The organism is Streptomyces altiplanensis (assembly GCF_053591575.1).
Genome location: NZ_JBSFUB010000007.1, coordinates 1 through 110,168, shown reverse-complemented (window position 1 = coordinate 110,168; position 110,168 = coordinate 1). Strand labels below are relative to the sequence as shown.

Here is a 110,168-nt window from a genome sequence, read left to right as displayed (position 1 = left end):
ACAACGGCTCGCCGCACATACGGACGACCTGCGAGAGCAAGGCGTTCTCATGCCCGGCGCAGTGGCGGCGCTGAGGTCGGTCCACGACCACCCCAGCTACGTGCCGACAGTCGTCACGGGCAACCTCAAGCCGAACGCCGTGCTGAAGCTCGGCGCCTTCGAGCTCGGAGAATACGTAGACGTGGAGATCGGCGGCTTCGCCTCCGACGACCCCCACCGGCCGGCGCTCGTCGCCATCGCCCAGAAGCGCGCACAGGCTAAGCACGGGATGATCTTCACCCGCTCCAACAGCGTCATCATCGGTGACTCGCTTGAAGACGTCCGTACGGGTCTCGAAGGTGGCGCCGCGGTCGTCGCGGTCGCGTCAGGGAAGACCTCGGCGTCGACTCTCAGGAACGCCGGGGCCGACGTGGTTCTCGAGACCTTGGAGAACCTGCAGGTGCTGCATGACGCCATCGCAAGCGTCGTCTCGCCGCACAGCTGACTCGTACCGGAGGTGGGAGGCCGTGCGAAGCCGCACTGGCGTCGACTCGTCGGCCAAGGTTCGCCCTGGTCGGCACACACAGAACGGATGACGCCGCCAGGTGTGAACGAGCCTGGTGCGATTGCCATAGGTCTGCTTCTTTTCGGGGGCGGAACGCTACTTCTTGCGTCCCTGTTCGGTGTCTGGGCGGCCTTCGCTCTCGTGGTCCTCGTGGCCTTCGGCATCGCGATGTCCGTGGAGGCTCGTCAGCGGCGCCTCGCACGTCGTCGGAGTGAGGAACAGGCGTGGCGGCGCATCATCAGGGACGAGTGGGGATATTTCGGCGAGTGAACGACCCCGTCATTTCCGAGCCGTCCGCTCGCCCCCCCGCGTGTAGGCGGTGCCCAGTCGACTGCCCATGGGGCGTCGGCCACGGACGTGGGAGCACGCCCTCGAGGACGTAGCCGGACTCGGCCGAGAAAGCCGGACGCCCCCTGGTGGGCGACCCGTGAGATGCCATAACCCTCGCGATATCACTCCAGAGATATGCCCATGCGCATCCCCGCAGCGAGACTTGCGGCTCGGTCGGAGCGCACACGCCGTGGAACCAGCCCTACCTGTCGCACTCAATCCCCGCGGTCGTGCTGTCGATCGCGTAGCGGAACGACGTCGATGGTGGACCGGTGGCTCTCCGACGCAACTGGGGCGCATCGGCAGCCTTTGGGAGGCGCGAGTTATGGACGCAGAGAACGGACAGACCGACCCCCGGGCGCTCTTTCCGCTGTCCCATCGAGAGAGCCCATTCCTCGACCTGTGCAAGACGGCGTTCGATTCCCTGGCGGAGCTCATGCCGGAGGGGGACTCCCCCCGAGTGCCGGCCACGGGTGCGCGATACCGAAAGTACGACGAACTGGTCCGGTTCTACGGCGATCTGCCGGACGACCCGGGAACGAGGCCCGGGGACCTGATCGGAGCCATGACCAGGGACTTTCTCGCAGGAGCCGTCAACTGGAGGTCGCCAGAGGTCCAGTACAACCTCGGCGCCGCGGTGAACGTGGCGGCTTCGGCGATGTACGCCGTGGCGCTCGACACGAACGTCTATCTCATCAACGACGGGCTGGCCGGCAACGTCGTCGCCGCAGAGGGTGCGGTCAGCCACGTACTCGCCCGGCTCACCGGCGTACCGGCGGGTCAGGCCTTCGGACTCTTCACCTTCGGCGGGACCGGGACCATGGCATACGGAATCAAGGCCGGCATACGCAAATGCGCGCCGGAGTCCGTACGCGCCGGAACGCCGAGTGATGTACGGGTCGTCATCACGGAGGACGCGCACTTCTCCCACGCGGCAGCGGCGGACTGGCTGGGCATCGGAGCCGACCAGCTGGTGGTGATCCCCGCCGACCGGCAGCGACGCAGCGATCTCGCCGCAGCCGAGGAGCTCATCAGGAACGAACTCGAAGCCGGGCATCGGGTCGCCACGATCATCATCAACGGAGGCACCACCTACGACCACGCGGTCGACGACATCGCGGCCTTCGCCGAACTCCGGGATCGCCTGACCGCCGACTACGACCTCCCCTACAAACCGCACCTCCACGTGGACTCCGTGGTCGGCTGGGCGTGGCTCATGCTCAGCGATTCCGCGCTCAGCGCCCTTGAGCCGGCGTCCCCTGCCGCGGATGCGCTGCGCGAGCAGCACCGTCGCGTGCAGGCGCTCCGGTCGGCCGACTCGTGGGGCGTGGACTTCCACAAGGGCGTCGGCGTCTGCCCCATCGACTGCAGCTTCATCCAATTCAACGACAAGAGCGACTGCGTCCGGCTGCGGAAGGGAGGCGGATCACCGGCCGAACTCCACCAACTGGCACAAGACTTCAGTGCGGTATCGCCAGTGGACTACACCCTGGAGACCTCCCGCGCGGGAGGCAAGGCCCTTGCCGCAGTCGCGAGTCTGCACAGCCTCGGTCGCAACGGGTACGCGGCGATCCTCACCCGGCTCGTCGATGCCGCGATCTACTTCCGGGAGAGCCTGGGGGCGAGGAGCGGGATGGATGTCCTGAACCCCCACGCGCTCGGCTACCAGACCATGGTGCGCCTCTACGCACCACACCGAACCCCTGACGCACACAGAGAGCTTCACGACCCGGCTGCTTCCACCGCCCAGATGGTCCGGGAGGGGAACGCGTACCTCAAGGCGTTCTTCACCTGGGACAACGAAACCCGAATGGACGTCAACGGCGGCGGCGTCGTCTATTCCTTCAGCAGCAAGTACCTCGCGACTGCCAGCGGCGAGCCGATCTCGGGGCTGAAGTTCTACCCGACCACACCCCTGATCGGTCGGGAGCACATGAAGGAAGCCGTCGATCTGCTTGCCGAGCGCAAGGCCGTCTTCGACGAGATCTGGCGTGCAGGAGCCGCGTGACCGACGCCGCGTCGCCAGCCGAGCGGTACTCACCGAGGGCACCGATGCCCTCCGACCTCTTCACAGAATGGAGCGGAGATGGACAGTCACGTGGCAGTCACGGGAGCGGAGGGCTTCATCGGATCCCACCTGGTCGAGCAGCTGGTCGCCAGGGGGCACCACGTCCGGGCCATGAACCAGTACAACTCCTTCGGGACGCGCGGATGGCTCGACACGCTCCCGACGGAGGTTCTGGACAACGTCACGGTGGTACCGGGAGACGTCCGCGACGCGGCCACGGTCACGAAGCTCGTGGCGGGATGCGGGACCGTGTACCACCTCGCCGCCCTGGTGTCCGTTCCGCACTCCTACGAAGCGCCCCGCATGCACGTCGAGACCAACGTGCTCGGAACGCTCAACGTGCTGGACGCCGTGCGGGCTGCGGGGACTCCCCGGCTCGTGCACACGTCGACCAGCGAGACCTACGGGTCGGCCCAGTACGTGCCCATGGACGAGAACCACCCCCAGACCGCCCAGTCGCCGTACGCCGCGAGCAAGATCGGTGCCGACCGCGTAGCCGAGAGCTACCACCATGCCTTCGGACTCCCCGTCGTCACGGTGCGCCCCTTCAACACCTACGGACCTCGGCAGTCCCTCCGGGCCGTGATCCCCACGGTGATCTGCCAGGCCCTGGAGGGAGGCCGGCCCATCCATCTCGGATCCCTCTCACCCATCCGTGACTTCACCTACTGCGGAGACACGGCAGCGGCCTTCCTCGCCGCCGGCACGGCCCCCCACGAAGCCGTGGTGGGAAGGACCTTCAACGTCGGCTCGGGCGAGGCGATCAGCATCGGCGATCTCGTCGCCCTGATCAGCGAGATCGTCGGGATCCCGCTGCGGGTCGAGGCCGACGACCAGAGAGTGCGCCCCGACTCGTCGGAGGTCTCGCGCCTGGTCTGCGACAGCGGGCTGTTCCGGGCCACGGCGGCCTGGTCCCCGCAATTCACCCTCCGCGAGGGACTTGAGCTCACCGTCAAGTGGTTCTCGGAGCCCTCCAATCGCGCCCAGTTCCGGAGCACCACCTACGCCATCTGAGGAGGCCCCATGCACGCGGTGATCCTGGCCGGCGGCCGCGGTGTTCGGCTCGGCCCGATCACGTCGTACCTGCCCAAGCCCCTCGTGCCGATCGGCGACGAGTACCCGATCCTGGAAGTGGTCATACGACAGCTCAAGACGCAGGGCTTCAGCCGACTGACACTGGCGATCGGCCACCTGGGTCATCTCATCCGGGCGTGCATCGGCGACGGCTCCCGGTGGGACCTCGACGTCAGGTACGTCACGGAGGAGGAGCCCCTGGGCACGGCGGGCTGCCTCACCAACCTCCGCGACGAGCTGCCCGAGCACTTCCTGGTGATGAACGGGGACGTGCTCACCAACCTGGACTTCGCGAAGCTCCTCGATTCCCACACCGGCTCGTCGGCCCCGATCACCGTGGCCGTCGCCAACCGACACCTGGCGACGGAGTTCGGCGTTCTCGACGTCCGGGGCGAGATCATCGCAGGGATCCGGGAGAAGCCCGTCCTCGACTACCAGGTCAGCATGGGTGTGTACGCCGTCAGCCGCGATGTGCTGAAGGCCTACTCACCGGGAGAGCCGCTTGGGTTCGACAGATTGCTCGACGACCTCGTCCAGCGAGGAACACCGCCACGCGCCCACATCTTCGACGGGTACTGGCTCGACATCGGCCGCCCGGACGACTACGCCCGGGCCAACGAGGAGTTCCCCCAGTTGCGCTCACTTCTGCTGCCGCATGCGGGTTGAGCGTGTCGCCGTGCTGGGAGCAGCCGGCTACCTCGGCACGCACATCACGCGGGCCCTCGCCGAGGACGGCGCTCAGGTCACCATCCTCAGCCGCCGACCGCCCGACGCGCCCTTTCAGGAGGGGATCACCGTGCAGTTCCTGCCCCAACGCCCCAGTGCGGCAGCCCTCGCTGCCGCGCTGGCCGGCAGCGAGGCACAGGTCGTGATCAACGCCGCCGGCGCGACCCAGGGAAACATCCGCGCGATGGTCCAGAGCAACGTCCGTCTGGCCCGCTACGTTCTCGGCGCCGCCGCGAGGGTCCCCGGCAGGCCGCGGGTCGTCCACATCGGATCAGCAGCGGAGTACGGGCTCCAGCCCGAGGGATCAGCAGTCGCGGAAGGCGCGGTCTGCTCGCCCAGTGGCGTGTACGGCCGGACGAAGCTTGCTGCGACTGGTGCCGTACTGGAGGCTATCGACGAAGGAGCGATCCGAGGAACAGTGCTCCGCGTTTTCAACCCCGTAGGTCCCATGAGCCCCGAGAGCAGTGTTCTGGGTGGGTTAGGTGCTCAGTTAGCCCATCAGCGGAACCTCCCGAACCCGCAGGTGGAGACCGGCCCACTGGACGCCTGCCGCGACTTCGTGGACGTTCGCGACGTGGCCTCCGCCGTCCTTCTCGCCGTGAGACACGAGGCGCCGCCACCGATCGTCAACATCGCCCGCGGTGAGGCAGTAAGCGTCCGCGATCTCGTACGACGCCTCGTAGAGGTCAGCGGAGTGCAGGCACGACTGCTGGAGCGCCGTGCTCTCGCTTCGCGCCGTTCCCAGGGCCTCGCCTGGCAGGAGGCCGCCGTGGAGGTCGCGAAAGGACAACTCGGGTGGGTGCCGCGATACGAACTGCCCGAGTCCCTCCGCGACCTCTGGAACGCCGCGACCGCCATGCCGACCGCGCGGGCCGACGGTCCCGATCGACGGAGTCCCCTTGACTAGTCTGCCGAGTGGGCAACCACTGCCTACCGCCCATCGTCATCTCCTCAGCGACCTCGCTGACCTCCTCGACATGCCTAAGTTCGTCCTCTACGGGGGAGCGGCACGTGATCTGCTCAGCGCGTCGCCGGGATCTCCCAAGGACGTCGATGTCGCCGCAGGCCCCCTTTCCCACGCCGCCGGCTGCCGAGAGAGGCTCCTTGAGCACCCCGACGTCCAGGAGGTAGGTCCCGCGCGTGACTACTTGATCCGGATGACCGAGCCCGTGATCATGTTCGACGTCCGATGGCGCGGCATGACGGTGGACGTGAACTTCCTGGATGACCTCGGGAAGATCGGCCACTTCGACGTCGAATGCGTCCGATGGGAACACCCGGCGGGAACGTTCGTCGATCCATACAGGGTCGTGGGGCGGCAGACGACGGACTCCTTCGCACTCGTCAGCCCGATGGACGCGGAGAACCCCGTCCTACTGCTCAACCGACTCGTGAAGCTGAGCGCCAAATACGACGTCGACTACACACAGGTCGGCGCGCTCGCACAGCTGGCCCGTGAGCTCGTAGAGGCCGCCGCCGAGTGGAACTCGGCCGACGACTTCCACGGGACGCAGGCCGACGCGGCGCACGCGAGAGCAATCGCCACGTCCGTTCAACGAGCTCGCGACGGCAGGGCCTTCCTTCAGGTCTGTCTTGATTCCGGTGTCATCGCCTGCAGGAACCCACGGCTCGCCGAAGCGCTGACCAGGGCACCCTCTGCGGTCACCCGGCTCGCTCGTACCACCAGCCCGGACTCCTTCTGGCACCTCGCGAACAGCCTGACCAGCGACCGAACCTCGTCCAACTCCCGGAGCTAAGGAGACTCGCCGATGACCCGATTCGGGTTCGTCATCCCCACGTACAACGAGGCCGAGACCATCGGCCGTACGATCGAGAGCATTGCCCTCCAGCGGGCCCCCGAGGGCGATCTCGTCTCCAGGGACCGCTACGAGATCGTCGTCGCTGACACCCCTGGTCACGACGAGACACCCCGTGCCGTGGCCCAAGCTGCGGCACGATTCGACGGCCTCCGGTGCAGCGTCGTCTCCGAGCCCGCCCGCTCCATGGTCACGGCTCGCAACGCCGGCATCGGCCACCTGCTCGAAAGGCCGAGGCCGGTCGACTACATCGTCAGCGGGGACGCCGACACCGTCCTGCCCCCTGGCTGGCTGTCCGCAGTGGAGGAGAAGCTCGCACAGGGCGCCACGATCGTGTCGACGGCCGGATTCTTCGAGACAGAGCTGTGGCGCCGCTGTCCCACCCTGACGCGGTGCTACATCGAGGAGATCGGCACGGTCTTCTTCCCTCAGGAGATCATCGACGAGTACGTGACGACGAAGGACCGTCCCCTGTTCACGCCCCGGCTGTTCAGGCACTTCGGCCGTCCCGTGTCGGACTGCGCGTTCGTCATCGAGTCGGAGACGTACCAGAAGCTCGGGGGTTTCAGGCCGGAGCACTACGACGCGGACGGCCAGGACGAGATCCCGGCGGTCGGCTGGCCCTTCATGTTCCGTGCGGAGCTCGCCGGCATCGACATCGCCTACGTCGAAGAGCCGGCCTACGAGACGAGCGCGCGCCGGCTTCTCCACGAACCGGAAGCCTTGTTCTCCGGCAGCAGCTACCTCGGCGAGATCGAGAACTTCCGTTCTCAGAACGACGACCAGTACGCGTGGCTGGACCACTTCGCCCCGCGACTGAACATGGAGGCCCTGCGCCGCTACGTGGTGAAGAATTACGTTCTACAGCAGTGCATCACCCGGCCCGAGCGCATCTTCCAGAACCCCGGGACGTTCGGGAGCGCGGCCGACGAACTGGCCACGGCCGTCGCCTCGTGGAGGGACGCCCATCTCCAGCCCGGTGCACGGGAGGTCTTCGCCTTCGCGGACGAACTCACCGACCGCTTCTTCGACGCCGTGGTACGTGCCTTGAAGGAGTCCGTCTCATAGCTGAGGGCCTTTCAGAACAGTTCGGTGACGTCGGTGCGTGTCCACGTTCTCGTGGGCCGATCGCGACGTCGACAGGTCGCAATCGTGATCAGCGAAGGGATGACCATCGTGGTTGAGGAAGTTGTGAAACGCGATCGACGGAGCGCCATTGGGATCGTGATCCCCGCGCGCAACGAGTCCGGGTTCGTCATCAGGACCCTGCAGACCCTCGCCGCGCAGGACGTACAGGACCGTTGTGAGGTCGTCGTCGTGGAGAACGGAAGCGACGACGACACGGCGTCCCAAGTCGCCGAGTTCGCCGCACAGACTCGCCTCCAGGTCACCCTGCTGCGGCTCGATCCCGCCTCGGCGGTGGCTGCGCGCATCCACGGCATGGACTACCTGATGGGGCAGGAAGAACCGCCCGCCATTCTGGTCAGCGCCGACGCGGACACCACCTACCCCGCTGGATGGCTGTCAGCCTTGGAAGACGAGGTGGAGGCAGGGGCGGACGTCGTCGCTTCCGCCGGCTACATGGACCCGGTGCTCTGGTCCTGGTGCCCCACGCTCACCTCCCGTTACGTGGAGCGGATCGGAACGATCTTCTTCGATCCGGACACGACGAAGTCCCTGGGCGTCGACGAGAGCACGTGTCTGTTCACAACCCAGGTCTACGAGGACTTCGGCCGACCCGTGTGCGCGCCGGGGTTCGGGATCACGGCCGCCTGTTACAGGCAGCTCGGGGGATTCCGCCGGGAGCACTACGACGCGGGCGCGACGCGCGAGATCCTGATCGCGGGGCTCCCTCTGATGTTCCGTGCCGAGCTCAACGCGTTCCGCGTCGCCTACGTGCGGGCGCCGTGGTGGCAGACGAGCCCTCGGCGACTCGTGTCCGAGCCTGAGATCCAGCTGGGTCGGACCCTTCAGGACACGGACATGTTCCCCTATCGAGAGGTAGCACCCGAGGCGTACATCAAGTTCGACCAGGCGGCAGACGACATCAACTACCAGGACCTGCTCCTGAACTGCGTGCGGGACTACCTCCTCACCCCGTGCCTCACCCGCCCGCAGCTGTTGAGGAGGAACGCGGCCTACTTCGGGAGGCTCGCCGGCGAACTGAACCAGACGATCAATCGCTGGCACGCCGAGCGGTTCCTTCCTGAACCGCGACACCTGTTCGACCTGGCCACGGACCTCACGGAGACGTACGGCTCTCGGGTCCTGGAAGCCTTCGCGGAGTTCCGCGGACGACAGCCCGCTTCACTCCTGCCCAACTAAGTGGCGTGAGGTAGGGGCGGCGAGAGGCCGCCCCTACCGAGTGAGCCGGTGAACGGAGGCGAGGTCGACCACGTCGGCACCCGTAGCCGACTTGATCACGGCCTCATGGGTGACGACGACCAGCGGTCCCGGCGTGACGTGCCGTGAGACAGCTCCACGGACCCGGGCCGCCATGTCCTCGTCCGTCTCCCAGGTGCGGTCGGGCGGCAGGAGGCCGGAGCGTCTCCATGCCTCGTACTCCTCGATCTTCTCGCGCACTATCTGGCCGGTGACGGAGGCGGCGCCGTCCCGGACCGGCAGCCAGTCATGAAGTGCCGGCTCCACACGCAACTCGCAGCCCAGTCGCGCGGCGATCAGGGCGGCTGTCTGCAAGGTGCGCGCGTAGGGGGAGGCGACCACCACTTCTGGGCGGTCGTCTCGGAGTTGTTCGGCAGCGCCTTCCGCCTGGCGGATGCCGAGGTCGGTCAGGGGCGCGAAGTCACGGCGACCGCCGTGATAGACGGGCGCGAACGCGGAGAGGCGATCGTAGTCGGCCTCTCCGTGACGCACCAGGAACACCTGCCGACCCCGGTCCATTGGCAACCCGCCTTACTGCGCACCGAAGCGCGAGCGCCAGGAGTCGAGGTCCTCGTCGGTGATCTTGGCGAAGAGAACCGGGGGCACGGAGAACGCGGTACCTGCCGGCACGGAAGCCAGGGCTCGGGCCTCTTCTGCGGTGACCCACGTCGCGGTGTCATCGGCCAGATCGAAGGCCTCACGCATGGCCCGTGCGGAAGCGGGGATGAACGGTTCCGACACGACCGCGTAGAGGTGGATCAGGTTCATGGCGGTACGGAGAGTCAGCGCCGCGCCCTCCTGGTCGGTCTTGATCTCCAGCCAGGGGGCCTTCTCCTCGAGGTAGGAGTTGCCCGCGCTCCAGAGGGCCCGCAGCGCCTGAGTCGCCTTGCGGAACTGGAGGGTCTCCATGTGGCCTTCGTACTCGGTCAGCAGGCGCGCGATCTCCTCGCCCAGGTTCTGCTCGGCCTGGCCGGCCGCCTTGCCCGCCGGGACGGTGTCACCGAACCGCTTGCGCGAGAAGGAGAGCACACGGTTGACGAAGTTGCCGAGGGTGTCAGCCAGGTCCTTGTTCACCGAAGAGGAGAACAGTTCCCAGGTGAAGGAGGTGTCGTCCGACTCGGGCGCGTTTGCCATCAGGAAGTAGCGCCAGTAGTCGGCCGGCAGGAGTTCGAGGGCAGCGTCGGAGAAGATTCCCCGCTGCTGCGAAGTGGAGAACTTTCCGCCGTAGTAGTTCAGCCAGTTGAAGGCCTTGACGTGGTCGACCCGCTTCCAGGGCTCGCGGGTTCCGATCTCCATGGCCGGGAACATGACCGTGTGGAACGGGACGTTGTCCTTGGCCATGAACTGGGTGTACTGAACGTCGGACGCCTCGTACCACCAGGACTTCCAGTCCCGCGTGCTCGGCTCCAGGTCCGCCCACTCCTTCGTCGCCCCGATGTACTCGACAGGGGCGTCGAACCAGACGTAGAAGACCTTGCCTTCCGCTGCCAGCTCAGGCCAGGTGTCGGCGGGAACGGGCACTCCCCATTCCAGGTCGCGTGTGATCGACCGGTCATGGAGGCCCTCTGTCAGCCACTTGCGGGCGATCGACGAAGCCAGCTGGGGCCACTCGTCGCTGCTGTCGTCGATCCAGGACTCGACCTCGCCGTCCAGCTTCGACTGGAGGAGGAAGAGGTGCTTGGTCTCGCGGACCTCGAGTTCGCTGCTGCCGCTGATCGCGGAGCGGGGCTCGATCAGGTCGGTCGGGTCCAAGACACGGGTGCAGTTCTCGCACTGGTCGCCGCGGGCCTTGTCGTAGCCGCAGTGGGGGCAGGTGCCGACGATGTAACGGTCGGGAAGGAAGCGATCATCAGCGATGGAGAAGACCTGGTGGATCGCCCGCTCTTCGATGAAGCCGTTCTCGTGCAGCTTCCGCGCGAAATGCTGTGTGATCTCGCGGTTCTGCTGAGAGGAACTGCGGCCGAAGTAGTCAAAGTCGAGCGCGAACCCGTCGTAAACCGCCTTCTGGGCGTCGTGCTGCTGAGCACAGAACTCCGAGACCGGCAGCCCGGCGTCCTTCGCGGCGAGCTCCGCCGGGGTGCCGTGCTCGTCGGTGGCGCAGATGTAGAGGGCTTCGTGGCCCCTCTGCTTCAGGTACCGGGTGTAGACGTCCGCCGGGAGCATGGACCCGACCAGGTTCCCCAGGTGCTTGATCCCGTTGATGTAGGGAAGCGCGCTGGTGATCAGGTGTCGAGTCATCGTTGGATGCTCCCAATTTCTACTGCTGTGGACCATGAGCGGCACGGCAATGGAGTCGAGGTCGAGGTCCTGCCGACGTACACCATTCGGACACGGAGCGTGACGGTGTCTCCTTGCAGGCCGCCTGCATCCTATCCAATCAGCAGGACGTGGCCTTACCGCATTTTTCAGTCTGATGCGATGCGGCACCGCATATACGTCGGCCGCTCGGGACAGGCGGCCAAGCGAGTCCCAAGCGGCCGAGGCCCGGAAACGACGAGCGTCCCGGGCAACGCCATGATAGCCGCGCCACAGGGGCCGTGATTCCCGTTGGCCAGACGATTGGCGGCGGAGTTTCTGCGACACGGGCTTGGGCCCAGGCGACGTCAGACTCGCAGCAAGACCACCGCCCGGAGGTCCGGGTTGCGGAGCGGGGCGAAGGCAATGATCTGCACGCGGACCTCTTCGCCCTGGTGGTAAGGGAGCCGGAAGCGGCGGACGTCGCCGTCGGGGTGTGCCCTGGCCTGGTTCGCGGCCCACAGCTCCCGGGCCTCCTCGTTTCCCGCCAGGATGTCGTCGCGCAGGCGGACCAGTTCCTTGCAGTTCGGATGCGTGGCGATGGCGTAGCGGATCTGGGCGAGGAATGGGTCAGCCCAGTCGGTCCGCCAGTTGACGAGCTGCTCGCGCGCCTCCGGAAAGAGGAAGGCGAAGCGCATCAGGTTCCGTTCGTACGGGAGCCAGGGGAACCAGTCCTCCTGTGGCTGGTTGTGGGCGAGGATGTCCCACCACAGGTTCGAGAGGTACGCGGGGTGAGGCAGGAGAGCGTCCAGGACAGCCTGCATGTTCGCATCTGCGCATGGATCGGGGATTGGCTCGGTCGGCGGAGGAGTCCGGCCGAGGGTCAGCTGGAAAAGGATCACCCGTTCGGCCTCGTCGAGCCGCAACGTCATGGCCAGTCGTTGGAGGAAATCCTCCGAGACGGGGCGTGGTCTGTCGCCCTCCAGCTGCCGGTACCAGGACTCCGCGACCCCCGTGAGGTGGGCAACTTCCGCCTGGGTTAGTCCCGGTTTCAGCCGTCTCCGCGAAGCATCCACCCCTGGGATACGCCGGTGATCAAGGCGTTCCCGCCAGTACCTCAGGAGTCGGCCGAGATTATCCGAAAGGGGACTTCCTGAAGTGTGGACTCGGTCACCCATGTACCACTCCTCCACTCCCCAATGCGGGCATGAAACATGGCGTTGCGTCCAATTATCTCTGCAATTGTGGTGCGTGCAGGGTGTGACGGTCGCGATGCTCTGCATGGGTCGGAGGGCCCGCAGCTGCCACTAGCGCCACTCGGAGTGGCGGAAGTGCCTGTGCAGGATGGCTTGTGCAAACACGGCATGAGTGAGGGGTAACCGGCCATGTGGTGGCGTACAGCCCAACCTGGTTCAGCGCAGAGCGCATCCGCGAGATCCGGCAACCGCAGGGGGCCGGTCCGCCCTGGCCTTCGGCAGCGATACGGCGGAAACGGTCGTGTCGGAGGCCGCGAACTCGAAAAGAGGATCCGCCGGCTCCTGCGGTCGCTCGACGTTCGGCCGCCCCTGAGCGTGCCCGATCTGTGCCAGGCGCTCGCGCGAAGCCGCGGCCGGCACATCGAGCTGCGGCCGTATCCGCTGCCGACGCCCGGACCGCTGGGGCTCTGGTTCGAGACCTCCACCGCTGACCTGATCATCTTCCAGCGTGAGACGACCACGCTTCACCAGGACCACATCGTGCTGCACGAGGTCGGGCACATGCTGGCCGACCACCGTGGTCCCGCCGTCGCGGCCGACCAGTGGCAGGCCCTGCTGCCAAGTCTCAGGACGGAGGCGATCCAGCGGGCGCTCCAGCGGTGCACCTACGACACCGAACAAGAGTGGGAGGCCGAGCTGGTCGCGACGATCGTCGGGGAGTGGGCCTCGGTGCTCGACCACGTGACACCGACGGAGAGCAGCGACGACATCGCCGCACGGCGGGTGCAGGCGGCCCTGGGCGATCGGCAGGGGTGGCTGTAGATGACTCTCGTCTTCCTCCTCGGCCTGGTCGCCGCAGTCGTGTGGAAGCTGTATCAGCTGACGAAGGCGCCTCGGGACAAGCCCCTGCGGTCGGTCACCCTGTGCCTCGTGTGCGCCGCGCTCTCGTACCCGCTGGCCATGCCAGGCGGGGCCTCGGGCTTCGACACGGTCGCCGGACACGGTGCGGCGAAGTTGGCGCAGAACGTGCTGTTGCTTGCCACCGTGTACTTCCTGATGTGCTTCTACCTGTACAGCGCCGCGGACGAGCGGGTCGGTAGGCGTCGGGCCCGCCGCGAAGGTGGCCTCGTCGTCCTGGTGGCCGCGGTCATCATTGGTGCGGCCGTGACCGTTCCCCACGAGGTCTTCGTGGGGAGCTTCGCCACCACCGACATGACCATTCCGCAGGCCGCCGTGTTCTACCTGGTCGCCGGCGTCTACCTGATGTACGCGCTGGCGACGGCCGCACGCTGGACCCGCCGCTACGCCCGTATGTCTGCCAAGCCCCACTCCACCGGGCTCTGGGTCGCCGGAGCAGGCATGTCCGCCATGGCGGTTGCCTGCGCTGTCCGCGCCGTCATTGTCGCGATTCGGTGGGGCGGCGGCTCCGTGCCCGGGCCGCTGATGTCGGCGGTGGCGCTCCTGCTGGTCGTGTCGATCCTGCTCTTCGTCTTCGGCATCACGTACCCCGGCGTGCGTACACGGATCTCGAGCTACCGCCTGTGGCTCCAGCACCGCCGTGCGCATCGCCAGCTCGAACCACTGTGGACGCTGATGGTCGAAACCTTCCCGCACCTGGTGCTCCCGACCGGCTCGCTGTCCTGGCGTGCCCGGTGGCGAGCTCGCGGGGTCCACCGCCGTTACCACCGACGCCTCGTCGAATGCCGGGACGGGCTGGTGCAGATCAGTCCGCACCTGTCGACCATCGGCTTCGACGACAGTCCCGAGCATCTCGCGCAACGGCTCCGCGATGCCGTCCACGCCCACCAGCGCGCGTCGGCCGAGCCCACCCCGCCAAGGCCGCTGGCATTCCCAAGGCAACGAAGCCGCGAGGCCGACTTGCAAGAACTCCTCGCCATGTCCGACGCCCTGCGCCTCCGCAGCTGACCCCCACCTACGACCGAAAGAGACCCGAACATGCTGATCACCGCAGACCGCGTCCTGGCCGGCCCCGAGGCCCGCGCCATCGCCGACGGCGCCGTCCTCGTCCGTGAGGGAACCATCACCTGCGTGGGCCCGCGCGAGGAAGTGCAGCGTCAGGCACAGCCCGACGAGCCACGCCTGTCCTTCCCTGGCGCGACCGTGCTGCCGGGACTGATCGACGCCCATGTGCACCTGTGCTTCGACGCCGGTCAGGATCCCGTCGCCACACTCCAGAGCCAGGACGACGAGGCGCTGTTCGTCGACATGAAGGCCCATGCGGAACAGCTGCTGGCCATCGGAGTCACCACCGCCCGCGACTTGGGCGACCGGAACGGCCTCGCGCTGCGTCTGAGCGAGCAGGTAGCCGCCGGGACGGCTGTCGGCCCGCGCATCGTCTCGGCGGGGACGCCCGTCACTCCGCCCGGAGGACACTGCTGGTTCCTGGGAGGCGAGGTGTCCGGCGTGGACGAGATCCGCAGTCTGGTGAAGCGCAACATCGTCGCCGGCGCCAAGGTCGTCAAGGTTATGGAGACCGGTGGCGGGCTCACGAAGGGCGGTGCCAAGAGCTGGGAGTCGCAGTTCTCCCCGGACGAGCTCGCGGCCCTCGTCGACGAAGCGCACCAGGCGGGACTGCCGGTTGCCGCGCACGCCCATGGCACCGACGGCATCGTCGCGGCGGTCGAAGCCGGAGTGGACACCATCGAGCACTGCACGTGGATGACGCCCACGGGGTTCGAGGTTCGCGAGGATGTGCTCGCCCAGATCATCGAGAAGGGCATCCACGTCTGCCCCGCGGTCAGCCCGCACTGGAGGATGCTTCCTCAGATCTTCGGTGCCGAGCGTGCCGAGGCGATGTTCGACGCCGTTCGCCGCATGGCCGAGGCGGGCGTCCGTCTGATCGCAGGCACGGACGCCGGCGTGCAGCGGTCCGGCTTCGACGGTCTGCCCTCGAGCCTCGCCTTCTACGAGCACCTCGGCCTGCCCGCCAGCCGCATCCTCGCCATGGCCACGTCGGAGGCGGCCCGCGCCCTGGGTCTGGGCGACGTGACCGGTCAGCTCACCACCGGATACAGCGCCGACCTCCTCGTGGTGGAGGGCGACCCGCTCGCCGACCTGGGCGTTCTGAAGGCGGTCAAGGCCGTGATCGCGGCAGGAAAGCGCTACGAGCCTGCCGTGAGTGCGTAACAGAAGCGCGGAGTCAGTGCCCGGGGCCGTTGGCGGTCCCGGGCTTTTCTCTGCTCGCAAGCTCCTCGACCACCTGGTTGACGAAAGCCAGCACGTCGTCCGACAGCCCCTCAGGACCCAGCCCCCGGGCTTCGACTCGCCCGATGGTGCCCTTGCGGGCAGCCGCGAGCAAACGCAGCCCTTCGACGACCTGCCTGGCCACGGTGTCGTCGGGCTGGAAGTAGAGGGGGGAGACGGCGAACAGCTCGGCCAGGCCCTCGGCGACGATCGGTGGGAGGTCCGCCTCGGCGCCGGTTCTGAGCGCGCGTACGCCGTTCTCGGAGATGACCTGTCCACCGGCGTGCTCGTTGACCGCCTTCGCGATCTCGGCGTCCGATGGTGCGACCTGCGCCCCTGGGTACGAGTGCTCCAGGAGATAGGTGATCTTCTCGGCCACGGAGCGAGGCGTGCGCGTCGCACCGGCGGGGGCGGGGACCTCGTTACCGAAGGACCGCTCCTGTGCCGCCAGCAGCTCCTCCACCGTCACCCCGTACGCATCGGCGAGGGGGCGGTGGAACTTCTCGCTGAGGCGTCTCCTGCCGCGCTCGGCGTTCGCAACGGGGCCGGAGCTCTTCGTCCCGGTTAGGTCCTTGGTCTGGTACTGGCTGTAACCGGCGTCGCAGCGTAGGTCGGTGAGGTCTGGCAGCTCGTTGATGCCACGGGGGAACAGCTCATCCAATGGCAGGCCGAAGAACTTCGCCAGCGCCGGCAGTTTCTCCCCGTCGGGGGTCGAGGTCCCCAGCTCCCAGCTGGCCACTGTGGAACCGCCGACACCAACCGCTTCAGCAACCTCACTCTGGGTGATGTCGCGGGACCGCCGCAGCGTCCGGACCCGGTCGCGGTCGAAGTGGCGGGCGGGCATCTCGCGGCTCACTCCCATGCTGGTTGTCGAAATCGATGAAAGTTCGATGTGTTGATCTGATGCTTAAACCGATGTAGGTTCAGTTTGGCAAACCAACGGGTCCAACGTACACCCTGCGGCGCCTTCATGCTTGTGCCGACTGAGTGGCGGCAAGGGTGGGCGCTCGGGGGCCTCTGGCTTCGCCTGGGCGGCGAATGGGGCGCGGCGGGAGCTGTGGGCTGCGCGACTCCGACGAACGGTGTCGAGTTGGCGTCGAACTGAATCAACGCCAGCTATCCGCTGGAGTGTTGATAGGGGCAGGCATATGTTGCTGGTCCCCCGGCGGCAACGCCGCCAGGCTCAACACAAGGGAGAGACGTAGGAGTTACCCAGCGCCACGGACGCGCTTCCCTCAGGGGAAATGAAACCGGCGCCCAGAAGTTAGCCGCTTCCGGACGCCGAGCCCGCCACCCGAAGGGGGCGGATCCATAACCGGAGCGGGTCGGCTGACCTTTTCGACGAGAACGGCCGTCCCACTCCACCTACGAGTGAGGAATTCTCGCATGCCCGAGTCCCGGAGCGGAAGGGCGCACACCGTCCCGCACGCCCAAGTCCCCAGTACCCGCCAGCGTCGCCTGGCCACCCTCCTCGCGGACATGGTGCCCGGCGCTCGCACCATCCGCGTCTCGCAGAGCGAACCCGGACGGACCTGGCCCAGTTCGTACGCTCGCGCCTACGACGCGCAGGGAAGCCTTGTTGCCCTCAACCGGGCCCAGGGCCTGACTGCCGCACGCTGGGTGATGCGCACCCACCCCGAGGCGAACTGGAACGAGGCATACGACCTCGACCTCGCCACCGGTGTCCTGCGCCCCGCCGCCGAGGCGTACGCGGTCGCGGACGGGAGGCGCTGACCGTGGCGAGGATCCGAACCTTCAAGCCCGAAGCCTTCACCTCCGAGTCCCTGGCGCAGGTGAGCGTCTACGCCGAACGGACCTTCTTCGGCCTGATCAGCCGCGCCGACGACCACGGACGCCTCCGTGACCAGCCCGCCGCGCTCTGCGGAGAGCTCTGGGCCGTTCGCGGCGGGCGCACGCCAGTCGATGTGGAGGACGACCTGCTCCAGCTCGCCGCCGCCGACCTGATCTGCCGCTACGAGGACGACGGAGGCAAGCGGTACCTGCACATCGTCACCTGGTACCGCCACCAGAAGATCAACCGCGCGAGCCGCAGCCGGCTCCCCGAGTGCCCGAAGCACGATGCCGGGAAGCCGACGGCGGAAGTGTCGCAGGCTCACGGAGACGTCCCGGAGTCCTCAGTGAAGGCTCACGGAGGACTCACTGAGGACGCACGAATCCCCGCCGAATCCTCCGGAACGCACGAAACCGCAGGTCGCGAGGCATTCAGTGAGTCCTCACTGAACACTCACGGAGGGAGTGCTGAACCCGCGGTGAGCCATCACGCCCTGGATCTTGGACCTAGGAACCTGGATCAAGGATCTTCCCCTTCGGGGGGCGCGAGCGCCCGCGCATCGGAGACCACCTCGGCTCAGCAGCTCATCGCCGAGTACGCCGCAGCCTGCGCACATCGCCCGCCCAGCGGCGTCCTCGGTCACCTCGGCCGCGAGACGACCAAGCTCCTCGCGGAGGGCATCGAACCCGGCCACATCCGAGCCGGGCTGGCCCTCCACCGCGCCAAGGGCCTACACCCCAGCACCCTGCCGAGCCTCGTCCACGAGGCCATGAACGCCACCCGCGCCGGTTTGGTCCGGCCGGAATCCCGGCCTAGCGTGCCCGGTCACCGGGCCTGGGCCAATCCCGCCGACCCTGCCGCCGCCTACGCCGAGGAGCTGTGATGCGCGACTACGACGCCCAGCCCGTCGGCGGCATCGCCCGCCGCCTGGCCCACATCCTGACCTCGCGTGGCCTCGACCCGAACGCCAAGCTCACCGACCTGGCGGAACCCCTCCCCGCGCTCCAGGCGGCCCAGGCCCGCATCCCGGCCCGATACCGAGCCGCCGTCGCCGACCACCCGGCCGTCGCCGCCTGGGTCCGCGAAGTCGCCGAGGGCGGACGTCCGGGGCCCGAAGGCGCACCGGGGCTCGCCGAGGGCCGCTCGCTGCTGATCGTCGGCACGACGGGAACGGGCAAGACGTACCAGGCGTACGGGGCGGTCCGCTCGCTCCTGATCGCCGGGGTCCGGCTGCGCTGGAAGGCGATCACCGCCGCCGACCTGTACGCGGAGCTGCGGCCCCGCCCCGGCCACGACGGCGAGCGGGAGCTGATGGACCTGGCCCGCTGCCCGCTGCTGATCATCGACGACCTCGGTGCCGCGAAGACCAGTGAGTGGACCGAGGAGATCACGATGCGGCTGATCAACCGCCGGTACAACGCGATGCTCCCGACCCTGATCACCACCAACCTCGGCATGGCCGACCTGCGGGCCCACATCGGTGACCGCGTCGCGTCCCGGCTCACCGAGATGACCGACCGGGTCATCCTCGACGGCCCCGACCGCAGACGAGCCCTCGCGGCCGAGCGACGCCGTATCGCCGCCGCCAGCGCCGCCTGACCCTTCCCCGCGACGGCCGGCACCGGCCCGCCTTCCTCACCTGCACCAACCCCCAGGCCGCCCCTGCCCAAACGCGACCCGGGGGGATACGGAGACATCCCCATGCACCGCACCGACACCCCGCAGCCCCGAGCTCTCGGCGACCACACCTGGCGCGACCGGGCCGCCTGCCGCTCGACCCCGCACCACCAGGTCGACCCCGAGCTCTTCTTCCCCGAGCCCGACGAGGTCGACCGCATCGCCGCCGCCAAGGCCCTGTGCGCGCAGTGCCCGGTCCGCAGCACCTGCCTCGACGCCGCCCTTGAGAACGGCGACCGCGACGGCATCCGGGGCGGCATGACCGAAGAGGAGCGAGAGGCCCTGCACAGCAAGTTGGGGGGCCGCCTCAGCTACTCCCGCGTCAACGAAGCCCTGGCTGGCCGCGACATCCACCTCACCAAAGCCGAGCGCAAGGCAGTCGTCCGCGCCGCCTACCAGGCCGACATCCCCGCCGAGCAGCTAGCCCGGATGCTCAAGGTCACCGAGGCGCACGCCGGGAAGCTCTACCGCCGCACCCGCCGCGAGATCCGCAACCGCGCCGTCGACCAGCAGAAGAAGGCGAACGAGGCAGCGAAGACGCCCGACAACGCCCCCCAGGTCCTGAAGAATCCCGCCGCCAAACTCCCGGCCCGCGACGACCTCGGAACGGCGGCGTGAGCCACATCGCGCCGGTACCGGCGCGGATCAACGGCTGGGACCGGGCCGCCGTCGTCGCCCTCGGCGGCGCGGGGTGCGCGCTCTCGTACGACGCCCTGCAGCAGATGGCCACCGCGATCCATGTCCGCGGATTCTTGACCTTCCTCTTCCCTCTGGTCATCGACGGATTCATCGCCTACGGAGTGCGAGCCCTCCTGGTCCTGCGCACCGCCCCACTCGCCGCCCGCTGCTACGTCTGGACGCTGTTCGGTACCGCGACCGCCGCCAGCATCTGGGCCAACGCCCTGCACGCCGTACGCCTCAACCAGCTGCGGCCCGGCAGCGCAGGGCTCCGGCTCGGCGACGTCACCGTCGGCGTCCTGTCCACCCTGGCGCCGCTCGCCCTGGCCGGAGCCGTCCACCTGTACATCCTCATCGCCCGGCGGGCCGCTGAGGCCGAGCTGTCCGGACACCCGGAGACGCCCGGTGTCCGGACGGATCGGGTCACCGATGACCGCCCGGACACCTATCCGGTCCGGCGCGGACGAGGGCCAGTCCCGGTCGCCTCCGGACACCCCGCCGAGTTGCCCGGCCCGGACACCGGCCGCGCGGCGGTCACCACAGGGCCGGACACCCTGGAGGCCCATGCCCCGGACACCCTGTCCGGACAGCGGGGGAAGCCGGTCGAGCCGGAGCCCGAGCACGACGGCCGCGACGCTGACCAGAGCGGACACCCCGTCCCCAGACCCCGCCAGGTCCCCCGCCTGCACCTGGCCAAGCCTCCGGTCACTACACCGGACGCCGCCCAGGAGACCGGCCCTGCCAACCGCTCGGACACCGGTGACCGCAAGTCGGCCCCGGTCACCGACGAGCAGCTTCTCGCGATCGCCCGCCAGGCGGTCACCGAGGCCGGCGACCTGACCCGGAAGGTCGTCGCGGACGCCATCCGCGGTCACGGACACGGCCTCGGGAACGACCGGCTGACCGTCCTGATGCAGCACCTCCGCAAGGAAGCGGAACAGGCTGCGGACACCCGGACCGCCTGACCGGACAGCCCGCTCGGCGGGTGCGCCGGCCCGTCCACCGGACCGGCGCACCCGCCGAGCACACGACTCCCTCCCGCCCCACACATGCACTGGAGCCGCCACCATGCGCACCACCTCGGCCACCCGAGCCGAAGCCGACGCCTGGATCACCGTGCTCAGCCGGTACGGACACCTCCACCACGCCGAACCCGGCCCCGACGGAGCCTGGACCGTCCAGCGCACACCCACGAGCACACCCCGCACCCTCCACCACCCCGTCCTCGCGCTCGACTTCGTCGCCGAGGTTCTGCGCGACGTACGCCGCGACCCCTCCGGAATGCCCCGATGACGCCCACCGATCCGACCTCCGCCCCCGCTCACCTGGAGGAAGGTCACTGCCCGGCACGAGGCCGAGCAAGCTGTACCTTCCGAAACTCCTCCGCAGCCACAGGCCGCGGAGGAGTTTCGGAAGGGCTTGCCCCCACCCCCCAGGGGGCGGGGGAGGCCCGGCACCAGGGGGAGCCAGGCCGTGGGGCCGCGACCGAGGGCGGATCGCAGCCGGAGGGAGAAGAAGCCGCGCCTTCCGCGCCGCGTACGCACCCCCGCCTGCGCCAGAGCGTGCACCGCGACCAAGTCCGCAGCGTCCGCCTGACCCGCGACGAACTCGACATCGTCAAGCGTGCCGCCGAAGCCGTCGGTCTGAAGACCGCCGGGTTCCTCGCCGACGCCGCGGTCGCGGTCGCCCAGGCCCAAGGCGACTCCAGGGCATGGCTGTTGGACCAGCGCGGACGGGTCGAGGAGCTAATGTCCGCCAGCGCCCAGCTCGGCCGCGCCGGCAACAACCTCAACCAGGTGGCCCGCGTCCTCAACTCCGGCGGCCGGCCGGAGTACGCCGACGACGCGGTCGCCCGCGTCCTGCGCGCCGCCGCACGGGTCGAGGCCGCCGCCATCGAGATGGCGAGGCGCTGACACCGTGGTCCCGGACATCTCCACCGGCAGCCGCACGTACGGACTCCTCGCCTACCTCTACGGACCCGGCCGCCGGGACGAACACACCGACCCGCACCTCGTCGCCGCCTGGATGCCGGAACTCGCACCCGACCCCGGACGTGACCCGGCCGCCACCCTCAAGCAGCTCACCGACCGGCTCGACCTCCCCGTCCTCGCCCTCCCCAAGGACCGCCGCCCCGCCCAGCACGTCTGGCACTGCCCCGTCCGCACCGCCCCTGGCGACCGGCACCTCACCGACGCTGAGTGGGCCGAGGTCGCCCGCCGCATCGTCCACGCCACCGGCATCGCCGAGGAAGGCGACGACAAGGCGTGCCGCTGGATCGCCGTACGCCACGCCGAGGACCACATCCACATCGTCGCCACGCTCAAACGCGAAGACGGACGAAGCCCCAGCCGTCACCAGGACGGCATCCGTGCCCAGGCCGAATGCCGCAAGATCGAAAAGGAGTGGGGCCTGCAGATCCTCAACGAAGGCGACCGCACCGCCGCCCAACGCCCCACCAGCGCCGAACGCGCCAAGGCGGAGCGCACCGGCCGTACCGAACCGCCCCGTGAAACGCTGCGTGAGCACGTCCGCCAGGCGCTGGCCGGCGCCGCAGACGAGGACGAGTTCTTCCGCCGTCTCACCGAAGCCGGCCTTCGCCTCGAAAAGCGTGTAGCTCCCTCCGGCGACATCCTCGGCTACAAGGTCGCCCTGCCCGGCGACCGCAACCGTGACGGCGAGCCCATCTGGTTCCCCGGCTCCCGACTCGCACCCGACCTCTCCCTCCCCAGGATCCGCCAACGCCTCGCGGACGGACCGCCCGAGGACGAGCCGACGACAACCACGGGCCCCGCCCCACGGGCCGCTCGCCCAGCCGGTGCTCGCCGAGACGCCACTCACGTCGCCGAGCAGGCCGTCACCGTACTCGCCGGGGACGACGACGCGGCAGGCGCCGCTCAGCTCATCGGCGTCGGCGAACTCCTCGACGCCGTCGCCCAGACCTCTCCGGCCTCCACCCGCAAGGAACTCGCCGAGGCCGCCCGCGCCTTCGAACGCGCCACCCGCTCCCACACCCGCGCCGAGCACGCCGACCACCGCGCCCTCCGCTCCGCCGCACGAGGCATCGTCCGAGCCGGCAACGCCCTCGGCAAAGGCGAGGACGGCGGCACCACCGCGATGCTCCTGTCCACGATGGTCCTCGTCACGATCGCCGCCATCCGCTGGCACTCCGCCCGCGGCCACGCCCAGCAGGCCGCCGCCGCCCGACAAGCCGCGCAGCACCTGCGCGCCGCCTACCAGACCGCGTCCGCCACGCCCATGAAGGCGATGCATGAACAGGGACGCCGACTCCCCGCTCCCGTACGCGACCGCTACGCCCACACCGTGGAAGCCGCACTGCCCGGACAGGCAGACCACGTCCTGCGCGAGCCTGGCTGGGAGGCGCTCGCCGCCACCCTCGCCCAAGCCGAACGAGTGGGACACGACCCCGACGCACTGCTCCAGCAGGCGATCGAAGGGCGCGAGTTGGAGACCGCCGACAACGTCACCGACGTACTCGTCTGGCGCCTGCGCCGCATGGGGAAACTGCCCGCCACCGCGGACCTGCCCGGCACACGCGCGCACCCGCGGACGCCCCCGCCGCAGCCCCGATCACCGAAGCCGCAGGCAGCCGAGCCCACGGCTCACCACGACACGAACAGCACCCGCAGGCCGGGCCCACGGCGCTGACCAGCACCTCAAAGCGCTGGACACCCACGGCCAACGCTGTTAGGGCTGGTCAACAAGAGGACGAGGAGACGATGCCAATGCTCAGCGAAGACCTCCGGACCCGGAGAGCCGTGTTGCCGGAGACGGCAGCCGACGACCCCTTGCTGAGGCTGCAGCAGGAGACGCGGCTCGGCGACGGCATCATCCGCCTCCGCGCCACCACCCACCCGGAGGAGATCTGCATTGGCGGCATCCCGGTGATGTGTCCGAAGTGCGGAGCGCGGCGCGACTGGATGGTCATCTGCGACCGCAGCGAGATCAGCATCCGCTGCCGATGCGCCCACCAGTGGGTCGAACCCGAGCTGACGCGCGCGGACTACGACGCGATGATCGACGTCGGCGGCCAGGACTACCCGAGCCTGGAGGCCGCCGCCCAGGCCGTTGGGTACGACGGCACGCTTGCCGGCACGTATCTGTCGGAGCCCAGGCCGGAGTAGAGGCCCGTGGCAGGGGCATCGACGCCTCCTGGCCCGACGGGGAGCGTTACGGTCTAATCGCCTCTCATGGACGCTGCCCCTGAGAGCCGCTGCACATCCATGGGGTCCGCCCCAGGTTGACCTCCACCGTTGCGTGCCACTGCTGCGCGGGCGGTATCCGGGTGCCTTCGCGTGTTGGCCCTAGCGCGACTGCGCACTTGGATACTGTGCCCGCTGTGCCGGAATTCGCTCAAGGGGATTCGACTGTCCAGCGGGCTCGCGAGGTCATCCGCAAGCTGATCTCCACCCGCGACGGGCTCCTGGCCAGGGACGGCGGTGTGGAGTTCGACGTCGCACACAGGGCTGTGGCTCCGTCTGCGTGGAGCTGGTGGAACCTGATCACGGACTCAGCGCAGATTCTCCTGGATGAGGAGGTCAAGGGGCTCGGTCCTGTGGTCGCACCGGTCGTGCGGAACCTGCTTAGCCACGCCTTGGCACTTCAGTGGCTCGTCGAGGGTGGCCAGAACGCAGTGGCGGCACTGGACGCGTACAGCGACGACCAATTGCTCACGTTTATCGATGAGGCCGGTAAGAGGAACTGGAAGCTTGACTTCCCTGACGAGTCAGAGGTGCGCGAGGCGATCAACGATCGCAAGGCCACAGCTGACCCAGCATTCCTCACGCTGAAGGGGGAAATTGGAACCACCGCCAACCTCGTGGACGCCTATGGGGTGCCCAGGCTCTACGCGGCATATCGGTACCTGAGTGCCTTCTCACACACCACCCGCGACACCGCCACGCTGTACGTGGATCGCGGCGATAAGGGCGGCAGCACTCCGCGTGACAAGCCGCGGCAGCGCGACCACAACGAGATCATCTGGACCGCGGGCGCCTTGATCCAGGCAGGGCGGGTCATGGACAGCATTCTGTCCGGGCAGCCCCTCACGAAGATGCTCGACGAGGCCACCGCCTACCTGGGTCTGCCGGAAGACGTCTTGCCGAAGCGTCGGGAGAAGCGCAGCAGGAGGTGAGCCATCTACGCTCAGCCATCGATACCTGGCAGCCTCGTTGACCATATGCCGCAGCTGCTTCCCGACGCGGTAGCGCTGGAACTGCTCCAGGAAGTTGTTGATCTGGCGGTGTCCCGCTCCCTGCGCCTGCCAGGCATCAGGGGGTAGCACGTTAGAAGCCGCCTCTCGGGCGCCGCGCGGGGCTGCGGCGGGGTCGTCCGTTGGGGCGCTCGGGTGCGGGGCGGTGATGACGCTGCGTTCGGGTCTGGTCCTGGCGGCGAGGGTGGCGCCGCTGGAGATCAGGCAGTCATGCAGCGCCCGCTGACGCCCCTGCCCACGCACAACGAAGAACCCTGGTCCGGATTCTCCGGACCAGGGGTTCTGTGAACCTGACCTGGGCAGTTACGTGAACTACCCCCACGGTGTTCGGTGTGCGTCGTGGACTCAGCCTTCAGCAAGGTGGTTGGCGAGGTGCAGAGCGTCGATGGCCACGGCCAGCGCGGAGTGCAGACCGATGGCCTCCCGCAGCGTGGGGTGGACGACAGCGCCCCAGTCCCCGTGAAGGCTCGGCCAGGTGGCAAGGATGACGTCCGACGAGGCCAGGCCGAGGCGCGCGGTGACGTCCATCCCGCCAGCAGGGGCGGGTGTCCAGTGCATCAGAGCGGAGCCCGGGTGAAGAAGGGTGCGGTCTTGGCCGGACACCCAGGTCGTGGGGATCGGCTCGGTGGCGCACCGTGGTACGGAGCGGATGAGAGCACCACGTACGCCTGGCGGCATGGGACGTTGGGCCAGATCACTGAGGAGCAAGGGCGGGCGAGGAGAGACTCTCGTGCCCGCCGCGAGCTGCGGGTGTGACCGGCGGTTCACACGTCGGCCCAGTCGAGCTGAGCGCGGACCTCAGGCGGCAGGACGCCTTCCTGGCCGTTCTCGGCGAGATAGGCGGCGCCGTTCGAGCCGCTGATCTCAACGACGCGACCGATACGGTGGGCCTGCGGCCAGTCCGGGTTGATGGCGAAGTACGCGGGGAGATCCGGGTCGACTGCCTGGAGCTGGTGGATCAACTGACGAACGGTGATCTCGTGAGACAAGAGAGACTCCTGAGTTGGTGAGGCCGAGGGGCCGGCGTAGGTCAGACGCAGGCGCAGTGGCGGCTGGGGAAGGCGATGAGCGCAGCGAGGAATCCGGCCACGGCCTGGGCCGGAACGTTCGACCTGAAGGTCTGGGTCCACGCCACCTCGCCGTCGGTGTCCTTGACCTGGATGTGCCACAGCGCGCCGTGCGCGGCCTCCCTGGTCTCAGGGAGGAAGCCGACGTACACGCGCTGATCGGGGCTGGTGGAGTGGACGTTGGCGTAGGGGTCGGAGATGACCTCCCAGCCCTGCGCTTTGAGGAGCTCGACGACCGGGCCTGCGCAGTGGCAGTCGAGCAGCCACTCGCGGTCGCCGGGCGCGGCGTCAGGAAGGGCTGCGGGGACATAGAACGGGGTGGTCGCGGTGAGCGTCACGAACAACAAACCCTTCGTTGACCTGTGGTTTTTCGAAGCGGTCGTACGTTGACATGGTCGAAGCGCAGGTCTCCACTCCTTCGCCCGGGTGGGGCGTCTGCCGTGGGCGAACTGGTAGTTGGGGCGCCCGCTGCTGTCCACGTGGGGAATGAACCGGTCGCCCCGGGAGCTGTCCGGGGCGACCGATGACAGGAGGAGAGCGCTGTGCTGGACGGGGAACTGCGTACGTACGGCGAGACCGTCGACGACGTCGTGGCGGCGTCACTCGGGCGATCCCGCATGGCGGACGGCAGACGCATCGAGCTGAGCGTCGAGGAGCTTGCGCAGGCGGTGCGCGCCGCCGGCAACGAGTTCCTGCGGGAGCGCGGTGGCGCTGGCCCGAGCTAACGGCGGTTCGCGCGATCGACCGCGTTCGTGCGGCCGGGCGTCACGGCTCGGCCGGCGTCTTGGGTGCGGCATCTGGTCTTGCCAGGCCATCGGTGTCCGCAGTGGTTGAGGGTTCACCGTTCATCAGCGTGCTGCCGCGACCCGCCGATGATGGGTGGCGCGGGCCGGCAGGACGGCACTGGGGCGTCCCGTGAGTGCGGACGCCGCCGACGCGCCGCCCACGAGGCGACCTCCGTGAGAGCGAGCGCGAGCGGCGGCGGCACGCCGGACGTCCAGTGGCGTCGGGACCGGAAGCGGCACCGGACGTATTCGGGCGGCGCCGCGGTTTCGCTTGGGGACCTCGGTCTCGTAGCGGAGCACGGGGGCGGGGTCGGCCAGGCGGGCGGTGGTCGCCGCGATCAGTTCTACGGGGACGTTGGAGGTGAACGTGGCGTACCAGCGTGAGCTGTAGCCGTCGTGGCCACCCCAGAGCAGCCAGCGGTCCTGGTCGCCGCGGAGTTCGGCGTGTCGATCCAGGGCCCCGCCCCTGTAGGTGAGGCCGGCGAGTTCGTCGGGCGCGGTGAACAGGGTGGTGAGCTGCCAGCTCCCTCGCTTCCATCCGGCTTCTTCCAGGGGCCGAAAGCCTTCCTCGGCCGGTCGCCGCAGACCGGTCAAGGTGGCGTCCGGATCCTTGGCGTAACTGGTGGCGAGGGAGGAGGTGAAGGCGGTCACCAACTCCGTCGGCGTGTTGGAGTCGAAGGTGGCCAGCCAGTCGGGCGGCCCGAACGGGTCGCTGTGGGCGGCGACCTTCCACAAGGTGTTGTCCGTGCCCTCCGGTAGGAATCCGAGCCGGACGTGCTGGTCGGGGGAGGAGACGTAGACGTTCGCCAGCTCGTCGCTCTGCGCCATGAAGCCGTGGTCGAGGAGTGGTTGCATCGCCGGGTCGCCGATGGTGGTGGAGCCGGCGAGGTACAGCGGGGTTACGTGGACGTCGCCGTCGAGCGGTTGGGAGGGCATGCGGGATCTCCGGGTGTGAGCGGCGAGCCGTCAGCGCTGACGGCGTGAACGACCGTGCGCGGCAGCTGATGCGGGTGAGGTTGCGGCCTCCGCCCCGGGCGCGGGTGCGTGGACGGCGTACGGCCGACGGGCCAGGGCCGCCTGGGCCCGGGGCACGGCGGCCACCGGCTCGGCGAGACGCACATGCACCAGGTCGCGGTGGCGTTCGGGGATGTCGCCGGCGAAACGCGGCACAGCGTCCAGGCTGGTGAGAGCGGTGGCGGCAGCGGTGCGCAGGTGCTGTGGGGTACTACTGCTGAAGAAGGCCCTCCAGGTCGGCACGTGAACGGGATCGACGCCGCCGGACAGTCGCCACATGGACTTCTCCGGGGTCAGCAGTTCGGTGTACTCGTCGAGCCACCCGCTGCGCGTGCGCAGGGCCGCGCGGCTGTCGGGCGAGACGATCCAATACGGCCCACTTCCATGAACCGGCTCCCAGTTGCTCTCGCGCAGCACGTCCTCCTGGCCGAGGCCGGTGTAGTGCTTGCCATCGCTGAAGTAGTCCCGGAAGTGGTTGGGCAGGCTGTCGACGAGCGTCTTGGTGAAGGCGACGACGATCTCGCGGGGCGTGTTGCGGTCGAAGGTGGTGATCCAGTCCGGAACGCCGAGCGGGTCCTCGGAGTAGGTGATCGTCCAACCGCCATAGGCGCTCTCCACGGGGTTGGCGATACGGACTCGCTGACACGGGCTGGCGTAGTACGCGTCCGTACCGAAGGCGACGGTCTTCGTCCAGCCGACGGCGTTGTCGAGGACGCTGAAGACGGGCTTCCTCGTCCCGGGACCTGCGAGGTGGACTGGCGCGACGAGGGCCTCGGTACCCGGGGCGAGATCGCCGAGGTCGAGAGGCGGCATGGGGAAGTGCCTCCGGGCGGTGGCGGATGAGGGGCTGGGCGTCATGAGCGGCGGCGTGCTCGCGGCGGAGCCGCGGAAGGCGCGGGGTCCGGCGAACCTGCGTGTGCCGGACCGGCGCTCCCGTGCGGGGATCGGGAACGGGCCGCCTGGGCGCGGCGACCGTGCATAGGCGACGTCCCGGTGGATGCCTCGCGTTCGCGCTCCAGCCGGTGAGCCGCGGTGCGGTACGCGGCCTGGTCCTGCCGCTCGCCGACCGCGAGGAGGTAGATCTCCCGGCGGTGCTGCGAGGTCGCCGGGGCGTCTCGGTACTGGACGACCATGCGCCAGCGGGTCTCCGGATCGACGTAGATCTTGTGGCAGCCCGCGAGCTCGCGGGTCAGCGCCGCTCCGCGTTCGTTGCCGTGGACCAGGTGCTGCAGCTCCAGCAGGGCCAGGTCGCGGATGCTCTCAGGAACGGAGCGCAGATCGGCCAGGGCTTCGGGGTGCGCCGCGAAGGCGTACCGCGCCCGGCTCACCGCGCACCCCGGTGAGAGCGCGGTACGGAAGGAGACACGGGGCGAGGAGCCGCGACGGGCGCCGGGGGGACGGCGATGCCGGCGGTTCCGGCGAGCGGGGAGCGGGTGCGGGCAGCCTGGGCCCTGTGGACGACGGTGGCCTCCGGGGCTGGCGCCAGTGGGAGAGGAGTGCTGCGGTCCATGGCCCAGTCGTCCGCCGCCTCGGCGTTGGCGAAGGCTCCTTCGCGCACCGTGTAGGAGCGGAAGTCCTTGGCTGTCTCTTCGAGGAAGAGCCGGTAAGGGGCGTGCGCCGAGTCCGGGTGGCTGTCGTGGACGAGGGTGCGCACCTCGGCGCCGAAGTCGAACGAGCCCGAGGTCTCGGTGTGGTGGTCGATGACCTCGTACCGGCCGTCGGGATTGGTCCGGAGCAGGTCCTCCAGCCGCGAGGTGAGCGCATCGGCGGGGCGTGGCCCGTGGTTGCGGCTCGGAGCGGTGGCCTCCGGCGGGCAGCCCCGGCGGATGAGCCAGTTCTGGGCGAGCGGGACGGTGGGGGCCCGCTCGTACTCGAAGTCGAAGGTCCGCTGCTCCACGTCTCGGGTGAGGTGGAACGCGACGTACTCCGCTGTGCCGGGTACATCCCAGATGGCCGCCCGGTCGTGGAACAGCAGGTAGCTGTCGCGTCCGTCGTCGCTGTGGTGCTCGGCGAGGGGTACGAACATGTCGTCCGAGAGCGTGACCGAGAAGAAGTCCTCCTCGATCCGCTCGGTGGCTGCTTCGAAGCCGTCGATCCGGTAGTCCGGAGCTTGGGGCTCGTGTGTGGCGGTCATGTCAGGCTCCCGCGGGCTCGGGCGAAGCCAGGAGCCGGTGGTTGGGGCGGGTCGGACTGGTGGTGCACGCCCCGAGTGGACCGTCGGGAACGCGGAGTTGGAGAAGAGTGGGGTCGAGGTGGTCGCGGTGCCATGTCGAGGGGCCGGTGAGGCCGGCCTCGGTGTCGGTGAGCTGTTGCCAGGCCAGCCACAGGGCATGGAGGCGGGCCACGGCCTCGGGGTGCTCCTGCCACTGGTGGCACCACGGCCGGCCGGTGGTGATCTCCCGCCCGTAGACCGGCAGCAGCAGGTCGTGCACCCAACTCGTCAGCGCCGCAAGTTCCTCGACGTATGCCTTGCCGTCGAGGGCCAGGATGAAGATGGACGCCGGGCGCTCCTGTGAGTCGCCCGGCTCGGCCGCCGACGTCGCGGCGACCGAGCCCTCGCCATCACCGCGCTCGGCTCCGTCGCCCTCATCGTTCGAGGGCGGGGCGTCGTCGGTGAGCAAGGCGAGCGCCTCGCCCTGCTTACGGCTCTCCGCGACCAGCCTCGCGACCGTGGCGACCAGGTCGTCCAGATCGTGGTCCGCCACGCGAATCGGCTCGCTCTCCTGAGCGGGTTCGGCCATCGCTACCCCTTCGCAAGATCGGGTGGTTGGGGTGGCGAGGATCCGAAGAAAACCGGGTTTGGCCAGGCCGGGAATCCGGTGTAGTAACCGCCGGTCACCACGAGCCGTGATGGCCGCAGACCACGACGGGAGGAGCGAGGATCTCCAGCGCGCGAGCGGCCTGCTGCGGCACGACTCCGTTGCCCAGAGCGGATAGTTGAGCTGGGCGTCCCAGCCCCGGAGTGGCCGTCACCCAGCCGCGTTCAAGCCCTTGCATCCACTCGACGAACAGCGGGCTGAGGCGCCCCGCCTCGTCCGTGGGCAGGGGCGCCGGGCGCGTTGCCCTCTCCCATCGGGCGATGGCGGCGGCGTACGGTCCCCACGCCCTTCGTCCGTCGGCGTCTGAGCCGTGAACATGGGGAGAACTACCGCTGAGAGCGGGGGCCGGAAGCTCGCGCCCGGTCGGCGTCCCGGAGTGCCGGTGTCGCTTGCCCGTGGGGTCGGCAGCAGTCGGGCAGCCGCCGAGGGCAGTGTCAGGTCCCCGTTCCCGTGACGCTGGTTGGGCGATCCCTTGGCTCCGTCCGACGCCTTCGGTGTCGGCAGCAGCCACTCGACCTCGTCCGCCAGATTGGGGCCGTGGCCGCCCTGTTTCCTCTTCGTCGGGTGCTGACTCCCTCCGTTCGTCGCCAGGTTGCTCGTCGGCGTCTTCAGCAACGGCGGCCCGCCAGGTGGGCCAGGCGGCGAGGAAGATCCGCTCGCGGCGGTGCGGGGCTCCGACTTCAGAGGCGCGAAGCACGCACCAGCGCGCATCGAACCCGAGGTCGGCCAGGGATCCGAGTACGGCACCGAGTGCGCGCACAGCAGGCTGGCCTGCGGTGTCTCCCAGACACCACGGGCAGGGTTCCACGTCGCCAGGGGAACCGGCGGGGGAGGTGAGGAGTCCTCGGACATTCTCGATGACCACCAGGCACGGGTTGAGGGCTTCGATGGCACGGACGATGTGCAACCACAGACCGGACCGGGTGCCATCAGCCAGTCCGGCGCGGCGGCCGGCGACCGAGACGTCTTTGACAGGGGAACCCGGCCGTCAGGACGCACACCTCCGGGACATCGGCCCAGTTCACGGCCGTGATGTCGCCGAGATTGGGCACGGCCGGCCAGTGTCGGGACAGGATCCGGGCTGGGCCTGGATCGACCTCGGCATGCCAGGCGATTGTCCCGCCGAGGACGGCCTGGACGCCGAGATCCAGGCCGCCGTACCCGGAACACAGGCTCCCGATCGACGGCCCTGGCACCGCTGCCTGAAGGTCAGCGCGCATGGCGGGACACCGGCATGTAGGCGAGACGGATCGGCTCGGTCGCGGGCAGCTCGGCCGGGACGCGGTAGATCGAGTTCGCTGGGCGTGCCGAGCGGCTCAGTGCCGCGAGGACACGAGGCGGGGTGCCGTCGATCCGGTCGGCAGCGTGCCGCAGAGCGACGAAGGCTTCCTGCAGTGAGTCCACGGTGAGGTCCAGCCGGTCCTGCGCGACGTCGAACGCGGCCTGGCGGGCGTCGCGGAGGTCAGCCGAGGCTGGGGCTTCCGCGTACCTGCGCAGGAATCCGAGCTGCTCGAAGGCTTCGGTGTAGTTGGTCACGGCGCGTCCCGCCGTAGCTGACGCGCTGGTGTACGCGGCGATGACCGGACCGAAGTCGAGGCCCGGGTCATTGTCGGTGACGCGGAAGAGGACCTCGTCGGACAGATCCTTCACCAGCCCCGTCAGCGCGGCGAGGTGGTGGGACGCGGTGACGAGGTCAGGCAGGGAGTTCGTCGTGTACGACCCGACAATCTCGTGGCGGGCCTCCTCGAACTCCCGGGCCACTGCGTACAGTTCGTCCTTCTCCAGGCCGGCGCGGCCGGTGTGGTCGGTCATGACGGACTCCGAAGGCTGTGGCGGGAGGGAAGCGCGGCGCCGGAGGCCGCGACCGGCGCCGCGGGGGCCGCCGCATCCGCGAAGCGGCTGCGCGCACGGGCGGCGTCGATACGGGCGGCAGGAGGCGGCGCACCGGGCCGGATTGCCTGCCGCCGCGGCTCGGGTTCGGCTTCGCGCGCGAGGCGCAGTCGGCGGCGCACGTCGTCCAGCGGGCCGAGCGCGTGCAGGGCGTAGCCGATGAGCTGCCCGGGCGCGAGCGCGTCGCGGTTGGCCAGGGCGCCGACCTGCCGGGCCGCGAGGGCGGCCGTGCGGACGAGGGAGGCGTGGACGACCTGCTCGCCGAAGTGCTCGGCGGCCCCGCCCACGAGCGGATCGCAGATCCGCATCACACGCTCGGTGTCGAGCGTCCCGTCCGCGAGGGTGCCGCGACGCTGGGTCTCCCACAGCACGGTCAGCTGGTCGATGGGTTCGCCGCGATGGTGCAGGGCCCCCAGCGCGCGGTAGAGCTGCTGATGGCCCGGGTCGGCGAAGTCGCCGGGGCGGAGCCATCGCACCAGGCCGAGCAGCTGCTCGGGGCGGGCGGCGAGGCAGCCGAGGAGGAACTCCTCGTCGGCGAGGACCTGCTCGCCCACCGGCTGCGGCGCTCGGCGAGGGGTGCGTACGGGGTGGGCGGCTGCACGGGACGTGCCTCGGTGCCCCAGCCGCGCGCCAGGTCGGCGAGTACGTCGGTCAGGACCTGGGCGTGGTGCAGCGTCTCCTCCACCGTGCCAGCCCGGCCGTCGGCGAGCGCGGCCTGGTGGAGGCGGGCGGCGCGCTGGGCCACGCTGCGGTGGATGGCCCCCTCCAGGACCATCCGCCCGTACACCGGGGCGTGGTCGGGGCGCGGGCACGCCGACGCGAGGGAGTGCAGATACGAGGCGGTGAGCCCGCGGGTCCGTGTGCTCGCCTCCCGCAGCGTGTCTGTCACCCAGGCCAGCGGGACGGGGAAGCCGGCGGTTGTGGCTGCCGCCGGGTGACCATCGGTCTTGAGCTGGAGCATCGCGGCGTAGATCGCCGTGTGCACGGGACGGGAGAAGTGTTCCGGGCGCAGCCAGGGCGAGAGCCTGTCGAGTTGGCCGGGCTCCAGGAAGATCGCGCCCAGCACGGCCTGCTCGGCGTGGACGAGCGGGGTCACGGCCGTGCCTTGCGCGGGGGCTTGCCCTGGGCTCGGATCTCCGCGACCGCGTGGTCGGCCGCGGCTAGGTCGGCGGCGAAGCGGTCCAGTTCACTGGTGAACGCGGGGTCCGAGGCGAGCAGGGAGCCGGCCGGGGACACGAGCCACCAGTCGGCGCCGCGCCGTACGACGGGTGTGCCGGCGAGGCGCTCGGACCGGCGGATCGAAGCCCAGGACGGGGCGGGGTGGGACATGGGAGTACCTCAAGGGGATGGGGGCGAAGGCCCAGGGACGCGACGGTTGGGGGCGTGCACCGTTGCGTCTCGCCAGCCGGGCACCTGGCATCACCGGGGTCATGCGGCCGGACCGAAGTCGTCTCGGCGCAGGTTCTTGGCCAGCGCGCGCTCGGTGATCGCCGCGGTCGCCGTGGCGGACGCGGCGCCGAGCCGGTCGGCGTCCGGCTCCCGGTACCAGGGCTTGAGGTCGAGGAGCGCGGGGCGGATGCCGGTGGCCAGCAGTAGGGCGGAACCCTTGCGCAGGGCGCGGATCGCGTCCGCCGGCAGCACGCGCTCCTGGCGCATGGAGACCGATGTGGACTTGCCCGACTCGCTGGTGGAGACCGAGACCGTACGGACGTCGTGATCGCCCACCAGGCGGCTGAGTTTGTCCGCGAAGTCGGCGTCGTCGATGCCCGAGCCGACGAGTTTGATCGTCGCGGCGGACCACAGGGCGTCCATCCCTGCCTCGCCCCAGACCCGGACGCCCTGGCGGTAGGACTGCAGGATCGTGATCGGGATGACGCCGCGGGAGCCGAGGTGCGAGTACAGGTCCGGCAGGTCGGCGATCTTGCACACGTTGGCGGCCTCGTCGAGGATCGCGAGCAGCGGGGCGTCGAGCCGCCCGCCGTCGCGCTCGGCCTGGATGACGGCCGCGCGCATGACCGCGTCGGCAGCGGCGGCGATGATCGCCGAGGCAGAGCCGCCGCCGTCCTTCGACAGCAGGAACAGGGTGTCCGTGCTGGTGGCGAACGCTTCCGGCTTGAACTCGCGGATCTTGCCGAGGCCGCTGGGCGGGGTGACCCAGGAGGCGATGGCCGGGTCGAGCAGGCAGCTCGCGTACTGTCGCGCGGTCTCGAAGATGCCGTCGCGGGTCTCGACGGCGCCGGCCACGGTGCCCTGGAGCTGGGCGGCGACTGCGTCGAGTCCGGCGTCCTGGAGCAGGTCGATGGGGGTGCGGTCGGCCGGTGAGGCGAGCCAGGCCAGGACGTCGGTGATCGGGCGCCGGTCGCGGGCGGCGGCGAGGAACAGCGCGGTGAGCGTGTTCGCGGCGGCGGTGGACCAGAAGTCGCCCGCGTTCGATTCGTCCACGGAGGCGGTCACGAAGTGCCCGGCCAGACGGCGGGCTCCGGCGAGATCGCGGGCGTCGGCGAGGATGTCCCACCACATCGTCTGTGGCGCGTGGGCGATCTGCTGCGGATCAAGCGTCCATACCGTGCCGGCTTCGGCGCGGGCCGCGAGCGTGGCGGTGTAGGCGTCGCGGGCCGCCTTGTTGGAGGTCAGCAGCACCGGTCCGGGCGCGCGCAGGATTGCCGGGATCGCCAGGCCGGAGGTCTTTCCGGACCGGGGTGCCATGATCGCCAGGATCACGTCCTCCCACGAGGAGCGGACCTCGCGCGCGCCGGGCGTGAGCGTGCCGAGCAGGACGCCGCGGTCGTCGGGGACGACGTCCTTGGGCTTGGTGCCCTTGAGGCTTGGACGGAGATCGATCGCCTTGGCCGCGATCTTCTTGGGCATCAGGTCGGCCAGGTCACGCTGGTCGGCCAGCCCCTTGGGGTTGCGGCGCAACCGCAGCCACACCTTCGCGCCGAGCAGCGTGGCGGCCAGGAGGACGAGTGCGGGCAGGACGTAGCAGGCTCCGACGAGGACCGGCTGCGGAAGGTGCGGCCAGACTTCATGGGGGTGGAGCAGCGCGTCGGTCGGCTCGTACGGAGCCCAGGGGCCGGACCTGGTGAGGGTGTTGGCGCTGTTGCCGAACAACCAGGCCAACGACCCGGCCCCCATGCCGAGACCGGCGACAGACAGCATCAGGTACAGCAGGAAGTCGGTGCCGGTGGTGGTCGAGGGTGTGCTGGTGCGTGCAGGAGACAAGGCGCGGTCCCGTTACGTGGTGCGAGAGGGGCGATGGGCTGGGGTCGGCGGGTTCTTCTGGTGATCACAGGGGCTCCTAGGCCGTTTCGTTCGGATCATCTGATCGTTGGTCTGGGTGTGCCGTTGACTGACGCGCAGTGGGCGCGGATCGAGCCGTTGCTTCCCGACCGGTCGCCGAAGCGGGGTGGTCGGTGGCGGGACCACCGAGAGGTGATCGATGCGATCGCCTGGAAGTTCCAGGCCGGATCGCAGTGGGTCCATCTGCCCGAGCAGTACGGGAACTGGAAGGGTGTCTACAACCGGCTTCGCATGTGGGCCGTCAATGGCACCTGGGAGCGGGTGTTCACCGCTCTGGTGGCCCAGGCGGACGCCGATGAGGATCTGAACTGGGTTGTTTCGGTGGACTCCACGATCGTGCGTGCCCACCAGCACGCGGCCGGGGCCCGCAAAAAGGGGCCCCGGCCGGCGAGCCGCACGACCATGCCATCGGCCGGTCCCGCGGCGGACTGACCACGAAGATTCACCTCGCGGCGGACGCCCGCTGCCGGCCACTCGCTTTCGTTCTCACCGCCGGACAGTCCGGTGACGCGCCCGCCTTCACCCAGGTGATGGCACGCTTGCGCGTTCCACGCCGCCGCGGACGGCCCCGCACCAGACCGGATGTAGTCCTGGCCGACAAGGCGTACTCCTCACGCGCCATCCGCGAGCACTTGCGCAAGCGCGGAATCCGGGCAGTGATCCCCGTTCCGGCAGACCAGCGGGGTCACCGACTACGTCGAGGCAGCCGGGGCGGCAGACCACCGGCCTTCGACCGCGAGGCATACAAGCAACGCAACACCGTCGAACGATGCATCAACCGCTTGAAGCAGTGGCGCGGCATCGCGACCCGCTACGAGAAGACCGCGACCATCTACCTGGCAGGACTGCACATCGCGGCCATCTTCCTCTGGTCCGCCCGATGATCCAAACGAATCGGCCTAGCGGCTGCGGTGGGCGGAGGTGGAGGGAGCCGCAGGCGCGGCCGGGGCTGAGGCGTCCGGGCGTGCCGGTGGCGCGACCGGGCCGGCGGTCGGCGAGGACGACGTGGCCGCGCCGCTGATCCGCTGTAGCCGGACCTCTTCGCGTACGGCGGCGACGGCTTCCTCGGAGACCAGGTCCTCGGCGACGTTCGCGTCGAAGCCTCGTGCGCGCAGGAGGCACGCGGCGCGCGTGGCGCGCCGATTCTGTTCCTCCTCGGACAGTCCCTCGGGCAGCTGGTGCCAGGCGTAGTGCGGCGGAACGGTCTGCTTCACGAAGCCGCACGCGACAAGCACCTCGTGGGCGCGCGGGTCACCGCAGTCGGCGATCACCTCGTTGCTGAACGGCTTGCGGTAGATCTCGGCGTCGGTTCCGTACTCGTCGTGCAGGAAGGACACGCAACGGCCTCTCTGATGAAGGGGATTGGTCAGCGCGTTCGGTTCGGCCTGGACGCGGGCGGTGGAGCGGCAGCGGACGCCTCGGGCGTGACGGCGGGTGTTCCGGTGCGCTGGGTGGCCTGGGTGGTCGCGTAGTAGTTGGCGACCCGTGCCTGCCAGCTCGGCTTCGCCGGCCGATTGAGTGAGCGCAGCTGGTCGGTGGCGTCGTGCAGGTCTTCGCCGAGGGCGGTGAGCGTCGCGGCGGCTTCCGCGAAGTCGTACGACAGATCCCAACCGGCATCGGTCTCGGATGCCTTGGCCTGCTCGGCGGCGGCCTCGAAGAACTCACTGAGGCGGACGAGCACACCATCGTGGGGGTCCAGGACGTGCTCCGCGAGATCAGCGGCAGTCTCGTACGCCTTGGTGCCGTTGAGTTCGTCGGTCAGCCGCAGGATCTGGTGGCCGTGGACGTGTTTGCCCTGGGGGTCGGAGGGCGTGGTGAGGGGGCCCACGTGCAGATCGGGACCGAGGTCGACGCGGTAGCCGACGGCGGTGAGCATGCGGGCCGCGTGGCTAGCCATCTGGTTCTCGTGGGCTTCGCCCATGTCCCAGGGCAGGCGATACCAGAAGGACCGGGGCGTCGTCTCGATGACGAAGCCCGCGCGCTTGAGGAGTGTGGTGGCGAGTTCGTCTCCGCCTTCGGCGGTGACATTGCCGGTCGGATGGCGTGTGATGACGACGTCGGGCGGGGTGGGCATCGCAGGGGGTCCGTTCAGAAGTGGGGGTTCTCGGTCGGCCGGTCGCTCGCGGAGGCGGCGTCCAGCAGCTCGGGCAGGTCCGCGGGGTCGGCATCGCGCTGATCGAGCCACCAGCCGGCGCGGGTCAGCGGCCGTACGGCGTTCTCGATGGCCTCCCACTCCGCTTCGCTCGTGGTTCCCTCGACGACGAGCGCGGTGTACGCGGAGGAGACCAGCTGGTGGCGACAGCGGGTCGCCCAGGCGACCGCGCGGTCGGTGCCGTCCAGCGGAGGCATGCGGTACTGCTCGGACCACGCCTCGGCCTCGGCCTGCTCGGTCACCCTCTGCTTCGCGAGCCACTCGGCCGTGGCCTCGGTGTCCTCCTGGCGGGAGGCTCGCCAGCAGTCGGCGCAGTCCCGGCCGCCGAGCCAGCGGGCGTATCCGGCACGGCGGTCGGCCGGACGGTCGGAGAGATCGGCCTCGGCGGTGTGACCGCAGGCGTGGTCGATGGTCCAGAACTTCTTCACGGCCATGAGCCGGACTCCTTGAACGTCGGAAAGGGCGGATCAGCGCGTACGAATCGGGGCGGTCGGCGTGGCCTGGAGGCGCGGCACCGGCTCGTCCTGCGGCTTCGGGGCGTTGGCCGGGCGGTTGGGGGACGACGCCATGGCGGCGCGCGCTCGCGCGGTGTGCGTGACCCGGAGCCACTCCTGCCGCTCGGGCAGCGGCACCTCGGCCAGGGGCGGGGCGTTCTCGGGGGTCACGTCGGGCATGACGGCCAGTTCGAGCTGGGCGCCGACGAGTTGGTCGCCGAGGAAGGCGACGTGATGGGCGATGTTGCGCAGATGAAGGCCCAGCTCGTGACCGTTCGGAGTGTCGAGCCGCTCACACCAGGCGGCGGCCGTGTCAATGAACTCCTCCAGGTCGAGCACGACGCCGTGGTGTTCGTCGAGGATCTCGCCCAGGACCTCGGAGACGTCCGCCGCGCGACGCAGCTCGTGCAGTTCGCCGGTCAGCGCAGTCAGGGACTGGCCGGGCCGTGTCGCCCGCGCCGGGACACCATCCGGAGTCGGGACCGGCGGCGGGATCATGATCCTGGGATCGGCTGCGACGGACAGACCGGCGTCCTGGAATTCGCGGGTCGCCCTGGCCACGGTCCGTACCGCCATGTTGTGGGGAGTGTTGTCCGCCAGGAGGTAGACGTCGAGGTACTCGCTGTAGCGGAAGTGGTGCTTGCGCAGGACCTCGTCGAGGAACGGTCGGGCGTCCGCGACGGCGGCGGCCACCCCGTAGTCGGGGTGCATTCCGAACGCGACGTCCGGTTCGAGTTGCAGAGTCATCGCGCGGGCTCCTTGGTAGGGGCGGTCTAGCGGGTGCGGACCGGCTGCGGGGCGGAGGGGGCGGGGCGGTACTCGACTGCGGCGGCGGGCCGCGCCAGCGGCGCACCCGCGCGGGCCGGGGAGACGGCGGTGGCGGCCTGGGAGCGGCGCTGCTGGGCCGAGGGCGTCACCGTTGAGGCGGAAGGTTTCTCCAGTCGCTCCAGGAGGCCCCGGCCCGTGCCGAGCCGGGTATGGGGCTGGAGGTCGTACGCGACATCGGCTTTGACCCTGTACTGCGCGGCCCGCAGGGACTGGACCGCCTGCGCCCCGCGCCGTACTGGGTCACGCTGCGGATCGGTCAGCCCGTACAGAGTGCTGCCGGGCAGCCGCTCGAAGCCGACGAGCCGCAGGATGTGCTCGGCGACGTGGTTGTCGTGCGACGTCGCCGCCACGACGCCGTACTGGTCGTGATGGCCGACGGTGATGTGCGGACGTGTTTCCGCCACGAAGATGCACCTCGCAGAGGTCGGGGCCGTGCGGAGGACGAGGATGCGGCCGAAAGGCGGATTTGGTGTGGCCGTGGATTCGCGCTAGTCAGCGTGAGCGCGGCGGCCTGCTGGAGTTGAAGAAGCGGGTAGCCGGCGGACCGGCGTTCTTCTCGATCGCCGCGGTGATCTGGCGAGCGGCGTGTGGTGACCAGGAAAGGGCAGCCTCGGCGCGTGTCGACCGGACCGGCTGCGCACGGAGCGGTCGGGTCGGTGGCGCGGGCGGCGCCTTGTCGGCGCGCGCGATGTCGACGAGGACGCCGGCGTTGTCCATCCAGGTCAGGGAGTAGTGCCAGCCCTCGGCGTTGCGCATGGCCACGGCGTCCGCGAACACCGCCTTCGAGCGAGGATGGTCGGGCAGGAGCGCCTCGGCGACCACTTGGAACTCGGCCTGCACCCGGGCGCCGCCGTCCAGTGCCTCGCGCAAGGCACGGAGCCGGTACGCCCAGCGCCCGGCCGCACGCTCCGCAGGATCAAGGAGAGGAAGCTCTTCCTCGGCGTGCGCGACCAGGGTGGGACCGTGCTCGAGGAAGGGAGCGAACTGCGCCCACATTTCCGCGTCCCGTACCTGTTGGCGCAGGCCGTACCGCTCGTCGAGCGGCCAGTGATCGGCATCGCACAGGCTGTCCGAGACCGCGTCCCATTCGGCCAGAACGCGCTGGCCGGCAGCCACCGACTTGGCGACTTGGCTGAGCCGGGTCTCGCGGACGGCCTCCTGGTACCGAGGCAGCAGGCGGGTTGTCACTCGGAAGGCCGCTCGCACCGGGTCGGTGCTCACGACGATGCCGTTAGGTGTCCTCGTGGTGGTGTCGAACCCGCTGCCTCGTGGCACGAACGCGGCGACCAGGAACTCGTGCTTGCGCAGGGGGCGGTCGGTGACCAGGAGCTCGATGCCAGAGTCACTGGTGAGTACGGCGCTTCGATGTGTGGTGAATTCGGAGAGGGCCCAGCTCACGTGGCCGTAATCCCATACCCGTTTGCTGAGCAGGAGCTGGCCTTCCTCTGCAACGTGTTCGTGGACGGCGGAAGTCCAGGAGCCGGGGAGTCGGCCCGACAGTTCCTCGGCGAACTCCGCAAGATCGGCCCGCGAGTCCGGCCGGCGCGGTGACGGGGTCGGAGGGTGCGCGGGCTCTGAACCACGGGGCGGCGCCGGGTTGGTGGGCATGGAACCGTCGAGCGAGGCGTCGTCGATGGCGACGTAGTGGCTGGCCACAGCGCTGTAGAGCTGCTGAAGCGTCGCCCGGACCTCGTCCGGACGGCTGTCGCCGAGGACATAGGCGAAGTCGGGATGCCCGGTGGAGAATCCGGCATCGAGCAGCAGCCGGTTCGCGGAGCCGAAGTCGTCGTGGATGGTGGCGGCGGTGAGGCCGTGCCGCGGGTGCTTGCCCAGCGTGATCCATGCCAGCTCAGCCATGGCGGGGCTCGCCCTCGTCGTGCGCGTCGGGGCGTCGGTCGGTCCCTCGCCATGTCGCGTCCACGGGATCACACGGGCTGGGGGTTGCGGAGGCATGGCCGTGTGCGGTGTGGGCGCGGGCGGCGTCGGCGTAGAGCTGGACGAGGCGGCGCAGGCCGCGACGGATCGTGCGCTTCAGGTGCATGGCGGGGCGACTTCCTGTGCGGAGGGCTTGATGTGACGACGGGCGAGGGGGAGCCGGAGCGGCGCGGGCCGGCTCCCCCGGGCGTGAACGGGAGCGGACGGCTCAGGTATGCATCCGGGCGTCCGTGTCGAACAGCTCGCGCTCGTGCGGGTGGAGCAGATGCTGAGTAATGAACGACCGGCCCGCGACCTTCCACAGGCCGCGCCCCTTGGTGAGGGCGGAGACGGCCTGGGTCTCCACGCCGGTGAGCCCCAGCAGGGCTGCGGCGGAGCCGAGTTGGTCGACTTCCTGGCGGTAGATGATCCGGGTGGAGCAGTCGGTGAGCAGCCCCTCGGCGAGGGCACGCCCCCGGGAGCCGGCGTCGCCCGCGGTGAGCAGATCGCTGAGGCGGTGGATGACCATCATGTTGGCGATGCCGAGGCCCCGGCTGAGCTTCCACTGGCTCTGCATGCGTTCCAGCAGGGCGACGTGCCGCATCACGCGCCATGCCTCGTCGTAGATCACCCAGCGCCGTCCGCCGGTGGGGTCGGCGAGCGCGGACTCCATCCACGCGGAGGCACAGGTCATCGCGAGGACGAGTGCGGTGTCGTCGCCGGTGCCTCCGAGGCGGGACAGGTCGATGGAGAGCATCGGCGCGGCCGGGTCGAAGGCCACGGTGCTCGGCGCGTCGAACATGCCGGCCAGGTCGCCATGGACGAGGCGCCGCAGTGCGTGGGCCAGGTCCTCGGCCGCCCGTCCGAGGCGTCCGGACAGGTCACCGAGTGCGGCGTTGAGCCGCTCGGGCGCGCCGAGCACGTACGCGACGTCGCCGAGCAGCGGGGTGGTGCCGACGGCCCCGGCGTGGGTGACTGCCTGGTCGAGTGCCACGTCGAGGGCGGTGTGCTCCATCGGGTGCAGGTCACGCCGCAGAACGGTCTTCGCGAGCGAGCCGAGGAGCAGCAGGCGCCGCTTGCGGACCTCGCCGGCCCAGTCCTCCTCGCTGACGCCGTACGGCCTAGCCGGGGCGTCGAGCGGATTCAGCCGGCCGGGAAGGCCGGGGCCGAGGGCGATGGTCTGCCCGCCCAGCGACTGGGCGACCACGGTCCATTCGCCCTTGGGGTCGCACGGCACGTAGATGCGGTAGCCGAAGGCGACGGCGCGCACGGCGAGGGACTTGGCCAGGGCGGACTTGCCCATGCCGATGATCCCGGCGAGCAGGATGTTCGGGTTCGTGAATCCGTCGAGCCGCCCGTACAGCGCGAACGGGTCGTAGGTGAAGGCGGCCTCCGCGTGCACGTCGCGGCCCACATAGATGCCCTGGGCGCCCAGACCGCCCTCGGCGAGGAAGGGGTAGGCGCCGGACGCGGTGGCGGTGGTCATCCGGTGGGCGGGGAGCTTGAGCCGGCCGCCGCGGGCGGAGGCGGGACCCGGTCGGCCGGCGGCCGGGTAGGTGGCGCGCAGCTCGGGATCGATGCCGGTCGCGGTGCGGCGGGCTTCTGGCCGGGCGGCGTGACGGGCCTTGTCGCGGGCGGCAGCGAACTGGTCGCGAGCGGCGCGGGCCGTGCGACGGTTGGTCTTGCGGGGGACGAACAGCGGACTGGCGCTGGCGCGGGTGGTTCGGGTGGGCATGGCGGTGGTGCTCCGGTGGTCAGTGGTGGATCAGGCCGGTGAACGGGCCGCGCAGGTCGGCCGGGGTGTGGTCACGGCGGACGCGGGCGGCGGTGGCCAGGTGGCGCTGGCACACGGTGAGGTCGGGTGTGCCCTCGGGAAGGCGGGCCCGGCACGCCTCCTGCGGGGGGAGGCGGCCGGTGACTCGCTGCGGGGCCGCGTGATAGGCGGCGTGGAGGTGCTCGGCTGCCTGCCACAGCCGGACACGGCAGGCCCTCAGGTGATCGCCCTCGACGCCGGCCACCGGGGCGGTCCGCGCGGTGTGCGCATCCAGCAGCCCGTACAGGGCGACCAGATGGGCGTGCAGGGAGTCCAGTTCGGTGCGGCTGGCGGCGACCGGGGCGACGGGCATGTTGATGGCCCGGTGGAAGTCGAGCGCGGCGGTGGCGAACGGGACGAAGTCCGAAGCCAGTTCGGGCAGGGGCTCGGTCGGCATGGGGTGCCCTTCGGTAGAGCGCGGTCGGTGGTGCTGGGCCGTGCTACGGGCGAGCGAGCGGCAGAGCGGCGTTGGTGAAGGCTTCGGCCTGCTGCCAGGTCAGCAGGCGCAGGTCGATGAGGGCGGCGACGGCCGCGGTCTCGACGGCGGCGCAGGCGGCGTTGAGCTCCTCGCGGGTGTCCGCGCTCACGGTGAGCAGGCCGGTGAGGGCGACGTCGGCGTGTCCGGCGATGAGCTGGCGCTCGCGCTGCTTGATGTCGGCGTACTCGACCGAGTCCTCCTCGGAGTCGACCTGGCCCTTGCGGGCACGCTCGGCGGCGTCCGCGATCACGGTGGCCTTCTTGCGCTGTACGTCCTTCAGGGCGGCGTCCAGCTCCTTGGGCTCGTAAGTCAGCGAGAGGGTGCGGCGCACGCCGGTGGTGAACAGGAGCTGGTGGAGGAAGCCGGGGCTGGTCTCGATGCGCGGCCAGTTCTCGATCCAGAACGTGGCGTGGTGGGCCGAGTCGGTCTGGATACGGTCGGCCTTCTCGACCAGGACGACCGGTCCGGCGGCAGCGGGGTCGGCCTGCGGACGGCCCGAGTCGGACCACCGGTCGAGGCCAGCCGACGCCTTGGGGTCGTACGCGGTACGGATCACGGCGGCGATCTCGCGCGCGGGCAGCCAGCCATTCGGTGTGAGCCCGGAGGTACGGGCGGACTGGTCGAAGGTGGAGGCGAGCTGGGCCAGTACGGCGAAGGCTCCGGTGAGTCCGCCGCCGGCCTGGTTGATCAGACGGCGGGCGGCCTTGAGGTCGAGGGCGAGGGCGACGTACGCCTCGTGCGGGGCGGCGGCGGGGCCTGCGGCGGCCAGCAGGTCGCCGTAGATCGGACCGGCGAGCGGGGTCTGGGCGTTGCCGTGCTCCTGCCAGTAGCGGTTGAGCGCGTCGCCGGAGTCGGGGACCGTGCGCTCCAGCACCTGGACACGGGCGATGTGCCCGCTGCGCGAGAGCGCGGCCAGCGTGCGGCCCCAGCCGGAGACGTTGCCCGCCTGCGCGGCCGGGTCGAGCAGGGCGAAGGCGCGGGAGGAGACCTTCACCACGGCCGTGAGGGTGCCGTGGTGCGGATCGTGCACCGCACCGAGGCGGCCGTCCGATGAGGACACCACCCGCAGGGACGCGGCCGTGCCGGGCAGGTAGAGCAGACCCTCTCGCCGTGGCCGGGTGGACGGCCGGGCGAGCCAGACCAGCTGCCCCCGGAAGCGGCGCAGCGCGTATCGGATCGCGATCGGCGCCCAGTCGGCGAGCGCCCGTCCGCGGTGGCGGATGAAGACCGCCGCGAGGAGGACGGCCCACAGCGGTACGAGCTTGAGCGCCCCGGTCACATCGGAGGTGAGCAGCACCCCGAGCAGGAGCAGACCGCAGACCGCGACGACGATCAGCTGAGGGGCCGACAGACCGAGCAGCACGCCACGGCGCGAGCGGTGAGGGAACTTGACGGTGGCCGGACCGTCGGGGTGAGAAGCGTCAGAGAGCATGGCGAAGCCGTCCTTGGAGCATGAGGAGAAAGAAGAAGAGGAAGACGGGGTGGGCCGGGCGGGCCTCGGCCCACCCCGTCAGCTCCGGGCTACGAGCCCGAGCGGTCCGCTGGCCCGGGATAGATCCACCGCTGCGGGGTGGCGCCACCCTGCGGAGGAGGACCGCTGCGCCGCAGTGCCGGCGGGTCCAGGTGCGTGACCTGCGGCGCCGAGACCGAGGCGCCCTGTGGCGTGGGCCCGGAGACCGTCGGCGCCGAGTCGGACGCCTCGCTTCCACCGGGGCGCTGGATGAGCGGGACTCCGCGGTCGCCGTCCGTGGGAGGACGGCGGATCAGCGCCCGGCCCTTGTCGCCGGTCGCACTCGGATCCGCACCGAAGCGGAAGTGGGTCTGCTTCGGCTTGGCCTCACCACCGGATCCACCCGTTGGGTCGATCCCGGAGGCGACGCCACCGGAGCCCTGGCCCGGCACCTTCGCCGGCCCCTGCGGAGCCCGCATTCCCGTGCCGGCCTGGACCGCGAGCTGCCCCGCGGTCTTCGCCGCACCCGCTGCGACCGCCATGCCGGCGACACCGGTGCGGTGCACATCGTCGTGGCCGCCGCCGTCGGCAGCCCAGTGCACGAACTTGTACGTGGCGTAGGGGCAGAGCAGCACCAGGACCATCACGACGATGCCCGCGATCGCGTCCGACAGGGCGCTGAGCCCGTCGCTCGCGTCGGTCTTGCCCATGGCGGAGACGCCCAGCAGGAACACGATGGTCATCAGGAGCTTGGAGACGATCAGGGTGCTGGTCGCCTCGATCCAGCCGCGCCGCCAGCGCCGCGCGACCTCCCAGCCGCCGCCGGCCCCGGCGAACACGGCCAGGGTGACCAGGACCAGGATGCCGACCTTACGGGCGACCATCACCGCCCAGTAGAGGAAGGCGCCCACCGCGCAACCGAGTGCGACGAGGGCAGGGACGCCCCAGCCCAGGCCGTACATCGCCCCCAGCTCGTTGACCTTGATGATGCGGCGTACCGCCTCGTCCACGGAACTGTTGGCCGCCTGGAACAGGCCGGCGCTGAGCGCGTCGACCACGGTAATCGCGACGGTGGTGCAGGCGATGGCGGCGAAGGCGAACAGGACGCCGGCCACGGTTCCGTACACGGCCTGAGCGAGGGCTCGTTCGTCCCGGCGCCAGGCGGCGCGGGTGAGTTGCAGGCAGAACGTGCCGACGGTGAGGATGAGGCCGATGGGCAGGATCAGCTCGTAGTTGCTCCTGAACCATTCGGCGTTGAGATCGATGGCGGTGGTCTTGTCGACGGCCTTCGAGGCCAGGTCCGCCGCGGCCTGGGCCATCTCGCCCATCGACTTGGCGATCCAGGCGCCGATGCCGTCGGTGACAGCTTCACCGGTCGCGCCGACGACACCGCCGACGGTGTCGCAGACCGTACTCATCAGAGGAAGGTCGCAAGCCCCCATGAGGGCACCTCCTTACACAGGTTGAGGGCGATCACGGCGCGACGTTCGGCAGGACGCCGACGAGGGCGCAGTCGCGGTCCGGTCGGCACTGGACGGCGAGGGTCGTCGAGCGGGACTCGGCTCCGGCACCGGAGCCCTTCCAGGCGATGGACTGCTTGCCGGTGACCGTGACGGCGTAGACGTACGCCTCGGTGATCGCGCCGGGGTCCTGGGCCAGGGCGGTCTTGAACGCCTGCGGGAAGTGGCCCTCGCCGATCGTGGCGTCGGCGTGCTGCCCGTTGTCGTGCATCCGCGACCACAGCACCGGGCTGGGCACCTGGTCCGAGACCGACTTCCAGTCCGCGTACTTCTTCTCGCTGGTCATCCACTGCTTGAGACCGGCCAGGTGCTCGGCCTGCGAGAACGACCGGGTGTCGTACGTCCACAGAACCTTGGTGGCGGCCTTGGCGAACTCGATCGGATCCGTCGTCCTGGGCGGCGCGGCCACCGCCACCCCGGCGTGCGTGGTGGCGGCAGGGGAAGGCGACGTCGAAGAGGACGCCGGCGAGGGAGTGGCCTTCGGCGCGGCCGGGCTCTCCGCACGGGTGACGTACGCGACCAGACCGGCGACGGCCAGCAGGACAGCGAGGACGATGCCGCCGATCGAGGCGCGGCGCAGAACCGAGGACGGGGCTCCGTGCCTCCGCTCCCTGGCGGAAGGGAAACGATTCTTCGACATCAGTGAACCTGCGTCCCCATCGCCGAGAAGAACGCGACGACGCCGTTGGCCGCGCCGAGCAGCAGAGCGCAGCCGGCGGCGACGACCGTGCCCTTCTTGCCGTTGGCCTCGGCCTGGTGGCCTCCGCTGTGGTGACCCCAGGCCCAGACGATGGCGGAGATCGCGAGAGCGCCGACCGTGGCGATGATGCCGAACAGGTTGATGCTGCCCATGACCTTCTTCAGGACGTCGAGACCAGGCAGGCCGCCCTCGCTCGGCGTGACGCCAGGGTTGTACGCCAGCATCTGGGCGTGCTGAATGAGCTTCATTGGAACTCCAGTACGAATATGGGCGCGCGAAGGCCCGGAAGGGGAGGAGCGAGAGGGAGAGAGGGGGCCGGTCAGACGATCCGGCGGGCGGCGAGCACGTCCGGCCGCCAGTCGGCGAGGGTCGAGAGCTTGACCACGTCACCAGTGCGCGGTGCGTGCAGGATCAGGCCGTCGCCGATGAACATCCCGACGTGTTCCGGGACTTGGGCCGTGCCCCGGGTGAAGAGGAGATCGCCCGGCTTGAGGGCGTCGACGCTGACCGCCTTACCCTCCTTGACCTGCGTGTACGTGGTCCGGGAGATCGAGACGCCCCCGGCCTTGTACGACATCTGCATCAGGGACGAGCAGTCGCAGCGGCCCATCGGGTCCTGGCCGCGCGGATCGGTGCACGCGCCACCCCACTGATACGGAGTGCCGAGCTGACCGAGACCCCAGCGGATGGCGGTGCGGACCGACTTGGGCGCATCAGCCGGGATCTTGTAGTCCTTGGGGACGGAGCCTGCGGGGATCGGACCGAATTTGGCCCCGTCCTCACCAGTGCCGCACCCGCCGGGAGCCGCATCCGTCTGCTCGCCCTCGTCGCCTCCGTCGGAACTCGACCCCTCCGACAGCGACGTGGCGATGGCCTGCTGTAGAGCCGTGCCCAGCGGCTCCCACTTGGCGTAGGCGGCAGGAAAGCCGCTCTTCTGGACCGCCTGCGCCGCTTGCGTGACGGTCATGGACTGCCAGCCTGGGACCTTGAGTAGAGCCTCGTAGAACCTCGTCGAGGCGTGCACCGGATCGCGGACCTGCTGGGCCGTTCCCCAGCCCTGGCTTGGGCGCTGCTGGAACAGGCCGAGTGAATCCCGGTCGCCGTAGTCCAGATTCCGCAGCCCTGACTCCTGCAGGGCCGTGGCCAGAGCCACAGCCTGCCCCCGGGCCGGTACCTTCATGGCGACGCCCGTGGCCTGGATCGTCCTGGCGTTCGGGATCTGCACTGCGGGATCGTCCAGCCCCGGGACCAACACCGCGGCCTTGCCGCCGCCCTTGAGGATCGACTCCACCTGCTTGGCGACCGCCGCGGAATCCACAGCCTGCGCATCGCCGCTCGCACAGGCGGCCTGGGCACTGCTCGCGCCGGCCAGAGCCATCGCGAGCGGGGCGATCAGCAGCAGTGGCCCAAGAGCCACGGACCCGACTATTGCCGCGCCCGCCTTCACGGCCGCGGGCCGTCCGCCGAGCAGAGGTCGCAGGAGTCGGACGTCGGGGAAGGGCGTGCCTGGGCATGCTGCATCAGCAGCTCCTTACTCGTAGGCAGCGCGGCACCAGCGTTCTCGTCGAAAGGTCACCGGCACCGCACCAGTCGAAAATTCACAACACCTGAGATCAGGGAATAGAGATTCCAAGGGTCGGGAGCGGCTAACTCCCGACTCCTGGGAACCCCGTTACTGGAGATCGGCAGCCAGCCGCGCTCTTAATCTCACACGCCACACGGAGAATCCCCCTCGCTGAAATCTCAGGCCGTTTCGTGAGTGCTGCCGTGCCGCCACCTGGACGAGGTAACACGCATCAGCACAGCTCAACAGGGCGGGAGCTGAGCCCCGTCCGTCGAACACGGCGAGACTGTAGAGACGAATTCCGGCCGCACCAAACGACGCCTCGTCTGGCAGTCGAGGCCCGTGATGTGGCGGCAGAGGGCCATTAGGTGCGGCCGGGAATGGTGGTTACTCTCCAGCCCATCGCTCTCCGCAGGCGGCTGCTTCTGTGGCTGCCGGGAGCGAATCAAGCCGACGTGCGCGGTATTCCGGGAACGCGGAATCCCGCACGACCGTCCCCGCGGAAAGAGAGAACCGCACCATGCCGTACACCCTGCACCGAGGCGACGCGCTGACCGCCCTCGCCGGCATCCCCGACAACAGCGTCGATGCCGTGATCACGGACCCGCCCTACAACAGCGGTGGCCGAACCAGCGGCGAACGAACCGGCCGCAGTGCCCGCGCGAAGTACACCTCGGGCGACGCCGAACACGACCTCGCCAACTTCCCCGGCGAGAACCGCGACCAGCGCTCGTACAGCTTCTGGCTCACCCTCCTGCTCACCGAGTCCTACCGGGCCACCGCCGAGTCGGGCGCCGCGCTCGTCTTCACCGACTGGAGGCAACTGCCCACCACCACCGACGCGCTCCAGGCCGCCGGCTGGACCTGGCGCGGCATCGCCTCGTGGCACAAGCCGGTCTCCCGACCGCAGAAGGGACGGCTCAAGCAGTCCTGCGAGTACATCGTCTGGGGCACCAAGGGCCCGGTCGACCCCGACCGGAATCCCGTCTACCTGCCCGGCCTCTACACCGCGAGCCAGCCTCGGAAGGACCGCGTGCACATCACGCAGAAGCCCGTGGAGGTGATGCGGGAGCTGGTGCGTATCTGCCCGCCGGGCGGAACCGTCCTCGACCCCTTCACCGGCTCCGGCACAACCGGCGTCGCCGCCCTGCGCGAGGGCCGCAAGTTCATCGGCGTCGAGCTCTCTGACCACTACGCCGACATAGCCGAGCAGCGGCTCCGCGCCGAGCTGACTAAGGACGACTTCGACCTGGCCGGGCCTGAGGCGTGATCACGAGAGCGGCGAGAGCCCGGGGCCGGCGGGCCGCAGACGCCGAAGGGCGGCTGGTGCATCGAATTACCGATGCACCAGCCGCCCTTCTCGTTTGCGTCAGGCTGCCTCGAATGCCCGCCGGATCAGCGGCGCCGCCTTCTCCAGGTCGGCCGCCGAGGCGAGACGTACCTCCAGGTCCCCGGTCCCCAGGTGCCCGATGCCGCGCATGTCCCGGGTGAAGCCCTCCTCCAGCACGACCGAGTCCGGGTCGAGTCTGAGATAGACCAGGATCGCCTCGTGCTTCGGACGGAAGATCACCGATGCGACGTTCACCAGCCGCCTGTAGGCGATGTAGTGTCGCAACGGCGCCACCTCGACCTCGCCCCACGCCGTGAGCGCCTCGTCCAGCTCCGCGTACAGGTCCCGCAAGCACTCTGGCACGAGGCCAGCACCAGTCGGCGCGGGAACCACCGGTGCCGTCGGCGCGTTGCCGACCACCGCGTCCCGGTCCCGGCTCCGCCGAGACGAAGCGGCGCTCGCTGAGCCGGGCGAGGAGTCGACGAGCAGCAGGCTCAGCAGGCCGCCATCGAAGACCCGGTAGCGAACCAGGTCGATGCGCTCGGGCAGCCACTGCACGGCCACCCGGTCGTGGTGGGAGAAGCCGGCCGCGATGCAGACCATCCGCGGCCGACGCCAGTCGATCGACTCGGCGGCCTCCGCACCCAGCATCTTCCGGACCAGCGCCTCGAACTCGTGCTGCGCCGAACGTAGCCAGGACAGATACGAGACGGCCTGCGACAGCACCCCGCTGTCGGAACCCTTCTTGAACTCGATGACGACTGGGCTGCCGTTCTCGTCCAGCCCGAGGGTGTCGATCCGCCCCCGGTGCCACGGACCGGTCGCATACTCCGACGCCACGAACCGGATGCCGAGCATCTGCTCCAGACCGGCCTCGACCCGCCGCTGGAGCTCCACCTCCAGCGCCACCGTCGAACCGGACAGCTCGACATCCCGCCCGTCCGCGTCCTGCCGGAACAGCATCAGCTCGGCCACCAGCGCCCCCTCCCGCGATCTCCGCAAGAAGGGCAATCAACGGGAGACTCTGGATATTCCGCTTAGGCAGAGGGAGGGCGGCTTGACATTTATTCCGTGCTCTATCGGATCAACCTCGAGATCCGACGAGACTGCTCACCAACGGAGGCACCCACAACCGAACGGTGCGATCGACGCTCGCGGTGGCGAGCACGGAACTGTCCGGGGAGAAAGTGACTGCCGTCACGGCATCATGATGGCCGGTGAGAGGCTCTCCCACGGGTTGGTGGGTGGACGGGTCCCAAAGGCGCACAGTGCGATCCTTGCTGGCCGTGGCGACCAGGCTGCCGTCGGGGGAAAAGGCCACCGCCGCGACGGCATCATCGTGGCCGGTCAGGGGCTTTCCAACTGGCTGGTGGGTAGTCGCATCCCATAGCTGTATCGAGTGATCATCACCGGCGGTGGCGATCAGGTTGCCGTCGGGGGAAAAGGCCACGGAGCTGACAGAGCCGCTGTGGCCGCCGAGGAGTTCGCCTGTTGATGTGCGACTGGCTGCGTCCCATAGCGGCACTGCGCCGGTATCGGTGGAGGTGGCGATCAACTTGCCATCAGGGGAGAAAGCGACCCCCGTTACGAGCCCGTGGTGGCTGATCAGTGGGGCGCCGGAAGGCTGCTGGGTAGTTGGCGACCACAGTCGCACGGCGCCACCGTCGTTGGCGACGGCGAGCAGGGTTCCGATGGGGGAGAAGACCACCGATGTGATGGGGCCGAGGTGGTCGGCCAGCGGGCTACCTGCCGGCACCCGGGTGGCAGCGTCCCACAGGCGTACCGCGCCGCCGCGGTCCGCCGTTGCGATCAGAGCGCCGTCGGGGGAGTAAGCCACAGCCATTACCGAGTCACGGTGATTCGTCAGGGGTCTGCCGACTGATCGCCTCTTGGCCGGGTCCCAGAACCGCACCGTGTCGTCGGCGCTGGCTGTCGCGAGTTGGGTCCCGTCGGGGGAGAACACCACCGACCGGACCGCGTCGCGATGGCCGATCAGAGGAGCCAGAGAGATACCTTCACCGTTCTTGAGCGCGGTGAGGACACTTCTACTGGCGAGGCCCCGCGCGGTCAGAAGGTTGAGCCGAGTTCTCAATTCGGTGTTCTCAGTGATCAGGCTCTCGTGGGAGTCCTCGCCGTGACACGTACGTTGCGCCGGGATAGGCACAGGCGGGGCCTCCTCGGCTTTCGATAGCCGCACCGTGTGATCGTAACTAGCGGTGGCGAGCAGGCTCCCGTCCGGGGAAAACGTGACGGCCGTGGCGGAGCTGGTGTGGCCGGTGAGGGGGGCTCCGACGGCATGGTGGGTAGCTGGGTCCCAAAGGCGCACGATGCCGTCGATGTCGGTGGTGGCGAGCAGGCTGCCGTCGGGGGAGAACGTGACGGCCGTGGCGGAGCCGGTGTGGCCGGTGAGGGGCGCTCCGACGGCATGGTGGGTGGCACGGTCCCAAAGGCGCACCGTGCCGTCGTCACTCGCGGTGGCGAGGAGGTCGCCGTTGGGGGAGAAAGCCACTGACCTGACGGTACCGGAGTGGCCTATCAAGGGCTTGCCCACCGTCTGGCGAGTTGTCGGGTCCCAAAGGCGCACCATGCCGTCGAAGCTGGCGGTGGCGAGCAGGCCGCCGTCGGGGGAGAACCTCACCGCTGTGACGGCTCCGGTGTGGCCAGTCAGCGGCTGACCTACGGCTGCGTAGGTGTGACCATCCCAAAGGCGCACCGTGCAATCGAAACTGGCGGCGGCCAGCAGGCTGCCGTCAGGGGAGAACGCCACCTCTGTGACCGCGATGTCCTTCGTGGTCGGGAGTACTTCGACCTCATCATGGGTGACCGGGTCCCAAAGCCGCACATTGCCGTCATCGCTGGCGGCGGCGAGCAGGCTGCCGTCGGGGGAGAACACGACTGACCTCATAGTGCTCTCGCCACCGATCATGGGTTCACCGACAGCTAGGCGGGTGGCGGGGTCCCAGAGCGCCACCACTCCGGCGGCGCTGGCGGCGGCGATCAGCTTGCCATCGGGGGAAAATGCCACCGACCATACGAAGCCGGAGTGGGGCAGCACCGGCAGCACGGGACGAAATCTCAGGCGTCGGCTGTTCTCCATCGGCGCAGGCGAGTTTGTCAGAAGGGCTGGCGTATCGAGAGCCGGCGCGGTCGGTGAGGCGTCAACCGGGACGGGCGTCCGCACCGGCTCGGATGCCGAGGGCGCGTAGCGGACCTCGATGCGCAGCTGTTCGAGCCGGGTCCACTCCTTACGCCATGACTCGACTGCCGGATCATCGCGGCTCACTGGAGACCGGCGGTCGCTGGAAAGACTCAGTATTGCCTGGACGAGGGCGATGAGGTAGTCGAGCCTGGGCAGGCGCTTTCCACCGAGGGCTTCACTGATCCCGGAGGGTGACAACGACTGCCCTTTGGGCGCGGCCCGGCTGATGTCGCGCTGGGAGGGGCGGCCGCAATCGACCTGCAGCTTCCGGAGGTTGGCGGCGAAGCCCGCGAGTTCGCGGTCAAACGCGGCCCTGGAAGCGTCCTCATGCGCCACGTACGTCCCCCCGATGGTCTGTGGGGCTCAGCGTAGGACGCTGGTTACCGAACAGGACCGAATTTCGCCGAACACCACCGTACAGAGTGCGTGTTCGCTCGTGTGCCACGCCGTACGGCGATGGCCTGCGGCGATCGAGTCTAACCGGGTTCGTTCGCGCTGTATGAGGCATGGCGGGTGGGGCTGGTGTGCTGGGCACATGGATGAAATCGAAAAGACCACCCCGTCCCCGGCTCAGCGGACTGCCCTCACGCACGACTCGGCGGAGGTGGCGTCCCCCCGGGAACGCGTTCTCGACCTCGTCGCGCTGCTGGTCCTGATCACGCTCTCGGCGGGTGTCTTCATGCTCGCCGGCCCCGAGGCGTTCACCGCGGTGACGAGCGTCGGTTTGGGCTTGTTCGCGGCCTGGCGTGGCAGGCCGCCGCGTTCGTGAACCGCCCGGCCGTGGGAACGCCGCTCGGCTCGTGGTCACGGAGCGCTATCGCGGTGATCGGCTGAGGGGATATGGGAGGTGGCCGTCCGGCCGCCTCCCGTGTCCGTTGACCAGTACGCCTCGCACGAGCCTGGCGGGGCGGACGAGATGTGTTCGACTCCGTTACCCGACAGCGTGCTCGGTGACCCAGGGGCCTGACGGTCCAGTCGACGCCCGCGCGCGGGGGTCGCGATCTGAGCCCTCCTTTCTGGTCCCGGACGCCCAGCGACCTGCGGCTGAGCTCGGTGATGCCTCGGCGGGTGAATTGCTGGGAGTACCTGACCGAACCATCTTCGGCCACTCGTGAAAGTGAGGTGAACCTCTCGACAACGGTCACAGTAGTCATATTTCCGCGGTATGCTTTCGCAATGGTTGAACTGCAAGAAGAGTCAAAGCGTGATCGCACCGGGGTCGAGCTGTTCGCGGGCGCGGGGGGCCTCGCCATGGCGGTCCACGGGGCGGGCTTCCGGCCATTGCTGTTCAACGAGTTCGCCCCGCGAGCGTGTCAGACCCTGGAGGCGAACGGGGCGAAGCCTCGGGGGGACGAGGAGCGCATCCCCGAGCCCGGGGAGCCGTGGCCGCTGGTGGCGGGCGACGTCCAGGACCTGGATATGCGGTATCTGCGCGGTCGTGTCGACGTCCTCGCTGGCGGTCCGCCGTGCCAGCCGTTCAGCCTGGGCGGGATCGCCAAGGGGGACGAGGACAGGCGCAACATGTTCCCTCAGATGTTCAAGGCGATGCGCCAGATCCGGCCCAAGGCCGTCATCTGCGAGAACGTCGTGGGATTGCTCAGGCCATCGTTCAAGCCCTACCTCGACTACATCTTGCGCGAGATGGAGATGCCCTTCGAGCTACGGGATCCCGAGATCCCTTGGCAGGAGCACGATCAGGCCCTCATCGAGGCCAGGCGCGGGACTGCCGGCGATCCGTCGGAGCGTTACAAGGTGGTGATGACGCGCGTTAACGCCGCCGATTACGGGGTCCCCCAGATCAGGCACCGCATCATCATCGTCGCCTTCCGGGAGGACCTCGGCGTCGACATCGACCAGTTCAATCAGGACGTGCTTCCCCAGTACTCCGAGCAGGCGCTATTCCGGTCCATGCTTGATGATTCCGACGACTCCTACTGGAAGCGCCATCCCGAAGTCCCCGATCACGTGCGCGCCCTGGCCGTGGCCAGGGCCAGGGCTGGGATCCGTAAGGACGTTTCACTCACTCCGGACGAATCGAAGCCCTGGCGCACCTTCCGGGACGCCATCGCCGGCATCGACGAGAACGAGGGCAAGCCCCTGCCGAAGGTCCCCTGGGACAGGCTCGACCGCAATGAGTATCGCGCCGGTGGGTTCACCGATCACATCGGGTGGCCCGGCGCTCGGATCTACAAGGGCCACACGCCCAATGAACTGGACCGTCCCGCCAAGACCGTGAAGGCCGGCGTGCATGGCGTCCCGGGCGGGGAGTCCGTGATGCTGACCGATGATCTGGAGACCCCTGGAGGCACTACCTACAAGCACAGGTACATGACTGTGCGCGAGACGGCCCGCGTCATGACTTTCCCCGACGATTGGAAGCTCGAAGGACCTCGTGGGGAGAAGATGCGGCAGCTGGGCAACGCGGTCCCGGTGAAGCTTGGCGCGGTATTCGCCAATGCGGTGGCGAAGGCTCTCGATACGGCGCCGGGGCCAAGGACGTGATTGATGTGGCGAAGCCAGTTCAGAGCCGCTGGAACGACAGGCTACCCCCCGATCGCGCCTGGAAGGGGCGGTCGGGAAGGACCCGGAAGGCTCTGTCCGCCGAACAGGACAAAGCGGCGGGCGGTCGCCATCGGCGTGAGGTTGACCTGGGTGACGGCCGCGTGGCCCACGCCTCGGTCTCATTGAGGGTCCTGCCCAAGACGCGGCGCATCCGTGCGTCACTGCGGTGGGGCGACGGGAGGAAGTCCCCGGAGCGCTATCTGGGGGAAGTCGAACACGACAGCCGTGAGGCCAACCTCGCTGAGGGGTGGCGGCTGGCCTGGGCTAAGGGCCTCTTGAGGGAGGAGACCTTGCCCGAGGGCTCGACAGCCTCGACGCCAGCGGTCCGTGCCTCAATGAGAGGCAACCGTGGAAGGGACACGAAGCCCGAGAAGGCCCTCAGGTCCCTCCTCTTCAAGGAAGGGCTTCGCTACCGGGTCAACGCACCGCCGATCCAGGGCCTCCGGCGTACTGCGGATGTGCTGTTCCCGAAGGCACGAGTCGCGGTCTTCGTCGACGGCTGTTTCTGGCACTTCTGCCCGGAGCATCATCGACCAGCGACGAAGAACAAGGACTTCTGGGCGGACAAGTTCGCCGAGAACCAGCGGCGGGACGCCGAGACCAACCGGATCCTGGAGGAAGCGGGCTGGACGGTCATCCGGGCTTGGGAACACGAGGCACCGGAGGAGGTGGCAGGACGGGTCATCTCAGCGGTCCGCCGTGCGACCGGCTAGCTGCGGTTACAGCTCCTCGCCATGCAGCAGGTCGTCGATGGCGTCGGTCAACCTGCGCAGCACGATGCGGCCGTCACCATCGCTGTACGCGAGGACGACACTCCCCGTGTCGAGACCTGCCTCGGCGAGAATCCCCAAGGGGATCTCCACCCGGCCGCTCGCATCGATGGTGACTTGCGCGGGTTCCCGGATCATGAGGCGAGTCTCGCACGCGGTGAACCGCGGGGGCACTCCCCAGGGCAGGGTGCGGAGTGGTTCCAGCAGGGGTTTCGAGATCTATGTCCCGCAGGCACCGGTGCCGCCCATTAGGGTTGACGCCATGTTGGTGGATGCCCCGGGACCGGGGCCGGCGGGGGCGCCTAGACGCTGGTGGGCGCGCTTCGCGTCCGCCGGCCACGCATCTGTTCACGACGAAGACGGGGGCCGACTGTGACCGAGAACCAGTACATCAACGTCACGCCACACCCGCGCATCTTGGGTGTGCTTGGCGACATCGAGTTCTCTCACTGGCAGTGCTTGGCCGAGTTGATCGACAACTCCTTCGACGAGTTTCAGGCGGCTGGCGGAACGGTCGACCGGCCCTCGGTCGCGGTCTCGCTCCCCCCGGCCAACTCGCAGCGTGCGACAGCCGAGATCAAGGTGCAGGACAACGGGCGGGGCATGAGCCTGGAGGCCGTCACCAACGCCATCAGCGCGGGCTGGACGAGCAACGGTCGACATGGTTCCCTCGGCCTGTTCGGCATGGGTTTCAACATCAGTACAGCTCGGCTCGGTCGGCGTACCACGGTACGCACCAGTCGGGCAGGCGATCCGGACTGGATCGAGGTGACCCTGGACCTGGCGCGGATCGCCCACTCTTCCAAGTACCAGGCACCGTACCGCTTGGTGCCTAAGGCCAATCGTGAAGAGCACGGCACCACTGTCACGATCAGTGAGCTCAAGCAGGAGCAATACACCACGCTCTGTCGCCCCCAGACGCAGGCCGTGATCCGGGAGAAGCTCGGAGACGTCTACAGCTACCTGCTGGCGGAGAAGGGCTTCCTGCTCACGCTCAACGGCAAGAAGGTCAGGCCGCGCCTGCCCTGTGTCTGGGATGAGAAGCGGACCGTCACGCGCCAGGGTGTGGAGATCCATGCTGTACAGAGGATCGACCGTACTCTGAGCCCCAAGAAGGCGTGCATGGCGTGCGGATACTGGAGCACCGCCGACGCAGAGCACTGCGAGGAATGCGGCCAGGGCCGCCTGGAACTGCGGGAGCGCAGGATCTGGGGCTGGATCGGGATCCAGCGCTACCTCCACCGCACCGACTACGGGCTGGACTTCCTCCGTAACGGGCGCAAGATCATGCTCAAGGACAAGCGTGTCTTCTACTGGGAGGACGAGGACGGTATCGCGGAGGCGGAGCTGGAGTACCCCATCGACTCCGGAGCCGTGCAGATGGGCCGGATCGTCGGTGAGATCCATTGCGATCACGTCACACCGAACTATCAGAAGACCGCCTTCGAGTTCGATACAGCCGAATGGCGTCAGGTCCTGCGCGAGGTCCGCGGAACCAGTCCCTTGCGCCCTAAGATCGCCAAGAACCTTGGACTGCCGGAGAATCGCAGCCCTCTCGCCCTGCTCTACGCGGGCTTCCGTCGCCAGGACCCGGGGCTCAACTACCTGATCCCCGGCGATGGACGTAACGCTCTCCACGAGACGGCGGTGAAGTGGGCCGGGTTGATGCGGATGGGCGGCTACGAGTACCAGACCGATGAGGTGTGGTACCGAGCCGCCTATCAGCACGACAACCCGATAGCGGTGGACCCGCAACCGGAGAATGACGACATCCTCCCCGGGTTCGGGGCTGACCTCCTCGACCGGGATGACGAGCCGGAAGGCGGTGCGGCGCCGGGTGCGACGGGCATGACCACAGCTGGTCAAGAGCCGCCCGAGGACGAGGTCGCACCGGTGGAGACGCTGGATCAGCGGCTCCAGCGATACCGAGACAACGCTGACCCCATCGTGGACCTGACAGGCCCGTACTACCTTGAAGAATTGGGCCGCGTGGATCTGACGGCCTGGGCGGTCCGTGGACAGAACCTCGTCACCAAGGATGAGCGGCCCGCACCTGTGATCGTCTCGATGGTCCGAGCCCCGCACCTGGATGTCTTCGTCGACACTGGCCACTCGCTCTTCCGCGAGCACGGGGCGGACATGCGTGACCTGGCGCTCGTCGAGGTCGCGGAGTTCATGCGGGTACGGGCGAACATCGTGTCGATGCCCTTGAGCGAGATCGTGGCGCAGCTCAAGAGCCACACCTCCAGTCCTCGGCTGACGCCGGCGGCGACGGCGGAGGAGTCCGAGAGGCTTCTGGAACAGGTGCGCATGGCGATGGTGGCGCCTGTTTCGGCGAACCCAGCGGTGCACTGGCTGCTGCTCACGAAGGATGAACGAGCTGACGCCGAGCGCCGGTTCGCGGTCGAGGCCGGCGGAGCGTCCCCTTGGAACGACGCGATCTCCAGCGGTGAGTTCATCCGCTATGTCCCGGCCAGTGCGGTCATCCGTATCATCCAGGACTCCCCGGAGACATTCCTCGACGGGTGCGTTTTCAAGCGCGGGTACATCGCTCTGAGCGATCCCGGAGCTCGAGCGCTCGTCGTGGAACGACTGATCAACCCCCTGGGGGACCTCGCGCTTCTGGAACAGCACCGTCCACGCCTCGACGTGGAGGAACTGGCCCGGATCAGGATCAGCTGCAGACTCATCGCGCGCGACCTCGCCGACAACACGTAGGGAAAGCGGAATGCGATTCCTTGACGCCGCCTCCCTGCTGGACTCGGGCCCACTGCAGTTCCCTCGCCGCGTTGAACGCCTTCTGTGGCACCTGGGCTTCTCCGATGTGTCCAACATCGACGGCTCCGGTGACGAGGGGGGCGACATCCTCGCCCTCCACAAGGGCGAGACCTGGGTGATCCAGTGCAAGTGGAAGCGACACGGAGCCGTAGGGGCCGACGCGGTAGATGAGGTCGCTCGCGCTCGGGATCACTATCGCGCCCACAAGGCCGTCGTCGTCACCAACACTCGCTTCAGTCCTGAGGCTCGGAAGCGGGTGGCGAATCTGGCACGCCTAGGCCCTGGGATCCTCCTTTGGGGCGGAACGGATCTCACGACCAGCTTCGACCGGGTACCGCCCCGCTTTGGGAGAGTGACGCCACGGCCGTATCAGACCGAGGCGCTCCAGGCACTGGCCTCCGATCTCGATGCCTCGGGTCGTGCGCTCCTTGTGCTTGCCACCGGCTTGGGTAAAACGGTCGTTGGAGGCGAGGTGATCGCGGCGCACCTGCGACGTGCCCCCCAGGACCAGGTCCTGGTCGTCGCACACGCGAAAGACCTTGTACAGCAGCTAGAACGGGCGCTCTGGCGGCACCTACCCAAGGATGTCCCGACGCGGATCCTCACGGGTGACACCCGCCCCGACGATCTCTCCGGCCTCACCTGCGCGACGGTCGGGTCGGCGCTATCGGCCGCGCGATTCGGATACCGCCCAGGCCTCGTCATGATCGACGAAGCCCACCACGTGGGTGAAGAAGGCCAGTACGACGAGCTGCTCGAACTCCTCAGCTCGGCAAGGCACCTGGGCGTCACGGCGACCCCATGGCGCGGTGACAAGCACGACATCACCCATCAGCTCGGTGCCCCCAGCTTCAGCCTGGGGATCGAGGAGGGCATGCGGCGTGGCTACCTCGCTCAGGTCGACTACCGCCTGTTCGTCGACGACATCGACTGGGACATCGTCCGCGAGGCCAGCGACCACTCGTACGGACTGGCCGAACTCAACGCCAAGCTCTTCCTGCCGCAGCGGGATGAAGCCATCCGCGACGAGCTGGCCACCGCATGGGCCAGCACGCGTAATCCCCGGGCCATCGTTTTCTGCCGCACTATCGAACACGCCGAGCGGCTCGCTGACATGCTGCGGCGCACCCCCCTTTGGTCAGGTGCACTCGCCATCCACGCGGGACTCGCCAAGAGGGAGCGGCAGAACCGCCTACTCGCCTTCCGGGCCGGCGAAGTGCCCATCCTGACGGCGATCGACATCCTCAACGAGGGCGTCGATGTGCCGGACGTGAATATCCTCTGCTTCGCGCGAGTCACTCACTCCCGCCGCATCTTCGTTCAGCAGCTTGGGCGAGGCCTCCGCCTGCGCGAGGGAAAGGAGCGAGTCACGGTGTTGGACTTCGTCAGCGACCTCCGCCGCATCGCTGCCGCGCTCAAGCTCAAACGCGCGCTTGATGGGGACGGCGAGATCGAGACCTTGGCGAAGATCACCCCGTCGAACATCGACTTCAGCGACCAGAAGGTGGCCACCCTCATGGACGAGTGGATCAAGGACGCGGCCAGTCTTGAGACCGCGTACGACGAGCACCGACTCCAGTTCCCCGCCACCCGCGCCCCCCAGGAGTAATCACCGTGGCCTTGCAACAGCTGCCAGCACCCATTCGCGAGCGCCTGCTCATCGAGATCTACCAGCAGGCCAACGACATGGACTGGGAGTTCTTGAGCAACACCGAAAAGACGAACCAGTACCGGCGATGGATCGAGGACCCCAAGGTCGGCGGAGTCCTCCTCGCCTACGGGCCGGAGAAGGACGCCCGGGTCTGGATCAAGGACGTCCCCATGAAGGAGTACGCCCGAGCGCAGGAGGGGATCGGGAACTATGTCCGCTACGCGGTAAATCGGTTCCAGGGGCCGGAGGAAATCGTTCGTGCGGCATGTGGCAGCGGCTGGGTGATGAAGCCCGATTCGGTCGGGGAGAAGCCGAACCACTGCTACGCCATCGCCGGCGACGCCACTCGATACATCTGCTGGGGCCGCGCTGGGAACTTTCGTGACCTCGTTTGGGCCGCGCTGAATGAGGCCATCGACTCGACGGAGCGGCCCGCGATCGTCATCACGACCCGCAACGGCGAGACTGTCTCCACAGCCGAGCAAACACGCCAGGAACGACTCGCACTGCGTTGTGGCGCCGACCTGCGGTATCTCCACCGCGAGATGGTGCCTAACCCCGACTACCTTGGGGCGACGGGCGATGGCCGTGGCCCGTCGCAACCCACTCTCATCGACTAACCTCGCCGTTTCGATTGGGATGAGGCGGCGTCGCTGATCAGCAGCTGTTGGGTGGTCGACGTGATTTCGGTGCTTGGGCAGGGCTGAGTCCCGGCGCGGTGGTCGGGTTCTCCAAGGTCTTTCGGGCCGTGGGCGGACGAGGGGCTGCCGGTCAGCCGCCAGGTCGCGGCAGTGCGGAGAGGCGGTGGAAGGCCATGGCCAGTTCGTTTCTCCAGGGCCAGGCCGCCGATATCCGCAAGCGCAGGCGTCGACCGCCGCGGGTGAGGCGGGCGGCGACGTGCAGCAGCCGGTAGCGGAGTTTCTTCGGCTCGGCAGTGGCGAGTTCGCCGTCCAGCAGCAGGACACGGGTCCAGGCCAGCAGATCGATTGCCGCGAGGCTGAGTTCGAGCCAGACAGTGTTGATGTCGAAATCGCGGGAGGGGAAGCGGCCGAAGCCGGTGGTCTTGCCGCACTGGATGTGGTCCTCGACGGTGGCATGCCCGCTGTGGCGGACCTCCAGGAACTGGGCGGAACCACCACCGCAGGACGGGGTGTCGGTGAGGAACACCTGATGCCGCAGGCCCTCGTCCTGGTCGAACAGGGACAGCTGGGCGCCGGGGTGCGGCCGCTCCCGGCGCACGATGATGCGGGTGCCGGCCGGGTAGCCGGTCAGGTCGACCATGCCGTCAGCTCGGCGACCTCGGCGCCATCACGCAGCGTCCGGTCCTGGTCCAGGGCGGGACGCCAGAGACGGTCGGGCATGGCCCGGACGGCTCGGCGGACCGGCTCGGTGATGGAGTATCCGACCGAGAAGAAGGTACGGATCTTGTCGATGCCGAACGGCTTGCCGCCGGACTGCTTCTCGGTCACGGGGACCGAGTAGGACCGAACGGGGTTCTTCTTCGGGTGCAGCTGCTCGACCACGGACTCGGGGATGGCCGCCGTGAGGCTGGTCCCCGCCTGGGCCTGGCCGCGCCGTGCCGGCGTCCCGCCGCCGCGTCAGGGACCGAGGGGACATTCCCGGCTTCAACGCCGGTCGCATCAAGGGCTGGGTACGGACCGGAAGCGAAGCAACGGGCCCTCCTCCTTCTCCGGGGTGTAGATGCCGACCCCCATGACCATCTGCGACGGGTCCGCCTCACCCTCCTTGACGAAGCCGTCCTCCCCTTCGTGAATGGGGTATAGGAGCACCGCCCCCAGGAGCGACAGCGTCCCGTCGGCCCGGCCTACCGCGGCCTTGACCGCGGACTCGTGCGACGGGTACGTGATCCTGCCGAAGCCGTCCCCCCGGTCGGCCCGACGCGCTCGGCGGAAGAGGGGCAGCGATTCAAAGCCGAGAACCGATGCCGTGGGTCCGTCACCAGCGGGTTGCGGCACGACCAGCAGCCACTGGCCCCCGGGCTCCCGTCCCAGCTGCTCCAGGTAGGGGAGGTGCGGGCGCAGCTGCGGCCCGGTGCCCTCCAGCTCGGAGAGGACATGCATCAGGCGGGCGTGCGGGACTAAGCCGGTGCGGGCGCGGAGGGAGGTGGATCGGCCGTTGAGCACGCGGGGCTCCGCCAGAACGTCCAGCAGTGGCCGCCACTGCTGGACGTTGCGGGCTTTCGCCGCCGCATCCACGGGGTGGGCGAGCGGCTCGATCCACAGGCCGGGCGAGCGGATCTCGACCAGTTCGGCGTTGAAGAGGGCGTTCCGTCGCTGCTCCGGGTCCATCGCACCCAGGTGCTGCGCGAGCAGCGCGGGCACTTGGGCGGGCGCGAGCTGTGGCCTGCCATCGACTTCGACGGCGTAGCGCGCTAGATCCTCCTGGAACGAGAGCTGGTCGCGGAACATCGCCGCGAAGGCGTCGAAGAGGCCCCCACCGGCATCGTCCGCGACACGCGCGAAGTAGAGCCGCATCAGGTCCCGGTAGCCGATACGGAAGCCGGCCCAGCGTCCCATCCCGGCCAGAGCCACCGCGCTATCGGTGCGGGGCCCCTGGTAGGTGACGGTCAGACCCTCGACGGTGCCGCCGTGGGAGAGTCGTGAGCCGCAGACGATGATCTTCCAGATGTGCCGCCGCGCGAAGTCCAGTTCGTACCCGCCGTGTTCGCCGTGTGTGGATCCGCTCTCGATCACGACGGCATTGCCGTCGGAGTCGATCCGCGACCAAGCGGCAACGACGTACGGTGCGAGCTCGTCGAAGGACTCGGGAACGGGCAGGCCGTCGGCCCGGTCGCAGGAAACGGGCTCGACGTCCCTTTCGTACAGCTCGCGGAGCCGTCCCAGCCCGTCGGCCCGGTTGTAGGAACCCTCGTACCAGAGGCGGCGCAAGCGCGCTGCCTGTTCCCGCTTCCGAATGATGCGGTCCGAAGAGTGAACGATCATGGTGTGGTGGCGATAGTCGGTTGGTGCTTCGCCCCCGCCCCGCGCGGCCCGGTACAGCTTCACCGCGCCGGTCAGCACGAACATGTCCATCGCCTGTCGTTCGCCCTGGTCATCGTCCTTGTGACGGAGTACGAGGTTGCGGACGTGCGCCTTCTCTGGGGAGTTGGCGAAGGTCCGCCGCTCGTCGGGGACGTCCGAGTCGATGTCGTGGAAGTCCTCCACACCCACGTAGCCGGCTGGGCGCGGCAGGGAGATGATGAAGTCCTTCGGGAACAGGTCCTCCGAGGCGGCCGGGTCCATGAGGGTGCCGACGAAGGGTGAAGTGGCGTAGGCGACGTACTGTGCCCGGGGCAAGAGGCCCAGCAGTTCCGCCATGGCGGCCTGGACGGACGTGAGGCCCGCCTTCCCCGTTCCGGTCGCCTTCCTGTGGGTGTTCACGGCGGCCTGATCCCACTCCGTGCCGTCGTCGATGATCAGCGTGGGGATCTCCGCCAGAGGTGGGCGGATGCTCTGCAGGTCCTTGACCAGCTTGGACAGGATGGTCCTGTTCTTCTTCACGACCATGAGCCGTACGGACGTGGCGTGCAGGTTCTCGGGATCGTTCAGCGGCAGCTGCGGCATCCGCTTCTCGAACTCGAGCGCGCCGAGGCCTTGGCGCAGGCCGGCGTAGTCGTTGTCGCGCGTCGTCAGACGGACGATGTCGAACCCGCCCTCTGAGGAGGGGAGTCGGCCGTGCCGCAGGAACCCGTCCGCCTGGAACCAGTCGGGATCGTCCACGTACTCGGAGTCCTCGGACTCGTCCGCGCCGCGCAGGATGTTCTCCCGCCCCACCAGATCGCGGTCGAGGGTCCGCTGCAGTTGGTACCGCATGGCGTTGCTCGGTCCCGTCAGCACGATGATGAGTCGGTAGCCCGCGTCGACCGCCTTGGCCACGGTGCCGGTGATGTGGGCGCTCGCGCCGGACTGCATGGGCGTGATCACCAAGCCCTTAGCCTGGTAGGCCTCCGCCGCGCTCGGGTTGGCCAGCTTCGCCACTACTTGGTCCGTCGCCTCGTCCAGGGTGGCCACCCGGGAGGGCTGCCACCCCCGCCGCGCCAGGAGGTCGGCGTACGCGGGCCAGTACCGTCCCCAGTCGGGCCGCGTCTCCGGGTTGTACCACGGGGCAAATGGCGACCGGATCACCACGGGACTGCGGTCGTCCCGAAGCCCGGCCTCGGAGAGTAGCTTCCCGATGCGCCGCGCCAGCTGATCGCGCTCCTGCTCGACCCGGGCCAGCTCCTGCTCGCGCTGGTGCAGCCGTTGGCGCAGGGAGTCCAGCTCGGCCGCGCTGCCGTTCGTGTTCGCGGCGGCCCGGCTGTCCTCCAGCTCGCGCAGGCGCTCCTCTAGTTCGCGCCTGTTGCGCTCCAGGAGCCGGATGCGGCTCGCCGGATCCATGCGGCTCTCTTCGTCCTTGCGGAACAGCGCCCACACTCGGGCGGTCTCCTCCTCGGACAGCGGCGACCGAGGGGGCTGGCCCGCGTCGTGGAGGAGGTTCTTCACGAAGTCCTCCTGCGCGGGCCGCTCGCCACTGAGCGTGCGGCTTACCGAGCTGGGGGCGCGCGCTTCTTTGTCCGCGTACGTCCGCAGGGGCATCTCGAGCCTCTGGAACAGTCCGCGCAGGGCAAGGGCGAGTTCCCGGCGCTCCGGGCCCGCATCCGGATGGAGCGGGCCGAGGGCGCCGGCCCCATTTCGGCGTCTACTGGTCGTCACTGCCCCAGTGTCGGCCACCTCGTGGATCTGTCGGAGTGTTGCGTACGAATTGGCAACGCGTTGCGCACTATTGGCAACCGTTGCGCGCTGCGCACCATCCTCCGCACAACCCAAGCTCACAGCATGACCCAGACGACTCCCGAAGCTCCCCAGCGCAAGACCTCCCGCCTCCGCCGCACCGCCGCGGTCGTGATCCTCGGCTTCATCGGCGGAATCGCCACAAGCCTGGGCCGCATCGCAGGAGCGGAGCTGCCGGACTGGCTCCAGCTGCTGTTCTAACAGCGCAGCGACCAGGTGACGACTGATCAGTAGAACCAGGGCGTCTACTGCTGGGTCGCATAGCAGTTCATGTCCGAAGCCAGATCGCGACGGCCGCCACAGTGGCCGTGCCGAGGAAGACGTACCCGCGCTTGTCGTAGCGAGTGGCGACCGCCCAGTACTGCTTCAGGAGGTTGATCGCCCGCTCGACGGTGTTGTGCTTCTTGTAGCGGTCCTCGTCGAAGCCGGGCGGCAGTCCGCCGCGTGCGTCTTTGCGCAGGTGGGCTGCCTGGCTGTCGGTCTTCTCCGGGATCGTGTGCCGGATACCGCGGCGCCGCAGGTACTCGCGGCATGGCCCGTTGCTGTTGGCCTTGTCGGCCGCGAGGCCGTCCGGCTTCTTGCGGGGCCTGCCCGGCCCCGACCGTGGCACGCGGATCTTCTCCAGGACGGGCTTGAACTGGGTGCAGTCAGCCCGCTGCCCGGCTGTCACGATCAGGGAAAGCGGGCGGTAGCTGCCGCCCACGCTCAGGTGGAGCTTGCTGGTGAGCCCGCCCCGCGAGTGGCCCAGGCCGCCCTCGCATCCAGCACCACCTCCACCAGGCGGGCGACGAGACTCTGCCACGGCGTCTCGTCTTGGTGTTCCATCCCTGCGGCCCCCTTTGATCCAGGGGCCGGTGGCGGGTCGGTGCGGGCGCCGGCCGCATGCTGATGCGCGTGGACGATGGTGGAGTTGACCGAGACGTCCCAGTCGATCTCGCCCGCCGCGTCGGCTGCGGCCTGGACCTGCTGGAGCAGACGTTCCCAGGTGCCGTCGGCGGACCAGGGCCGGTGGCGCTCGTAAACGGTCTTCCATGGCCCGAACCGCTGGGGCAGGTCACGCCACTGCACCCCGGTTCGCACCCGGTGCAGAATCCCGTCGATCACCTGCCGGTGATCCCGCCACCTACCACAACGCCCGTTGCTGACCGGCAGGAACGGCCGCAGGCGTTCCCACTCGGCATCCGTCAGATCACCCCGCCCCATGCCCACAGGAACGACTCGGGAACGGGGGCGGTCGCATGGGCAGGGCGACACCTGCGTGCCGGGCGCTCTTTGGCCTGGAGAGGAACACCCGTCGGGTTGGCCGCTCGATTTCCGTGACGACGACGGCGATCTCCTCCCCGACCTCGAAGTCTTCTGACGGACTTGCCGCAGGACGGCCGTGGACCTCTCTGAAGGGGACCAGCCCGAGAACTCCGTCCCCGAGGTCCACGAAGATGCCAATGGGAAGCACCTTCTCAACCGTCCCGCGGAGTTCCTGTCCCACCACTGTGCGGTCGGCGAAAGCCCGGAGGGGGTCGGGCTCCAGTGCCTTCAACGACAGTCTGGCCTCCGCGTTGAAGGTGTCGAACTGGAGAAACTCGCACGAGACACGCTGCCCGACCTGAACGACATCGGTGGGAGCATCGATGTGCCGCCAGGACAGTTCGGGGATCACGATGAACCCGACACCGGGCAGCGTGGGATGGTCAGGCCCGTCGTCCAGGGCTACGAAGACCCCGAACCGTTCGATCGCCGCGACTGTGCCGGCCAGGATCTCGCCACAGTGCAGTGACTCCAGGAATGCCCAGAGTTCCGGACTCTCAGACCGCCAATCCATGCCCGTCGCCCTGGCACACGACGCCGAGTGCCAGCTATCTCCCAAGCTGAAGCCACCGTCCGCAGTCCCGCCGTGCCTCAGCCGTCGACACCTTGATCGCCCGGACAGGCCCTAATGCAGGGAATCTGTAGTTCCTCAGGGGATGTCACTGATGGGGCACCGCGAACGAGAACGGTGGCGACCGGGCGGCCGACGAGGACGGGGCTGTCCGTGCTGTCGAGTCCGCTCGCATGGCGCTGAGCGGAGGGGCGGCAACGGGTAGCCACCGGGTTGAATCAGGCGTTATGTCGTGGCCTGCGCCTGCTTGTCCGCAGGCCGTGCCGCCCCGGCCATGGGTGGATGGGCGTCCAGTCCGGCAGGTGTAATCGGGGAGGGGCTCTTGGCGTCCGGGCGGAAGTGCGGTCTCAGTAGAACGTGGTAATGGGCGAGGATGTTGGCGATGCGCGACACGGTGCGTGGCCCCGGCCGGGTGAATCGTCAGATGAGCGTCTCCGTGCTTTATCACGCCGGGACAGCTACGCCAAATCACCGATTCTCCGGATTCTGATACTGCTCGCCAGCCCCTGCCGCACGGTGAACGTCTTCAAGGTGCGGCAGGCGGGAGGACGGAACGCCCGCTGCTTCGACAGCGCTTACACCGGAGACACACGATGCGCAACCAGTCCAAGCCCGCCGTTGAGGCTGCCTTCCTGAACGTCCAGAACGCCGCGAAGTACATGGGCATCTCAGTGAACACGCTCTACGTTTGGCGTCACCGACGGCAAGGGCCGCCCAGCTTTCGGATGGGTCCCGGCGGAAGGGTCATGTACCGCCGGGATCTGCTCGATGCGTGGCTCAGTGAGCAGCAGCAGGTGGACTCGCGGTCGAACCCGGCCCTCAACCCGCTGAACAAGGCCCCGCGGCAGCGTGAGCGTCGCCGGGCTGCCTGACCTGGGAAAACAGGTCTGAGGAGTTCAGCAGCACTCGGAATTTCAAGCGCACGGCGATCGTCTGTGTGTCTGATCGCGACGCAGATCGCGCCGAGAGAAGCCAGGCGAAGCCGAGGGTAAGACGAGTATGGCGGGTTACATCGAAGACCGGTGGCTCAAGAAGCGGCCGAACAAGGAGACGGGCAAGCGCGAACGCACGGCGCTGTGGGGCAGGTGCACGCGCTACCGGGTCAAGGGAATACCGGGGGTCCGTGACCGGTCGTTCGATACCGTCGCGGATGCCAAGGCATGGCTTGCCGAGGCGCAGACCGACGCCCGCCGAGGGGACTTCGTCGACTCACGGGACGGTGCGATCAGCCTTCGTGAGTACGTCGAGAAGCACTGGTGGCCGTCCCAGGTGCATCCCGCTCAGACGCTGGAAAGCATGAGGCACCGGATCTGGGGGCAGGTGCTGCCGCAGCTCGGAGACCTGGCGCTCAGGGACATCGGTGTCGCGGAGCTGCGCAAGTGGTCGGCCGACGTGCAGAGGGCGGTGGCGTCGAGCACGGCTTATGTCGCGTGGGTGTACCTCAAGGCGATCATGCAGGCCGCGGTCGAGGACAAGCGGCTCTACCGCAACCCGTGCAAGGGCAATAGCTCGATCAAGCCGCCGAAGAAGCCGGAGCGCAAGGCTCGAGCCTGGGAGCAGGATCGTGTCGACGCCGTACGGGAGGCGCTAGCCGACCGCTACCAGATCGCGCTCGACCTCGGCGTCGGATGCGGACTCCGACAGGGTGAGGTGTTCGGCTTCAGCCCCAACGACGTCCACGGCGACTTCGTGCACGTCGAGCGCCAGATCCTCATGTACAAGTCGCGGCTGTACTTCGGCCCGCCCAAGGGTGGCAAGGAGCGTGACGTGCCTCTGCCGAACGTGCTCGCGAAGCGGCTCCTCACCCACCAGGAACGCTTCGAGCCGATCGACGTCACCCTGCCGTGGTTGGACCCCGAGGAGCCCGACCTCGCACGCGAGGACCGGCGCAAGGTGACCGTCCCGTTGCTCGTGTACACCGGGCGGCGCGGCGCGATCAACCGCACCACCTGGAACACCAAGGCGTGGAAGCCGGCGCTCGCCGACGTGGGAGTCATCCCGCCGCTGCCCGAGCGGCAGCCGGGCGAGAAGCCGTCACGCGTATGGGAGCCGAGCCGCGAGCACGGCTTCCACGTCCTGCGTCACACGTACGCCTCGGTGATGCTCGAAGCCGGTGAGTCGATCGTCTCGCTCGCGAAGTGGCTGGGGCACTCCGACCCGGCGTTCACGCTCCGGACGTACACTCACTTCATGCCGCAGGCCGGCGCGCGGGGACTGTTCGCGATCGAGGCGTGGCTCACGGATCTCGGCTGAAAGTCCCTGAGAAGTCCCAGAGGGCCGGAACGGCCGCCGGATTCCCGTAAACATGCAGGTCAGAGCGTGATCGCTCCCTAAGTGGAACAGAACCCGGCGTACAGCCCGACTCGTCTGCCGCCACCTGCGGCTTTGCCTCGGAAAGGGCCTCCGACCCGCGTCGGAGGCCCTTTCCGGTCTTTCGGGGGCTTGCTGCGTCAGGCAGCGAAAACTTCCTCGGAAGCCCCCCGGACAGCGCTGGAAGTCCCTGAAAACCTAGGGGGACAAGGGGCGCTGACGCCTCTGTGCCGGTCCGGGTACGACCCGGTCTCGCGTGGGTCGGGCAGGTGATGCCGCGAGGTCAGGGTCCGAGTGACAAGTCCCGGAGCCACGCCCGACAGCCCTCAGTTGCGCGAACTCACGGAGGCGAGGGGTCAGCGGGTGGGTGGGACGAACTCGGGCTGGTCGAGCAGGCGCAGCCAGCTTCCATCAGGCTGGCGCCGGACGACCTGCGCCCGGGCACCGGCCCCGTCCTTCGGGGGAGTCGAGGTGAGGGCGATGTCGCCACTGATCAGCGTCGGCAGCGGTTGTTCCTGCTCGAAACGGGGACGGTTGGCCAGCACCTTCTCCCACAGCGCACGAATCGCCTCCCGGCCCACCGTCCGGTCGCCGGGTGGGTAGGCCATCACCGCACCCTCTTCGTAAAGTGCGGCGACCCCGGCCGCGTCACCGGCGTTGGATCGTTCGACGAACAAGCGGGTGATGTCCTCGGGCCGCATGGCCTTCTCGTACTCCGGCATGAATTCCTCCTGACGTCGGGCTTCGACGCTTCCCAGGGTGGCCGCCGACTGCCCAGAAATCCAACAGATGAATCTTCTGGAAACTAGAATCCGCAGTCATGGAGCTGAGGCAGCTGGAGTACTTCATCGCGGTCGCCGAGGAGCGGAACTTCACCCGGGCGGCCGAGCGGGTGCACATCAGCCAGTCCGGCGTCAGCGCCCAGATCCGCCGGCTGGAACGGGAACTCGGAGCCGAGCTGTTCGACCGGTCGGCCCGCACCGTCACCCTCACCGTCGCGGGAAAGGCCGCACTCGAACACGCCCGCGCCGCACTGGCCGCCGCCGGGGCAGTCGGCCAGGCGGTGGGCGAGGTGACCGACCTGATCCGGGGGCGCCTCACCGTCGGGATGGTCACCGGCTGCACCCTCCCCCCGCTGTTCGACGCCCTCGCCGCGTTCCACCAGGCACATCCCGGTGTGGAGATCTCGCTGCTGGAGGACAGCTCCGACCGGCTCATCGAGGGGGTGCGCACCGGCACCGTCGACCTGGCACTCATCGGGGCAGCAACCGCCACACCCGACGGACTGGACGCGCTGACCATCATCAGCGAGCGGCTCGTCGCGGCAGTCCCGGCCGGGCACTCCTTGGCGAAACAGCGGCGGGTCACCCTGCGCGACCTGATCGCCTACCCGATCGTGTGCATGCCGCCCGGCACCGGCCTGCGCACGGTATTCGACCAGGCCTGCGCCGCACAGAGCCTCCAACCCGCGATCACTCTGCAGGCCAGCGCCGCGGACGCCATTGCCGGCCTCGCCGCCCGCGGGCTCGCCGTCGCCATCCTCAGCGACTCCATGGCCGCGAGCTACCGCGACCGGCTCACCGCCCGCACCATCGACGATGTCGAAACACCGGCATTGCTCGCCCTGATCTGGAAGAACACGCACAGCCCGGGGATGCGAGAACTGCTCGTGCACAGTCGGCAAGCGTTCACCGAGCCCGACCCCCTGGCTCCGGCCTTCGTGTGATCGTTGTGCCGGGGGCCGACGAGCCGTCGTCGGGTCACGAACGTCGCGGTGAGGCCGCCGCCTGTCAGCGCGAGGATGAACCATGTGGCCACCGTGCTGCCGGCCGAGCCGTCGGGCGAGCCGCTGAGCGGAAGCGCGACGGCTGTCATGATCAGCGCCACGAGAGCGCTGACGGCGAGACCGGGTGACCGGAGCCGGTGACCGGGTGACCGGAGCCGGTGACCGGGTGACCGGAGCCGGTGAGCGGCCCACCCGAGTACGAACATCGTTCCCAGCCCGAGGGTGAACAGGGGGAGGAGCGCCCACAGGACGCTCCCGGCGGGGCTCATCCTCCCGGCCGGAGTACCGGAACCACGCATCGTTTCGTCTCCAGGACTCCCACGGACCAGTTCATTCGCAGCCGATTCCGTCTCCGTCGCGGTCGAGGCGGTGGGGGTCGTCGGACCCGACCATGACCGGGCCCGGAAGGTCGGAGCAATCGAGGTCGGGGCCTGCCGGCGGTCCCGGGGGATAGGCGCCCTCAGGGGCAGCCGGTTCAGGAGCGGGGGCCTCCGGTTCAGGGGTGTCGGAGGGTGGCGGAGTATCCGCGGGTGGTGGGGGGTCGGCCGGCGGGGGAGAGTCCGTCTCCGGGTCGCACTCCGACCAGAGCCCTGACCCGGTCTCCTCGGCGGTGTCACCGGCCTGCGAGATCATCGGCCAGTACTTGTCGTTGGGTTCGTGGAGAACCGCTTCGGCATGCCCCGTGCGCACCAGGGACTCGTTCACGAACTGGTCTTTGTCGTTCCAGACGTACAGCAGGTAGCGGTCGTACCTGTCTTTGAGGTCCTCGTCCCGCTCGACACGGACGCTGGAGCCCAGGGGCAGCAGCCGCGCGATGCGCTCGGTCGCTTCACCGCTGTAGCAGTCCCCTGTCTCAGGGGCGTCGATTTCCAGGAGGCGTACAGAGACCGATGTGCCAGGGGGGAGGATTTCGCCGTCGCCGCGGACCTTGATGGTGTCACCGTCGACTATGCGCTCGACAACGACGGTCGACCGGCTCTCGGCGGCCGGGGGCGCGGGAGGCTTCGCTTCTGTCCCGGTCTCCGTTTCGGTCCCGGTCTCTCCTGTTCCTTGTCTTCCTTGCTCCTGGGGAGCCGGTTCGTTCGGAGGGGAGAGTTCTTCGGGCGGTGTGGTGTCCTCACGCGGCGCGGGTTCCTCCGAGGTGACGGCGCCGGTGTCGTTCTTCTCGCCCGCGTCGCCTCCGCTGCCACAGGCGGCAAGAGCGGCGCCGGTGGAGAGAGCGAGCGTAAGGACGGCGGTGGTGAACGGCCTGCTGGTGTTCATTGGTCAGGTCTGCTTTCGTGCGAATGAGACCTTTTGTCTGCCATCCCCCGTCGTGACCGCCGGTCACGGCAATGCCCGCGGTCGGGTTCTGCCGGATGTGGAGGTCCTCGACGCCGCGGCCCTTCGGCCTTCAGGGCGCGAGCTGGGCCGTTTCCTTCGTCCGGCCGCGCCGGGACAGTGCGGCGGCCGTGCGCATCAGCAGCGGCAGCAGCCCGTACGCGGCCACCGGCACCACTATCGCCGTCAGGACGAGTGTCTGTACGGCGAGCGGCAGCGGACTGACCCACGGCCGCAGCGCGACCATGACGACGGTGATCGTCGGGTACACGGCCAGCCAGGTCAGCAGGGCCCGGACGTGCACCGACGGGGCGAACGGGGTGGAGCGTGATGAGGACATGGGTCTACCCCTCCTGAGTGCTGGAGACGTCTCCAACTCGTTGGTTGGAGATACTGGCACGGCCCGGCGATCATGTCCAACCGCCTGGTTGGAACTGGCATACCCTGAGGCCCATGGCATGGGACACGGAACGGACGAAGCGGCTGCTCCTGGAGGCCGCCCGGGCGGAGTTCGCCGAACATGGCATCGCCGGAGCGCGGGTGGACCGGATCGCGGCGAAGGCCGGGGTCAACAAGGAGCGCATCTACGGCTATTTCGGCAACAAGGAGAAGCTGTTCAACGTGGTGCTCGTCGACGCCATGACGGAGCTGGCCGACAAGGTGCGGCCGGGCGAGGGCCCGGTCGGCGAGTACGTCGGCCGGCTCTTCGACTTCCACCGCAGGGACCCGGCGCTGCTGCGGCTGCTGATGTTCGAGGCGCTGTACTACGGGGACACGCTGGTGGACCAGAACCCGAGGCGCATCGAGTGGTACGAGGACGCGGTCGCGACCCTGGCAAAGACCAGGGGCTGCACGACGGATGAGGCCGGGCACCTCCTGATCACCCTGGTCGGGCTGGCCGCCTGGCCGGTCGCGATGCCGCAGCTGGCCCCGCTGGTGCTGGGCGCGCAGGGGCGGGACGACGAGGCGCTGACCGGCCTGCGGCAGTTCGTGGTCGCTTTCGCGGAACGCGGCGTGCGGCCGACGGGAGAAGGCGAAAAGCCGGAGTGAGAGGGCCGTGGGCTTGCGAACCCACGGTCCCCCACGGTCCCCCTCGGCCCTTCTCGGTCTTCCTCGGTGCCGACGGCCCGGCCGGATGTTCAGGCGTTCGGGCCGTCCCCCTTCTCCGGGATGCGCGCGCCCGCGCCGCCGACCCTGATACGCCCGTCGCCCGCGCGCAGTTCCACCGTCAGGACGCCGGGGCGCCCCATGTCGTCGCCCTGGTGGAGGGTGAGCACCGACTCCTGCGGTACGAGGCCCAGTTCACGCGCGTACGCCCCGAAAGCCGCCGCCGCGGCCCCCGTCGCCGGGTCCTCCACGACGCCGCCCACCGGGAACGGGTCGCGGACGTGGAACGTCGTCGCGTCCTCGCGCCACACCAGCTGCACCGTCGTCAGGTCCAGGCGGCGCATCAGCGCGGCCAGTCGCTCGAAGTCGTACGACAGCCGCGCCAGCCGCTCGCGGGTCGCGGCCGCCAGGACCAGGTGGCGGTTGCCGGCGTACGCGATGCGCGGCGGGAAAGCCGGGTCGAGGTCGGCGGCGGCCCAGTCCAGCGCGGCCAGCGCCTCCGCCACCTCGCCCTCCGCCACGTCCGCCACGTGCGGCTCGACGCTGGTGAGGGTGGCGCGGTACGCGCCGTCGGCGGACTCGGTCACCTCCACCGGGACCGTGCCGGCCGGCGTCTCGAAGACCAGCTCCCCCGGGCGGCCCCGGTGCTCGGCGAGCGCGATCGCCGTCGCGACGGTGGCGTGACCGCAGAACGCGACCTCGGCCTGCGGGCTGAAGTACCGGACGGTGAAGGCGCGTCCGGGCTCCAGCTCCTCCGTGAGGAACGCGGTCTCGCTGTAGCCGACCTCGGCCGCCACGGCGAGCATGGCCGTGGCGTCGAGCCCGGCCGCGTCCAGGACCACACCCGCCGGATTGCCACCCTCCGGGTCGGTCGAGAAGGCCGTGTACCGCAGGACGCCGGTGTGGGTGAATGACTTCATACCGCGGCCAACCACCGCACCCGCCGTGATGTTCCCTCCGCCGTGATCTCCCTCAGCCGCGCCCGACGTACGGCATCGTCGTCGCCAGCACCGTCGCGAACTGCACGTTCGCCTCCAGCGGCAGCTCCGCCATGTGCAGCACCGTGCGCGCCACGTCCCGCACGTCCATCACCGGCTCCGCCATCAGCTCGCCGTTCGCCTGGAGGATGCCCGCCTGCATCCGCTCCGTCATGTCCGTCGCCGCGTTGCCGATGTCGATCTGACCGCACGCGATCCGGTACGGACGCCCGTCCAGGGAGAGGGACTTGGTCAGGCCCGTCATGGCGTGCTTGGTGGTCGTGTACGCGAGGGAGCGCGGCCGGGGCGCGTGCGCCGAGACCGAGCCGTTGTTGATGATCCGGCCGCCCTGCGGGTCCTGGCCCTTCATCTGCCGGAACGCCGCCTGCGCGCAGAGGAACGAGCCGGTGACGTTCACGTCGACGACCGAGCGCCACTCCTCGTACGCGATGTCCTCCACCGGCACGCCGCGCGGCCCGAACGTGCCCGCGTTGTTGAAGAGCAGGTCGAGCCGCCCGTACCGCTCGCGCACGGCGGCGAAGAGCGCGTCCACGTCGCCGGGCGCGGACACGTCCGCCGGTACGCACAGGGTGTCGCCGCCGGCCGCCTCCGCGGTCTCTTCGAGGGGCTGCGCACGCCGTCCCGCCAGCGCCACCGACCACCCCGCCCCGGCCAGGGCGAGTGCGACGGCCCGGCCGATGCCCGAGCCCGCTCCGGTCACGACGGCGGTCTTCGTCTGAGGGTTCATGGCCCAGCAGCGTACGTGACACGTACATGAAAGCGAGGCGACGCCCCGCGCCACTCCAATGCCTCTGACAACAGCCGTCAGGGGAGGGGCAGATGACTACCACATCGGACGCGTCGGACGCGTCGGGCGCATCGGGCACACCAGGCGTATCGGGCGCATCGGGCCGTGGTCACGGCCAGGAGCTCAGGGCCGCCGCACGGCACATCCACCGCCGCCGGTTCCTCACCGTCACCGGAGCCGCCGCCGCGCTCGCCTTCGCGACGAACCTGCCGGGGACCGCCCAGGCCGCGGAGTTCGACGCCAGGAAGATCACGGACGACCCCTTCACCCTCGGCGTCGCGTCCGGCGATCCGCTGCCCTCGTCCGTACTCCTGTGGACGAGACTGGCCCCCAGGCCGTACGAGCCGGACAGCGGCCTGCCGCGCGCCCGCGTCCAGGTGCGCTGGGAGCTCGCCCGCGACGCCGGATTCAGACGGACCGTCAGGCGCGGCCACGTCACCGCGCACCCCGAGTTCCACCACAGCGTCCGCGTCGAGGCCGGCGGGCTCGACCCCGACCGCGTCTACTACTACCGCTTCCGCGCGGGCGACTGGATCAGCCCGGCCGGCCGCACCCGCACGGCGCCCGCCCGCTCCGCGCGGATCAGCGAGCTGCGGCTCGGCGCGGTCTCCTGCCAGGCGTACCACGACGGGTACTTCACCGCGTACAAGCACCTCGCGGAGGAGGACCTCGACGTCGTCTTCCACCTCGGCGACTACCTCTACGAGTACGCCGTGAACGCCGCCGGGGGCGCCCGCGCCTACCCCGACCGCCGCGTGCCCGCCCACTTCAACCGCGAGACGGTCACGCTGGAGGACTACCGCCTGCGGTACGCCCTCTACAAGTCCGACCCCGACCTGATGGCCGCGCACGCCGCGCACCCCTTCGTCGTCACCTGGGACGACCACGAGACGGAGAACAACTACGCGGGCGGCACCCCCGAGAACGGCGTACCGCCCGAGGAGTTCCTGCTGCGCCGGGCGGCGGCGTACCGCGCCTACTGGGAGAACCAGCCGCTGCGCGCCCCGCAGCAGCCCGACGGCGCGGACATGCGGCTCTACCGGCGGCTGCACTTCGGGCGGCTCGCGCAGTTCGACATCCTCGACACCCGCCAGTACCGCTCCAACCAGGCGTACGGCGACGGCTGGCAGCTCCCGGGCCCCGAGTCCGAGGACCCGTCGCGCACCATGACCGGCGCGGAGCAGGAGCGGTGGCTCATCGACGGCTGGCGCGACTCGCGGGCGCGGTGGAACGTCGTGCCGCAGCAGGTCACCTTCGCCCGGCGGCGCAGCGCGGGCGATCCGAAGGTCAGCATGGACGCGTGGGACGGCTACCCGGCCTCGCGCAGGCGCGTGCTCGACGGCGCGGAGGCGGCCGGCGTCGACAACCTCGTGGTGCTCACGGGCGACGTCCACGTGTCGTACGCCTTCGACCTGAAGAAGGACTTCGAGGACCCGGCCTCGCGCACCGTCGGCACGGAGTTCGTCGCCACGTCCATTTCCAGCGGCAAGGACGGCGCGCAGAGGCCCGCCAACTACGACCGCCTGATGCAGGGCAACGCGCACCTGAAGTTCTACGACGGCAGGCGCGGCTACACGACGCTCACGCTCGGCGAGGACGCGGCGCGCGCGGACTTCCGGACGGTGTCCGCGGTCACCACGCCCGGCGCGCCGGTCACGACCGCCGCCTCACTGGTCACCGAGGCGGGGAATCCGGGCCTGAAGCCCGCTTAGACCTCGTCCCCCGGGTAGCGGACGCCGATGCGGTCGCGCACCGCGTCGAGCGTCCGCATCACGGCGAGACTGCCGTCCAGCGGGACCAGCGGCGACTCCTTCTCGCCCGCGCGCAGACAGCGCATCACCTCGGCCGCTTCGTACTGGAGGCTGTGACGGCTGCCGGCCCCGGCGGTGAACTCCTCCGGCTCCGCCCCGTTCCGGTGCAGCGTGAACCGGTCGGGGTAGAAGAATCCGCGCCCCAGCTCGATCCTGCCCTCCGTCCCCGTCACGGCCGCCGTGATGGGGGTGTCGGCGGTGATGGAACAGCTCAGCAGCGCCGTCGCCCCCGCATCCCACCCGAGCAGCATGCCGGTGTTCAGGTCGACGCCCTCCGGCGACAGCAGCGCGTCGGCCTGTACGCGGTCGGGCTCGCCCAGCAGCAGATGCGCGAACGACACCGGGTACACGCCGAGGTCCAGCAGCGCCCCGCCGCCCAGCGCGGGATCGCGCAGCCGGTGCTCGGGCGCGAACGGCCCCGCGAGCCCGAAGTCGGCGTGCACGGTGCGCACTTCCCCGATCGCCCCGTCCTTCACCAGCTCCGTGAGCCGTCTGATGGCGGGGTTGCAGTACATCCACATCCCCTCCATCAGGAAGCGGTCGTGGCGCCGGGCCACGGCGACCAGTTCCTCCGCCTCACGGGAGTTGAGCGTGAACGCCTTCTCGCACAGCACCGCCCGGCCCGCCTCCAGGCACAGGCCGGCGGCCACCCGGTGCGCGGAGTGCGGGCCTGCGACGTACACCACATCGACGTCCTCGTCCGCGGCGAGCTCCGCCCAGCTCCCGTACGCCCGCGGTATCCCGAACCGCTCGGCGAACGCCTTCGCGCCGGCGGTCGTACGGGATGCCACCGCCACCACCTCGGCGTTCTCCGTCTCCCGCATCTCCAGCAGATCCGCGGTGAACGAGGACGCGATGCCGCCCGTCGCCAGCACGCCCCACCGCACGGTTCTTCCGCCCATACCCAGCTCCCAGGAAAAGGTGTCGACCACTCCGGCCGAGCTGAGAGCATAGATACGTATTCAACGACATGGAGATGCGAATGCCGGAGACCGGCCAGTCCGCGCAAGGTCACATACCCGGGGCGGAGGCCGCGGCCGCAAACGGCCCCGCCCCCGCCCCCGTTGCCACCACCGCCGCCCGTCGCACGGGTCTCCTGGTCACGCTGGTACTCGGCGGGCTCACCGCCCTGCCGCCGCTCTCCATGGACATGTACCTCCCCGCCCTGCCCGCGGTCACGGAGTCCCTGCGCTCGCCCGCCGCGACCGTGCAGCTCACCCTGACCGCGTGCCTGGCCGGCATGGCGCTCGGACAGCTGGTCGTGGGCCCGATGAGCGACCGGTTCGGCCGCCGCGGGCCGCTCCTCCTCGGCATGGTCGTGTACGTCGCGGCCACCGCGATCTGCGCGTTCGCGCCCTCCGCCGAACTCCTCGTCGCCTTCCGCCTCCTCCAGGGGCTCGCGGGGGCGGCGGGCATCGTGATCGCCCGAGCGGTGGTCCGCGACCTCTACGACGGCGTCGAGATGGCGCGTTTCTTCTCCACCCTGATGCTGATCTCCGGTGTCGCGCCGGTCGTCGCGCCGGTCATCGGCGGCCAGGTGCTCCGCCTGACGGACTGGCGGGGCATCTTCGCCGTCCTCACCGCCGTCGGCGTCCTCCTCACCCTCGTCGTGTGGAAGTGGCTGCACGAGACGCTGCCGCCCGGCCGGCGTCACGAGGGAGGCGTGGGCGAGGCCCTGCGCACGATGCGCGGCCTCCTCGCGGACCGCGTCTTCACCGGCTACCTGCTGGCCGGCGGTCTCGCCTTCGCCGCCCTCTTCGCCTACATCGCCGCCTCGCCCTTCGTGATCCAGGAAATCTTCGGAGCGTCCCCGCAGACCTTCAGCCTGCTCTTCGGCATCAACTCGATCGGCCTGATCACCGTCGGCCAGATCAACGGCAAGCTGCTGGTGGGCCGGGTCAGCATGGACAAGGTCCTGGCCGTGGGCCTGGTCCTCATCGCGCTCGCGTCGCTCGCGCTGCTCCTGATGACCACAGGCGTCTTCGGCGAGGCCGGCCTGGTCCCGGTCGCGGCCGGACTCTTCGTCCTGATGTCGTCGATGGGCCTCGCCCTGCCCAACACCAACACCCAGGCCCTGATGCGCACTCCGCACGCGGCGGGCTCGGCGTCCGCGCTGCTCGGCACGTCGTCGTTCCTGATCGGCGCCGTCGCCTCACCGCTGGTCGGCATCGCGGGCGAGGCGACGGCGGTCCCGATGGCGGTGGTCCAGCTGACCTGCGCACTGGCCTCCCTGACGTGCTTCGCGGTCCTGTGCCGCCCGTGGCGGCGCACCGCGTCGGTGTGACCCCGGCGTCTCCCGGGCGGCCTGCCCGCGACCGCCGGGCGCGCTCGGGGCCTCAGCCCCGGCGGGCGTAGGCGATCAGGTGGGGGCGGTCCTTGCGGTCCGTCCAGGAGAACAGGGCCGTGCCCGCCACCTCCACCGCGGGTACGTGCACGTCCGCCGGGAGCGCCGTCGGCTCCGACGTGGTGAGGTCGGCCTCCACGGGGGTGCGCGTCGCCGTCGTGCCGTACGCGATGCCCGTGTCCGTCACCGCCGTCAGGGACAGCGGCTTCGTGCCGTCCGCCTCCTCGAAGCAGTGCCCCGCCCCCGTCTCCAGGTCGAAGCCCAGCCTTCCCGCCACCACGTACCGCCCCTCCGGCGCCACCGCCGCCTGCGGGTGCCTCCCGGGCTCCATCGCCGGCTTGCGGCACTCCGCCCTCGCCAGCGCCTTCCCCGTCGCCGTGTCGTGCACCGCCCACACGTCGTAGCCGTCCGCGCCCGCGCTGCCCCGCTTCTTCTGCCACCGGGCGAGCACGTGCCCGCCCGCCATCGACGTCGGCACCCCCGACGCCGCGTCCGTCCCGGCCGGGGCGGCCTTTTGGCTGTGCCAGCCGTCGCGCACCCAGAAGCCCCGGCGCCCGCTCACCAGGACCCCCTTCTCCGTGACCGCCCGCACCTGGGTCTGCACCCGGCAGTCCCCGCAGCCCTTCGGATAACGGAGATCCTTCGGGGCCAGCCGCGACACCCGGCCCGTCACCGGATCGACGACCGCGCTGTCCGCGCCGCCGTCGCTGACGAGGATGCCGGGGCCGGACCCGTTCACGGCCGGGGTGCCGGCCCAGGGCAGCTCGACGCGCCGCTGCGCACCGCTTTGCGCGTCGTACACGTCGAGCGCCACGATCATGCCGGCGGCGGTCAGCGCGTCCTCGCCGACCTGCCCGTACGACCAGGTGACGAAGAACTCCCGGCCGTCCTTCGCGACGGACAGCAGCCGGGGGAAGTGCGCCGGGTCGGAGAGCGGCCGCCAGGCGTCGCCCGCCCACCGCGTCCGCCCGCTCACCGCGTCGACGGCCCGCAGCCGGAAGCGGACGGCGGACACCCGCTCCAGGTACCCGACCCGGCCCGCGCCCACGGCGACCGCGTACTCGGCCGACGCACCGGTGACCTCCCAGCCCCGCCGGTTGGTGTACGCCGGAGGGACGGCCAGCCGCGTCGCGGGCCCGGCCGCGCTCTTCCGCGCGGGCTCCGCCGGCCCGGCCTTCCGCGGCCCGCCCGTACGGCCGTCGCCGTCGCCGCCGCCGCACGTGGCCAGCAGGAGCAGCAGAGCCAGGACGGTCACACCGGCCACCAGCGCCACGCGTACGACCCGCTGTCCCATGCGTCCCCCCGACGGTCGAGTCAACGGGCGCCAGCGTAGCAACCGCCTCTCGCACCGCATCAGTTCCTCCGCGCACCCTCCCGCCCCGGTACGGGCGATCCGCGGTGTACTCCGGAAGTGCCTAAAATCTTCCGGTGAACTCCACCCTCCCCACCGCAGAAGCCCTGCGCACCGCACTCGCCGGACTTCTCGACGGGCTGCCGCCCAAGCAGGCCGCACAGGCCGTCGAGCGGCTGATCACCAGCTACCGGGGGACCACCCCCACCGACGCGCCCGTCCTGCGCGACCGCTCCGACGTCGCCGCGTACGCCGCGTACCGGATGCCGGCGACCTTCGAGGCGGTACGTTCCGCGCTCGCCGCCCTCCGCGACGCGGCCCCGGAGTGGACCCCGGCGACGCACACGGACATCGGCGGCGGGACGGGGGCCGCGACCTGGGCCGTGGCGGAGGCGTGGCGGGAGGAGCCGGCCAGCACGGTCGTCGACTGGGCCGAGCCCGCCCTCGCGCTCGGCCGGGAGCTCGCCGAGGCCTCCGGCTCGCCCGCCCTGCGCGCGGCGGCCTGGCAGCGCTCCCGGATCGGATCGGCGCTCCGGATCGAGAGCACCGATCTCGTCACCGTCTCGTACGTCCTCAAGGAGCTCACCGCCGCCGACCGCGCGCACCTCGTCACCGAGGCCGCCCGCGCCGCCCGCGCCGTCGTGGTCGTCGAGCCCGGCACCCCCGACGGCTACCTCCGCGTCATCGAGGCCAGGCAGCAGCTGATCGACGCGGGCCTGCGCGTCGCCGCCCCCTGCCCGCACAGCGGCGCCTGCCCCATCGAGCCCGGCGCCGACTGGTGCCACTTCTCGGCCCGGGTGAGCCGTTCCTCCCTGCACCGCCAGGTGAAGGGAGGCTCGCTGCCGTACGAGGACGAGAAGTTCAGCTACGTCGCCGCCGTCCGCGACGGCGTGGACGCCGATCCGGCCGCCAACCGCGTGATCCGCCGGCCGCAGATCCGCAAGGGCATGGTCCTGCTGGAACTGTGCGCGAAGCCGGAGGAGCTCACCCGCGAGACGGTCACCAAGAAGCGCCACGGCGACCTCTACCGGGCGGCCCGGGACATCGACTGGGGCGACGCCTGGCCGCCGCCCCCGCCGGCCGCTCCCTAGCCGCGCAGCTCCTGTGTGCAGCACTTCACGCTGCCGCCGCCCTTGAGCAGCTCCCCGAGGTCCATCCCGACCGGTTCGTACCCGCGTGCCCGCAACGGTTCGAAGAGCCCGAGCGCGCTGTGCGGCAGCAGCACGTGGCGCCCGTCGCTCACCGCGTTGAGCCCGAGCGCCGCCGCGTCCGCCTCCCGGGCGACGATCGCGTCGGGGAAGAGCCGGGCGAGGACGGCCCGGCTGCCGGGGGAGAAGGCGCCGGGGTAGTACATGATCTCGTCCTCGCGGTCGTCGAGGACGGCCAGCGCGGTGTCCAGGTGGTAGTAGCGCGGGTCGACGAGGTCCAGGCCGATGACCGGGCGGCCGAAGAACTCCTGCGCCTCGTCGTGCGAGAGCGGGCTGGAGCGGAAGCCCCGCCCGGCGAGGATCCAGGACGAGGTGACGGCGAAGTCGCCCTCGCCCTCGTTGATGTGCGCGGGCTCGCGGATCTCGGTGAAGCCGTGGGCGCGGAACCACTCCAGGTGCGCCTCGGCCTCCGGTGTCCGTTCCGCGTACGCGAACCGGGCGCCGAGCACCCGTCCGTCGATGACGGTGGCGCCGTTGGCGGCGTACACCATGTCGGGCAGGCCGGGCCTGGGGGTGAGGAGCTCGACGGTGTGGCCGAGGCTCAGGTAGCGGTCGCGCAGGTCCTCCCACTGGGCGAGGGCCAGCGGCAGGTCGACCGGCTTTCCGGGGTCCATCCAGGGGTTGATGGAGTACGTCACCCTGAAGTGCTCCGGGGGACACATCAGATAGCGGCGGGGCGAGGCGTCACGAGGCAATGAGGGCTCCTCACGAGCGGCATGGCGCACCGAGTGTGCGTGAGAGCCATGGTGCGCCGTACGGAGCCGTCGCGCTGTGCACCGATCGGGTGGTTCCCGGCTGGTCAGTCCGCGCCCAGAGCGCGAGACGTATCGTCTCGCCATGCTGGTAGATTGGCCTCATGGCCGACACCGGAACCCCCAGAACGCCCAGGACCCCCGACTCCACGCGCCGCAGCGAGCGCTCGCGCCGCGCGATCTACGAGGCGGCCCTCTCCCTCGTCGGCGAGGCGGGCTACGCCAGGACGACGATCGAGGGCATCGCCGCCCGCGCCGGCGTGGGCAAGCAGACGATCTACCGCTGGTGGCCCTCGAAGGCCGCCGTGCTGCTCGAAGCCTTCATCGACCTCGGTGAACAGGCCGCGAAGGCGGCGGGCGGCGGCGACGGCGTGTACGAGTTCCCCGACACCGGAGACCTGGCGGCCGACCTCAGGACGGTCCTGCGCGCCACCGTCGACGAACTCGTCGACCCCAGGTACGAAGCCCCCACCCGCGCCCTCACCGCCGCGGGCGTCGTCGACCCGGCCCTGGGCGCGGAGTTCGTGGAGAAGCTGCTCGAACCGTCGCTCCAGCTGTACGTGAAGCGGCTGCGCGCGGCGCAGGAGGCCGGCGACGTACGGGACGGGATCGACCCGCGCGTCGCCGTGGAGCTGTTCGCCGGCCCGCTCTTCCACCGCTGGCTGCTGCGCACCCTCCCGCTCACGCACGAGTACGCCGACGCCCTCGTCGACTGCGCGCTGGGCGGTCTCGCCCCGCGCCGGTAGCACGTGGAGGTGAATTCGCTCACGGGGCCGCAGGGGGCGGCCGCTGCCGTACGGGCGGTCACCGCAGGGCCGCGTACCGGGGCAAAGGTGTCCATCGCACCGCCGCCGTGCTGCCGGCCCGCGTACCCCGGATGGGGACTGCGGCCACCCGAGGCGCAGGATGGTGGCAGCATGGACAGCACAACGCTGAGGTGAGGGGTTGAATGGGCGCCGACTTCGGCCGCTATCGCGGCACAGAGAGCAGGCAGAGGGTGGAGAGCAGACTGCCCCAGTGGCTGCGCCGCCGCCCGAAGGCCGCCGCCGCCCACGACGCGGCCGAGAACCGCGAGGCCCTGCTCCTGGCCGCCGCCGCCGCGGGTCTGCCGCTCGCCCCCGCGGCGCACCCCGTCGGATACCGGTGTTCGTGCGAACGCGTCGGCTGTCCCACCCCCGCCCGGCACCCCCTCTCGTTCGCCTGGCAGACCCAGTCGACCACCGACTCCGCGCAGGTCGAACGCTGGGTCGAGGGGCAGCCGGAGGCCAACTTCATCACCGCGACGGGCATGGTCCACGACGTTCTCGACGTACCGCTCGAAGCGGGCCGCAGCGCGCTGGAGCGGCTGCTCGAAGCCGGGGTCGACGTCGGGCCCGTGGCCGAGTTCGGCGCCGGCAACGGCGACGAGGCGCGCCTGCTCTTCTTCACCGCCACCCGCGGCACCCCGGACGACGAGGACGAGTGGTGGCCGTGCGAGCTGGACTGCCACCCCGAGACCATGGACGAGCATCCGGGGCTGCGCTGGCACTGCCGCGGCAGCTACGTCCTCGTACCGCCCGCGAAGCTGCCCGGCGAGCACGAGGTCAGCTGGGTCCGCGGCCTCGAACACCCGCTGCCCGACCCGCTGACCCTCCTGGAGACGCTGACCGACGCCTGCGCGCGGTACGTCGGCGAGGACGACCCCGACGACCACCACGCGGTGGCCTGGCCGCTGGGCCGCTGAGCCCCGGGCCGCGCGCGGGCGCCGGTCAGGAGCCCTGGGCGGCCGTGAGCCCCTGGATCCGGGAGAGCACCGTCACCTGCTGCTCCTGCTGCTTGCCCTTGCCCGCGCCGGCCGCGCCCTTCTCCGGCACCTGCACGACCTGACTGGAGACCCGCTCCTTGGTGAGCTTGGTCTTCGCGGTGCCGGTCATCAGCGCCCGTACGTCGGCGTTGAGGTCCAGCCGCACCCCCTGGGCCACGGTCTGCTGCTCGTACTGGCGGGTGGCGAAGAACACCGTCGCACCGCCGCCCTCCGTGACGAGCCCCAGCGGCGCGAACGCCCCGCTGTCCAGGCGCTGGTCGGCGTACTGGACGGAGCGCCCGACCTGGCGCGCCGCCTTCTGGCGTGCCTGGCGCACGGCGGAGGTGTGCGGCCCCGGCGCGAAGACCTCGGGCTCGCCGTTCTGCATGTACGACGCGTACTGCTCGCTCAGGTCCTTCGGCGCCACCACGAGTCCGGGCGCGTCCGGCTCGACCGCCTCGGCCCAGCCGTCCTCGTCCTTCTTGAAGTCGGGCATCCGGGCCGGTGTGAGGACCCACAGGTGCGAGACCTCCCACAACTGGTCGGCACCGCCGCGTACGAACACCAGCAGCCAGCGGGTGTCGAGCCGGCCGGTGTCCTGGTCGCGGTTGCTGTCGGCGTCCGCGACGAACCACCGGGGCCAGCCCGCCTTCTTGGGAATGGCGTACTTTGCGTCGGTCAGCTCCAGCGGCTCGTGGCGCGGATTGCCGTCCGGGTTCTGCGCCTGCCGCGCCTTGAGCCCGGCCTGGTTGATCGCGCCGAGCGCGCCGGTGACCCGCCCCGCGTCGAGGGCCGGGTCGTACGCCTTGTCCGCCTTGTTGTACGCGGCCGTGAAGTCCTCGAGGGCCCGGGCGGCCTCGGCCTTCGTCGCCGACGGTACGACCTCCAGCTCGCCGTGCACCGTCACGCACCCACTCGCCGTCACCGACAGTGCCGTCGCCGCCGCGAGACCCGTTCCCAGCCGCTTCAGCGTGCTCAGCCTGCTCATGCGCTGCCTTCTGTGTCTTCGTCCCCACCGACTCCGGAACCCTACCGGGGGCAGGAGAGGCGCGAGCGTGGGGACCGGGTACAGCGGCCGCACCGTGACCTGGCGGACAGCCGGACCCCGGCGGGCCGGTGCTTCAATGCCGGGATGAACGAACTCGACGTACTCCGCGTCTTCTGCGGCCCCGGCGGACACCACGGCAACGCCCTCGGCGTCGTGCGCGACGGGCGTACGTGCCCCGACGAGGCGTCCCGGCAGGCGCTCGCCGCCGAACTCGGCTTCAGCGAGACCGTGTTCGTCGACGACCCCGAGCGCGGTGTCGTCGACATCCACACGCCGGGCCTGCGCCTGCCCTTCGCCGGACACCCCCTGGTGGGCGTCGCCTGGCTGCTCGACCTGGAAGTGGTCAGCCCGCCCGCGGGGGAGGTGTGGGCGCGCCACGACGGCGAGTTCACCTGGATCACGGCGCGCCCCGAGTGGGCCCCGCCGTGCCGCCTCCAGCGGTACGCGACGGCCGCCGAGGTCGACGCGCTGCCCGCGCCCCCTCCGGGCGAGGGCCGGCTGTACGCCTGGGCCTGGGAGGACGAGGCGGCGGGCCGGGTCCGCGCCCGGGCGTTCCCGCGCCGCGACGACGGCATCACGGAGGACGAGGCGACCGGCACGGCGGCCCTCCTGCTCACCGCCGGACTGGGCCGCGCCCTGAACATCACGCAGGGCCGCGGCTCCCAGATCCTGACGGCGCCGGGGCCCGACGGCATGATCGAGATCGGCGGCCGGGTCCGCTTCGCCCCGCACGCGGCGCACCGGTCGCACTAGGCGCTGAGCGGGAACTCCCTGCCCAGTTCCCGGAAGACCGCGCCGTTGAAGCCGAAGGCGCGCTTGCACTCGTCGACGATGCGCCGCTTCTCCAGGTCGTCCGCGTTCACCCGGTCCAGCAGCTCGCGGTAACCCCGCTTGAAGGCCGCCGGGTTGGGGATGTCCTCGAAGACGTAGAAGCGCACCCCGTCGCCCTTGCGCGCGAAGCCCCACGTCTTCTCCGCCTTGTCGCGGATGATCTGGCCGCCCGACAGGTCGCCGAGGTAGCGGGTGTAGTGGTGCGCCACGTACCCGGCCGGCCAGTCGCGCGCGCACTCGGCGACCCGCTCGGCGTACGCCGCGGTCGCGGGCAGCGGCTCGGCCCCTGCGCGCCAGTGCGCGCCGCGCAGGTGCGCCAGGTCGCGCTCCAGCTCGGCCGTGCGCATCAGCTCGGGCTGGATGAACGGGCCCGCGACCGGGTCGTCCGCCAGTGGCCCGGCCGCGTCCTCCAGCGCCCGGTACACGAACCACAACTGCTCGGTGTAGCGCGCGTACGCGTCCACGGGGAGCTTCCCGCCGAGCAGGTCGCTCATGAAGGTCGAGGTCTCCGCCTCGGTGTGCTGCTCGTGCGAGGCGACGCGGATGAGCGTGGAGAACGGTGTTCCGGCGGTGGTGGCGGCTGTGACGGTTGCGTCCAAGGCGGGCCTCCGGGGGGCCGAGGGGGACGGGAAAGGAGGAGCGTGCGGTGGCAGCACGCGCAGCCGCCACCGCCGATCTTCCTGCTTAGGTATGCCTAAGTCAATGAGTTCCCGACGACCTGTCGGTAAAAACGCTACCGCGCGGATCCGTTCACGGCAGCGTGAGAATGTCCGCGCCGGTCTCCGTCACCACCAGGGTGTGCTCGAACTGCGCCGTCCGCTTCCGGTCCTTGGTCACGACCGTCCAGCCGTCGTCCCACATGTCGTACTCGTGCGTGCCGAGCGTGAGCATCGGCTCGATGGTGAAGGTCATGCCGGGCTGCATCACCGTCGTCGCGTGCGGGCTGTCGTAGTGCGGAATGATCAGTCCGGAGTGGAACGAGGAGTTGATCCCGTGCCCCGTGAAGTCCCGCACCACGCCGTAGCCGAAGCGCTTGGCGTACGACTCGATCACCCGCCCGATGACGTTGATCTGGCGCCCCGGCTTGACGGCCTTGATCGCGCGCATCAGCGACTCCCGGGTGCGCTCCACGAGCAGCCGCGACTCCTCGTCGACGTCGCCGCACAGGTACGTCGCGTTGTTGTCGCCGTGCACGCCGTTGATGTACGCCGTGACGTCGAGGTTCACGATGTCGCCGTCCCGGAGCACCGTGGAGTCCGGGATGCCGTGGCAGATGACCTCGTTGACGGAGCTGCACAGCGACTTCGGGTAGCCGCGGTATCCGAGGGTAGACGGGTACGCACCATGATCGATCATGAAGTCGTGAGCGACCCGGTCCAGCTCGTCCGTGGTCACCCCCGGCGCGATGTGCTTGGCGGCCTCCTCCATCGCCTGCGCGGCGATGCGGCCCGCGATGCGCATCCGCTCGACGGTGTCGGAATCCTGGATCTCCGGGCCGGTGTACGGCGTGGGCGCCGGCTTCCCGACGTACTCGGGGCGCCGGATGTTGCCGGGGACGGAGCGGGCGGGAGAGAGCTCCCCTGGTACGAGCAGCGACTGGCCAGACATGCAAGCGAGTGTATCCAGCCGCCATCGGGCAGCATGGCGGCAGAGGAAGGAGCCGACGATGGCCCTGTTCAAGAAGCGCACAGCCGGAAAGCCGGGCGAATGGTTCTACTGCCTGGAGCACAAGAAGGTGGAAGAGGGCCCGGAGTGCCCGGCCAAGGACCGCTTCGGCCCCTATCCGACGCGTCAGGAGGCGCAGCGCGCGATGGAGACCGCGGCCGAGCGCAATCTCCAGTGGGAGACGGACCCGAAGTGGCACGACAGGAACGACGAGCGGCCGGGGGCGGACGGCGCCTGACCACCGGGAGCCTGACCACCGCTCGCCGCTCGCCGGGCGTCGTTCGCCGGGCGCCCGCTCACCCCGCCGCTTCAGCCGCCGTCGCGTCCTTCTGGGCCCGGCGGCGCTGTGCGTCCGTGTCCGTGTCCGTGTCGTACGTCATGAGCTTCGGCAGCGCCGCGGCGAGCAGGCCGACGGAGGCCAGGCAGGCGAGGCCGCCGCTCCAGACGGCGGGCCGGGTCCCGGACCAGCCCGCCATGGCGCCGGCCCGCACCTGGCCGAGCTGCGGGCCGACGCTGTACGAGAGCACTTCGATGCCCGCGAGCCGGCCGCGCAGCTCCTCCGGGACGGTCTGGTTCCAGATGGTCGACCGCCCGAGCCCGCTGAGCATGTCGCCCCCGCCCGCGACGGCCAGGCACACCAGCACCGCCCACACGTTCGAGAACCACCCGGCGGCGGCGATCGCGAGCCCCCAGCCGGCCGCGCCGTACACGACCAGCTGCCCGTGCCGCCTGATGCGCGAGGCCCAGCCGCTGGTCAGACTGACGACGACCGATCCGACGGACCCCGCGGCGAACATCAGGCCGAGCGCCCACTCGGCGTCGAGGTCGTCCGCGAGGAACGGGAAGACCGCGTTGGGGAACGCGAAGAACATCGCGGCCATGTCGACGGCGTACGTCCCGAGCAGTACGGGGCGGCTCCACGCGTAGCGCGCGCCCTCCGCGATGCCGCGCAGGGACGGCCTGGACGCGTCGTGGGAGGCCGGCGCCGCCCCGAGCCGGGTGCACAGCGCGACGGACACCGCGAACGCGGCGACGGTGACGGCGTACGCCGTGGCATGCCCGGCGTACGCGACGACCACGCCCGCCAGGGCGGGGCCGGCGATCGCACCGGTCTGCCAGCGCAGTGAGTTGAGCGCGGCGGCGGCGGTGAGCTGGTCGTGCGGCACGATCCGCGCCATGAGGGAGTCGAGCGCCGGGCGCTGCAGCCCGGCGAGCGCGGAAACGCCGGCCGCCACCCCGTACAGCGGCCACAGCGAAGGCTCGTCCAGCAGCGAGTTCACCAGCAGCAGGACCGCCAGCACGCCCAGCCCGGCCTCGCTCAGCAGGATGACCTTGCGCCGGTCGGCGGCGTCGGCCAGCGCCCCGCCGTACAGCCCGAACACGACCAGCGGCACCAGTTCGACGGCGCCCATCGCGCCGACGGCGAGCGGCGAGTCGGTGAGCTCCTTGATCTGCAGCGGCATCGCGACCATCGCCATGAAGCTGCCGAAGTAGGTGATGAGCCCCTGGACGAACAACAGGCGGAAGTCGCGCGACGAGCGCCAGGGAGCGAGATCCGGCAGTACCGCCGCGAGCTTCGAGGTCACGACCGGCCATGGTCCGCGACCACGCGCCCCCCGGGCAACCGGTTTACGTCCTGCCGGGCGACTTCGGCCCGCACCGGCGCCGGCACCGCCCGCGCCCCCCGCCACCGTCCCGGCCGGTCGGCTGACGGGCCCCTACCACCGTCCCGGCGGCGGGGCCGTCAGCTGGTCGGCCAGCCGGGACAGCCGGTCCCGAAGCCGCCGCTTCCCCCGCGGCGCGGGCAGGCTGTTCTCCCCGGCCGCCGCGCTCACCAGGTGCTGCACCGTGTCCAGGTCCACGTCCCCGTCCGCCGGTACGGACAGCGCCTCGTGCGCCAGCCCCTGGATCTCCCGGTCCCCGCCGTCCAGCGAGAGCACGGTCGCCCCGGCCCGCCGCGCGTCGTGCACCCGCTCCAGCAGCCCCGCCCCCGGCCGCTCCGGCGCCACGACGAGCAGGGTCTCGCCCCGGCCGGCCGCCTCGATCCTGCCCAGTCCCACCGACAGGTGCGCGGGCTCTCCGGGCCGCACCCGGTGGCGTACGAGCGTGGGGTTCAGCTCCGCGAGCCCGGACCAGGCCGCCTCGTCGACGAGGTGCGCGGCCAGGTGCCACGGCTCGTACGCCTCGGTTCCCACCAGCAGCAGCCCGCCGCCGTGCGGCACGACGGACGACCGCAGGGTCCCGGCGAACCGCCGGGTGGCCGGCAACCACTCGGTGCCGTCGAGGACTTCGCGCAGCAGGGCGACACGTACGGCATCCATGCCGCGGCATCCTGCCCTACGTCCGCGCCGGCCGCGGGCGAATGCCGTCGCCTCACCCGGACGAGCGTGCTACCTCCGAGTAGGGTCGGCTCATGACTTCCACCGACAACGCGAAGAAGCCCGCCGCCAAAGACCCCTGGGACCTCCCGGACGTGTCCGGCCTGGTCGTGGGGGTGCTCGGCGGGACCGGCGATCAGGGGCGCGGTCTCGCGTACCGGCTGGCCAGGGCCGGCCAGAAGGTGATCATCGGCTCGCGCGCCGCCGGGCGCGCGCGGAGCGCCGCCGACGAGCTGGGCCTCGGCGTCGAGGGCGCGGACAACGCGGAGTGCGCGCGCCGCAGCGACATCGTGATCGTCGCCGTGCCGTGGGACGGCCACGCCGAGACGCTCGAAGCGCTGCGCGAGGAACTGCGCGGCAAGCTCGTCGTCGACTGCGTCAACCCGCTCGGTTTCGACAAGAAGGGCGCGTACGCCCTGAAGCCGGAGGAGGGCAGCGCCGCCGAGCAGGCCGCCGCCCTGCTGCCGGACTCACGGGTGACCGCCGCCTTCCACCACCTGTCGGCCGTCCTCCTCCAGGACGCGGCGGTCGAGGAGATCGACACCGACGTGATGGTGCTGGGCGAGACGCGCGCCGACACCGACCTGGTGCAGGCCCTGGCGGCCCGCATCCCGGGCATGCGCGGCGTCTTCGCGGGCCGGCTGCGCAATGCCCACCAGGTGGAGTCGCTGGTCGCCAACCTGATCTCGGTGAACCGCCGCTACAAGGCGCACGCGGGCCTGCGCGTGACCGACGTATAAGCACGATCGGGGCATGGTGGACACTGGACGGGAAGCATTCCGTACCCGGACAGGAGCCGCTCCCATGCCCCGCCTCGCTCTGTACGCCCTCGTCGTCTGCGCCCTCGCCGTGGCCGCGGCGGTGGTGTCCTTCGTCCAGGGCACCTGGCTCGGGATCATCTGGATCCTGCTGGCGGGAGTCACCTCCAACATGGCCTGGTACTACCTGCGCAGGGCGAAGGCCGAACGGGAGACCCCGGTCACCCGATAGTCGGGGGCAGCTGCGGTTCGCCCTGCCAGAAGCGGTAGAACCGCTGGCCCAGGGCGGGGTCCAGGGCGGGGACGCCCAGCCCGCGCAGGACCGCGTCCACCGCGTCGAAGAAGAGCTGGTTGACCCCCGGGATCCACAGCACGCCGAAGACCAGCAGCAGCCCGAAGGGCGCGAGCGGCTCGACCTGGCGGCGGATCCCGTACGAGAGCCAGGGCTCTATCACGCCGTAACCGTCGAGGCCCGGCACCGGCAGGAAGTTCAGGATCGCCGCCGTGACCTGGAGCAGGGCGAGGAACCCGAGTGCGTAACGGAACACGTCGGGGACGCCGTCCAGCGCGTCCAGCCAGAACGGCGCGGTGCACACGACCGCGAACAGCACGTTCGTCAGCGGCCCCGCCGCCGAGATCAGGCTGTGCTTCCAGCGGCCCCGGATGCGGCTCCGCTCGATGAAGACGGCGCCGCCGGGCAGACCGATACCGCCCATGATCACGAAGAGCACCGGCAGCACGATGCTCAGCAGCGCATGGGTGTACTTCAGCGGGTTGAGGGTCAGATACCCCTTCGCACCGACGGAGATGTCGCCGCTGTGCAGGGCGGTGCGGGCGTGCGCGTACTCGTGCAGGCAGAGCGAGACGATCCACGCGGACGTGACGAAGAGGAAGACGGCGAAGCCGGTGCTCGCCGAGAACTCCGTCCACACCGCCCAGCCGGAGACCGCCATGACGGCGGCGATCCCGAGGAAGACGGGACTGATCCGCCGGTCGCGACGGGTGAGGGCGGTGGTCATGCGCGGGGCTCCCGGGGTGGAGGACGGGCGTACGGGCGGGACTGGGAAAACGTCTCGCGCGGCAACGGTAGTTCCGGCAAAGCTGGATCCATGGCGCTCTGGAGAATCATGTACGACGGCCGGCAGGCGGAATACTGCGGCGAACCGTTCCCGGTGGGCGGCGAAGCGCGGTGGCGGCCGACGCTGCGGGGGCCGGACGACGTGCCGGAGACCGTCGGCCCGGTCCGCTCCCTCCAGGTGGTCGCCGAGGGGTACGCCGCGACGCGCGCCGGGGGGCGTACGTACGAGCCGGTGCCCGGCGAACGCCTGCTGCGGGCGGTCGGCGCCCGCCCCGAGTGGTTCGGCGGGACGGCGGAACCGGACCGGGCGGGGCGCGCCCACCGGCGCCGGGAGGCCGGGGTCCTGGCCGGGCTGGAGACACCCGGCGGCCCGGCGGCCGCACGCCTTGGACAATAGGGCCGTGCGCTACCGCATCCTCGGCCCCACGCAGGCACTCCGCGACGACGGCACGACCGTCCCCGTCGGCGGGGCGCGGCTGCGCGCGCTGGTGACGGCACTGGCGCTGCGGCCCGGGCGTACGGTCACGGCCGGCGCCCTCGCCGACGAGGTGTGGAACGGCGACCCGCCCGCCGACGCGGCCGGCGCGCTCCAGGCCCTGGTCGCCCGCGCCCGCCGGGCCCTGGGCCATGCGGCGATCGCCTCCGCCGACGGCGGCTACCGGCTGTGCGCTGATCCGGAGGACGTGGACCTGTACCGCTTCGAGCGCCTCGCGGGGGAGGGCGCGAAGGCCCTGGACGCCGGCGACCCCGGCAAGGCGGCGGCGCTGCTCGACGAGGCGCTGGGGCTGTGGCACGGACCGGTCCTGGCCGGCCTTCCCGACCGTACGGCGGAGGCGGCCCGCTGGGAGTCCCGCCGCCTCGCGGCCCGCCGGGGCCGTCTGGCCGCCCTGGTCGGCCTGGGACGGGCCGAGGAGGCCCTGCCGGAGCTCACGGCGCTCTGCGACGACCACCCCATCGACGAACCGCTCCACTCCCTGCGCCTGCGCGCCCTGCGCGACACGGGCCGCACCGCGCAGGCGCTCGCGGCGTACGACGAACTCCGCCGCGACCTGGCGTCGCGCCTGGGCGCCGACCCGTCCCCCCAGCTCCGCGCCCTGCACACCGAACTGCTCACTCCGCCGGACCCGTCCGGCCGCCCTGGCCGGCCTTTGGCGGACCGGTCGCCGGAGGACCGGCCTCCGGCCGACCACCGCGTCGCGCACGGCAACCTGCGGGCCCGGCTGACCTCCTTCGTGGGGCGCGGGGCCGACATCGAGGCCCTCACCGGCGACCTCGCGCGCGCCCGGCTCGTCACCCTGCTCGGCCCCGGCGGCGCAGGCAAGACGCGGCTGTCGCAGGAGGCCGCCGAGGCCGCCCAGGCCGCCGGCGGTGCCTGGCGGGACGGGGTGTGGCTCGCGGAGCTCGCGCCCGTCGACGACCCCGAGACCGTTCCCGAAGCGGTGCTCATCGCGCTGGGCGCGCGCGAGACCGTCCTGCGCGGCGCCGGCGCCGAGGAACTGCGCGCCGCGGACCGGCACGGCGACGATCCGCTCGTACGCCTCGTCGAGCACTGCGCCCGCCGCCGGATGCTGATCCTGCTCGACAACTGCGAGCACGTCGTCGACGCCGCGGCCCGCCTCGCCGAGGAACTGCTGGCCCGCTGCCCCGGCGTGACCGTACTCGCCACCAGCCGTGAACCGCTCGGCGTGCCCGGCGAGACCGTCCGGCCCGTGGAGCCGCTGCCCGACCCCATGGCGCTGCGCCTCCTCGCCGAACGCGGCGCGGCCGCGAGACCGGGCTTTCGCGTCGACGACGACCCGGCCGCCGCCGCCGAGATCTGCCGGCGCCTCGACGGGCTGCCCCTCGCCATCGAACTGGCCGCCGCCCGGCTGCGGATGCTCACCCCGCGCCAGATCGCGGACCGCCTCGACGACCGGTTCCGGCTCCTGACCGGAGGCAGCCGCACCGTGCTGCCGAGGCAGCAGACCCTGCGTGCGGTCGTCGACTGGTCGTGGGACCTGCTGGACGAGCGGGAGAGGGCCGCGCTGCGCGCCCTGTCCGTCTTCGCGGGCGGCTGCGACCTGGCCGCCGCCGAAGCGGTGTGCGGCCCGGACGCGCTCGATGTGCTCGGCTCACTGGTCGACAAGTCGCTGGTGGTCGCGGCCCCTTCGGACGACGGCGGCGGCATGCGCTACCGCCTCCTCGAAACCGTCGCCGAGTACGCCGCCGAACGCCTCGACGAATCGGGCGACCGTCCCACCGCCGAGCGCCGCCACCTCGTCCACTTCCGCGAGCTCGCCCGCCACACCGAACCCCTGCTGCGCGGTCACGAGCAGCTCGCCCGCATCAGCCTCCTCCAGGTCGAGTACGAGAACCTGCGCACCGCCCTGCGCCGCGCCGTCGCCGCCCACGACGAGCACGAAGTGCTCTGCCTCGTCCACTCACTCGCCTGGTACTGGACGATCCGCGGCCTGCGCGGCGAGGCCCGCCACTGGTCCCAGGCCGCCACCCGGCTCGGCCCCGACCCCTTCGCCCCGCCGGTCGCCCCCGTCCACGCCCTGCACGAACGGTGCACGGACGCGCCGCCGCCCATGGCGCCCGAGCAGCTTCTGGAGGCCAGGCGCGGAGCCTGGCTGATCCACCTGGCGAGCATGAACCACGAGCTCGACGACTGGACGGGCGACGAGGCCATGGCATGGCTGCGCCGCGTCGCCGAGGTCTACCGGCCCGGCCTGCCGCAGACCTGCCGCATGCCGGGGAGCCTGTCGTTCTACGCGGTCATGCTGACCGGCAGCCCCGGGCAGCTGCACGAGATCGTCAACCGGACCGTCGACGCCTGCCGGGAGTACGGCTACACCTGGGAGCTCGCCTCCGCCCTCCAGATGCGGGCCAACATCCTCGCCAACCGGAGCGACTGGGTGGGCGACGCGAGCCGCGACGCGGAGGAGAGCCTGGAGATCTTCACCCGGCTCGGCGACGCGTGGGGCGCGGCCGAGGCCCTCGCCGCGCGCGGCGAGGCACGCGAGCGCAGGGGCCGGTTCGGTCTCGCCGCCGAGGACTTCCGCGCCGCGATCGGCCACGCGGTCCGGCTCGGCGCGCAGTCGCAGGTGTCGCTGCTGCGGGTCCGGCTCGCGGGCGTACTGATGGAGACGGGGGACGGCGAGGAGGCCGAGGCGATGCTGCGCCGGATCCTCGCCGAGGTCGAGCAGCACGGGCACGAGTCGGAGCCCGCCGCCCGCATGTACCTCGCGATGTGGTGCGGCCGCACGGGCCGCACCGGCGAGGCACGCGAGCAACTGGAGCTGATGCGCCGGTCCTTCAACCGGTCCAACCTCGCGATCTTCGCCGGCTTCGTGCTCGGCCTCCTCGCCTGGATGGACAACCTGGACGGCCGGTACGACGAGGCGCTCGGCCATGCCCGCCAGGCGCTGGAGCGCTCGCGCGAGCCGCTGTCCCGGATGGTCGCCCCGCAGATGCCGGCGATCCACCTGGTGACGGTGGCCCGCGCCCTGGCCGGGCTCGCCGGGCCGGGACAGGCGCGCGACGCCGCCCGGCTGCTCGGCGCACACGAAAGCCTCCTGCCGGCGGGCCACTTCGTGACGGCCCAGGACCGCGACACCAGGGAGGACGCCGAGGCGGCGACCCGTGCCGTGCTGGGCGACGCCGCGTACGAGGCGGCGTACGCCGAGGGCGGCTGCCTCACCCTGGACGAGGCAGCCGCCCTCGCCGGCCTCTGACGCGGCCTCAGGACTCATGACCGCATGACCTCATGACCGCATGACCTCATGGCCTCGTGGACTCAGGTCTTCTTGCGGAACTTCGAGATCGCGAGCGGCGCCGTCACCAGTGTGATGACCACGGCCCAGGCCACCACCATCCACACGTCGCGGGCGACGGGCCCGCCGATGAACAGCCCGCGCGCCGCGTCGGCCAGGCTCGACAGCGGGTTGTAGTCGGTGAAGGCCCGGAGCCAGCCCGGCATGGTCGACGGCGGGGTGAAGATCGAGGACCCGAACTGCAACGGCATCAGGACGAGCATCGCCATCCCCTGCACGGCCTGCGCCGTCTTCACGGACAGCCCGATCAGGATGAAGATCCACATGAGCGAGGCGCCGAACATGAGCGAGAGCCCGATCGCGCCCAGCACGTGCAGCGGCGACGTCTCGACCGACATGCCCAGCATGAAGCCCACGGCCAGCAGGATCGCGAAGGCGACCATCATCCGGCCGACCTCGACGACGATCTTCGCTATGAGGACGGAGGACCGGGCGATCGGCATCGTGCGGAACCGGTCCATGACCCCCTTCTGGAAGTCCTCGTTGATGCCGGTGCCGACCGCCATGGAGACGTTCAGGCCCATCATCGCCATCAGGCCGGGGACCAGATAACTGACGTACTCGTCCTGCTTGCCGTTGCCCGCGACCGCGCCGCCGAAGACGAAGACGAAGAGCAGGGTGAAGACGATCGGCATCAGCAGCACGTCGAACATCGACTGCGGGTCCTGCTTGATCTGCAGGGCGTTGCGGCGGGCGAGCGCGCCGATGTGCCGGAGATTGGCCCGCAGGCCGATCCGCCCCTCGCCGTCGTGCGCCGCCTTCACGGGCGCCGGCGCCGGCGGGGTCACTGTCGCCGCGCTCATGCCGCGACCTCCTCGTGCTTGTTGTTCGCGGGGGACTCGGGCGTGACGGTCTCGGCCGCCGCTTCGCTCGTCTTCTCGCCCGTGATGGCCAGGAACACCTCGTCCAGGCTGGGCAGGTGGGTGCCGATGTGCGCGATACCGAAACCGCGCGCGCCCAGCAGGCCGACCACCGCGGTCAGCTGCTCGTCGCTGAGGATCGGTACGTACAGCAGGCCCTCGCCGGCGTCGACCTGGGAGCCCGCGATGCCGTCGAGCCCCGCCTCGCTCAACGCCCGCGCCATGGCGGTCAGTTGCTCCGGATCGGCCGGCCGGACCTCCAGCGTGCGGCCGCCGACCTTCGCCTTCAGCTCGTCGACCTTGCCACCCGCGATGACGCGGCCGCGGTCGATGACCGTCAGCTCGCTCGCGAGCTGCTCGGCCTCCTCCATGTACTGGGTGGTGAGCAGGACGGTGACCCCCTCGCCCACCATCCGCTTGACCTCGTCCCACACCTCGTTGCGCGTGCGGGGGTCGAGTCCGGTCGTCGGCTCGTCCAGGTAGAGCACGGCGGGCTGCCCGATCATCGACGCCGCCAGGTCCAGGCGCCGCCGCATGCCGCCGGAGTACTGCATCACCGGCTTCTTCGCGGCCTCGGTGAGCGAGAACCGCTCCAGCAGCTCGTCCGCGCGCCGCCGCGCGTCCTTGCGGGACAGATCGAGCAGCCGCCCGATCATGTAGAGGTTCTCCCAGCCGGCGAGCTTCTCGTCGACCGAGGCGTACTGCCCGGTCAGGCCTATCGTGCGGCGAAGCTGCCGGGGCTGCTTCACCACGTCGTACCCGGCCACGACGGCCGTGCCGGCATCCGGCCGGACCAGCGTGGACAGGCACCGTACGAGAGTGGTCTTGCCGGCGCCGTTGGGCCCGAGGACACCGAGCACGGTGCCTTCCCGTACGTCCAGGTCCACGCCGTCCAGCGCCTTGGTCTCGCCGTAGTGCTTGACCAGTCCCCTTACCTGGACGGCGTTGGCCGCGCCGCCCGTGGGGTTCGTGTCGAATCGCGTCATGCCGACCATGAGAGCAGCCGCCACTGACAACGCACCGACAGAACGCCGACAGCCCGCCGATGGGGGAAGTCGGCGGGCTGTCCTGGTGCGGGCAGTGGCTAGTGGAAGGTGTGCTCCTCCTGCGGGAACGCCCCGCCGACGACATCGCCGGCGAACGCCTTGGCCGCGTCCCCGAGGGTCTCCCGCAGGTTCGCGTACTGCTTGGTGAAGCGCGGCACCTTGCCGCCCGTCAGGCCCGCCATGTCGGTCCAGACGAGGACCTGCGCGTCCGTGTCGGGCCCCGCGCCGATGCCCACGGTCGGAATGTGCAGCGAGCGCGTCACCTCGGCGGCCAGTTCGGCCGGTACGAGCTCCAGCACGACCGCGAACGCACCCGCGTCCTGCGCCGCCTTCGCGTCCCGCAGCAGCTGGTGCGCGGCCTCGTCGCTGCGGCCCTGGACCCGGTAGCCCATGGTGTTGACGGACTGCGGCGTCAGCCCCAGGTGCGACATGACCGGGATGCCGGCCTTCACCAGCAGCTCGGTCTGGGCGTGCGAGCGCTCGCCGCCCTCCAGCTTCACCGCGCCCACGCCGGCGTCCTTGATCAGCCGGGTCGCGTTGCGCAGGGCCTGCACCGGCCCTTCCTGGTACGAGCCGAAGGGCAGGTCGCCGACGACCAGGGCGCGCCTGGTGCCCCGTACGACAGCGGCGGAGAGCAGGGTCATCTCGTCCATCGTGACGGGCACGGTGGTCTCGTAACCGAGGTGGCAGTTGCCCATGGAGTCACCGACGAGCAGGACCGGGATGCCGGCCTCGTCGAAGACGGAGGCGGTCATCGCGTCGTACGCGGTGAGCATGGGCCACTTCTCGCCGCGCTCCTTGGCGGCGGCGATGTCGTGGACGGTGATGCGGCGAGTGCCCTTGCCGCCGTACAGCGCCTTGCCGCTGTCGGCGGAAGTCTTCTGGGCAGCCTGAAGCGTCATGGCCTACGGCTCCTTCGAAATCTCGAGGCGCCCTGACGGCGTCCCCGGACCACGTCCATGGTGGCATCCCCACCGGGTCCCCGGGAAGTGGGGCTGCGCCGTCGGGCGCGCCCCCTGGCTGGTTTGTGCGCGTTTCGTCACAGCATTCGCCCGACGCGCCCGGGCCGGAACCCGCCGCGGTGCCCCGTCGTCCTCGTGGCAGTACGGCCGCCGTGTTCGGCGGCGGGGAAAAGCACCGGTCATCACCTAGGGTCTGAAGGTGGGAGCGGTGTGCACGGCAAGGCAGTGAGGACAGCGGAATGGCGCAGGCGTACATGACGGACACGGAGAACGGCAGCTCAGGGCCTGAGCGTTCCGGATCCCGGCTCCGGCGCCGCCTCGAAAGCCTGCGTCACGATCGCGGCATCTGGCGGCGCGGCATCCTCCTCGCGCTCTGCGCCCTCCTGCTCACGCTGTTGATGGTCTTCCACGCGCAGATCCCCAACGCGATCGGCAACCTCGGCAGCCTCACCGAAACCTTCCTTCCCTGGCTGGGCCTGGGCGTTCCGTTTCTGCTCGCCGCCGCCCTGCTGCGCCGCTCGGCGACCGCGCTCGTCGCCCTGCTGCTGCCTGCCCTGGTCTGGCTCAATCTCTTCGGTGGTCTGCTCACCGACAAGTCGGAGACGGGCGGCAACCTCATGGTCGCCACCCACAATGTCAACGCCGCCAATCCGGACCCCCGGGGAACGGCCCGCGAGCTGGCCGACTCGGGCGCGGACGTGGTGGCGCTGCAGGAGCTCAAGCCGAGTGAGGTGGCGTCGTACGAGAGCGCCCTGTCCGACACGTACGCGTACCACTCGGTGCAGGGCACGGTCGGTCTGTGGAGCAAGTACCCGATGACCGGTACGCAGCCCGTCGACATCAAGATGGGCTGGACCCGCGCCATGCGCTCGACGGTGGCGACGCCGTCGGGCGACGTCGCGGTGTACGTCGCCCACCTGCCGTCGGTACGGGTCAAGGTCAACGCCGGTTTCACGGCCGGGCAGCGCGACGACAGCGCGGACGCGCTGGGCGAGGCCATCGCCCGCGAGCCCGTCGGCAAGGTCGTCCTCCTCGGCGACCTGAACGGCACGATGAACGACCGGGCCCTGAACGCCGTCACCTCGCAGATGCGGTCCACGCAGGGCGCGGCGGGCGACGGCTTCGGCTTCAGCTGGCCGGCGTCGTTCCCGATGGCGCGGATCGACCAGATCATGGTGAAGGGGATCAGGCCGGTGTCGTCGTGGGCCCTGCCGGAGACGAACAGCGACCACCTGCCGATCGCGGCGCGCGTGGAGATCTGACGCGCGGGACCCGGCGTCCCGGCGTGCGGGATCCGGCCCCCGCACGCCCTGCCGAAACCCCGTGTTCACGTCGCGGAACATTTCACCTGAGAGACTTTGTTCAGTACAGGAACGAAGTCCCTCTTGTGGAAGGTCTCCCCATGCCCCGGCCGCCCAGGCCCGTAGCTCTGCTCGCTCTCGCCGTGAGTGCCTTCGGCATCGGCACCACCGAATTCGTCATGATGGGCCTGCTGCCCAATGTCGCGGACGATCTGGACACCTCGGTGCCCACCGCCGGCTACCTCGTGTCGGCGTACGCGATCGGCGTGGTCATCGGCGCCCCCCTGCTCACCGCCCTCGGCTCGCGCGTCCCGCGCAAGCGCATGCTCCTGCTGCTCATGGCCCTCTTCACGGTCGGCAACCTCGCCTCGGCCCTCGCCCCCGGCTTCGGCTGGCTGGTGGCGGGCCGGGTGCTCGCCGGGCTGCCGCACGGGGCGTTCTTCGGGGTCGGCGCGGTGGTCGCGGCGCGGCTGGTCGCGGACGGGCGGCAGGCGCGGGCCGTCGCGACGATGTTCCTGGGCCTCACGGTCGCCAACATCGTCGGCGTACCCGCCGCCACCCTGCTCGGCCAGCACCTCGGATGGCGCGCCACGTTCCTGGTGGTGGCGGCGATCGGCCTGGTCGCGATGGCGGCGCTGGCCCGTCTGGTTCCGTACGTCCCGACGGACACCCGGCGGAGCGTGGGCCGCGAACTGCGCACCCTCGGCAACCGCCAGGTCCTGCTCGGCCTGCTCACCGCCGTCTTCGGCTTCGCGGGTGTCTTCGCGGTCTACTCCTACCTGGCCTCGATGACGACCGAGGTCATGGGCTTCGGCGAGTCCTCCGTGACGCTGGTCCTCGCCCTCTTCGGCATCGGCATGACGCTGGGCGCCCTCGCGGCGGGCCCGCTGACCGACCGGGCCCTGCGCCCCACGCTCTACGGCTCACTGGGCGCCCTCGCGGTCGTCCTGCTGGCGTTCAACTACACCGTGCACGTGCAGTGGGCGGCGCTGGTCACCGTGGTGGTGCTGGGCGCGGTCGGCTTCATGACCACCACACCGCTCCAGATGCTGGTCATGAACAAGGCCAAGGACGCCCCCACCCTGGCCTCGGCCTCCAACCACTCGGCCTTCAACCTCGCCAACGCGGGCGGTGCGTGGCTCGGCGGCATGGCGATCACCGCCAGCTGGGGCTGGATGTCCCCGACGCTGGTCGGTGCCGTGCTGGCGGCGGCGGGTCTCGCGATCGCCGTCACGGCGGGCCTCCTGGACCGCGCCCCGGTGTCGTCCCGCTCGCGGGTGGTGGCCGGGGGCGCGGCGAACCGGGAACCGGTGCGCGACACGGTGGCCTGACGGGGGCCTTCCCCCTGCCCGCCCCTTCCCGGTCCGGAGGCTCGTCTCCGAACCTTCGGACCTTCAGGCCCCCGGACCTCCGGGCCCCCGGGCCCCCTCCGGGGTCCGGGGCGGAGCCCCGCGCCACACGCGTCAGACGGGCGACTCGCGCCACCGGTTCGTGATCGGCAGGCGGCGGTCCTTGCCGAAGCCCTTCGGGGAGATCTTCGTGCCCGGCGGGTACTGCCGGCGCTTGTACTCCGCCGCGTCCACCATCCGCAGCGTCTTCGCGACCAGCGCCCGGTCGAAGCCCGCGGCCACGATCGAGTCCAGGCCCTGGTCCTTGTCGACGTACCTCTCCAGGATCCGGTCCAGCACGTCGTAGTCCGGCAGCGAGTCGGTGTCGACCTGGCCGGGGCGCAGCTCCGCGCTCGGCGGCTTGGTGAGGGAGTTCTCCGGGATCGGCGGGGTCTGGCCCCGCTCCTCGGCCGCCTTGTTCCGCCACCGCGCCAGCGCGAAGATCCACGTCTTGTAGACGTCCTTGACCGGCCCGTACGCGCCGACCGAGTCGCCGTAGAGCGTCGAGTAGCCCACCGCCAGCTCGGACTTGTTGCCCGGCGCGAGCACGATCTGGCCCTCCTGGTTGGAGATGGCCATCAGCGTGGTGCCGCGCAGCCGCGACTGGAGGTTCTCCTCGGCGAGCCCGGTCAGGCCGAGCGAGCCCATGTACGCGTCGAACATCGGCTCGATCGGTACGGTCCGGAAGTTCAGTCCGGTACGGCGGGCCAGTTCGGCCGCGTCGCGCCGGGAGTGCTCCGAGGAGTACCTCGACGGCATGGACACGCCGTACACGTTCCGCGCGCCCAGCGCGTCGCACGCGATCGCGGCCACGAGCGCCGAGTCGATGCCGCCGGACAGCCCGACCAGGACGGAGCCGAAGCCGTTCTTGGCGGCGTACGCGCGCAGGCCCACGACCAGCGCCGAGTACACCTCCTCCTCGTCCTCCAGGCGCTCGGCGTATCCGCCGGTCAGCTCGGGCTCGTACGCGGGGAGGGGCTTCTCGGAGAGCACGACGTGGTCGATGCGCAGCCCGTCGTCGACCGTCCCGGACGGGGGAACGGGGCTCGCGGCAGGCAGGTCCAGGTCGAGCAGCATGCTGCCCTCCGAGAACTGCGGGGCGCGCGCGACGACCTCGCCGTCCTTGTCGCAGACGATCGAGTCGCCGTCGTAGACCAGCTCGTCCTGGCCGCCCGTCATCGCGACGTACGCCGTCGTGCAGCCCGCCTCCCGGGCGCGCTTGCGCACCAGCTCCAGGCGGCTGTCGTCCTTGTGGACCTCGTACGGGGAGGCGTTGACGGAGAGCAGCAGACCCGCCCCGGCGGACCGGGTGGCCGGCACGCGGCCGCCGTCCTGCCAGAGGTCCTCGCAGATGGCGAGGGCGACGTCGACGCCGTGCACGCGGACGACGGGCATGGAGTCGCCCGGCACGAAGTACCGGAACTCGTCGAAGACGCCGTAGTTGGGGAGGTGGTGCTTGGCGAAGGACAGCGCGACCTCGCCGCGGTGCAGCACGGCGGCGGCGTTCTGCGGGGAGCCGGCGGGCTGGCCGTAGCGCGGCTGGGCCTTCTCGCAGCGGTCGAGGTAGCCGACGACGACCGGGATCTCCCCGAAGCCCTCTTCGGCGAGGCGCACCGCGAGCGTCCGCACGGCGTCGCGCGACGCCTCGACGAAGGACGACCGCAGGGCGAGGTCCTCGACGGGGTAGCCGGTCAGTGCCATCTCGGGAAACGCCACGAGGTGGGCGCCCTGCTCGGCGGCGTGCCGGGTCCAGCGGACGATCGCTTCGGCGTTGCCGGCGAGGTCCCCGACGGTCGAGTCGATCTGGTTCAGAGCGAGGCGTAGTTGAGGCACGCGCCCAGTTTATCGTCTCTCTGACGCGATGTCCTCGGAAAGCCATGACGGACCCGTGCGGGACGCCCGCACGGACGTCCCGCACGGACGTCCCGCCCCGGCGCCGGCGGTCCCGTTCGGCCGGGTCCGGCCCTACGTGGCAGGGCCGGACCAGAAGGCGTCGTCGTACTTCGTCAGGTCGGGGCTGAACGTCACCCGTATCCGGTCGGCCGCGTCGGCGGGCAGCGAGAAGGCGTACTTCCCGACCGCCCGCTTGCCGGGAAGGAGCATGCCGGTGAGGACCTTCTGCCGGCCGCTGCCGTCGATCAGCAGCTCCGCATCGGCCCCGTCGGCGTCGCCGGCCCTCGGCAGGCCCGTCTTGAGGTCGGTCTTCTCGCTGCCCCCGTTGACCACGGTGACCGTCACCTCGACCGCCTTGTTGCCTTTCGGGTGGCCGAACGCGAACTCGTCCGGCACGAACGGCCGCGGCCCGGAGACCGTGACCTTCAGGCCGTTCCCGTACGTGTACGTCTCGCCGAACGCCAGGTTCCTCGCCTCCTCCGCCGCGGCGGACGCGGAAGCCTCCGCCTTCGCCGACGCGGCGGCGGAAGCCCCCGCCGCGTCCGCTTCCGCCTCGCCGGTCTCGACGTCCGAACGGATGCCGTCGGTGAACTCCGCGACCTTCGAGAAGGTGAACACCCCGCCGCCGACGGCGAGCAGCAGCCCCGCCGCGCCGAGGACCAGGCCGGTGAGGGCCGTCGCCTTGTTGGTCGCCAGCCCCTTGCGGGCGTGGCCGAGCCCGACGATGCCGAAGACCAGTGCCAGCAGGGCGGGCAGCCAGGAGATCCAGAACAGGAACACGGCCAGGCCGAGGACCACACCGATCGTGCCGAGTACCAGCGCCGTGATGCCCATGCCGTTGCGGGGCTGCTGCCCCGCCGGGGGCGGTGGTGCCGGGAACCCGGCCGGCGGCGGGCCCCACGGGCTCTGGCCGGCGGGCGGAGCGGGCATGGTCATCCGGCGTCCTTCAGGCATGGGCGAACGAAAGTTCGACGACATTAACAGGACGGACCGCCCGGACGCGGTGGTCCGGGCGGTCCGTGGGGGCGGGCGGCGGGGCGGCCCGGTCAGGGGCGGGGAGCCGCGCCCCGCGCCTTCAGCAGGTCGGTCATCAGCTTGATCTCCGACTCCTGGGCGTCGACCATGCCCTGCGCCAGGGACCGCTCCGTGGTGACCTCGCACCGGTCGGCGCAGCCCTGGGCCATCGCGACGCCGCCCTCGTGGTGGTCGGTCATCAGCTGGAGATAGAGGATCTCCGCCTGCTTGCCGTCCGCCTCGCGGAGCTCCGCCAGCTCGGCCCGGGTCGCCATGCCGGGCATGAGCGCTCCCTCACGCGCCTCGTGCGCCCCGTGCCCGCCGTGGCCGCCGTGGCCGCCGTGGCCGGAGGGATCCTCCCCGGCCATCCAGGCCATCGGCTCGTCCGGCGAGTGCTTCGGCAGGCCCCACAGGTCGAGCCAGCCGAGCATCATGCCCCGCTGGTTGGCCTGGGTGTTGGCGATGTCGTACGCCAGCCTGCGCACCTCTTCGTCCTTGGTGCGGTCGCGCACGATGAACGACATCTCCACCGCCTGCTGGTGGTGCACCGACATGTCCCGCGCGAAACCCGCGTCCGCCGAGTCCCCGGCGGGCGTCCGGCCCGCGGCGGCGGTGCCGCCGCCCTCGCCGCCGTTCCCGGAGGCGACCGTGACCGCCCCGGCCGCGAAGAGCAGCGCGAGGACCACGGCCGTGACGGCGGCCCAGTACGTACGCGTCATCACTGGCCCATACCGCCCGTGCACGCCGCACCGGGCTCGGGCGTCTGCGGTCCCTGCACGTACTTCGTGAAGAACTGGTCGACCCGCGGGTCCGCCGCGCTGTCCACGGTCACCTGCTTGCCCCACGCGCTGAGCATGAGCGCCCCGGCCTGGTCCTTGACCGGGCTCATCATCGAGTACGAGGTCTTGCCGACCTTCTCGGCGAGCTTCTCGACGTCGGCGTCCGACGCCTTGTCGTTGTACGTCACCCAGACCGCGCCGTGCTCCAGCGAGTGCACCGCGTTGACCTTGGGGATCTCCTTCTTGTAGACGTCCCGGTCGCAGTTCATCCACACCTGGTGGTGGTCACCGCCCACCGGCGGCGTCATCGGGTAGGAGACGTCCTTGGTGACGTGATCGCGGCCCAGCTTCTTCGCCTCCCAGGACTTCTCGCCCTTGACGGGAGCCTTGGCCTGGGCCGTCGCCTTCTCCTTCTTCTCCGACTCCTGGAGGAAGACGTACGAGCCGAATCCGACCAGGCCGGCCACGACGACCGTGCTGATGGCGATCGTGATGAGCCGGTTGCGGCGCTCGCGTGACTGCTCGGCGCGGCGCATCTCCTCTATTCGGGCCTTGCGCGACGCGTTGGCGGTCTTGTTGGAAGCCATGATGTGTGTCCTTCGCCTGCTGATGGGGGGTCGGGGGATGCCGGAGGCCCGGGCGCGGGCGGCCCGGCTACGTCCGCATCACCTGAAGGACATGACGCCCCGGTGCCCGGGGAAGCGCCCCGGCGCCGCGTAGCGGGTCGGTGGCGGCCTGCGGTGCGCAATGCTGCGGCTCGGCGGTCACCGGCGGCGCCGGCGGCGGCACGGTGAGCACGGCGGGGGACAGGTGCGGGAAGGCGCCGCAGTGCTGGGAGTCGTACGGACAGACGTACGCGTGTCCGTCCCGCGCGGGAGCGGCGACAGCGGCGGCCATGGAGGCGACGGGAGCGGGAGGGGCGGCGCCGGCGACCCCGTGGTGCTCCCGGAGCTCGGAACCCGGCTCGAACCCCGCACCCAGGCAGACGAAGAGCGCGGCGAGCAGCGTCGCCACAGCGCTCAGCAGCGCTATGGGACGTGTGGTGCGTCTGGTACGCCCGGTGCGGGATTGCCGCAGTCCCCCCATGGGCGCAGATCGTAGTGCGCGAAGGCCCCTCCCATGCCATGCGGGCCGCATCCAGTGGGGCGGATGTTTTGTGCCCCGGCGATCGGCAACCCGTTCTTCATGGTGCAAATCGGATACACGATGATGACCGAGCAGGCCGGGCCCCGCGATCTGGTCGACCACGTGGTCGCCGCGGAGCGGGCCGGCTTCGACTTCTCCGTCACCTCGGACCACTACTTCCCGTGGCTGGAAGAACAGGGCCACGCACCGTACGCCTGGAGCGTGCTCGGCGCGGCGGCCCAGGCCACCTCACGCATTCCGCTGATGACGTACGTGACCTGCCCGACGGTCCGCTACCACCCCGCCGTCGTCGCCCAGAAGGCCGCGACCGTGCAGCTGCTCTCGGAGGGCCGGTTCCGGCTCGGCCTCGGGTCGGGCGAGAACCTCAACGAGCACGTCGTCGGCGCGGGCTGGCCCGCCGCCCACGTCCGCCTGGAGATGCTGGAGGAGGCCGTGGAGATCATCCGCGCGCTGTTCGCCGGCGGCGACGTGAGCCACCACGGCACGCACTACGACGTCGAGAACGCCCGGCTCTGGGACCTGCCCGAGCAGCTCCCCCCGATCGGCATCGCGGTCTCCGGCCCCCGGTCGTGCGAACTCGCCGGCCGGCTCGGCGACCTGGTCGTCGCCACCGAGCCCAAGAGGGAGCTCCTGGAGGCGTTCGACCGCCACGGCGGCAGCGGAAAGCCCCGGGTCGGCCAGGTGCCGGTCTGCTTCGACACCGATCGGGACGCGGCGCTCAAGCGGGCGCACGAGCAGTTCCGCTGGTCCGTCGGCGGCTGGAAGGTCAACTCCGAGCTGCCGGGCCCCGCCGGATTCGACCAGGCCACCCGGTTCGTACGGCCCGAGGACGTCGCGCGGTCCATCGCGTGCGGCTCGGACGTCGAGACGTTCGTCGAGGCGGTACGGCCGTACGCCGAGGCGGGCTTCACCGAGATCGCCCTGGTCCAGGTCGGCGGCGGCCACCAGCGGCCCTTCATCGAATGGGCGGAGAAGGAACTGCTGCCCGCCCTGCGCGAACTCTGAGAACCGGCGGCGGGGCGGGCGGCGGAAGGTGGCCGGCGCGGACGGACCGCGGTCAGCGCGGAGCGCCCGTATGGGCCAGCGTGAAGGAGTGTCCCGCGGGATCGGAGTACACGCGTTCGTCGCGCGGGCCGCTGTTGTTCTTCGTGTCCACGGGCCGGGCACCGAGGCTCACGGCCTCGCGCTCCGCCTCGTCCATGTCGCCCCGCTCCACCAGGATCCGCAGATGCGCCTGCTGCGAGTCCTCCGGACGCGGCCAGCTGGGCGGCGCGTAGCCGTGGTCCCTGCGGATCGCCAGCTCCACGCCCCGGTGGCCCACGATCTCCACGAAGTCCGGGTTGGTCCCGACCCTGGCTTCCGCGCCCAGCAGGGCGGCGTAGAACTCCGCCAGCTCCTCGGGCTTCGCGCAGTCCAGGACGAGAACGCTCTGTTTCGCGACTGTCATCTGCTCTCCCCACTCGCCGCAGGCGGCCGGACGGCCATCCACTCGCTTACCCGCGGGACGCGGCGGCACACGGACCGTCACGGCCCCCGGATCCGGGCCGGACGCATCGCCGCCGCACAAGCGGGTACCCGCGCCGCAGCCATCCGGGCGCCGACCTGTGGGTACCGCCGCTCGCCGGACCGCGGACCCGCCGGTCCGCGGTCTCCGGTCGCGCACGCGATCCCGCCGGGTGAGCCTGGGGATCGGCGACGACGAGAGAAAGAGGCCTCACCGTGAACAGCACGGAACACACCGGAACGCAGGTCCTGGTCGAAGTCACCGGGAGCTCCAAGGAGGACGCCAACGCCGTTTTCGGCGCCCTGTGCACCGCCTTCACCTCCGACCGCCCGTCCGACGACGCACCGCGGGACGACACGGGCGGACGCCCGATGGTGTGGAGCGCCACCTACGACGTGTCCGCCGTACGGGAGCAGGCCGCTCCCGCACGGCTGACGGAATCCGTCTCCGTCACCCTCCAGGGCGGCTACCGGGCGGTGGAGCAGCTGCGCGAGCAGCTCGAATCGGCGTTCTCCGTGTCCGAGGAGGGCTCCGCCTCGGGCGACCAGGAGAAGGAGCTTCAGCTGCGTCTGGAGAGCGGGCCCGGGACGGCACCATGAGCGATACGGGGCCCCGGGAGCTCCGGCGGGGCCGTGACGAGACGGGGTCCCGGGGGCTCCGGCGGGGCCGTGACGAGACGGAGGAGGAGCGGGCGGACCGGCTGTGGGCCGAGCTGCTCCAGGAGCTGCGGGTCGCGCAGACCGGCGTGCAGATCCTGTTCGCCTTCCTGCTGACCGTCGTCTTCCAGCCGCGGTTCGCCGACCTGTCGACGACCGACCGGCACATCTACGTCGTCACGGTCGTGATCGGAGCGGCGACAGTGGGGTCGCTGGTCGGCCCGGTCTCCTTCCACCGCCTGGTCACCGGCCGCCGGCTCAAGCCGCAGACGGTGATGTGGGCGTCCAGACTGACCCTTCTCGGGCTGGTGCTGCTGCTGTGCACGATGGCGCTGGCGCTGCTGCTGATCCTCCGGCTGGCGCTGGACAGCTCGCTCGCCCTGTGGCTGGTCGGCGGGCTGGTGGCCTGGTTCGTGCTGTGCTGGTTCGTACTGCCCGTCTGGGCCCGGCATGCCGGTGCGGGCAAGAACTGACCGAAGTCCTTCCTTGCCCGCACCGGCCCTGCCCGTGTACTGCGCGCGCTGGCGCGCGTGTCGCCCAGGAAGCGCAGTCCTGCTTACGCGGCGCTGCCCCGGCTGGCGCTGCTGCTGCTCCCGCCGCCGCTGCCGTAGGCGCGGCGGCGCGACTGCGCCGGAGCGCTGCGTCGCCCGCGCTGCGAGGACGCGCTGCGCCTGGGGCGCTCGCTGACCGGCGAGGAGATCGTGACGGGGATGCCGGAGGGGGCCTGCGCGCCGGTGATCCGGGTCAGCTCGGCGTCGCCGGAGCGGACCTGGGCGGTGTGCGGGGTGATGC

At 70.3% G+C, this 110,168-nt stretch carries 113 protein-coding genes and 3 pseudogenes (1 of these 116 running past the window's edge); 51 read left to right on the top strand and 65 right to left on the bottom strand.

Features of this window, described 5'->3' with window-relative positions; all coding sequences use genetic code 11:
• The 8 genes from ACWD0Y_RS05295 to ACWD0Y_RS05260 all read left to right on the top strand — a co-directional run.
• Positions 1 to 484, top strand: the 3' portion of a protein-coding gene (locus tag ACWD0Y_RS05295) for an HAD family hydrolase (RefSeq protein WP_450259121.1). Its footprint begins 245 nt before the window's first position; the window shows 484 of its 729 coding nt (coding positions 246–729); the start codon falls outside the window, past its left edge; its stop codon occupies positions 482 to 484.
• 715 nt (positions 485 to 1,199) lie between these two features.
• Positions 1,200 to 2,882 (top strand): pyridoxal phosphate-dependent decarboxylase family protein, encoded by a 1,683-nt coding sequence (locus tag ACWD0Y_RS05290; protein WP_450259120.1) that lies wholly within the window; start codon positions 1,200 to 1,202, stop codon positions 2,880 to 2,882.
• Between the two features lie 78 nt (positions 2,883 to 2,960).
• A complete protein-coding gene (locus tag ACWD0Y_RS05285; protein ID WP_450259119.1) occupies positions 2,961 to 3,956 on the top strand; it encodes an SDR family NAD(P)-dependent oxidoreductase in 996 nt (331 codons plus the stop codon).
• Between the two features lie 9 nt (positions 3,957 to 3,965).
• Positions 3,966 to 4,682 carry a sugar phosphate nucleotidyltransferase gene (locus ACWD0Y_RS05280; RefSeq protein WP_450259118.1) on the top strand — a complete coding sequence of 239 codons (717 nt, stop codon included), beginning with the start codon at positions 3,966 to 3,968 and terminating at the stop codon, positions 4,680 to 4,682.
• Between the two features lie 10 nt (positions 4,683 to 4,692).
• On the top strand, positions 4,693 to 5,649 hold the full coding sequence (locus ACWD0Y_RS05275; protein WP_450259117.1) for an NAD-dependent epimerase/dehydratase family protein: 957 nt from the start codon (positions 4,693 to 4,695) through the stop codon (positions 5,647 to 5,649).
• Between the two features lie 70 nt (positions 5,650 to 5,719).
• Entirely contained in the window at positions 5,720 to 6,499 is a 780-nt protein-coding gene (locus ACWD0Y_RS05270) for a hypothetical protein (protein ID WP_450259116.1), read from the top strand.
• Positions 6,500 to 6,511: 12 nt separating this feature from the next.
• Entirely contained in the window at positions 6,512 to 7,627 is a 1,116-nt protein-coding gene (locus ACWD0Y_RS05265) for a glycosyltransferase (protein WP_450259115.1), read from the top strand.
• Between the two features lie 156 nt (positions 7,628 to 7,783).
• Positions 7,784 to 8,884, top strand: a complete 1,101-nt coding sequence (locus tag ACWD0Y_RS05260; protein ID WP_450259114.1) for a glycosyltransferase family A protein — start codon at positions 7,784 to 7,786, stop codon at positions 8,882 to 8,884.
• Positions 8,885 to 8,917: 33 nt separating this feature from the next.
• Here ACWD0Y_RS05260 and ACWD0Y_RS05255 read toward each other — a convergent pair whose 3' ends face one another.
• The 4 genes and pseudogenes from ACWD0Y_RS05255 to ACWD0Y_RS05240 all read right to left on the bottom strand — a co-directional run.
• Entirely contained in the window at positions 8,918 to 9,433 is a 516-nt protein-coding gene (locus ACWD0Y_RS05255) for a histidine phosphatase family protein (RefSeq protein WP_355108780.1), read from the bottom strand.
• Between the two features lie 39 nt (positions 9,434 to 9,472).
• The gene (gene metG / locus ACWD0Y_RS05250) at positions 9,473 to 11,179 is read right to left on the bottom strand and encodes a methionine--tRNA ligase (protein WP_450259113.1); all 1,707 of its coding nucleotides are present in this window, start codon (positions 11,177 to 11,179) and stop codon (positions 9,473 to 9,475) included.
• Between the two features lie 365 nt (positions 11,180 to 11,544).
• Positions 11,545 to 12,000 (bottom strand): MmyB family transcriptional regulator, encoded by a 456-nt coding sequence (locus ACWD0Y_RS05245; protein WP_355109261.1) that lies wholly within the window; start codon positions 11,998 to 12,000, stop codon positions 11,545 to 11,547.
• Between the two features lie 90 nt (positions 12,001 to 12,090).
• Positions 12,091 to 12,354: pseudogene (locus tag ACWD0Y_RS05240) on the bottom strand (helix-turn-helix domain-containing protein); the annotation flags it as partial.
• A 393-nt stretch (positions 12,355 to 12,747) separates the two neighbouring features.
• On the opposite strand from ACWD0Y_RS05240, the gene ACWD0Y_RS05235 reads away from it, so the two are divergent.
• From ACWD0Y_RS05235 to ACWD0Y_RS05225, 3 genes are read left to right on the top strand one after another with little or no spacing between them, the layout of a single operon-like run.
• On the top strand, positions 12,748 to 13,194 hold the full coding sequence (locus ACWD0Y_RS05235) for a hypothetical protein (protein ID WP_355108784.1): 447 nt from the start codon (positions 12,748 to 12,750) through the stop codon (positions 13,192 to 13,194).
• Complete coding sequence (locus tag ACWD0Y_RS05230; RefSeq protein WP_450259112.1) at positions 13,195 to 14,298, top strand: MAB_1171c family putative transporter; 1,104 nt, start codon at positions 13,195 to 13,197, stop codon at positions 14,296 to 14,298. It abuts the gene before it with no gap.
• Positions 14,299 to 14,328: 30 nt separating this feature from the next.
• On the top strand, positions 14,329 to 15,519 hold the full coding sequence (locus tag ACWD0Y_RS05225) for an amidohydrolase family protein (RefSeq protein ID WP_450259111.1): 1,191 nt from the start codon (positions 14,329 to 14,331) through the stop codon (positions 15,517 to 15,519).
• Positions 15,520 to 15,532: 13 nt separating this feature from the next.
• On the opposite strand, the gene ACWD0Y_RS05220 is transcribed toward ACWD0Y_RS05225, so the two are convergent.
• On the bottom strand, positions 15,533 to 16,432 hold the full coding sequence (locus tag ACWD0Y_RS05220; protein ID WP_450259110.1) for a helix-turn-helix transcriptional regulator: 900 nt from the start codon (positions 16,430 to 16,432) through the stop codon (positions 15,533 to 15,535).
• Positions 16,433 to 16,962: 530 nt separating this feature from the next.
• Between ACWD0Y_RS05220 and ACWD0Y_RS05215 the strand changes: the two genes are divergently transcribed.
• The 10 genes from ACWD0Y_RS05215 to ACWD0Y_RS05170 all read left to right on the top strand — a co-directional run bounded on the left by ACWD0Y_RS05215 (position 16,963) and on the right by ACWD0Y_RS05170 (position 24,875).
• The gene (locus tag ACWD0Y_RS05215; RefSeq protein WP_450259109.1) at positions 16,963 to 17,310 is read left to right on the top strand and encodes a hypothetical protein; all 348 of its coding nucleotides are present in this window, start codon (positions 16,963 to 16,965) and stop codon (positions 17,308 to 17,310) included.
• Between the two features lie 2 nt (positions 17,311 to 17,312).
• Entirely contained in the window at positions 17,313 to 18,251 is a 939-nt protein-coding gene (locus ACWD0Y_RS05210; protein ID WP_450259108.1) for a hypothetical protein, read from the top strand.
• Positions 18,251 to 18,967, top strand: coding sequence for an ATP-binding protein (locus ACWD0Y_RS05205; protein ID WP_450259107.1), 717 nt, complete (start codon positions 18,251 to 18,253; stop codon positions 18,965 to 18,967). The genes ACWD0Y_RS05210 and ACWD0Y_RS05205 overlap by 1 nt, the downstream gene beginning before the upstream one ends.
• Positions 18,968 to 19,069: 102 nt before the next feature.
• Positions 19,070 to 19,663: a WhiB family transcriptional regulator gene (locus tag ACWD0Y_RS05200; RefSeq protein WP_450259106.1), complete on the top strand. Its 594-nt coding sequence runs from the start codon at positions 19,070 to 19,072 to the stop codon at positions 19,661 to 19,663.
• Positions 19,660 to 20,688 (top strand): DUF2637 domain-containing protein, encoded by a 1,029-nt coding sequence (locus tag ACWD0Y_RS05195; RefSeq protein ID WP_450259105.1) that lies wholly within the window; start codon positions 19,660 to 19,662, stop codon positions 20,686 to 20,688. The genes ACWD0Y_RS05200 and ACWD0Y_RS05195 overlap by 4 nt, the downstream gene beginning before the upstream one ends.
• 103 nt (positions 20,689 to 20,791) lie before the next feature.
• Positions 20,792 to 21,016: a hypothetical protein gene (locus ACWD0Y_RS05190; protein WP_450259104.1), complete on the top strand. Its 225-nt coding sequence runs from the start codon at positions 20,792 to 20,794 to the stop codon at positions 21,014 to 21,016.
• 269 nt (positions 21,017 to 21,285) lie between these two features.
• Entirely contained in the window at positions 21,286 to 21,636 is a 351-nt protein-coding gene (locus tag ACWD0Y_RS05185; protein ID WP_450259103.1) for a plasmid mobilization protein, read from the top strand.
• Positions 21,637 to 21,640: 4 nt separating this feature from the next.
• Complete coding sequence (locus ACWD0Y_RS05180; RefSeq protein WP_450259102.1) at positions 21,641 to 23,389, top strand: relaxase/mobilization nuclease domain-containing protein; 1,749 nt, start codon at positions 21,641 to 21,643, stop codon at positions 23,387 to 23,389.
• A gap of 77 nt (positions 23,390 to 23,466) precedes the next feature.
• Complete coding sequence (locus ACWD0Y_RS05175; protein ID WP_450259101.1) at positions 23,467 to 23,865, top strand: hypothetical protein; 399 nt, start codon at positions 23,467 to 23,469, stop codon at positions 23,863 to 23,865.
• Between the two features lie 215 nt (positions 23,866 to 24,080).
• Positions 24,081 to 24,875 (top strand): DUF5677 domain-containing protein, encoded by a 795-nt coding sequence (locus ACWD0Y_RS05170; protein WP_450259100.1) that lies wholly within the window; start codon positions 24,081 to 24,083, stop codon positions 24,873 to 24,875.
• Between the two features lie 423 nt (positions 24,876 to 25,298).
• Here ACWD0Y_RS05170 and ACWD0Y_RS05165 read toward each other — a convergent pair whose 3' ends face one another.
• From ACWD0Y_RS05165 to ACWD0Y_RS05155, 3 genes are all read right to left on the bottom strand, one after another.
• Positions 25,299 to 25,481 (bottom strand): hypothetical protein, encoded by a 183-nt coding sequence (locus ACWD0Y_RS05165; protein ID WP_355108808.1) that lies wholly within the window; start codon positions 25,479 to 25,481, stop codon positions 25,299 to 25,301.
• Between the two features lie 236 nt (positions 25,482 to 25,717).
• Entirely contained in the window at positions 25,718 to 25,942 is a 225-nt protein-coding gene (locus ACWD0Y_RS05160; protein WP_111333751.1) for a hypothetical protein, read from the bottom strand.
• Positions 25,943 to 25,983: 41 nt separating this feature from the next.
• Positions 25,984 to 26,358 (bottom strand): DUF317 domain-containing protein, encoded by a 375-nt coding sequence (locus ACWD0Y_RS05155; RefSeq protein ID WP_450259099.1) that lies wholly within the window; start codon positions 26,356 to 26,358, stop codon positions 25,984 to 25,986.
• Between the two features lie 204 nt (positions 26,359 to 26,562).
• Between ACWD0Y_RS05155 and ACWD0Y_RS05150 the strand changes: the two genes are divergently transcribed.
• Positions 26,563 to 26,745: a hypothetical protein gene (locus tag ACWD0Y_RS05150; protein WP_450259098.1), complete on the top strand. Its 183-nt coding sequence runs from the start codon at positions 26,563 to 26,565 to the stop codon at positions 26,743 to 26,745.
• A 123-nt stretch (positions 26,746 to 26,868) separates the two neighbouring features.
• Here the strand turns inward: ACWD0Y_RS05150 and ACWD0Y_RS05145 are convergent, their stop codons facing one another.
• The 12 genes from ACWD0Y_RS05145 to ACWD0Y_RS05090 form a co-directional block, all read right to left on the bottom strand.
• Entirely contained in the window at positions 26,869 to 27,741 is an 873-nt protein-coding gene (locus ACWD0Y_RS05145) for a DUF317 domain-containing protein (RefSeq protein WP_450259097.1), read from the bottom strand.
• 30 nt (positions 27,742 to 27,771) lie between these two features.
• The gene (locus tag ACWD0Y_RS05140; protein WP_450259096.1) at positions 27,772 to 28,632 is read right to left on the bottom strand and encodes a DUF317 domain-containing protein; all 861 of its coding nucleotides are present in this window, start codon (positions 28,630 to 28,632) and stop codon (positions 27,772 to 27,774) included.
• A 41-nt stretch (positions 28,633 to 28,673) separates the two neighbouring features.
• The gene (locus ACWD0Y_RS05135) at positions 28,674 to 29,147 is read right to left on the bottom strand and encodes a type II toxin-antitoxin system RelE family toxin (protein ID WP_450259095.1); all 474 of its coding nucleotides are present in this window, start codon (positions 29,145 to 29,147) and stop codon (positions 28,674 to 28,676) included.
• Entirely contained in the window at positions 29,144 to 29,953 is an 810-nt protein-coding gene (locus tag ACWD0Y_RS05130; RefSeq protein ID WP_450259094.1) for a hypothetical protein, read from the bottom strand. The genes ACWD0Y_RS05135 and ACWD0Y_RS05130 overlap by 4 nt, the downstream gene beginning before the upstream one ends.
• Position 29,954: 1 nt before the next feature.
• On the bottom strand, positions 29,955 to 30,560 hold the full coding sequence (locus ACWD0Y_RS05125) for a DUF4913 domain-containing protein (RefSeq protein ID WP_450259093.1): 606 nt from the start codon (positions 30,558 to 30,560) through the stop codon (positions 29,955 to 29,957).
• 94 nt (positions 30,561 to 30,654) lie between these two features.
• Complete coding sequence (locus ACWD0Y_RS05120) at positions 30,655 to 31,575, bottom strand: DNA cytosine methyltransferase (RefSeq protein WP_450259164.1); 921 nt, start codon at positions 31,573 to 31,575, stop codon at positions 30,655 to 30,657.
• The gene (locus ACWD0Y_RS05115; RefSeq protein ID WP_450259092.1) at positions 31,568 to 31,858 is read right to left on the bottom strand and encodes a DNA cytosine methyltransferase; all 291 of its coding nucleotides are present in this window, start codon (positions 31,856 to 31,858) and stop codon (positions 31,568 to 31,570) included. Before ACWD0Y_RS05115 ends, ACWD0Y_RS05120 begins: the two co-directional genes overlap by 8 nt.
• On the bottom strand, positions 31,848 to 32,450 hold the full coding sequence (locus ACWD0Y_RS05110) for a hypothetical protein (protein ID WP_450259091.1): 603 nt from the start codon (positions 32,448 to 32,450) through the stop codon (positions 31,848 to 31,850). Before ACWD0Y_RS05110 ends, ACWD0Y_RS05115 begins: the two co-directional genes overlap by 11 nt.
• Positions 32,447 to 33,007 (bottom strand): DnaB-like helicase N-terminal domain-containing protein, encoded by a 561-nt coding sequence (locus tag ACWD0Y_RS05105; protein ID WP_450259163.1) that lies wholly within the window; start codon positions 33,005 to 33,007, stop codon positions 32,447 to 32,449. Before ACWD0Y_RS05105 ends, ACWD0Y_RS05110 begins: the two co-directional genes overlap by 4 nt.
• On the bottom strand, positions 32,902 to 33,624 hold the full coding sequence (locus ACWD0Y_RS05100; RefSeq protein WP_450259090.1) for a DnaB-like helicase N-terminal domain-containing protein: 723 nt from the start codon (positions 33,622 to 33,624) through the stop codon (positions 32,902 to 32,904). The genes ACWD0Y_RS05105 and ACWD0Y_RS05100 overlap by 106 nt, the downstream gene beginning before the upstream one ends.
• On the bottom strand, positions 33,621 to 33,857 hold the full coding sequence (locus tag ACWD0Y_RS05095; RefSeq protein WP_450259089.1) for a hypothetical protein: 237 nt from the start codon (positions 33,855 to 33,857) through the stop codon (positions 33,621 to 33,623). Before ACWD0Y_RS05095 ends, ACWD0Y_RS05100 begins: the two co-directional genes overlap by 4 nt.
• 99 nt (positions 33,858 to 33,956) lie before the next feature.
• Positions 33,957 to 35,750: a type IV secretory system conjugative DNA transfer family protein gene (locus ACWD0Y_RS05090; RefSeq protein ID WP_450259088.1), complete on the bottom strand. Its 1,794-nt coding sequence runs from the start codon at positions 35,748 to 35,750 to the stop codon at positions 33,957 to 33,959.
• Between the two features lie 102 nt (positions 35,751 to 35,852).
• Here ACWD0Y_RS05090 and ACWD0Y_RS05085 point away from each other — a divergent pair.
• Positions 35,853 to 36,712 (top strand): IS5 family transposase gene (locus ACWD0Y_RS05085; RefSeq protein WP_450259162.1). Its coding sequence is split into 2 segments (ribosomal slippage): positions 35,853 to 36,207 and positions 36,207 to 36,712, totalling 861 coding nucleotides; the frame shifts between segments, so codons are not numbered across the junction.
• 15 nt (positions 36,713 to 36,727) lie between these two features.
• On the opposite strand, the gene ACWD0Y_RS05080 is transcribed toward ACWD0Y_RS05085, so the two are convergent.
• From ACWD0Y_RS05080 to ACWD0Y_RS05015, 14 genes are all read right to left on the bottom strand, one after another.
• Entirely contained in the window at positions 36,728 to 37,165 is a 438-nt protein-coding gene (locus tag ACWD0Y_RS05080) for a hypothetical protein (RefSeq protein WP_450259087.1), read from the bottom strand.
• Positions 37,166 to 37,194: 29 nt separating this feature from the next.
• The gene (locus ACWD0Y_RS05075; protein ID WP_450259086.1) at positions 37,195 to 37,902 is read right to left on the bottom strand and encodes a hypothetical protein; all 708 of its coding nucleotides are present in this window, start codon (positions 37,900 to 37,902) and stop codon (positions 37,195 to 37,197) included.
• Between the two features lie 14 nt (positions 37,903 to 37,916).
• Positions 37,917 to 38,414 carry a hypothetical protein gene (locus tag ACWD0Y_RS05070; protein ID WP_450259085.1) on the bottom strand — a complete coding sequence of 166 codons (498 nt, stop codon included), beginning with the start codon at positions 38,412 to 38,414 and terminating at the stop codon, positions 37,917 to 37,919.
• A 33-nt stretch (positions 38,415 to 38,447) separates the two neighbouring features.
• Positions 38,448 to 39,221 (bottom strand): hypothetical protein, encoded by a 774-nt coding sequence (locus ACWD0Y_RS05065; RefSeq protein WP_450259084.1) that lies wholly within the window; start codon positions 39,219 to 39,221, stop codon positions 38,448 to 38,450.
• Positions 39,222 to 39,247: 26 nt separating this feature from the next.
• Positions 39,248 to 39,706, bottom strand: coding sequence for a hypothetical protein (locus ACWD0Y_RS05060; RefSeq protein ID WP_450259083.1), 459 nt, complete (start codon positions 39,704 to 39,706; stop codon positions 39,248 to 39,250).
• An 88-nt stretch (positions 39,707 to 39,794) separates the two neighbouring features.
• Complete coding sequence (locus tag ACWD0Y_RS05055; protein WP_450259082.1) at positions 39,795 to 41,159, bottom strand: hypothetical protein; 1,365 nt, start codon at positions 41,157 to 41,159, stop codon at positions 39,795 to 39,797.
• Complete coding sequence (locus tag ACWD0Y_RS05050; protein WP_450259081.1) at positions 41,152 to 41,343, bottom strand: hypothetical protein; 192 nt, start codon at positions 41,341 to 41,343, stop codon at positions 41,152 to 41,154. Before ACWD0Y_RS05050 ends, ACWD0Y_RS05055 begins: the two co-directional genes overlap by 8 nt.
• Positions 41,344 to 41,445: 102 nt before the next feature.
• Entirely contained in the window at positions 41,446 to 42,951 is a 1,506-nt protein-coding gene (locus tag ACWD0Y_RS05045) for an ATP-binding protein (protein WP_450259080.1), read from the bottom strand.
• A gap of 19 nt (positions 42,952 to 42,970) precedes the next feature.
• Positions 42,971 to 43,426, bottom strand: a complete 456-nt coding sequence (locus ACWD0Y_RS05040; RefSeq protein WP_450259079.1) for a DUF6238 family protein — start codon at positions 43,424 to 43,426, stop codon at positions 42,971 to 42,973.
• Between the two features lie 43 nt (positions 43,427 to 43,469).
• A complete protein-coding gene (locus ACWD0Y_RS05035; RefSeq protein WP_450259078.1) occupies positions 43,470 to 44,939 on the bottom strand; it encodes an SCO6880 family protein in 1,470 nt (489 codons plus the stop codon).
• An 89-nt stretch (positions 44,940 to 45,028) separates the two neighbouring features.
• The gene (locus ACWD0Y_RS05030) at positions 45,029 to 46,399 is read right to left on the bottom strand and encodes an SCO6881 family protein (RefSeq protein WP_450259077.1); all 1,371 of its coding nucleotides are present in this window, start codon (positions 46,397 to 46,399) and stop codon (positions 45,029 to 45,031) included.
• A 31-nt stretch (positions 46,400 to 46,430) separates the two neighbouring features.
• Positions 46,431 to 47,117 carry a hypothetical protein gene (locus ACWD0Y_RS05025; RefSeq protein ID WP_450259076.1) on the bottom strand — a complete coding sequence of 229 codons (687 nt, stop codon included), beginning with the start codon at positions 47,115 to 47,117 and terminating at the stop codon, positions 46,431 to 46,433.
• Positions 47,117 to 47,425 (bottom strand): DUF6112 family protein, encoded by a 309-nt coding sequence (locus ACWD0Y_RS05020; protein ID WP_039649441.1) that lies wholly within the window; start codon positions 47,423 to 47,425, stop codon positions 47,117 to 47,119. Before ACWD0Y_RS05020 ends, ACWD0Y_RS05025 begins: the two co-directional genes overlap by 1 nt.
• Before the next feature lie 71 nt (positions 47,426 to 47,496).
• Positions 47,497 to 48,624: a C40 family peptidase gene (locus ACWD0Y_RS05015; RefSeq protein WP_450259075.1), complete on the bottom strand. Its 1,128-nt coding sequence runs from the start codon at positions 48,622 to 48,624 to the stop codon at positions 47,497 to 47,499.
• Positions 48,625 to 49,261: 637 nt separating this feature from the next.
• On the opposite strand from ACWD0Y_RS05015, the gene ACWD0Y_RS05010 reads away from it, so the two are divergent.
• Positions 49,262 to 50,011: a DNA-methyltransferase gene (locus tag ACWD0Y_RS05010; protein WP_450259074.1), complete on the top strand. Its 750-nt coding sequence runs from the start codon at positions 49,262 to 49,264 to the stop codon at positions 50,009 to 50,011.
• Between the two features lie 99 nt (positions 50,012 to 50,110).
• Here ACWD0Y_RS05010 and ACWD0Y_RS05005 read toward each other — a convergent pair whose 3' ends face one another.
• A complete protein-coding gene (locus ACWD0Y_RS05005) occupies positions 50,111 to 51,046 on the bottom strand; it encodes a DUF5655 domain-containing protein (protein ID WP_450259073.1) in 936 nt (311 codons plus the stop codon).
• A 109-nt stretch (positions 51,047 to 51,155) separates the two neighbouring features.
• Entirely contained in the window at positions 51,156 to 53,606 is a 2,451-nt protein-coding gene (locus ACWD0Y_RS05000; RefSeq protein WP_450259072.1) for a WD40 repeat domain-containing protein, read from the bottom strand.
• 199 nt (positions 53,607 to 53,805) lie between these two features.
• Here ACWD0Y_RS05000 and ACWD0Y_RS04995 point away from each other — a divergent pair, with 199 nt between their 5' ends.
• From ACWD0Y_RS04995 to ACWD0Y_RS04985, 3 genes are all read left to right on the top strand, one after another.
• Entirely contained in the window at positions 53,806 to 54,039 is a 234-nt protein-coding gene (locus tag ACWD0Y_RS04995) for a hypothetical protein (RefSeq protein WP_070342566.1), read from the top strand.
• A gap of 407 nt (positions 54,040 to 54,446) precedes the next feature.
• Positions 54,447 to 55,772 carry a DNA cytosine methyltransferase gene (locus ACWD0Y_RS04990; RefSeq protein WP_450259071.1) on the top strand — a complete coding sequence of 442 codons (1,326 nt, stop codon included), beginning with the start codon at positions 54,447 to 54,449 and terminating at the stop codon, positions 55,770 to 55,772.
• Positions 55,769 to 56,545, top strand: coding sequence for a very short patch repair endonuclease (locus ACWD0Y_RS04985; protein WP_450259070.1), 777 nt, complete (start codon positions 55,769 to 55,771; stop codon positions 56,543 to 56,545). The genes ACWD0Y_RS04990 and ACWD0Y_RS04985 overlap by 4 nt, the downstream gene beginning before the upstream one ends.
• A 6-nt stretch (positions 56,546 to 56,551) precedes the next feature.
• Here the strand turns inward: ACWD0Y_RS04985 and ACWD0Y_RS04980 are convergent, their stop codons facing one another.
• Positions 56,552 to 56,740: an AbrB/MazE/SpoVT family DNA-binding domain-containing protein gene (locus ACWD0Y_RS04980; RefSeq protein WP_070343655.1), complete on the bottom strand. Its 189-nt coding sequence runs from the start codon at positions 56,738 to 56,740 to the stop codon at positions 56,552 to 56,554.
• A gap of 234 nt (positions 56,741 to 56,974) precedes the next feature.
• On the opposite strand from ACWD0Y_RS04980, the gene ACWD0Y_RS04975 reads away from it, so the two are divergent.
• From ACWD0Y_RS04975 to ACWD0Y_RS04965, 3 genes are read left to right on the top strand one after another with little or no spacing between them, the layout of a single operon-like run.
• A complete protein-coding gene (locus ACWD0Y_RS04975) occupies positions 56,975 to 59,320 on the top strand; it encodes an ATP-binding protein (protein WP_450259069.1) in 2,346 nt (781 codons plus the stop codon).
• Between the two features lie 10 nt (positions 59,321 to 59,330).
• Entirely contained in the window at positions 59,331 to 60,989 is a 1,659-nt protein-coding gene (locus ACWD0Y_RS04970) for a DEAD/DEAH box helicase family protein (protein WP_450259068.1), read from the top strand.
• A 5-nt stretch (positions 60,990 to 60,994) separates the two neighbouring features.
• Complete coding sequence (locus tag ACWD0Y_RS04965) at positions 60,995 to 61,651, top strand: hypothetical protein (RefSeq protein WP_450259067.1); 657 nt, start codon at positions 60,995 to 60,997, stop codon at positions 61,649 to 61,651.
• 151 nt (positions 61,652 to 61,802) lie between these two features.
• On the opposite strand, the pseudogene ACWD0Y_RS04960 reads toward ACWD0Y_RS04965, so the two are convergent.
• Together ACWD0Y_RS04960 and ACWD0Y_RS04955 are read right to left on the bottom strand one after the other, a co-directional pair.
• Positions 61,803 to 62,443: pseudogene (locus ACWD0Y_RS04960) on the bottom strand (transposase); the annotation flags it as partial.
• Between the two features lie 228 nt (positions 62,444 to 62,671).
• The gene (locus tag ACWD0Y_RS04955) at positions 62,672 to 65,743 is read right to left on the bottom strand and encodes a Z1 domain-containing protein (protein WP_450259066.1); all 3,072 of its coding nucleotides are present in this window, start codon (positions 65,741 to 65,743) and stop codon (positions 62,672 to 62,674) included.
• A 123-nt stretch (positions 65,744 to 65,866) separates the two neighbouring features.
• Here ACWD0Y_RS04955 and ACWD0Y_RS04950 point away from each other — a divergent pair, with 123 nt between their 5' ends.
• Positions 65,867 to 66,022: a hypothetical protein gene (locus ACWD0Y_RS04950; protein ID WP_450259065.1), complete on the top strand. Its 156-nt coding sequence runs from the start codon at positions 65,867 to 65,869 to the stop codon at positions 66,020 to 66,022.
• Between the two features lie 67 nt (positions 66,023 to 66,089).
• On the opposite strand, the gene ACWD0Y_RS04945 is transcribed toward ACWD0Y_RS04950, so the two are convergent.
• Together ACWD0Y_RS04945 and ACWD0Y_RS04940 are read right to left on the bottom strand one after the other, a co-directional pair.
• A protein-coding gene (locus ACWD0Y_RS04945) for an IS5 family transposase (protein WP_450259064.1) occupies positions 66,090 to 67,024 on the bottom strand; the annotation gives its coding sequence in 2 pieces (ribosomal slippage) (positions 66,090 to 66,629 and positions 66,632 to 67,024; 933 coding nt in all).
• Complete coding sequence (locus ACWD0Y_RS04940; protein ID WP_450259063.1) at positions 67,011 to 67,640, bottom strand: S1 RNA-binding domain-containing protein; 630 nt, start codon at positions 67,638 to 67,640, stop codon at positions 67,011 to 67,013. Before ACWD0Y_RS04940 ends, ACWD0Y_RS04945 begins: the two co-directional genes overlap by 14 nt.
• 650 nt (positions 67,641 to 68,290) lie before the next feature.
• Between ACWD0Y_RS04940 and ACWD0Y_RS04935 the strand changes: the two genes are divergently transcribed.
• Positions 68,291 to 68,569, top strand: a complete 279-nt coding sequence (locus tag ACWD0Y_RS04935) for a helix-turn-helix domain-containing protein (protein ID WP_450259062.1) — start codon at positions 68,291 to 68,293, stop codon at positions 68,567 to 68,569.
• A 127-nt stretch (positions 68,570 to 68,696) separates the two neighbouring features.
• On the top strand, positions 68,697 to 69,950 hold the full coding sequence (locus tag ACWD0Y_RS04930; protein WP_450259061.1) for a tyrosine-type recombinase/integrase: 1,254 nt from the start codon (positions 68,697 to 68,699) through the stop codon (positions 69,948 to 69,950).
• A 413-nt stretch (positions 69,951 to 70,363) separates the two neighbouring features.
• Here the strand turns inward: ACWD0Y_RS04930 and ACWD0Y_RS04925 are convergent, their stop codons facing one another.
• Positions 70,364 to 70,729 (bottom strand): YybH family protein, encoded by a 366-nt coding sequence (locus ACWD0Y_RS04925; RefSeq protein ID WP_450259060.1) that lies wholly within the window; start codon positions 70,727 to 70,729, stop codon positions 70,364 to 70,366.
• Between the two features lie 98 nt (positions 70,730 to 70,827).
• On the opposite strand from ACWD0Y_RS04925, the gene ACWD0Y_RS04920 reads away from it, so the two are divergent.
• Positions 70,828 to 71,733 (top strand): LysR family transcriptional regulator, encoded by a 906-nt coding sequence (locus tag ACWD0Y_RS04920; protein WP_450259059.1) that lies wholly within the window; start codon positions 70,828 to 70,830, stop codon positions 71,731 to 71,733.
• Positions 71,734 to 72,123: 390 nt separating this feature from the next.
• Here ACWD0Y_RS04920 and ACWD0Y_RS04915 read toward each other — a convergent pair whose 3' ends face one another.
• On the bottom strand, positions 72,124 to 73,056 hold the full coding sequence (locus ACWD0Y_RS04915) for a thermonuclease family protein (protein WP_450259058.1): 933 nt from the start codon (positions 73,054 to 73,056) through the stop codon (positions 72,124 to 72,126).
• 130 nt (positions 73,057 to 73,186) lie between these two features.
• The gene (locus ACWD0Y_RS04910) at positions 73,187 to 73,453 is read right to left on the bottom strand and encodes a hypothetical protein (protein WP_450259057.1); all 267 of its coding nucleotides are present in this window, start codon (positions 73,451 to 73,453) and stop codon (positions 73,187 to 73,189) included.
• Positions 73,454 to 73,566: 113 nt separating this feature from the next.
• Here ACWD0Y_RS04910 and ACWD0Y_RS04905 point away from each other — a divergent pair, with 113 nt between their 5' ends.
• Entirely contained in the window at positions 73,567 to 74,163 is a 597-nt protein-coding gene (locus ACWD0Y_RS04905; protein WP_450259056.1) for a TetR/AcrR family transcriptional regulator, read from the top strand.
• 89 nt (positions 74,164 to 74,252) lie between these two features.
• Here ACWD0Y_RS04905 and ACWD0Y_RS04900 read toward each other — a convergent pair whose 3' ends face one another.
• Entirely contained in the window at positions 74,253 to 75,140 is an 888-nt protein-coding gene (locus ACWD0Y_RS04900) for a PhzF family phenazine biosynthesis protein (RefSeq protein ID WP_450259055.1), read from the bottom strand.
• A 52-nt stretch (positions 75,141 to 75,192) separates the two neighbouring features.
• Positions 75,193 to 75,945, bottom strand: coding sequence for an SDR family oxidoreductase (locus tag ACWD0Y_RS04895; RefSeq protein ID WP_450259054.1), 753 nt, complete (start codon positions 75,943 to 75,945; stop codon positions 75,193 to 75,195).
• A 92-nt stretch (positions 75,946 to 76,037) separates the two neighbouring features.
• Here ACWD0Y_RS04895 and ACWD0Y_RS04890 point away from each other — a divergent pair, with 92 nt between their 5' ends.
• Positions 76,038 to 77,717 (top strand): alkaline phosphatase D family protein, encoded by a 1,680-nt coding sequence (locus tag ACWD0Y_RS04890; protein WP_450259053.1) that lies wholly within the window; start codon positions 76,038 to 76,040, stop codon positions 77,715 to 77,717.
• Here the strand turns inward: ACWD0Y_RS04890 and ACWD0Y_RS04885 are convergent.
• The gene (locus tag ACWD0Y_RS04885) at positions 77,714 to 78,718 is read right to left on the bottom strand and encodes a Gfo/Idh/MocA family protein (protein WP_450259052.1); all 1,005 of its coding nucleotides are present in this window, start codon (positions 78,716 to 78,718) and stop codon (positions 77,714 to 77,716) included. The two genes, ACWD0Y_RS04890 and ACWD0Y_RS04885, sit on opposite strands and share 4 nt — an antisense overlap.
• 80 nt (positions 78,719 to 78,798) lie before the next feature.
• Here ACWD0Y_RS04885 and ACWD0Y_RS04880 point away from each other — a divergent pair, with 80 nt between their 5' ends.
• Positions 78,799 to 80,100 (top strand): multidrug effflux MFS transporter, encoded by a 1,302-nt coding sequence (locus ACWD0Y_RS04880; protein WP_450259051.1) that lies wholly within the window; start codon positions 78,799 to 78,801, stop codon positions 80,098 to 80,100.
• 52 nt (positions 80,101 to 80,152) lie between these two features.
• Here ACWD0Y_RS04880 and ACWD0Y_RS04875 read toward each other — a convergent pair whose 3' ends face one another.
• A complete protein-coding gene (locus ACWD0Y_RS04875) occupies positions 80,153 to 81,454 on the bottom strand; it encodes a hypothetical protein (protein WP_450259050.1) in 1,302 nt (433 codons plus the stop codon).
• 134 nt (positions 81,455 to 81,588) lie between these two features.
• Between ACWD0Y_RS04875 and ACWD0Y_RS04870 the strand changes: the two genes are divergently transcribed.
• Positions 81,589 to 82,602, top strand: coding sequence for a small ribosomal subunit Rsm22 family protein (locus tag ACWD0Y_RS04870; protein WP_450259049.1), 1,014 nt, complete (start codon positions 81,589 to 81,591; stop codon positions 82,600 to 82,602).
• On the opposite strand, the gene ddaH is transcribed toward ACWD0Y_RS04870, so the two are convergent.
• Entirely contained in the window at positions 82,599 to 83,558 is a 960-nt protein-coding gene (gene ddaH / locus ACWD0Y_RS04865) for a dimethylargininase (protein ID WP_450259048.1), read from the bottom strand. The two genes, ACWD0Y_RS04870 and ddaH, sit on opposite strands and share 4 nt — an antisense overlap.
• A gap of 17 nt (positions 83,559 to 83,575) precedes the next feature.
• Between ddaH and ACWD0Y_RS04860 the strand changes: the two genes are divergently transcribed.
• Both ACWD0Y_RS04860 and ACWD0Y_RS04855 read left to right on the top strand, forming a co-directional pair.
• Complete coding sequence (locus tag ACWD0Y_RS04860) at positions 83,576 to 84,217, top strand: TetR/AcrR family transcriptional regulator (RefSeq protein ID WP_450259047.1); 642 nt, start codon at positions 83,576 to 83,578, stop codon at positions 84,215 to 84,217.
• A gap of 203 nt (positions 84,218 to 84,420) precedes the next feature.
• On the top strand, positions 84,421 to 85,194 hold the full coding sequence (locus ACWD0Y_RS04855) for a bifunctional DNA primase/polymerase (RefSeq protein WP_450259046.1): 774 nt from the start codon (positions 84,421 to 84,423) through the stop codon (positions 85,192 to 85,194).
• Positions 85,195 to 85,219: 25 nt separating this feature from the next.
• Here ACWD0Y_RS04855 and ACWD0Y_RS04850 read toward each other — a convergent pair whose 3' ends face one another.
• Positions 85,220 to 86,242, bottom strand: a complete 1,023-nt coding sequence (locus tag ACWD0Y_RS04850) for a hypothetical protein (protein ID WP_450259045.1) — start codon at positions 86,240 to 86,242, stop codon at positions 85,220 to 85,222.
• Between the two features lie 144 nt (positions 86,243 to 86,386).
• On the opposite strand from ACWD0Y_RS04850, the gene ACWD0Y_RS04845 reads away from it, so the two are divergent.
• Positions 86,387 to 87,055, top strand: coding sequence for a PhzF family phenazine biosynthesis protein (locus ACWD0Y_RS04845; protein ID WP_450259044.1), 669 nt, complete (start codon positions 86,387 to 86,389; stop codon positions 87,053 to 87,055).
• Here ACWD0Y_RS04845 and ACWD0Y_RS04840 read toward each other — a convergent pair.
• Together ACWD0Y_RS04840 and map are read right to left on the bottom strand one after the other, a co-directional pair.
• On the bottom strand, positions 87,052 to 87,732 hold the full coding sequence (locus ACWD0Y_RS04840) for a biliverdin-producing heme oxygenase (RefSeq protein ID WP_450259043.1): 681 nt from the start codon (positions 87,730 to 87,732) through the stop codon (positions 87,052 to 87,054). The genes ACWD0Y_RS04845 and ACWD0Y_RS04840 overlap by 4 nt on opposite strands.
• Positions 87,733 to 87,883: 151 nt before the next feature.
• A complete protein-coding gene (gene map / locus ACWD0Y_RS04835) occupies positions 87,884 to 88,741 on the bottom strand; it encodes a type I methionyl aminopeptidase (RefSeq protein ID WP_450259042.1) in 858 nt (285 codons plus the stop codon).
• Between the two features lie 58 nt (positions 88,742 to 88,799).
• Between map and ACWD0Y_RS04830 the strand changes: the two genes are divergently transcribed.
• Positions 88,800 to 89,036: a hypothetical protein gene (locus ACWD0Y_RS04830; protein ID WP_093801101.1), complete on the top strand. Its 237-nt coding sequence runs from the start codon at positions 88,800 to 88,802 to the stop codon at positions 89,034 to 89,036.
• Between the two features lie 58 nt (positions 89,037 to 89,094).
• On the opposite strand, the gene ACWD0Y_RS04825 is transcribed toward ACWD0Y_RS04830, so the two are convergent.
• Both ACWD0Y_RS04825 and ACWD0Y_RS04820 read right to left on the bottom strand, forming a co-directional pair.
• Positions 89,095 to 90,384 carry an MFS transporter gene (locus ACWD0Y_RS04825; RefSeq protein WP_450259041.1) on the bottom strand — a complete coding sequence of 430 codons (1,290 nt, stop codon included), beginning with the start codon at positions 90,382 to 90,384 and terminating at the stop codon, positions 89,095 to 89,097.
• Between the two features lie 132 nt (positions 90,385 to 90,516).
• The gene (locus tag ACWD0Y_RS04820) at positions 90,517 to 91,119 is read right to left on the bottom strand and encodes a hypothetical protein (protein ID WP_450259040.1); all 603 of its coding nucleotides are present in this window, start codon (positions 91,117 to 91,119) and stop codon (positions 90,517 to 90,519) included.
• Positions 91,120 to 91,211: 92 nt separating this feature from the next.
• On the opposite strand from ACWD0Y_RS04820, the gene npdG reads away from it, so the two are divergent.
• Positions 91,212 to 91,916, top strand: a complete 705-nt coding sequence (npdG, locus tag ACWD0Y_RS04815; protein ID WP_450259039.1) for an NADPH-dependent F420 reductase — start codon at positions 91,212 to 91,214, stop codon at positions 91,914 to 91,916.
• Between the two features lie 64 nt (positions 91,917 to 91,980).
• Positions 91,981 to 92,166: a hypothetical protein gene (locus tag ACWD0Y_RS04810; protein WP_450259038.1), complete on the top strand. Its 186-nt coding sequence runs from the start codon at positions 91,981 to 91,983 to the stop codon at positions 92,164 to 92,166.
• On the opposite strand, the gene ACWD0Y_RS04805 is transcribed toward ACWD0Y_RS04810, so the two are convergent.
• Positions 92,156 to 92,953, bottom strand: a complete 798-nt coding sequence (locus ACWD0Y_RS04805; RefSeq protein ID WP_450259037.1) for a site-2 protease family protein — start codon at positions 92,951 to 92,953, stop codon at positions 92,156 to 92,158. The two genes, ACWD0Y_RS04810 and ACWD0Y_RS04805, sit on opposite strands and share 11 nt — an antisense overlap.
• Positions 92,954 to 93,043: 90 nt before the next feature.
• On the opposite strand from ACWD0Y_RS04805, the gene ACWD0Y_RS04800 reads away from it, so the two are divergent.
• Together ACWD0Y_RS04800 and ACWD0Y_RS04795 are read left to right on the top strand one after the other, a co-directional pair.
• A complete protein-coding gene (locus tag ACWD0Y_RS04800) occupies positions 93,044 to 93,409 on the top strand; it encodes a DUF6578 domain-containing protein (protein ID WP_450259036.1) in 366 nt (121 codons plus the stop codon).
• Positions 93,410 to 93,413: 4 nt separating this feature from the next.
• Positions 93,414 to 96,728, top strand: a complete 3,315-nt coding sequence (locus ACWD0Y_RS04795) for a BTAD domain-containing putative transcriptional regulator (RefSeq protein ID WP_450259035.1) — start codon at positions 93,414 to 93,416, stop codon at positions 96,726 to 96,728.
• Between the two features lie 62 nt (positions 96,729 to 96,790).
• Here ACWD0Y_RS04795 and ACWD0Y_RS04790 read toward each other — a convergent pair whose 3' ends face one another.
• From ACWD0Y_RS04790 to panB, 3 genes are all read right to left on the bottom strand, one after another.
• A complete protein-coding gene (locus tag ACWD0Y_RS04790) occupies positions 96,791 to 97,630 on the bottom strand; it encodes an ABC transporter permease (protein ID WP_450259034.1) in 840 nt (279 codons plus the stop codon).
• Complete coding sequence (locus tag ACWD0Y_RS04785) at positions 97,627 to 98,682, bottom strand: ATP-binding cassette domain-containing protein (protein WP_450259161.1); 1,056 nt, start codon at positions 98,680 to 98,682, stop codon at positions 97,627 to 97,629. Before ACWD0Y_RS04785 ends, ACWD0Y_RS04790 begins: the two co-directional genes overlap by 4 nt.
• A gap of 89 nt (positions 98,683 to 98,771) precedes the next feature.
• The gene (panB, locus tag ACWD0Y_RS04780) at positions 98,772 to 99,635 is read right to left on the bottom strand and encodes a 3-methyl-2-oxobutanoate hydroxymethyltransferase (RefSeq protein ID WP_093801111.1); all 864 of its coding nucleotides are present in this window, start codon (positions 99,633 to 99,635) and stop codon (positions 98,772 to 98,774) included.
• Positions 99,636 to 99,934: 299 nt separating this feature from the next.
• On the opposite strand from panB, the gene ACWD0Y_RS04775 reads away from it, so the two are divergent.
• On the top strand, positions 99,935 to 100,957 hold the full coding sequence (locus ACWD0Y_RS04775) for an endonuclease/exonuclease/phosphatase family protein (protein WP_450259033.1): 1,023 nt from the start codon (positions 99,935 to 99,937) through the stop codon (positions 100,955 to 100,957).
• 140 nt (positions 100,958 to 101,097) lie between these two features.
• Positions 101,098 to 102,327: an MFS transporter gene (locus tag ACWD0Y_RS04770; RefSeq protein WP_450259032.1), complete on the top strand. Its 1,230-nt coding sequence runs from the start codon at positions 101,098 to 101,100 to the stop codon at positions 102,325 to 102,327.
• Positions 102,328 to 102,459: 132 nt separating this feature from the next.
• Here ACWD0Y_RS04770 and ACWD0Y_RS04765 read toward each other — a convergent pair whose 3' ends face one another.
• The 5 genes from ACWD0Y_RS04765 to ACWD0Y_RS04745 form a co-directional block, all read right to left on the bottom strand.
• Positions 102,460 to 104,217 carry an NAD+ synthase gene (locus tag ACWD0Y_RS04765; RefSeq protein ID WP_450259031.1) on the bottom strand — a complete coding sequence of 586 codons (1,758 nt, stop codon included), beginning with the start codon at positions 104,215 to 104,217 and terminating at the stop codon, positions 102,460 to 102,462.
• A 132-nt stretch (positions 104,218 to 104,349) separates the two neighbouring features.
• Entirely contained in the window at positions 104,350 to 105,213 is an 864-nt protein-coding gene (locus ACWD0Y_RS04760) for a DUF4190 domain-containing protein (protein WP_450259030.1), read from the bottom strand.
• 110 nt (positions 105,214 to 105,323) lie between these two features.
• The gene (locus tag ACWD0Y_RS04755; protein ID WP_450259029.1) at positions 105,324 to 106,010 is read right to left on the bottom strand and encodes a DUF305 domain-containing protein; all 687 of its coding nucleotides are present in this window, start codon (positions 106,008 to 106,010) and stop codon (positions 105,324 to 105,326) included.
• Positions 106,010 to 106,657, bottom strand: a complete 648-nt coding sequence (locus ACWD0Y_RS04750; protein WP_450259028.1) for a DUF3105 domain-containing protein — start codon at positions 106,655 to 106,657, stop codon at positions 106,010 to 106,012. The genes ACWD0Y_RS04755 and ACWD0Y_RS04750 overlap by 1 nt, the downstream gene beginning before the upstream one ends.
• A gap of 67 nt (positions 106,658 to 106,724) precedes the next feature.
• Positions 106,725 to 107,156: a hypothetical protein gene (locus ACWD0Y_RS04745; RefSeq protein WP_450259027.1), complete on the bottom strand. Its 432-nt coding sequence runs from the start codon at positions 107,154 to 107,156 to the stop codon at positions 106,725 to 106,727.
• A gap of 99 nt (positions 107,157 to 107,255) precedes the next feature.
• Between ACWD0Y_RS04745 and ACWD0Y_RS04740 the strand changes: the two genes are divergently transcribed.
• Positions 107,256 to 108,221, top strand: a complete 966-nt coding sequence (locus tag ACWD0Y_RS04740; protein ID WP_450259026.1) for an LLM class F420-dependent oxidoreductase — start codon at positions 107,256 to 107,258, stop codon at positions 108,219 to 108,221.
• A 52-nt stretch (positions 108,222 to 108,273) separates the two neighbouring features.
• On the opposite strand, the gene ACWD0Y_RS04735 is transcribed toward ACWD0Y_RS04740, so the two are convergent.
• On the bottom strand, positions 108,274 to 108,663 hold the full coding sequence (locus tag ACWD0Y_RS04735) for a VOC family protein (RefSeq protein WP_450259025.1): 390 nt from the start codon (positions 108,661 to 108,663) through the stop codon (positions 108,274 to 108,276).
• Between the two features lie 272 nt (positions 108,664 to 108,935).
• Here ACWD0Y_RS04735 and ACWD0Y_RS04730 point away from each other — a divergent pair, with 272 nt between their 5' ends.
• On the top strand, positions 108,936 to 109,319 hold the full coding sequence (locus ACWD0Y_RS04730; protein ID WP_450259024.1) for a hypothetical protein: 384 nt from the start codon (positions 108,936 to 108,938) through the stop codon (positions 109,317 to 109,319).
• Positions 109,316 to 109,849 carry a DUF6328 family protein gene (locus ACWD0Y_RS04725; protein WP_450259023.1) on the top strand — a complete coding sequence of 178 codons (534 nt, stop codon included), beginning with the start codon at positions 109,316 to 109,318 and terminating at the stop codon, positions 109,847 to 109,849. Before ACWD0Y_RS04730 ends, ACWD0Y_RS04725 begins: the two co-directional genes overlap by 4 nt.
• 83 nt (positions 109,850 to 109,932) lie before the next feature.
• On the opposite strand, the pseudogene ACWD0Y_RS04720 reads toward ACWD0Y_RS04725, so the two are convergent.
• Positions 109,933 to 110,168, bottom strand: a pseudogene (locus ACWD0Y_RS04720) (DEAD/DEAH box helicase); the annotation flags it as partial.

Excerpts from the sequence above, each read along its gene's own strand:
- ACWD0Y_RS05200 (WP_450259106.1), top strand. The coding sequence starts at position 19,070 with ATGCACCGCACCGACACCCCGCAGCCCCGAGCTCTCGGCGACCACACC.
- ACWD0Y_RS05285 (WP_450259119.1), top strand. The coding sequence starts at position 2,961 with ATGGACAGTCACGTGGCAGTCACGGGAGCGGAGGGCTTCATCGGATCC.
- ACWD0Y_RS05040 (WP_450259079.1), bottom strand. The coding sequence starts at position 43,426 with ATGCCGACCGAGCCCCTGCCCGAACTGGCTTCGGACTTCGTCCCGTTC.
- ACWD0Y_RS05190 (WP_450259104.1), top strand. The coding sequence starts at position 20,792 with ATGCGCACCACCTCGGCCACCCGAGCCGAAGCCGACGCCTGGATCACC.
- ACWD0Y_RS04905 (WP_450259056.1), top strand. The coding sequence starts at position 73,567 with ATGGCATGGGACACGGAACGGACGAAGCGGCTGCTCCTGGAGGCCGCC.
- ACWD0Y_RS04770 (WP_450259032.1), top strand. The coding sequence starts at position 101,098 with ATGCCCCGGCCGCCCAGGCCCGTAGCTCTGCTCGCTCTCGCCGTGAGT.
- ACWD0Y_RS05145 (WP_450259097.1), bottom strand. The coding sequence starts at position 27,741 with ATGCCCTCCCAACCGCTCGACGGCGACGTCCACGTAACCCCGCTGTAC.
- ACWD0Y_RS04790 (WP_450259034.1), bottom strand. The coding sequence starts at position 97,630 with ATGAGCGCGGCGACAGTGACCCCGCCGGCGCCGGCGCCCGTGAAGGCG.
- ACWD0Y_RS04890 (WP_450259053.1), top strand. The coding sequence starts at position 76,038 with ATGACTACCACATCGGACGCGTCGGACGCGTCGGGCGCATCGGGCACA.
- ACWD0Y_RS05265 (WP_450259115.1), top strand. The coding sequence starts at position 6,512 with ATGACCCGATTCGGGTTCGTCATCCCCACGTACAACGAGGCCGAGACC.
- ACWD0Y_RS04755 (WP_450259029.1), bottom strand. The coding sequence starts at position 106,010 with ATGACGCGTACGTACTGGGCCGCCGTCACGGCCGTGGTCCTCGCGCTG.
- ACWD0Y_RS05175 (WP_450259101.1), top strand. The coding sequence starts at position 23,467 with ATGCTCAGCGAAGACCTCCGGACCCGGAGAGCCGTGTTGCCGGAGACG.
- ACWD0Y_RS05020 (WP_039649441.1), bottom strand. The coding sequence starts at position 47,425 with ATGAAGCTCATTCAGCACGCCCAGATGCTGGCGTACAACCCTGGCGTC.
- ACWD0Y_RS05050 (WP_450259081.1), bottom strand. The coding sequence starts at position 41,343 with ATGCACCTGAAGCGCACGATCCGTCGCGGCCTGCGCCGCCTCGTCCAG.
- ACWD0Y_RS04775 (WP_450259033.1), top strand. The coding sequence starts at position 99,935 with ATGGCGCAGGCGTACATGACGGACACGGAGAACGGCAGCTCAGGGCCT.
- ACWD0Y_RS04910 (WP_450259057.1), bottom strand. The coding sequence starts at position 73,453 with ATGTCCTCATCACGCTCCACCCCGTTCGCCCCGTCGGTGCACGTCCGG.
- ACWD0Y_RS05130 (WP_450259094.1), bottom strand. The coding sequence starts at position 29,953 with ATGACCGCCACACACGAGCCCCAAGCTCCGGACTACCGGATCGACGGC.
- ACWD0Y_RS05065 (WP_450259084.1), bottom strand. The coding sequence starts at position 39,221 with ATGACTCTGCAACTCGAACCGGACGTCGCGTTCGGAATGCACCCCGAC.
- ACWD0Y_RS04915 (WP_450259058.1), bottom strand. The coding sequence starts at position 73,056 with ATGAACACCAGCAGGCCGTTCACCACCGCCGTCCTTACGCTCGCTCTC.
- ACWD0Y_RS04745 (WP_450259027.1), bottom strand. The coding sequence starts at position 107,156 with ATGGGGGGACTGCGGCAATCCCGCACCGGGCGTACCAGACGCACCACA.
- ACWD0Y_RS04820 (WP_450259040.1), bottom strand. The coding sequence starts at position 91,119 with ATGGATGCCGTACGTGTCGCCCTGCTGCGCGAAGTCCTCGACGGCACC.
- ACWD0Y_RS04805 (WP_450259037.1), bottom strand. The coding sequence starts at position 92,953 with ATGACCACCGCCCTCACCCGTCGCGACCGGCGGATCAGTCCCGTCTTC.
- ACWD0Y_RS04810 (WP_450259038.1), top strand. The coding sequence starts at position 91,981 with ATGCCCCGCCTCGCTCTGTACGCCCTCGTCGTCTGCGCCCTCGCCGTG.
- ACWD0Y_RS05010 (WP_450259074.1), top strand. The coding sequence starts at position 49,262 with ATGCCGTACACCCTGCACCGAGGCGACGCGCTGACCGCCCTCGCCGGC.
- ACWD0Y_RS05115 (WP_450259092.1), bottom strand. The coding sequence starts at position 31,858 with ATGCGCGCTGACCTTCAGGCAGCGGTGCCAGGGCCGTCGATCGGGAGC.
- ACWD0Y_RS04950 (WP_450259065.1), top strand. The coding sequence starts at position 65,867 with ATGACCCAGACGACTCCCGAAGCTCCCCAGCGCAAGACCTCCCGCCTC.
- ACWD0Y_RS05290 (WP_450259120.1), top strand. The coding sequence starts at position 1,200 with ATGGACGCAGAGAACGGACAGACCGACCCCCGGGCGCTCTTTCCGCTG.
- ACWD0Y_RS05215 (WP_450259109.1), top strand. The coding sequence starts at position 16,963 with ATGCCCGAGTCCCGGAGCGGAAGGGCGCACACCGTCCCGCACGCCCAA.
- ACWD0Y_RS04925 (WP_450259060.1), bottom strand. The coding sequence starts at position 70,729 with ATGCCGGAGTACGAGAAGGCCATGCGGCCCGAGGACATCACCCGCTTG.
- ACWD0Y_RS04995 (WP_070342566.1), top strand. The coding sequence starts at position 53,806 with ATGGATGAAATCGAAAAGACCACCCCGTCCCCGGCTCAGCGGACTGCC.
- ACWD0Y_RS04750 (WP_450259028.1), bottom strand. The coding sequence starts at position 106,657 with ATGGCTTCCAACAAGACCGCCAACGCGTCGCGCAAGGCCCGAATAGAG.
- ACWD0Y_RS04880 (WP_450259051.1), top strand. The coding sequence starts at position 78,799 with ATGCCGGAGACCGGCCAGTCCGCGCAAGGTCACATACCCGGGGCGGAG.
- ACWD0Y_RS05070 (WP_450259085.1), bottom strand. The coding sequence starts at position 38,414 with ATGGCCGTGAAGAAGTTCTGGACCATCGACCACGCCTGCGGTCACACC.
- ACWD0Y_RS04725 (WP_450259023.1), top strand. The coding sequence starts at position 109,316 with ATGAGCGATACGGGGCCCCGGGAGCTCCGGCGGGGCCGTGACGAGACG.
- ACWD0Y_RS04875 (WP_450259050.1), bottom strand. The coding sequence starts at position 81,454 with ATGGGACAGCGGGTCGTACGCGTGGCGCTGGTGGCCGGTGTGACCGTC.
- ACWD0Y_RS04940 (WP_450259063.1), bottom strand. The coding sequence starts at position 67,640 with ATGGATTGGCGGTCTGAGAGTCCGGAACTCTGGGCATTCCTGGAGTCA.
- ACWD0Y_RS04970 (WP_450259068.1), top strand. The coding sequence starts at position 59,331 with ATGCGATTCCTTGACGCCGCCTCCCTGCTGGACTCGGGCCCACTGCAG.
- ACWD0Y_RS04855 (WP_450259046.1), top strand. The coding sequence starts at position 84,421 with ATGGGCGCCGACTTCGGCCGCTATCGCGGCACAGAGAGCAGGCAGAGG.
- ACWD0Y_RS05125 (WP_450259093.1), bottom strand. The coding sequence starts at position 30,560 with ATGGCCGAACCCGCTCAGGAGAGCGAGCCGATTCGCGTGGCGGACCAC.
- ACWD0Y_RS04830 (WP_093801101.1), top strand. The coding sequence starts at position 88,800 with ATGGCCCTGTTCAAGAAGCGCACAGCCGGAAAGCCGGGCGAATGGTTC.
- ACWD0Y_RS04980 (WP_070343655.1), bottom strand. The coding sequence starts at position 56,740 with ATGATCCGGGAACCCGCGCAAGTCACCATCGATGCGAGCGGCCGGGTG.
- ACWD0Y_RS04885 (WP_450259052.1), bottom strand. The coding sequence starts at position 78,718 with ATGGGCGGAAGAACCGTGCGGTGGGGCGTGCTGGCGACGGGCGGCATC.
- ACWD0Y_RS05030 (WP_450259077.1), bottom strand. The coding sequence starts at position 46,399 with ATGGGGGCTTGCGACCTTCCTCTGATGAGTACGGTCTGCGACACCGTC.
- ACWD0Y_RS04740 (WP_450259026.1), top strand. The coding sequence starts at position 107,256 with ATGGTGCAAATCGGATACACGATGATGACCGAGCAGGCCGGGCCCCGC.
- panB (WP_093801111.1), bottom strand. The coding sequence starts at position 99,635 with ATGACGCTTCAGGCTGCCCAGAAGACTTCCGCCGACAGCGGCAAGGCG.
- ACWD0Y_RS05045 (WP_450259080.1), bottom strand. The coding sequence starts at position 42,951 with ATGCCCACCCGAACCACCCGCGCCAGCGCCAGTCCGCTGTTCGTCCCC.
- ACWD0Y_RS05165 (WP_355108808.1), bottom strand. The coding sequence starts at position 25,481 with ATGGACGTCACCGCGCGCCTCGGCCTGGCCTCGTCGGACGTCATCCTT.
- metG (WP_450259113.1), bottom strand. The coding sequence starts at position 11,179 with ATGACTCGACACCTGATCACCAGCGCGCTTCCCTACATCAACGGGATC.
- ACWD0Y_RS04860 (WP_450259047.1), top strand. The coding sequence starts at position 83,576 with ATGGCCGACACCGGAACCCCCAGAACGCCCAGGACCCCCGACTCCACG.
- ACWD0Y_RS04760 (WP_450259030.1), bottom strand. The coding sequence starts at position 105,213 with ATGACCATGCCCGCTCCGCCCGCCGGCCAGAGCCCGTGGGGCCCGCCG.
- ACWD0Y_RS05270 (WP_450259116.1), top strand. The coding sequence starts at position 5,720 with ATGCCTAAGTTCGTCCTCTACGGGGGAGCGGCACGTGATCTGCTCAGC.
- ACWD0Y_RS05025 (WP_450259076.1), bottom strand. The coding sequence starts at position 47,117 with ATGTCGAAGAATCGTTTCCCTTCCGCCAGGGAGCGGAGGCACGGAGCC.
- ACWD0Y_RS05225 (WP_450259111.1), top strand. The coding sequence starts at position 14,329 with ATGCTGATCACCGCAGACCGCGTCCTGGCCGGCCCCGAGGCCCGCGCC.
- ACWD0Y_RS04735 (WP_450259025.1), bottom strand. The coding sequence starts at position 108,663 with ATGACAGTCGCGAAACAGAGCGTTCTCGTCCTGGACTGCGCGAAGCCC.
- ACWD0Y_RS05110 (WP_450259091.1), bottom strand. The coding sequence starts at position 32,450 with ATGACCGACCACACCGGCCGCGCCGGCCTGGAGAAGGACGAACTGTAC.
- npdG (WP_450259039.1), top strand. The coding sequence starts at position 91,212 with ATGACTTCCACCGACAACGCGAAGAAGCCCGCCGCCAAAGACCCCTGG.
- ACWD0Y_RS04920 (WP_450259059.1), top strand. The coding sequence starts at position 70,828 with ATGGAGCTGAGGCAGCTGGAGTACTTCATCGCGGTCGCCGAGGAGCGG.
- ACWD0Y_RS04895 (WP_450259054.1), bottom strand. The coding sequence starts at position 75,945 with ATGAACCCTCAGACGAAGACCGCCGTCGTGACCGGAGCGGGCTCGGGC.
- ACWD0Y_RS04785 (WP_450259161.1), bottom strand. The coding sequence starts at position 98,682 with ATGGTCGGCATGACGCGATTCGACACGAACCCCACGGGCGGCGCGGCC.
- ACWD0Y_RS05075 (WP_450259086.1), bottom strand. The coding sequence starts at position 37,902 with ATGCCCACCCCGCCCGACGTCGTCATCACACGCCATCCGACCGGCAAT.
- ACWD0Y_RS04850 (WP_450259045.1), bottom strand. The coding sequence starts at position 86,242 with ATGAGCAGGCTGAGCACGCTGAAGCGGCTGGGAACGGGTCTCGCGGCG.
- ddaH (WP_450259048.1), bottom strand. The coding sequence starts at position 83,558 with ATGGCGAGACGATACGTCTCGCGCTCTGGGCGCGGACTGACCAGCCGG.
- ACWD0Y_RS05280 (WP_450259118.1), top strand. The coding sequence starts at position 3,966 with ATGCACGCGGTGATCCTGGCCGGCGGCCGCGGTGTTCGGCTCGGCCCG.
- ACWD0Y_RS05035 (WP_450259078.1), bottom strand. The coding sequence starts at position 44,939 with ATGCTCTCTGACGCTTCTCACCCCGACGGTCCGGCCACCGTCAAGTTC.
- ACWD0Y_RS04900 (WP_450259055.1), bottom strand. The coding sequence starts at position 75,140 with ATGAAGTCATTCACCCACACCGGCGTCCTGCGGTACACGGCCTTCTCG.
- map (WP_450259042.1), bottom strand. The coding sequence starts at position 88,741 with ATGTCTGGCCAGTCGCTGCTCGTACCAGGGGAGCTCTCTCCCGCCCGC.
- ACWD0Y_RS05230 (WP_450259112.1), top strand. The coding sequence starts at position 13,195 with ATGACTCTCGTCTTCCTCCTCGGCCTGGTCGCCGCAGTCGTGTGGAAG.
- ACWD0Y_RS05245 (WP_355109261.1), bottom strand. The coding sequence starts at position 12,000 with ATGCAGGCTGTCCTGGACGCTCTCCTGCCTCACCCCGCGTACCTCTCG.
- ACWD0Y_RS04935 (WP_450259062.1), top strand. The coding sequence starts at position 68,291 with ATGCGCAACCAGTCCAAGCCCGCCGTTGAGGCTGCCTTCCTGAACGTC.
- ACWD0Y_RS04990 (WP_450259071.1), top strand. The coding sequence starts at position 54,447 with ATGGTTGAACTGCAAGAAGAGTCAAAGCGTGATCGCACCGGGGTCGAG.
- ACWD0Y_RS05140 (WP_450259096.1), bottom strand. The coding sequence starts at position 28,632 with ATGCCGCCTCTCGACCTCGGCGATCTCGCCCCGGGTACCGAGGCCCTC.
- ACWD0Y_RS05055 (WP_450259082.1), bottom strand. The coding sequence starts at position 41,159 with ATGGCTGAGCTGGCATGGATCACGCTGGGCAAGCACCCGCGGCACGGC.
- ACWD0Y_RS05205 (WP_450259107.1), top strand. The coding sequence starts at position 18,251 with ATGCGCGACTACGACGCCCAGCCCGTCGGCGGCATCGCCCGCCGCCTG.
- ACWD0Y_RS05095 (WP_450259089.1), bottom strand. The coding sequence starts at position 33,857 with ATGTCCCACCCCGCCCCGTCCTGGGCTTCGATCCGCCGGTCCGAGCGC.
- ACWD0Y_RS04800 (WP_450259036.1), top strand. The coding sequence starts at position 93,044 with ATGGCGCTCTGGAGAATCATGTACGACGGCCGGCAGGCGGAATACTGC.
- ACWD0Y_RS04930 (WP_450259061.1), top strand. The coding sequence starts at position 68,697 with ATGGCGGGTTACATCGAAGACCGGTGGCTCAAGAAGCGGCCGAACAAG.
- ACWD0Y_RS04845 (WP_450259044.1), top strand. The coding sequence starts at position 86,387 with ATGAACGAACTCGACGTACTCCGCGTCTTCTGCGGCCCCGGCGGACAC.